Source organism: Flavobacterium notoginsengisoli (assembly GCF_042686225.1).
GTDB classification, from domain to species: Bacteria; Bacteroidota; Bacteroidia; order Flavobacteriales; family Flavobacteriaceae; genus Flavobacterium; species Flavobacterium notoginsengisoli.
Window position 1 is genome coordinate 288358 of record NZ_JBHUOT010000005.1, and the last position, 115343, is coordinate 403700.

The following is a 115343-nucleotide window of genomic DNA, read 5'->3' on the forward strand; positions in this document are numbered from 1 at the left end:
ATAATGTCTGCGTACACTTTTACAGATAATGGTTCTCCCGGAATCATAACACGATCTTGTCTCGCAGCTGGGAAGTACGGAATAAAAAGATCGATGATCTTAACGTCCATTCTGCGTAACGCATCAACTGTGATACACAATAAACCTAAATCGTTGAATGAATTCAATCGGTGTGTAATGGTTACTTTCTGATTAACATCAAAATCCGGATTGATTTTAATGTGCGGTTCTCCGCCAGAAAATGTAAAACTTTGAAATTTGATTTCTTCCTGATTTTGAATCGGAGCGAATTTTGGGTCGAGATTTAGTATCATAGTTTTTTTTAGTTTGCGTTAATTGTACGCAAATGTAGAATTAAATTTTGAATAAACAATTTATTTTGTGTAAAAATTACGCAAACTTTATTTCGAAGTGAAAGCCTTTTTCAATCAATTCAATGTATTTCAACTTATTAAACTTAAAAAGTTTTGCTGGACGACCTGTTTTAACGGGTGAAAATTTTTCAGTCTCCTCTAAAATTCCGTAACTGAGTATTTTTTTTCTGAAGTTTCTGCGGTCAATTTCTTTTTCTAAAATCGTACAATACAAGTTTTCTAAATCTGAAAACAAGAATTCTTCTGGTAATAAATCAAAACCAATTGGTTCATAAGTCAGTTTCGATTTCAATCTTTCAATTCCTTTTTGAAGTATTACATTATGATCAAATGCCAAAGTTGGAATTTCATCAATTTTAAACCACTGCACTCTTTCAGCATCTGTATCTGCTTTAATTTCCAAATTGGAAGCATCTACCAAAGCATAATAAGCAACAGAAATTACACGGTTTCTGGAATCCCTATATATATCATCGCCAAAAGTGTATAATTGTTCCATAAAAGTCAACTGTACATTGGTTTCTTCGTGCAGTTCCCGAATAACAGCATCGCTCAGAGATTCTGAGTTTTGAACTAAACCTCCCGGTAAAGCCCAATATTTTTCTGAAGTTCCAAATTGCTGTTCGATCAATAACGCATACAAATCATTGCTTTTGTACCCAAAAACAATGGCATCAACCGCAATTCTAATATTTTGCAAATTTTCCATAATCTAAAATCGTATCAAACAAATATAACGAATGAGAGTCAATTTTATAATCTAATGCAAAAGCATAAATTATAAAACTGACTCTCACTAAATATCTTTTTCTTTTTCGGTTATCTAATTTACTGTAACATTTTTCTTTGGGCTCACAGTACAACTGCCTCCGCCTTTTGAAAGTGTAACATCAGCCTTTACTTCAAATGTTCCAGCCGAACTGTAAGTATGAGATACAGCACCGGTAGTTCCGGTTACAGTTTGTGCAGGAGTTCCATCTCCAAAAGTCCATTTTACAGAAGTTACGGTATTACTGCCGCTGTATTGTATGGAGTAATTAATTATTTTCGAATTAGTTCCGTCTGCCGAATGTTTTAATTCGGTTAAAATAGAATCACCAAAACAATCTACAATTGCTGCATCATCACTCTTACTGCAAGAATTGATCATAAAAAACAACATGGTAAACATTAAAACTGTTACAATCTTTTTCATAATTGGAAATTTTAGTGGTTTGTATTCTCAAATTTATTCTTTTAAAAGATGCCGTCAAAAGAAAAAGAAAGAATTTTCAATCACCAAAAAAACATAATCAACTGATAAAGTGAACTATAAACGATTTCCAAAAAACAACTTCAGTTCTTTTTCAATGATATCAAAAAACGATTTTAAGTTGTTATTCTTCGGAGCCAATAAATACACGAATTCTTCTGGCACATGAAAACTGTTCCACAACAACTGTAGTTTATTCTTTTTAATAAATTCTCTCGCATTACAATTCCATGTAGCTGCAACTCCTTCATTTTTGCCTAAAAGACGAAGCATTTCTGATTCTGAAGGAATAATATAATTCGGAACCATCGAAGGTCTTTTTTTATTGAAGGCATGAAGCCAAAACACTTTTATATGCGGAATTCTCGCATCATGGCTGTACCATTTTTGTGCATTGAGCCACTGTTCGATTTCAGTAAAATTATCTGATTTTAATTTCTGGCGGAATTCAGTTATATCCAAAGAAGTCGGAGCAACTAATATCAATTTGATTTTTCCAACAACTTCGTAAGTCGTATCAAATGTGTCAAATCGTTTTGTGGTAATGGCGAAATCTAATTTTTTAGCATCAACTAATGCAAAGAGTTCATCGTTTTCTGCGAAAGTAAAATCGATTAAATCAAACTTTGAAATCAGGAGATTTCCAACGCATTCAAAAAGATGTTTCGAAATGCCGACAGATATTAAACGATTCGCATCTTCTGCTTTGGCTCTGAAACTAGTTTCGACACTTTCGAGACGATCAAGTGCATCTATAATCAAATTATTCAGTAACTTAGCGTATTCTGTTGGTTCAACGCCTTTTGATTTTCGGTTGAATAATTTATTACCAACATGCGCTTCTAACATAGAAATTTGCTGACTAACCGCAGGCTGACTCATAAACAACTCCTTGGCGGCAACTGAAAAATTCCCATTTTTATAAACCGCCTTAAATGTTCTGTACCATTCTAGATTTACCATGATATAATTTTATTTATAACAAACATAGTTTATTTTATTTTTACTGATATCACATAAGCCGTAAATTTGTTCAAAATTTAATCTTATGAAGAAAATAGCATTACTCGCAATAATTGCATTTACAGCTGTAAGCACCTCTGCTTTGGCTCAAAAATCAAATAAAAAAAGAATGAAAAAAGTATTATTTGTTGTAACCAGCAACGATAAGCTGGGCAATACAGGAGAAAAAACGGGATTCTGGTCTGAAGAATTTGCTGCTCCTTATTATGAATTATTAGATCAAGGTGTTGAAATTACAATTGCGTCTCCGCTTGGAGGACAACCGCCAATTGATCCAAAAAGTGCTGATCCTGCTTCGGCAACAGAAGACACCAAACGTTTTGACAATGATAAAGTTTTACAAGAGAAATTAAAAAACACTTTAAAGCTGTCAACGGTTAACCAAAAAGATTATGACGCTGTCTTTTATCCAGGAGGACACGGTCCGCTTTGGGATTTGGTGCAGGATCAAAACTCTATCGCTTTAATTGAATCTTTCTATACGCACAATAAACCAGTAGCTTTTGTTTGCCACGCTCCTGCTGTTTTGAAAAACGTAAAAGTAAAAGGCGAATATTTAGTAAAAGGTAAAAAAATAACCGGATTTACTAACGAAGAAGAAGAAGCGGTTGGTTTAACAAAAGTGGTTCCGTTTTTATTGGAAGATGCTTTAGCCTCAAACGGAGGTATTTTTTCTAAAGGCCCAAACTGGCAGCCTTATGCTGTAGAAGACGGACTTTTAATTACAGGTCAAAACCCAGCATCGTCTAAATTGGTAGCTGGAAAACTGTTAAAGAAATTGGATTAAAAGATGCTAAGATACAAAGTTGCTAAGATTCTAAGATTTTAGCAATTTGGCTTTTTATCAATAATTAAAAAACAAAATTAACCCGATGCTAAAAAACTTAGAACCTTAGAATCTTAGCATCTTAGAAACTCTAAAAAAATCATGCTCAACTTCGAATTATACAATCCGACAAACTTAGTTTTCGGGAAAGGACAAATTGAAAAACTTTCGACTTTAGTTCCAAAAAATGCTAAAATTCTTTTGGCTTATGGCGGTGGAAGTATTTTTAAAAACGGAATTTACGATCAGGTAATTGCCAACTTAAAAGGTTTTGAAATTGTAGAATTTGGCGGTATCGAGCCAAATCCAAGATTTGAAACTTTAATGAAAGCGGTTGATGTTATTAAAGCCGAAAAAATCGACTTCATCTTGGCTGTCGGTGGTGGATCTGTGATTGATGGTGTTAAATTTATTTCGGGTGCCGTGAATTTTGAAGGAAATCCGATTGATATTCTGCAAAAACGCATTTTGATTAAAGAAAATGCAATGCCATTTGGAACAGTTTTAACCCTTCCGGCAACGGGAAGCGAAATGAATTCAGGTTATGTGGTAACGATTGAAGCAACTCAGGAAAAATTATCTTCCGGTGGAAGCGCTTTGTTCCCACAATTCTCTATCTGTGATCCAACCGTAATTGCTTCTTTACCAAAAAGACAACTCGAAAATGGTGTTGTAGATGCTTATACACACGTGATGGAACAATATTTAACGTATCCAACCGATGCTTTTTTACAAGATAGAATTGCCGAAGGAATTCTACAGACTTTAATTGAAGTTGGTCCAGGTGTTGTTAAAAACCCAACCGATTATACTTTGGCTTCTAATTTTATGTGGAGCTGTACAATGGCTTTAAACGGATTAATCCAAAAAGGTGTTCCAAGTGATTGGGCAACGCACATGATTGGTCACGAATTAACAGCTTTATATGAAATTGATCATGCCAGAACCTTGGCGATTATTGGCCCGAGTTTGTATACTGTAATGTTCGAAACTAAAAAAGGAAAACTGGCGCAGTACGGAAGACGTATTTTCAACTTAACTGGTTCTGATGAAGAAGTAGCAAAAGAAGCGATCAACAAAACAGTGGAGTTTTTCCATACTATGGGAATGGACACCAAACTTTCTCAATATACAGAAGACTACAGCAAAACAGCCGATTTTATCGTAAATCGTTTCGACGAAAGAGGCTGGAAAGGTCTTGGCGAAAAGCAATTAGTAACTTTAGATAAAGTGAAATCTATTGTGGAACTTTCTTATTAGTCACAGTATTCAGTGACAGTTTACAGTTTTAACAATCACTGAAAACTGTGACTGCAACTGAAAACTATAAAAAAAGGCGTTCTAACTTGCTCAAGAACGCCTTTTTAAAATACTAAAACAAAACTAACTAACTCAAATCTTTTTAAATTCATTAAAATTCTAATTTATAAAGAGTTACAACGTAGCGTTAATTATTTTATTGTGTAAGGATAAAATATTTTTTATTTAAAATCTTCATTCATTTTCTGTTCCAATAGTTTAGTCAGATTTTCGATCTCTGTTTTAACATTTTTCAGCTCAACATTATCCTTTTCCATTAGTTTTTTTTCCTTGAAAAACAATTTCAAATCATAGGAATTATTAGTGTTTTTCAATATTAGAGTTCCTATTTCAGGCTTTTTAGCTTCATTAATTCTTAAACCGGCAATTAAACCGCCTTTTAGCTCATTTCCGAATAATAGTTCAACATCTTTCTCTGATGAGATTTTGTCGGCAATCAAATTGAAATTTTCTTCGATCGTTTTATTGTGATTTAAGTAAGAACTAAATACTGTACTGAAAATTTCAGCATCTCTTCTTTCTCCCTCAATCTCTTCTATCGTTTTAAATAATTTTGCTTCGATTTTGTCAGCGTTTTCGTAATACAAAACACTTCCTGTCTCTGATGGAATTTTTTCATCAACGTCTATAGAAGAACTAACAACAATTAATTTCACGCCAATACTAAACTTACCAATCGTTACATTATTTGCTTTTTCTAAAACAATTTTTGCTTTTACTTTATTGTTGAATTCTTCCATTTCGATAGCATTATTTTTTAACTCAAAATGATATCGGTTAAAATAATGCATGCCAAAAACATCAAAATCAAAACTCTGTAGAATGCCTTTTTTCCAATTTTTAGTAATAAACTGGCGATCTATCAAATATTCAGGACCATCAACTATTTTATCATCTTTATAGGTCGATTTTATATCATAATTTGGATATTCATATTTTTCGAGATTTTCTAAATAATTATTAGAATATTGATACATGATTATTCCATTCTTATAGTAATTAACATAATTAAAATCTCTAAAATCTGTAGCAAAATAACCGAAAAAAGGTTTGTCATTTTTATAAGTTCCAATATAAGAATCCTGTCTGTCTGAAGTAATCAAAAAAGATTTATTAACGATTTTGGTTCTTTTCCCATTTTCAAAATAGATGGTTTTCAGAACATTGTTTGGGTCTTTAGAATCGTATTCACTTCTATAATAAATCTCTTCTGTTACAGATCCTTTTCTATAGATTGTGCTTTTTTTAGATTCTTCTAAAGTTCCATCATAAGGCAAGTCGTTTTTATACTCCAGTTTTCCCGTCACTTCCCGATTGTCATAAAAAACAGTTTCTCCATTTTTAACATCGTTTAAAACAGTGTATGTTTTGATTGGATCATCGAGATAATAATTAAATATTTTCTGTACGCCATTTTTCTTGTAATCAGCAACGTTGATTAATTCGTTTTGTTCATTTTCATTTTTGATGACAAATGTTCCGTTAAATGGTTTTCCATCCTTGTAAATTCCTTTTGCAACAATAGTTCCGGACTCATCTTTCACAATGGCTTCACCTTCTTTTAAGCCTTTACTGTAGTTTTGATTGATGAATAAATCGCTTGCAAATCTTTCATCAAAATTACCTTCAAAAGGCTGTCCGTTTTTATAAATTCGTTTGGCTTTTATACTTCCGTCTGAGTTGTATTCTATTTGATCGCCTTGTGCTTCTCCTTGAGCATATTTGACAATTTTTAAAACTTTTCCGTTTGGAAAATATTGAATCTCTTCACCATTTTTCTGTCCATTCTTGTAACTCGTTTTGGATTTAAGAGCAACTGCAAATTTGTTTTGAAAGTAATAGTCGTACACAATTCCATTTGAAATTTCTCGTCCGTATTTTTCAAAATCATTTTCATTGATGGTCTGCAGCATTTTCCCAGATTTATCGTAGTTAATCTGTTTAAAAGGCTCTGTAGTACCACTTGCAATATCGTACCAGATTTCCTGAGCCAGCTGTTTTGAGTTGATCCAGAATATTTTCTTTTTTATGACTTCTCTCTTTTTCGCATTTCCGGTTTCATCCCGAATAATTACACCTTCGGTCATTCGAATCGGTTCTTCTTTTTGTGCTTCATTATCAGCTTTGTTCAATCGGTAATCTTCCCAATTTAAAACCTCTTCAAAATCGCCATTTTTGGGTTTTCCACCTTCGTATTTTCCTTTCATCAAAACCGTTCCATCTTCATGGTATATAATTGTTTCACCATCTTTTCTTCCATTTTTGTACTGAACAGTTTTAAACTTTTTTCCACTTGGATAATAATAAGTCAAATTAGAAACCGGAGAAAAATTATAAAATTGATAAAAAGAAGCATCAAAACCATCCAGATCAAACCAAACAACATCTCCAACATAATTATCTTCGTTATCCTGAAAAGCATATCCTTGAAACTGCGGTGTTTTATTGATGTAGAAATCTTCGACTAAAATCAAATTTCCTAATTTCTTGAAAGGTTGTATTCTATAAAAAGAGGCATTTTCTTTGGATGTGGCTTTCCAATTGGCATCGAAATAAAGTGTTTCCATATTTTGGGAGAAAGAAAATAATGTAGTGAAAACTAAAATAAGGGTCAAAAATTTATTTGTCATAATTGAACGAAATTTCTCTAATATACCATTTTTTACACAAATTTAGTTTTTAAAGCTGAAAAATATATTCTGAAATTCAGCTAGTTTTTATTTAAAGAAAACACAGCAAAAGGCCTTTATCAAATTTCTTAAATCAGATTTTGCTTTATTAGCACATTATTAAGTACTTTTGTTTCAAATTAATAAAATAATGAGCGAAAAGTTAAAATTTGCAGTAATTGGAGGAGGGAGCTGGGCAACGGCAATTGCAAAAATGTTATGCGTTAATCTTTCCGAAATTGCCTGGTACATGCGTAATGATTCTGCAATCGAGCATATTCAGAAATACAAACACAATCCGAATTATTTAAGTTCTGTTGAATTTGACACCAACAAACTCAAATTAACTAATAATATAAATGAAGCAATAGAATATGCAGATTATATCATTTTTGCTATTCCTTCTGCTTTCCTGGATGCCGAATTGAAAAACATGACGGTTTCTTTGGCTGATAAAATTATTTTCTCTGCCATTAAAGGAATTGTTCCGGAGACGAGTTTAATCGTTGGCGAACATTTCCATATTCAATACGATATTCCATACTACAATATTGGTGTAATTACAGGGCCTTGCCACGCAGAAGAAGTAGCATTAGAAAGACTTTCGTACTTAACAATTGCCTGTGGAGATCCTGATAAAGCAAAAACGGTTGCTAAATCACTTTCTGGAAACTACATTAAGGCTAAAATCTCTGATGATATTATTGGAACTGAATATGCCGCAATGTTGAAAAACATCTATTCAATCGCTGCCGGAATCGCTCACGGTTTAGGTTATGGTGATAACTTCCAGTCGGTTTTGATGAGTAATGCGATTCGCGAAATGAAAAAGTTCATTAGAAAAGTACATAAAATGAAACGTAACATTAATGATTCGGCTTATTTGGGCGATTTATTGGTAACAGGATATTCGGTTTTCTCAAGAAACAGAATGTTCGGAAATATGATTGGCAAAGGTTACACCGTAAAAAGCGCCATGATGGAAATGAGTATGGTTGCAGAAGGTTATTATGCTACAAAAAGTGCTTATAAACTAAATCAGGGTTACGGAGCTAAAACACCAATTATCGATGCGGTTTATGCGGTTTTATATGAAGGAAAAGATGCTAAATCTGTTTTTAGAAAATTAACTGAATCTTTGGATTAATTCTTTTTTAGAGGATAGAAAATAGAGCAAAGAAAATAGAATATAGAGAATAGAATATAGAGAATAGAAAAGAGCTGGAAGAATTAATCTTTCGGCTCTTTTTTTATTGTATAAATCTAAAAAAACTAGAACTAAGTTAAAAGAATCAGCCTTAATTAACAGGAAATAACTTGATTCAGAATACATCAAACCTACATCGTCTCTAAAAAATATTCGCATCTTATTCTTACAAAAAAATAAAAACACTAGCTAACTGTTTATCAGATACATAAATCTAGAATTTAAAAACTCATTATTTGCTATTTTCTCACAAATTGAGTGATGCACAATTTTACAATTCCCTTATTTTTCATTGCTTCACAAAGAAATATCGGTAGATTTGCATCATTATTTTTATTTGTTCTAATTAAGCATAGATGCGTTTCATTGCCATTCTTTTATTGTTCAGTCAAGTTATTTTTTCACAGAAGACAATTTCTGGTCAAGTTTTTTCCAAAGAAACTTCGACCGCTTTAGCAGGTGTGTTTGTTCGTGATACCAAAACCGAAAACTGGACGATTTCTGATAAAGATGGAAAATTCAGTATGATCATTCCTTACTTTCAGGATATTGAATTAAACTTCTCCATTCTTGGAAAAAAAGATATTAATCAGACTTTAAAAAACGGACAAAACTCAATTACAGTTTATTTAGAAGATAATACGCTTCATTTGAAAGAGGTAATGGTTACCGCCAATAAAGAACGTAAATACTCTGAATTGACTCTTGGAACAAATGCTATAAACAATGTTCAGGCTTTTACGCTTGATGATGTTTTAGAACAGCTTCCCGGACAAACCACTTCCTCTTTTAATCTGAATTCTTATAAAAATATTATTTTCAGGACAGCATCTAATGTAGGTTCTTTTAAAAGTAGTAAAGCTTTTGGAACTGCATTTATGATCAATGATATTCCGATTTCCAACAACGAAAACATGCAGGCTCTAAGTCCAAATACACCTTCTTTGGCGGGCAATGATTATGGCGTTAATACAACACCTTTCAATAATCCAAATGTTGGTGTTGATCTTAGAGAAATATCAACTAATAATATCGAAGAGATAAAAATCATTCAGGGAATTCCTTCTGCAAAATATGGAGATTTGACTTCTGGACTGGTTTTGATCACTACTAAAGTCGGAAATAGTCCTTACAGAGTTTCGGCTTCCCTTAGAGATGGTACAAGCGAATTGAACTTGACAAAAGGAATTCAATTAAACTCCAATAATTCTATGAATTTTGGAATTAACTTTCTGGATTCTAACTCCGATCCAAGAAATAATTTATTGAGTTATCAGCGTGTCAGCGGGAGTTTAGCATGGAAAACTACCGATAAACATTCTAAAGTAAAAAATACTGTAAACCTATCGATAAGATCAACTCTTGATGATGCCAAACGTGATCCTGACAAAATTGCGGCAGATATCATAAAAAATGAAAAACAAGGGTTTTCTATCTCTAATAATTTCATGTGGAAACCTTCTAATTTATGGTTAGATGGTATCAATGTAAACAGTGGTTTCTCTTATGACAGGCAGTTTTCTAGAAAAGAGAGATGGATAAACAGAGCTTTAACGGCTGCAACTGATTCTAAAGAAGAAGGTATTCATGATGCTTTTGTTCTTCCATCGCAATATACCAGTATCAGTACGGTTGAAGGTATTCCGATTTCAACTTTCGTAAATCTTGAAGCCACAAAAACGATTACCAATAAAGCCAACTGGATTCACAGCTTATCATTTGGGTTATCAGGAAGATCAAGTTCCAACAAAGGAGACGGAAGAAAAAGCAGCGCAATTGGCTTAATCAATTATTATGTCTTAGATGACGGAGGCGACACCAGACTAGGTTATAGAGATTATGATTTTAACAGAACCCGAACAGAAAACCAATTTTCTGCTTATCTGGAAGACAGAGTCTATAAAAAATTTGAAGAAGATAAAATCCTAAATATTGATTACGGTGTACGATATGAAAATCAGTCTGGAAATGTATCGTTACAGCCGCGTATTAATTCATCCTATTCTTTAAATAAAACTTTCAGAATTCGAGGCGGATTTGGATTATCATCCAAAGCGCCTTCGCTTAATCAATTGTACACTGGAGAGCGTTATATAGACCGTTTATTAGGCAACGGAATTTATGTAAATCCGGGAGTGTATCAAAAAGCGTGGATTTTGACTGTAGTAACTTCTGGAGACAATTTGAATTTAAAACCTTCGAAATCATACAAAACAGAAGGCGGATTAGATGTTAATCTTCCTTTTGCCAATATTAATTTAACGGGGTATTACAACAAACTTAAGAATGGTTTTACGGGACAGATGGTTCCTATCTCAAAAGAAATTCCAAAAGTAAATATAACGACAAACGGAACAGAAATGCCAACGTATGAAGTTGTGGGAACAGATAACCTGTATTATCTAACAAATAGCATTCAAAACAATGCAAATTCAGAAGATATCGGTATTGAAACCATGATCAATTTTCGAAAAATTAAGGCACTAAACCTTGATGTGAGCATGAATGCAGCTTATGTAAGATCTAAAGATTTAAGTGAATCGATTACCTATTATGCTTCCACTGATCTCTTATCGGCAGAAAGATATGGAGTCTATCCTTCGATGCCTATGACAAATGAGAATTTTACTGCAAGTTTTAACTTCAGTTATCATATTCCAAAAGCAGGTTTATTATTGTCATTAAGAAGCGAGCATATCATTTTACGTACTTCCTACCTTACTAACAGTAATTATCCAAATGGCTATTTAGATAATCAATTGGCCTATCATGAAATTCCAGAGGCAGATCGTACAAATTCGCAAAAATACGGGCATATTATCCGCGATACGCAAAATGACTCACAAAACAAGCTTGAAAACATGCTTCATAATTTTCATCTGCGTCTTTCCAAAGATTTTCTAAACGGATTTAGCGTTTCATTTTATTCGACCAATTTTTTAAATCTGAAGCCTTATTACGAGAAAAACGGCATTAAGAGTCCGTACGATTATTTCGCAAAATTCTCTTTTGGAACCCGACTTAATTATCAATTCTAAATATATATACCTATGAAAAAAACACTATCTATTTTTATAATACTTTTTGGGCTAATCATTCAGTCCTGCAGCAATGATGATAACGAAAACGAAGCATTAAAACCAGTTGATTTTAATGTTTCACTTAAATACGATGTCACTTTTAACAGTCAGGTTGTTAAGAAAGCCAGTGTTACAATTGTAAATACAGAAACTGCCAATAAATATACTGTAGAATCTGATGAAAGCGGTGTAGCAACATTCAAACAGATTTTACCGGGAACTTATACTATTACGGCAACCAAAGTGATTGCCGCAGCTGAATTCACAGAGACTTTTGGTTACACGCCAACAGAAGCTGAAATTAATTTTAATGGTGCCGAAAGCAGTGTTATTGTAAATGCAACAACACTTACAAGCAACATAGAAATGAAAACGTCTAAAGTAGGCAATTTTGTAATTAAGCAAATTTATTACGCTGGATCTGACACTAAAAAAGGAGCTATTTTTAGAGATCAATTTATCGAAATTTACAACAACTCTAATACCGTTCAGTATGCAGATGGTTTATACATGGCATTGCTGACTGGATCTACTTCAACTACCGTTTTGGCTTATTCTTTACCAAACGGACAGTTTGACTGGAGCAAATCAGAAGGAATGACTGGCGGCAGTACTGCAAATACCGATTACGTTTATGCACTAAACATTATTAAAATTCCTGGAAGCGGAACGCAATATCCAGTACAACCGGGAACAAGTATTGTAATTGCCCAAAATGGTATTAACCACAAAGCAAATTATGTAGACAACAAAGGTAAAACCGTTAGTATTCTAAGCCCTGAATTAACGGTTGATTTAAGTACAGCAGATTTCGAATCCTTCCTAGGAGATTATTCCGGTGATTTATACCAATATGATATTCAAAATGCAGCTGTTCCGGATGTAAACATTGCTTACTGGGGAAATAGTAACAATGACATGATATTAGACTCAAACGGAAGACATGCTTATGTTATTTTCAAAATGAAAGATGAAGAGTTTGCTGCATTGAAAAAATATAAAAACCCTAAAGGAGATGCCAACCTAGCGCTTCAAATTCCAGTTAGTGTTCTTATTGATGGTGTGGACACTACAAAAGATTTAGGTTCGAATTTAGTCCCTAAAAAACTGCCTTCTCAAATTGATGGAGGAAATACATACGTTCCTTCTGGAGCTTATTCTTCAAAATCGGTAATGAGAAAAACTAAAACTACAATTGCCGGCAGAATTGTGCTTCAGGACACAAACAACTCTACAAATGATTTCGTAGAAGTAACAGCAAATCCAAGAGGATTCAACTAAAATTTTCTTTAATGAAAATCAATAAAATTAAAATATATTACAATAAAAGTAATGCCTGGAAATCCTGGGCATTACTTCTTTTATTGTTTTCTTTCGTTTTTACAGTGAATGCACAAGACACTATAAAAGTGCAGAATCACATTATTGATAATCAGATCAAAAATCAAATTTTTAAATACCCAATTGCGTATACCAATCCCAATATTAAAGATTTTACATTTACCGAAGTTTCATATGAACATCAGCAAAATGAATTTGCAAGAAAACAGGTTGCAAACGAAATCAATACCTATCAGTTTTTAGCGCAGGGCTATTTTACAACTAAATCAAAATGGAAGTTGTTTGGCGATTTGGCAATCAAAAAAATACTGGAAAAAGATCTCGGCTGGGTTCTTACTGATGATCGTGCCGAAGGACAGGAAGTGATTAACCCCCATTATTTTTATGTTCCCAGAAAAGCCGATTGGGACAATCAGGTTTATGCTTTGAGCGGAGGTTTTTCTAAAGACATTACCAATCATTTATCTGTGGCTGTTAAAGCCAATTATGGTACCGAAAAATTTAGTAGAACTTTAGATGCAAGGTCACAAATCACAAACAGAAATTTGGGAGGAGAAATGCAAATTGGCTATCAAATCACAAAAAATCAAAAGGCTTTTATTTTAGGAAGCTATGCCGAAAATCAAAAAGATTTTACTTTTAAGTATAATAATTCGAATTTAAATCTTGAAGTATATCCAGAAACCTACCTACGTTTCAATGCAGGTTATGGTAGAATACTAAATTCTTTTAAATCTTCTGGATCTGGTTATTTATATCAGGATATTGTAGATAAAATTGGATTAGGGTATACTATTAAAGGCAAAAATTCCATTTTCACTGTCTTATATTATGCTCAGAATTCCAATAATGTTTTCTATACCAGTGATCTTGATTTAATCGTAAATGAAAGAATGAAAATCAAAACAAAAAGCAACCATGCAGAATTGTTTGCTTTTCATAAATGGAATAAAAAAGAAATCCAGTCTACTTTCGAATTCGATCAAAGCGATGCAAAAAATTTTGACAAACAAAGTAATGGTTACAACTATACCAATTCCTTGAGCAAAGTCAATTGGACAGCTTCATTGGCCCAGAAAACAGGTTCTAAAATTGATTATTTAGTGGGTTTAAATCTACTTTATCAACAAAACGAATACAATGATATTTTGGCCACAACTCATATCGAATTAAATTCATTAAATACTGGAATTTATACGAGTAAAGATTTTGCTTTCGCTAAAAGTAAATTGAATGCAACGGCAAGTTTCAATATGTATTTCCCGCTTCCATCGAAACTGGACTACTATGATACTTCGGGCGGTACTAATATTAGATTTTTTGACGAAGTGATTCTTTACGATTACGCTGTCAATACCACGAATTATTTTGCTCCGGAATTGCGTTTACAATACAGTTATCCCACAAAAAAGAACAAAACAGTGGTTTTCTTTACCAATCTAAAAGAGAAAATCGCACTTAAAAAACAAACTGATTATCCAGTCAGTATTAATACGAATACCACCTATTGGGTTCAAATGGGTGTACAATTAAATTATTAAAGAATGAAAACGAAATTAATTAGTATAGGAGCAATGATAGTTTCACTCATCATGCTTTCTTATGCTAAGATTGAACCAAACTTATCTATTGCCGAATTAAAAAGATTATACAGCAGCGGCGATTATCAAAAATGGCCAAAGCCTAAAGTAGACTCTATAGTTTACACTCAAGGTTTTGAAGATATCGGAATTTTAGGCAAACCAGAATTTCCTGAAAACAATCCTTATACCGAAGAAAAAGCAGAATTAGGCAAAGTACTCTTTTTTGATCCGAGATTATCCAAATCCGGACAGATTTCGTGTGCCAACTGCCACGATCCAGAACTGAACTGGGGCGATGCCAGAAAAGTATCCTACGGAGAAGACAGACAACAAGGAACAAGAAATGCACCAAGTTTAATGAATATTGCGTATTCTAAAGTTTTCTTTTGGGATGGAAGAGCCAAATCTCTGGAAGATCAAGCCAGTTTTCCAATACAAGATGCTAAAGAAATGAATTTTCATATCGATTTAGCCACAAAACGATTAAACAAAATAAAAGGTTATAAACCGTACTTAAAAAAAGCTTTCGGAAAAGAAAAACTGACTCAGGAAGAAATTTTAAAAGCCATTGCCACTTTCGAAAGAACTTTAATTAGTCCGAAAAGTAAATTTGATAGATTCATTGAAGGAGATTCTACTCAATTAACCAACAGACAAGTTCTAGGTTTGCATTTATTCCGAACGAAAGCAAGATGCATTAATTGTCATAATACAGCCAATTTCGCCGACAATAAATTTCATAATGTTGGTCTAACCTATTACGGCAGACAATACGAAGATTTAGGAAGATACAATGTAACAGGAAAAGCTGAAAATGTAGGCGAATTTAAAACGCAGTCTTTACGTGGAGCGGCTCAAAATGCACCGTACATGCACAACGGTTTATTTCCTAATTTAAGAGGTGTTTTAAATATTTACAACGCCGGAATGCCTCAGCCTAAACGAAAAGAAAATCAGCTAAATGATACTTTGTTTCCAACTACTTCTAAACTGATAAAAAAATTAGATTTAAGTCAGTCAGAACTGGTTGCTTTGGAGGATTTTATTATGAGTTTGTCAAGTACTGCTTACAGAATGAAACAGCCTGTTTTACCGCAGTAGTTTTTTTAAGAGAATAGAATAAAGAGTAAAGAAAATAGAGAATTGAGGATAGACAAAAAAAGAGAATCAAAAAGCAGTTTTTATAATACTTTCTTGATTCTCTTTTATTCTCAAAGCATAGCAATCTATTTTCTATACTCTATGTTCTATATTCTCTATTTCACCATCACCCCTTCAACAAACAAAATCGGCACTTCTTCCGTTTTATTTTCGTCAAGCGAATTGGCTTTGAAGATAAACTTCTTATCGTACAAAGTATTTCCGATGAAGAAAGTGACCATAAATTCGTTATTAAGTACTAAAAGACTCTTTTCTATCAACTCTATTTTCACAACAGAAACCGACGGAACCTCAACAAAAGCATGGCGCAGAATCGAAGTTTTTTTCATTTCGCCGTCAATAGTTCCAAATGCTTTTGAAACTACCATTACGCTGTCTAAGTTAAAATCGCTGTCGTTTACTAAATAAGCGTACCAAACTTTCTCCATAAAATCGTCGCTCCATTCCTGCACTGCGGCAAGAAATACGTTTTCGACTTCCGGAATTATTATATCTTTTTTCATTTTTATTAAAAGCTTTAAAACCTTTGTCAAAGCCTAAACTTCAACAAAGGTTCGTTGTTATGATTGCGATTAGAATTCAGAATTAATCTAAAATCTAAGATCAGAAATCTAAAATTAAATATTGGCTTTAAACTGCTCTAAGAAACGAACATCATTTTCGTAGAACATACGGATATCGCCAATTTGGTATAAAAGCATCGCAATACGCTCTACTCCCATTCCGAAAGCAAATCCGTTGTATTCGTCTGGATTAATATCACAGTTTTTCAAAACATTTGGATCCACCATTCCGCAACCTCCAATTTCCAACCAGCCTGTTCCTTTTGTGATACGGTAATCGGTTTCTGTTTTTAGTCCCCAGTATATATCAATTTCGGCACTTGGTTCTGTAAATGGGAAATAAGACGGACGAAGACGAATCTTAGATTTTCCGAACATTTCTTTTGTGAAATACAATAACGTCTGTTTCAAATCGGCGAAAGACACATCTTTGTCAATGTATAATCCTTCCACTTGATGGAAAATACAGTGCGAACGAGATGAAATCGCTTCGTTACGGAAAACACGTCCTGGAGAAATCGTACGAATTGGCGGTTTATGATTTTCCATATAACGCACCTGAACAGATGATGTATGGGTACGCAACAACACATCAGGATTGGTCTGAATAAAAAACGTATCCTGCATATCGCGCGCTGGATGATATTCCGGTAAATTCAATGCCGTAAAGTTATGCCAGTCGTCTTCGATTTCCGGCCCTTCAGAAACGTTGAATCCGATGTTGGCAAAAATATCTATAATTTGATTTTTTACGATAGAAATTGGATGACGAGAACCAATAATCACTGGTTCTGCAGCACGTGTTAAATCGCCAAAAATTCCTTTTGATTCTTCTTTGCTTTCAAGCTCTTCCTGAATCTGCTTTACTTTTTCTTCAGCAACAGCTTTTAAAGTATTGATTACTTGTCCAAAATCTTTTTTCTGGTCGTTTGGAATATTTTTAAACTCATTAAAAAGTTCTTTCAATAATCCTTTACTACCTAAATATTTAATACGGAATTGTTCTAAAGATTCTTTGTTTTTTTCATTAAAGGCCTTCGCTTCCTCTATATGTTGTTTTATCTTATCTATCATTTTCCTTCAATAATTGAAATACAAATTTAGTGTTTTTAGTTTAAAATGTGCGGTCACAGTTGCAGTTTTAAGAATTTTACAACTGGATTAAAAAAATCAGGAGAAATTTTTCAATTACTTTATCAGTTCTATTTTATTTTCAATTTCCTTGACTTTTTTCAGCCAGTAATCAATGCCTTCCTGATTTTTGACAATTTCTTTCTTATAATTAGAGGAAATCCGACCTAGTTCATACCAGTTTTTATTTAAATCCCGTTCTTGTTCTTGTTTATTTGTGGGTTCAATTCTAGTGCGCCAAAAATCCATGTTTTCAAGATATCTTTTTTTTATCTCTTCAAAATACTCCACTAGTTTTTCTGTTGAATTCGGAATATAGCCCGGCCCGCTGCAACCACAAGAATGAAATGTAATTCCAACAGAATATAAGCTTTTAAGATGTTCCCATTTCTTGATATCCTCTTTTTTTGGCGATTCAAAATCTAGTCCCATGTTGGCCATTAATTCTGCACATTCAGGACATTTAGCTTCAAAAATGGATTTTTCTCCCTTTTTAATATCCCCCATCAATCTTCTTTTAAATGTTTTTCGACAAGCAAAACAAGCATAATGCGGTTTATAGGAGATCATGGCGTATCTGCACATTTTTTAGTGGTCCGTTTTTTTAGTGGTCAGTGTTCAGGTATTTAGTGGTCAGCGGCTTACTTAGTTGCAGGTTACAGCACTGAACACTCAGCAACTGAATACTGAACACTAGAAAATCTAATCAATCAATTTTCTTTCTAAAAAGTAGCTCACGATTGCTTCCTTCATTAAAACAGATTGTTCACCCGCTTTTAAAGCAGGTAATTGTTCTTTTACTTTGTAATGTGGCCAGCCTTCGGCATCAAAAAAATCGAATTCATAAAATCCGTAAGGTTCCAGCAATCTGCAGATGGCAATATGCATTAGATTTAGCTTTTCATCTTTTTTAAATTCGCGGTGTACTTTTCCTAGTTCCTGAACTCCAATTAGGTAAATTATGGCATCCAAATCTAAATCTTCGCCTTGCGAAAACTGATTGGAAAGTATGTCAACGAGCTTTTCCCAGCGCTCTTTTAATTGTGTATCTCTGGACATTGTATGATTTTAGATTGTTGGTTTTAGATATAAGATTGCTTTAAAATTTACTTCTGAAGGGGGCAGAATAGCAATCTGACTCTAAATTTTGATTTGCAAAGATACAGAGTTCAAACTCAATGTACCTAAAAAAATTAAATACATAAACTTAAGTCTAAAATAAAACCTCTGAACGTTTGTCCCCCTGAACCTCTGAACCTGAAAAAAAACATATCTTTGCGCCTCATTAAACACAAAACCAATCATGAGTTTTTTTGATATTATTGTAGCCGCACTTTTAGGTTATAGTTTGTATAAAGGCATTAAAAATGGACTTTTTGTAGAAGTTGCTTCTTTTATTTCCTTGTTGTTAGGAATTTATCTTGCTATTAAATTTTCTTCTTTAATGACCGGAATGATTTCAAAGCATGTTTCATGGAATCCAACCAATATTCAGATTACGGCTTTTATCCTGACTTTTATTTTAGTGGTAATTGGCGTTTATTTCTTAGCCAAAATCTTAACCGGAATTGCAGATTTTGCTATGTTAGGCTGGATGAATAAACTCGGAGGCGGTTTTTTCAGGGTTTTAAAAACCATTTTGATCCTGAGTATTTTTATTGCTTTGTTTGAGAAAATTAATTTCAATAATACTTTTGCAAAAAAGGAAACGCTCGATAATTACATTTTTTATAATCCAGTAAAAAAAGTTGCTGGTTTTGTGTATCCGTCGATTGAAAAATGGTATGAGACTTTTAAAAAAGAGCATTCTGAAAAACAAGAAGAAGACAAAGAACAGACCGACAAATAATAGTTACATCGTCTAGAATTAAACCCGACAGGTTTTTGAAACCTGTCGGGTTTCGTTTAAAATAATATTTAGAAAACACCCGACTTTCAAATATTTACGAGAAATATTTTATCTTGCTCCGTATTTCCAACAACCGATTTTAACCAAAAATCTAAACCATGTTGTACTTAACGGGTATTATAATTACGTTTTTTCTGGTTGTGATTCTCGCCAGCAAAAAGAACAAAAGTGAAGCCGATAAAATTCTGGCGCTTTGGCTGTTTTTTACAGGTTTTCATTTGTTTTTATATTATCTGCATTATAAAAAAGACTTTACTTCGTTTCCATTTTTATTAGGTTTCGAACTTCCAATGCCTTTATTGCAAGGGCCATTTTTGTATTTGTACACTTCGGGTTTGACGAATCAAAATCAGCATAGGAAATACAATTGGCTTCACTTTTTGCCATTCGTAATTGCTGTTTTGGTTTTGATGCCTTTTTTTACCTTATCATTTCAGGAAAAATTAAAAGTTTTTGAGAATGACGGAAAAGGATATGAAAATCTTATTCTCATTCTGTACATCTCTATTTTACTTTCGGGAATTGTTTATGCTTTACTTTCTCTTCAAAAACTTTCCAAACACCGAAAAAACATATCAAATCAGTTTTCTTTTAATGAAAAAATTAATCTTCGATGGCTTCAATATTTAATTCTGGGATCCAGTATTATCTGGCTTGTTGTTATTTTTTATGAAGATGAATATATTTTTTCTGTTGTAGTTTTTTATCTAATGTTTATTGGCTATTTCGGAATCAAACAAGTTGGCATTTTTACCAATCAAACTATTACTGAAAATTTAATTTTAAATGTTTCTTCCAATGAAAATGTCGAAATCGAAAACACTTCAGAAAAAATCAAATATGAAAAATCCAGTTTAAGTTCAGAAGAACTTTTGTCCATTCATCAAAAATTGACTCAAATTATGGAGGCTGAAAAACTCTATAAAAATCCTGATTTAACTTTAACGGAATTGTCTCAAAAACTAAACGTTCACCCTAATATACTTTCGCAGGTTATCAATTCTGTCGAAGGCAAAAACTTTTATGATTACATCAATTTACAGCGCGTAGAGGAATTTAAAAAACGGATTCTTTTGCCCGAAAATCAAAAATTCACTTTGCTTTCTATTGCTTTTGAATGTGGTTTCAATTCGAAAACGGCTTTTAACCGAAACTTCAAAAAAGCAACTGGACTTTCTCCTTCTGAATATTTGAAGTGATTTTTTAAACACATAGAAACATAGTTATTCTGTGCGTTGAAAGGCATTCCATTTGTAATAAAAAACATAGCTATGTGTGAGAAACTAGTTTCTTTTAGTTTACTTTTTTACTCAAACAAAAAACTATGTTTCTATGTGTTTAAAATTTTAATCTCAAAGCATATAAAACTAGAACCACCTTACATGTTGGGGCGACCAGCATACTATTGGAACACATCTTTGCAGAAATTTTAATCAATTCTTGCAATGAAAACCAAAACACTTTACTCAGCCGTAATCGCTGTTTCCATTTTCTTCTTTATGGGATGCGAAAACGAAAATGACATTAACGAATCCGGATATTTAGTTCCGAAAACTGTTGATGAAGATCCCTCGATTCCATCCATTTTTGTAAACGGAACACAGTTACATTCCGAAACTTTTGGAAACCCGAACGATCCAATGTTGATCTTTTTACACGGAGGCCCAGGTTCTGATTATCGAAACGGATTAAACGTACAGCAATTAGCCAACGAAGGCTTTTATGTTATTTTTTACGATCAACGAGGTTCGGGATTATCCAAAAGACATGACAAAAAAAGTTATTCGATTCAATTAGTTTTGGATGATTTGACGGAAGTGATCAAATATTACAAAACTTCTCCCAATCAAAAAGTTTTTCTTTTTGGACATTCCTGGGGCGCGATGCTGGCGTCTGCTTATGTCAATAAATATCCAAATTCCATAAACGGAGTAATTCTCGCAGAACCTGGCGGACTGAACAAAAAACTCCTTGACGAATATGGCGAGATGAGCCGAAAAATCAACATCTTTTCTGAAGTAACAAGCAATCTTTTATACGTCGATCAGTTTATAACGGGAAAAGAAAATCAGCATGCGATTTTAGATTATAAATACGGAATTTCATCGAGTTTTACTTATGCGAAAGGAAATGATGAAGGCATTCCGGGACCTTCTCCGTTTTGGAGAATTGGCACAACTGTTTTGGAAAGTTTTATTGCTATTTCTGAAAATGAAGGATTCGATTTTACGACCAACTTAGATCAATATCAAACGAAAGTTTTGTTTTTATACGGCGAATTGAATAAATCATATGGACTGACTTTTGCTCGAAAAGAAGCGTCTTATTTTCCAGTTTCTGAAATTGCTGAAGTAAAAGGAACTGGCCACGAAATGATTTATTTCAAATGGGAAAACGTCGAGCCTTTGGTGTTGAATTATTTAAATAATCTAAAATAATTCGGCCATGAAAGCAATAATAGCACTAATCGTATTTCTCCTTTCGCTTCTTACTTCTCACATTTCACAGGCACAAACCATTAACTGGGAAAGTCTTCACGAAGATCAAAAACATATTTTAAACGTAAATGCCGGCTGGGATTATAGTTTTGTTTACGGATTGAGTTATGGTTATCATTTAAAAACCAAAATCCCAATTATTCTGGAAAGTTCCATTTCTTTTGCGTCAGGCGAAGTTATTTTTGATGATTTTAAAACCAAAATCGGTGGACAGCTAAATTTATATCAAATTGAAAATTTCCGTTTTAATGTTTCGTTTCACGGGATTTATAGGCGGTACGGAAATCCGCTAGTAACACTTCAAAATTTTGGTGCCGATGCTGGAATTGTTATTGGCCTTTATAAACCAAAATGGTTCATTGCCGGAGAATTTGGTTTTGATAAAGCAATCGTTACCCATTTTAAGCATTCTCATATTTACAAGGAAGTTTATCCAGATGTAAAAAACGGTTGGTACGAACCCGCAACAGGAGGAAATTTTAATTTCGGAATTCAAGGCGGTTATTCTTTTACTCGAAGCGATATTACGTTACGAGCAGGAAAAGTAATGAGCGAAGATTTTAAAAGTACACCGTTGATTCCGTTTTATGTACAATTAGGGTATAATTATAAATTGGATTGAACTTTTTAAACACATAGAAACATAGATTTTTCTGTTTCTATAAAAAAGGTAAAAGAAGAAGCTAGCTTCCACACATAGTCCCGATAGCTATCGGGATTAATTGATGCAAATGAAACGCCTTTCTGCACAAAGCCAAACTATGTTTCTATATGTTTAAAACTATTCCTAAAACAAATCCAATAGTTAGAGAGCCTCAGAGAGGCTAAATATTTATAGCAATCCAATTGCGCAAAGACAAGAGCTCCAGCGGAGCGACATATATAATTTTTCGCAATCAAATATGTCGCTCCGCTGGAGCTTTATATTGTAGATGTTCATTATTTGCTATAAATATTTTGCTTCTCCGAAGCTTCCCTAAAAACACCAAACCCGACAGGTTTTAAAAACCTGTCGGGTTTGTTATTCGTTTGTCAGGCTGAGCGAAGTCGAAGCCTTTTTAGTAATAAGCATTCAACTTCGCTCAGGATGACATTTGGTTTCAAAAGAATATTTAGAATTTCACTTCGAGCTTCTCTCCCTTTTTCAAAACAATCTCTTGTTTTTGATCGCCGAAAATCAAAGTTGTTTTCCCTCCGTTTTTAGAAGAAATAATTACATTTTCTGGTTTTTTATTGCTCCAAGTCATTTCAATTTCAAATCCACCTCTGGCGCAAATTCCCTTTACAGAACCTTCTGACCAAGCGTCTGGTAAAGCAGGTAATAATCTGATTTCGTTTTCGTCTGATTGTACTAACATTTCGGCAACGGCAGCTGCGCCTCCAAAATTACCATCAATTTGAAATGGCGGATGCGCGTCGAATAAATTCGGATAGGTTCCTCCTCCTCTTCTTGGTTTTTCTGTCTTCTTTCCGTCGGGATCTACGTAGCGAAGTAATTCTCGGAACATTTTATAAGCGCGATTTCCGTCCCAAAGTCTTGCCCAAAGATTGATTCTCCATCCTTTTGACCAGCCTGTGGTTTCATCGCCTTTTATTTCTAGTGTTTTCTTTGAAGCTTCTGCTAAATCAGGAGTTTTTAAAGGTGTAATATGATCGCCCGGGAAAAGTCCGAATAAATGTGATTGGTGTCGATGTTTGGGGTCATTGTCATCCCAATCAAAATACCATTCCTGAAGATTTCCTTTTTTTCCAATTTGGTAGGGATGTAAATTGGCTAAATCCGCTTCTAGTTTTTTTACAAAATCAGCATCAACATTTAAAATCTTAGCGGCTTTAATTGTTTTATCAAAACATTCCCGAATCATTGCCAAATCGGCTGTTCCTCCGTACATCGTTGCTCCTACAAAACCATCAGCTAATTTATATTGATTTTCAGGCGAAGTTGATGGAGCAGTAATTAAATTTCCATTTTTATCTTCTACCAGCCATCCCATACAAAATTCGGCTGCACCTTTCATTAACGGATAACCTTCATTTCTTAAATAATTTTGATCCTGAGTAAAAATATAATGCTCCCAAATATGCGTACTTAGCCACGCTCCCGCCATTGGCCAGCAAGCCCACATAGGATCTTCTTTTCCAAATTGTCCAACCGGATTGGTCATCGCCCAAATGTCTGAATTATGAGCTGCTGCCCAGCCTTTCTTTACTCCATAAAAAGTCTCAGCAGTAATCCTTCCGGTTTCGGAAAGATTGTTAATAAAACTTAAAAGTGGTAAATGCATTTCTGAAAGATTGGTGTTTTCTGCCAGCCAGTAATTTTCTTCCAGATTAATATTCATAGTATAATTACTGCTCCAGGGCGGATTCAAATACGGATTCCAAATTCCCTGTAAATTAGCTGGAACTCCTAAAGTTCTTGAAGCACTGATTAGCAAATAACGTCCATAATTAAAATAGAGGATTTCAAGATTTTTATCTTCTTTTCCATCAGCGTAACGCAATAAACGTTCATCAGTTGGCAAATCCAAAGCGGTCGTTTTCCCTAAATCTAAAGTAACGCGATTGTAGAATTTTTGATAATCTGTTATATGCTCGCTTTTTAATTTATCAAATGTTTTTTTGAACGCTGAATTCAATATCTTTTTGGCTATTGGTTCTGAAATTCCGTCAATTGATGGAGATTTATTAAATCCTGTAAAACTTGTTGCTACAGCAACATAAATTATCGCTTCTGTTGCATTTTTCACACCCAAAGTTGTATCTGTATTTACAATTGTTCCATCAGTATTTTTAATTTTTAACAAAGAAGTAAAACGCGTACCTTTTATTACTTTTTGCTCCTTTAAGGCTTCTTTCTTAATCTCGGCAAGCACCTTATCTTTATCTATATAATATGATGGAATATAGGCTTCAGTAACTTTAAAATATCCAGGATTTTCATGCATCGGAGCGTGTCCATTAAGAGCCAGACTATTTTTTTTTGCCTCAATATTTGACTCCAACAAACTACTGTATTGCACATCGAAATTTAAGCCCCCTTTTTTACTACTAGTCAATTTGATGATCATAATTTGATCTGATGCCGAAACAAAATATTCTCTGGTAAATTTTACACCATCCATTTCATAACTAACCTTTGAAGTTGCATTTGAAATATCTAATTCTCTATAGTAATTTGAAGCTTTTCCTATATGATCATTTTTTATTTCTAATGTCCCAAGTGGTGCATACGATTCTGAATTTTTACCCTGAATTTTTTTATTCAATTGTTCTGCCAATTTATAATCTTCTTTATTAAATGCATCACGAATAGCTGGAAGGTTTTGATACGCACTGTTATTCATATGGGGAAAAACAGGTTCACCGGACCAAAGTGTAATATCATTCAAATAAATTTTATCTGAATTTACTCCGCCAAAAACAGTTGCTCCCATTTTTCCGTTTCCTAAAACCAAGCTTTCTTCAAAGAATTCTGCGGGTTGTTTGTACCATAAAACATTTTTGGATTGCGCCGAAATGTTTGTATAGCAACATATGAGAAGTAAGAAGAGAAATGTTTTTTTTATCATACTGGGTTATCTTATCCTAACAGGTTTTCAAAACCTGCTAGGTATTTATTTTTTATCTAAACTAATAAAAAAATATAGTGATACCTAACAGGTTTTGAAAACCTGTTAGGATAACAACCTATAATCAATCAGATGTTCCTATGGAACATTATTACGGGACGTTTATTTTTTCATCAACGGATTTCATCCGTTGCTACCGATGAAATGTTCCTAGCGGAACATATATCGTTGCGAATTATTTAGCTATTTACTGAGGACTAATAACTACTTACTAACTTTATATTTTTCATTCGCTGTAATCATTTCCCAATTATCCGTTCTAAATGGCGATGCAGGAAATTTTTCTTTATTGAAAAGATTAATAGCTGTATCATCATCTGCCCAGCCGTAATGCACTGCTACGGGATTTTGAACTTTATCGCTTGAAACGATTATTTTGTTGTTTTTGAATATCGCTTTTGCGGCATGAAAAACTTTGTCTGCACCTGCGATTTCGAAACCTTTTAGTTCGTCATTGTTTGGCGTTGATAATCCGCTGCCGATATTGTCGAAAGTTAATGTAATTTGATTTCCTTTTATTTCCTGCGATTTATAAGTCGGTCCGCTGTGAACTTGTTTTTTGCCATAAAGATTGTTCATTGCGATCGCTGCCAAACGTAATCCGATGTCTTGTTTGTTGGTTGGATGAATGTCTTTTGCATTTCCGATATCGGTTGTAACGACCATTCCCGTATTTGGCAATTTTAATGTTTCAGACTGTGCTTCGCGAAGTTCTGCCCAACGGCTTCCTTTTTGGCTGTTTCCTCCCGTTTCATCAAAAGTGGACAATTGAACGAAGTAAAAAGGGAAATTTCCTTGTTTGAATTTTACTCTCCAATCGTTAATCATTAACGGAAATGATTTTTTATACTCTGCTGCTCTCCAAACATTCGCTTCTCCTTGATACCATAAAGCACCTTGAATAGCGTAAGGAACCAGCGGATTTACCATAGCATTGTACAATAATGAGGGATAACTGTTTGGAGAAACTTCGATTCTCACTTTTATAACGTTGAATTTCCAAAGTCCTTCTAACGGTAAATTTGAATCTTTAAAATCGATTTTTAGATCTTGCGGATCGCCGTAGATTCCGCCACCGCCACTGTAATCTGTAATTCTAACTGCAATTACGTTTGTTCCTTCTTTTAAGACATTTGCCGGAATTTTGTAAATTCTTTTGGCATCCCAAAGATTGTTTGTCCCAATTTGGATGCCATTTATATACGTTTGGTCTTCATCATCAACTTTTGCTAAATGTAAAACAGCTTCTTTTTTGGCTTGTTCTGCTGTTAAAACAATGGTTTTGCGCATCCAGACAATTCCGTCAATGTTTCCGATTTGTTGATTTTCCCAAAGTGATGGCACTTTTATTTCCGGCCAGTTTTTGTCTTGGAAATTTGGGTTTTTAAATTGCTCTTCGTTTTCCATCGAAACATCAAAACCCTGTACTTTTTTCAGATTGTCTAAAACCGATTTTTTATAGGTTTCAAAAATGGCATTGATATCTACGGTTGGAACATCGGCAATCATGGCTTTAAAATCGGGACTGTTTTCGAAAGCTTCACGGCTTGTCCAGGTTTCAACATTGGTTCCTCCCCAAGATGTATTGATAATTCCGATTGGGATTTTTAACTCTGAATATAATTTTCTAGCAAAATAATATCCGACTGCGGTAAAGTTGCTTACATTTTCTTTGTTCGCTTCTTCCCATTTTCCTTGTTTCAAATCGTCTTTTGGAGTGCCGCTTAAATCTTGAGCAACACCAAAATGACGAATCATAGGATAATCTGCACTATTAATTTCTTTTTCGGCATTCATGGTTTTAAAAACCTGAAATTCCATATTCGATTGTCCACTGCAAATCCACACTTCTCCAACCAAAACATTTTTGATCGTGATTTTATTTTTTCCGATAATGATCAATTCAAATGGTCCACCGGCTTTTTCAGCATTTAAATTTACCGTCCATTTTCCGTTTTTATCGGCTGTTGTTTTCTTGATTTGTTTGTTGAAATGAATTTCTACGCTTTCATTCGCATCAGCAAAACCCCAAATCGGAATTTGCTTGTCTCTTTGAAGCACCATTCCGTCAGAGAATATTAAAGGCATTCTAACATTAGCATTAGCTAAAACACTAATTAACAGAAAAATAAATAGTACACTCTTTTTCATTTTTTTAATTTAAAATATTTTAAAAGCACAAAAGTGATATAAGATTTTTTAAGCTCATTTGAATATCCAAAACTTATTTTACTTATATCACTTTTGCAATTTAAGGTGTTTTTTTACTTCAGTCCGTCTTGTAAAGCAGTTAAAGCTTGTGCATCGTACACCGTATTATTACTTCTATCAAATAAGGACATTGTATTCACTCCTAAATTTCCTGCATCCCAATAAAATGGAATTAATCCATTTGCTTTGGACTGTTTTACAACATATTTTAAGAAATAGGCTCTTGAATCTAAATGTAATTTCAAATTATCACCTTTCAGAGTAGTACGTTTTATTGCTCCAAATTCGCCTAATATTACAGGAATTCCTTTGTCTACAAATTGCGTTTTCATCGAAAGGAAAAATTTATCTAAGTCTGCCTCTTCTCCCCAAGTTGAGTTACGAGTAGGATCTGTTGTAGAATGATAATCTTTTCCCCAATAATAAAACATTTTACCCCAGTCTGCATCTTTGTCCATTAAAGCAAATTGATATGGTGTATAATAATGAACCTCTGCCATCATTCTGTTCGCCACTTTATCTGTTGGCAAAGTGGTCATTAACTTATTTGTTTTTTCGATATCTGTTGAAGGCCCTTGTACAATTAAATTACGGTAGGCATTTTTTCCACCTGTAGAACGAACTGCATCAATAAAAGTTTGATGATATGAAGTCAAAACAGCCATTTGTGCTGCATTTTCAACATTTGGTTCGTTCGCACTTGCAAAAAGAAGGTGTTCGTCAAAACCACGTAGTTCTGTTGCAATTTGTTCCCAAAATGCTTTTTGTTTCGCATTGTTAGCGTCTTTTTTAGCTTCTGTGACATTGTTTTCAAGCCAGCCGCTATCCCAATGGATGTTTACAATTACGTACATATCATTATCAACGCAATATTGTACTACTTCTTTTACTCGGCTTAACCAATCTGCTTTAATTTGTGCTTTTTCCGCATTAGCCAGATACTGGTTCCACGAACATGGAATTCTGATGGCATTAAAACCATTTGCTTTTACCAAATCAATCAACTGCTTTGTAACTTTTGGATTTCCCCATGCTGTTTCTCCACCAGTTGCTTCCAGCGTATTTCCAATGTTCCAGCCCAATTTCATTTTTGCCGCTAGTTGCACTGCTGTACTTCCCATTCCTGATGCATCTGCCGGAAGCGGATTTGTATTATAACTTGGATATGTACCGTCAGCTGCTCTACCTGCTGCCTGAGAAACTTTTATCTGCAATGAATTTGCCTCACCTGAACTCAAAGTTATAACGGCAGTTCTAGCACTGGAAGTTGTGTTTTGTAATGCTGTAATTTGAACAACTGTTGTTCCTGTTGTTCCTGCAGATTTACTGATCTTTAACCAGCTTGCTTCTGAATTTTGCAATAACCACGCTGTCGCTTCACTATTTATAGTAATGTCAGCATTACTTTCTGCGCTTTGAAAATCAATTTTATCGGTGTTTATTGTTAATCCTTTTACAGTTAAGTTTTGTGCTGTTTCTTTGTCAGAACTGCAGGCTAAAACTCCAAAAAATGCAAAACATAACAATGCACTTGCCAGGTAATCTTTTATTGTTTTTTTCATTTGGTTTGGTTTAAGTTAAGTTGTAAAATCAACGCCAACTTTTAAATGGGCTGACGTTGATTGATAGTTAGTTATTATAAAAAGAAAAACAGCTGGTTATTTTACTATTACCTGAATTTCTTTTTTAATATCTCTTGAAGAGGTTCCTAATTTGATGGTGTATTTTCCTGGCTCAACTGTCCATTTTTTTGATGCAACATCATAATAAGCCAATTCTTTTACCGGCACTTTGATGGTTACTTTTTCTGAACTGCCCGCTTTTACATCTGCTTTTTTGAATCCTTTTAATTCTTGTGCGGCACGAGTAATTTTAGAATCTGATTTTGAAGTGTATAATTGAACTACTTCTTTTCCGTCTACTTTTCCTGTATTTTTAACGTCAACCGTAACTTCGATCACATCGTTTTGAGCGTATGAATCTTTATTCGCTTTTGCATTATCAAGAGCGAAAGTCGTGTATGATAATCCGTAACCAAAAGGATATAATGGTGCAACATTTTTAGTATCAAACCAACGGTATCCAATCAAGATTCCTTCAGCATAATTTACCGCTTTGTCTCCAGGAAAACTGTTTGTGGCATGCGCAGGAGAATCTTTAAGTTGTTTAGGCATTGTCCAAGGTAATTTTCCTGACGGATTTACTTTTCCTAAAATCACATCAGCCAAAGCATTTCCGCCTTCAGAACCGTTGAACCAGCTCCAAACTAAAGCCGAAGATTTCTGACTTACTTCATTAATATCAAACGGAGCACCCGCACTCATTACGACAATAGTTTTAGGATTTACAGCTGTTACTTTTCTAATTAATTCTTCTTGTCCAAAAGGTAAATGTAAATCTCTACGGTCTGAAGCTTCTGTTTCATAATCACGGTTGGAACCCGCAAAAATGATGGCAACATCTGAGTTTTTAGCTGCATCAACTGCTTCCTGAACTTTTGCTGGATCTAATGCATCAATTGTAACTGGACCATTAGCTGTAATGTTTCCTAAGTTTCCTTTATTTTTCTCGTCGTAACGTTCTAAATATCCTTCCGCATAATTGATTTTAACTGAAGAAGGCAATCTGTTTTTAAGACCTTCTAAAGGCGTAACTTCTCTTTTTGTTTTTACTCCGGCACCAAATCCGCCCAAAGCGTTTTTCTTTGTTGCATTGTTTCCGATAACAGCTATAGATTTAACTCCGTTCAGCTTTAATGGCAATGCATTGTTTTCGTTTTTCAACAAAACAATTGCTTCAGCTGCAATTTTGTAGGCATCTTGGTAATGCGCTTCGGTTGCGATGCTTCCTTTTGCACGAGTTCCGCCTCCCATTGCCTTAACCTGAAACAATGTTCTTAAAATTCTTTTTACATGAAGATCAATTTCTTTCTCAGAAACTTCTCCAGATTTAACCGCTGCAATTAATTTATCGGCTAAGAAAAATTCATTGAAAGGTTTAGGTGTTCCCATTTCAATATCCAAACCATTTTTCAAAGATTTTGCTGTAGAATGCACCGCAGCCCAATCTGAAACTACGATTCCCTTGAATCCCCATTCGTCACGCAGGATTTTATTCAGCATATAATCGTTCTCACATAAATATTCGCCTCTAAATTTATTGTAAGCGCCCATAATACTGTATGCTTTTGCTTCTTTTACAGAAGCTTCAAAAGCTGGAAGATAAATTTCTCGAAGTGTACGCTCGTCAATTTGTACATCTACAAAATCACGATTCGTTTCCTGATTGTTTGCCGCATAATGTTTTACGCATGCCATTACGTCTTTTTCTTGTAAACCAACAATCAAAGGCACTGCGATTTTTTTGTTCAAAAACGGATCTTCAGACATGTATTCGTACGTTCTTCCTCCAAGCGGCGTTCTTACCATATTGATGGCTGGCGAAAGCAACATGTCTTTATCCCTTGCACGTAATTCTTCTCCTAAACTAGTTCCGAAAGTATGCGCCATTTCTGCATTCCAAGTTGCTGCCAAAGCGCCTCCTGCTGGATAGTACGTTGCAAAATCGTTTGTCCATCCTGCCGGAGCCCAATTGTCTCTTGAAATTTCTTCGCGAACTCCCAACGGACCATCAGCCATTTTTAGTTCTGGAATTCCTAAACGTTTTACGCCTGCATTGGCAAACATACTGTTCCCGTGAAGCATTCCGATTTTTTCTTCTAATGTCATCTGCGAAATCAGTTTGTCAATTTCAGCATCATGATCTGTGCCTATTTCTTTTCCTATGTATTCTTCGGTTTCAGCTGAATTTGAAGCTAATGTCTGGGCATCATTTTTACAAGAAGTAAACAATGCAAAAACTAGAGCTGCTGAAAGGAACATCATTTTGTTTTTCATAGATAGTTAGATGTTTTTTGATTTAAAGATTTTTGATTCCTCACAATTATCTTTAAATACAGTTAATACTATTTTTATGTTTGTGGTTTTCTCTCAACTATTGTTTAATTAAATTCAGCATGACAACATCATTTTCGTTGATTTTGAATTCTCTGCTGAAAGTCCCTTTTCCGTCAATTGTAATTTTTTCTGTCGAAATTGGCGCGCCGTTATTTTTCTCTTTTATTGAATTGACTTGTTCACGTGTTAACTGATTCGGCTTGTTCATCGCCAGATAATCCGCGTAAGCGTCATTCACTTTATAGCCCACTTTGTAAATTTCTAAAAGGTATTTTCCTTTTTGAATGCCATCAATTTCCACTTTCACTTTTCCTTTTTCTTTTGAAGGAAGGTCTTTTATATAATACGTTTGATTCAACTCTTTATCGCCAGGATGTGTATTGGTAAAATCCCATAACAAAACTTGCATATCGCCTTTTGCATTTTTGGAAGTCCAGGAAGCTTTATCCGAATTTTGAAGTTCTGTTTCTCCTAATTTATTCATTAAATAATAAGAGAAATAAGCCGGTTTTTTAATTCCCTGTGTATTCAATAATCCGAAACCGCCGTGAAATGGCGTAAATCTTGGTCCTGCTTCTTCAAAAATATCAGTAAAAACCCAATATGACATGGAATTTGCCGCATTGCCCACTTGTTTTATTTTTTGCAGAATATACGCTGCCGAATGATAACTGTCGTGAATTGGATCTGCTGGCGTGTACGATGTACTCCATTCTGTATAATGCAATTCTAAATTCGGTTTAGCTGATTCCGTAATCAATTTTCTGGAATGAATAATTTCTCCACTTACACTCCATTCGTCCTGATTCAAAATCGTTCCCGAAGTTCCGAATTCGTCCAGATAACCATGTTTTACTCCATAAGTATGAGTCGAAACAAAATCCATCGGAACATTATTCTTCGCGCAAAAATCAATAGATTCTGAAACCCAAGCTGAACCTGCCGTTGCTGGCCCGCCAACTTTATAAGCTGGATTTACTGCTTTTACACCGCGAGCTGCGTAATCGTATAATTTATAATATTCCTCTTGTGTACTGCTCCAAAAACCTGGGGATAAATTCGGTTCGTTCCAAACTTCAAAATACCAAGTTTTTACTTCTTCGTCTCCGTAACGTTCTTTAAAATGCGCAGTTAGATTTCTAATTAAATCTTCCCATTTTTTGTAATCTTTTGGAGGCGTTACGTTGCCTTTCCACCAGAAAATCGTTTCTTTTCCACTTGCTAAAGCATTTGGCATAAAACCTAATTCCACAAACGGTTTCATTTTCAGACTCACAATGTAATCAAATAAAACGTCCACATATTGGTAGTTGTATTCTGGATTTCCTTTTTCGTCTTCGCGATAAACGGCCATATCATCAGACAATAAACCATGAAAACGGATGTATTTAAAATCGCATTCTTTTTTTACCAATGCCAGTTGCTGCTGCCAATCTGCACGAAGACCTTCATTTGCTCTTCCGGCACCGATGCATTCTTTAAACATGGTGTTTAGTTTTCCTGCTTCTTTTTTGTAATCAACTTTTATGATTCGGTTTTCAGCAGTTTGTGCAATGATTTGGATTGAATGAATTAAAACTAGGAGTATAAAAATTCTTTTCATCTGAAAATGTGTTTTTGGTTATCCTAACAGGTTTACAAAAACTGTTAGGTATTTATTTTACCCAATCTAATAGTTTCATTATTGTGACTTGATATTTGATACCTAACAGGTTTTGAAAACCTGTTAGGATATTAAAACCAATAATTATATTTTTTTGAATCTCACTGCACCACCACCAGCACCGCCTAATTTCAATTGTAATTTATCAGATGATTTTACTGTTTTCTTCGAAATTGAAACTGCTTCCGGATTATGTGTTTGATCTGTTCCTTCGGCATCAACATAAATCTGTGCTTCGTAAGTCGCTTTTGGATCTAAGAATGATAATGAAACTTCTACATTTCTTGATTTTTCATTGGTCAAAGTTCCTAAATACCAATCTGCACTATTTCTGTCTTTTCTTACTGTTGTGATGTATTCGCCAATTTTTCCTTCTAAGATTTTAGTGTCTTCCCAATCTGTTGGAACGTCCTTTAAGAATTGTAATGCTGGTTTTCCTTCGTAGTTTTCTGGAAGATCTGCCAACATCTGGATTGGAGAATAAATCGTTACGTACAATGCCAATTGCTGTCCAACTGTTCCTTGAATTCTTTTTCCTGGGTAACCTTGTTTTACCTCAACATCAAAAATTCCAGGTGTAAAATCCATTGGTCCAGAAAGCAATCTTGTAAACGGAATAATACTTAAATGGTTTGGCGGATTTCCTTCGCTCCAAGCATTATATTCTTGTCCGCGCGCTGCTTCTCTTGAAACCATATTTGGAAAAGTTCTTCTTTCTCCTGTATCTTTAATTGATTCGTGGTATAAAACCGCTAAATCGTATTGTGCTGCTTTCTCTAAAATATATCTGAAATAATTTACTCCAAACTGACCGAAGTGCATTTGTTTCATATTCAATTTAGAACCTACGTGACCGATTTTTACGGTATGAATTCCTAGTTTTTTGTATAAAGCAAAACCTTCGTCAACTTCTTTTAAATAGTTAATTAAGTTCGAGCCTGTTTCGTGGTATCCGATTAATTCGATGTTCTTTTTCTTTCCGTATTCAACCACTTTTTCTAAGTCGAAATTGTCGGCACTTTTTGTGAAACTGAACATGTGCATGCGGTTTTCATACCAACCTGGCGTCCATCCTTTGTTCCATCCTTCGATCAATAAATGGTGGAAACCTTCTTTTGCTGTAAAATCGATATATTCTTCAGCGTGTTTCGTTGTTGCACCTTGTTTGTCACTTTCCCAGAAAGTATATTTTCCGATGTGCATTCCCCACCAAATTCCTAAATATTTGTATGGTTTGAAATAGCTGTTTGTATTTTTTAATTTGTTTGGTTCGTTTAAGTTTAAAACCAAATAAGAAGTAATCAATTCTCCCGGATTTTCTCCTATTTGAAGTGTTCTCCATGAAGAGGTAAAAGTATCTTTTACACGCACTTTTACTCCATCAGGCCATGGCACTAAATCCGATTTTAATTCTGTTCCCTTAGTATTTACCAAAGTCATACTTGCAAAATCGATCAGGTTTGCTTCGTGGAAACTTAACGCTAATCCGTTTTTGCTTTCAATTGTTAACGGAGTCAAAACGGTATCCAAAGTACTTACTGGTGCATCTTTGAAAAGATATTCGTCGCGGTTTTCTCTATTCGCCGGAATCCACCACGCTTTTCCGTCTTCTTTTAAGTTGAAAGTTGTTTTTTCATCCATGATGAAAATACTGTCTTTCACATTTTGTTTTGGATACACATATCTAAAAGCAATACCATCATCGAAAGCGCGAAACTGGATTTGTAATTTTCTTTTGTTTCCTGTTTTTTGCTGTAAATCAACTACCAATTGATTGTAGTGATTTCTAATATTTTTCTTTTCTCCCCAAACTTGTTCCCAAGTTTCATCAAACGTAGAAGTTTTTGCTCCTTTTATTTCAAAGTTTGTGCTTAAGTCTTCGTTTCCTTTCAATACAAATCCCATATCAGATGGAGAAATCACTTCGGTTTTTCCGTGAGAAACGGCATATTTTGGAGCATTTTTTACCAGCTCAAATTTGATTTTGTTTTTTCCGTTTGGCGATGCCAGTTCGTAAGCGTTCTTCGTTTTTTGACTGTAGCCTATTGCTATCGAAAACAATACGGCTGGGAGAATTAGATAGTTTTTCATGTTTTTTGGTATTATATTTTTTGCCTAAATGCTGGCTATATTTTTTAAACACATAGAATCATAGTTCATTGAAAACTGTAAAAAGGCGTTTCACTTGTTTAAATTCACATAGCTATGTGTGAGAAACTAGTTTCTTTCCATTTTCCTTTTATTCACAAACAAAAACCTATGTTTCTATGTGTTTAAATATTTTTTATTTTTTTGCCACGAATTGCACGAATTTCCACGAATTAAATTTGTGCTAATTCATGCAATTAGTGGCTAACTTTTTTTATTTAATCCACTCTGTTTTAAAAGTGGTTTTTCCATTTAATGGATTTGCTGCTACTTCAAAATTGTTTCCGCTTTTGTTCACTTTTATTTCTTGAACAGCATCACCTTCCGGTAAAAATACTTTGGCTGTTGCCGAAGTCGTTTTATCACTTGCATACACTTTTAATGTCAGTTTGCTCCAATCCATATCTTTTGTAGACTGCGCTAAACCAATGTGTGGAATTGCAGTTCCGTCTTTAACCAAAACGATAATTGGAATTTCACCTGCTTTGATTTTATGCCATCCTGCTTGGTATACTTTTTTAGTTTGGTAATCAATCCAAGTTCCTTCCGGAAGATAAACATCTCTTTCTTCAACCTCTTCAAAAAGCGGTGCAACCAACATACTTGAACCAAATAAATATTGATTATCAACTAACCAGGCTCCCGGATCGTTTGGATATTCTACAAAAAGCGCACGCATCATTGGTAAACCTTTTTGAGAACTTTCTTTTGCCTGAGCATAGATATATGGCATTAATTCGTAACGCATATTATCTGCTTTTCTAAATCCTTCTAAGAAATCTTTGCTGTACAACCAAGGTTCACGAGGTGGTTCTCCGTGGCTTCTTACGTGTGAAGTCAACATTCCGAATGGTGTCCATCTTCTATAAATATTTTCAGGAGATTTAGTTGCGAAGCCTCCAACGTCATGGCTCCAGAAACTGAATCCGCTAAGACCTAATGAAAGTCCACCGCGTAATTCTGCCGACATGGCTCCGTTTGTAGTTTCAGAATCTCCTCCCCAATGTAAAGGGTAACGCTGTGAACCTGCCCAAGTACTTCTTGCCCAGATTAAAGTGTATCCTTTTTCTTTTTGAGTAATTTCTGCAACTGCTTTATTGTATCTTAACGGATATAAATTGTGTTCGTAAAAACCAGTTCTTCCAGAATGGTAAATCCCGTCTGGCGGAGCAGCTTCTCCAAAATCTACTTTGAAAACAGCAACGCCTTCATCAAATAACTTTTTCAATTTTCCTTGGTACCAAGTGATTGTTTCCGGATTTGAAAAATCTAAAACAGCATCTTCGTACGGAAGATTTCCTTTTCTGTCTCTTACCGCTAAATTTTTGTCCATAATTTCAGGGAACAAGGTATTCTTTGGCGTAAAATAAGGCAACTGCCAAAGACAAACCTGGAAACCGTCTTTCTTTAAATCAGACATCATTTTTGTCGCATACGGGAAACGAGATTTTGCAAACTCGTAGTTGTTTCTCCAATCTACATCAAACCAGCCTGTGTCAAAGTGAATCACATCGGTTGGGATTTTGTATTTACGTAAATCTCTTGCTACATCACGTCCTTCTTTTTCAGAAAAATAGGTAATACGGCTCATCCAGAAACCGAAAGACCAAAGTGGTGGCATTGCCGCTTTTCCAGTCAGATTGGTATATTGATCTAAAATGTCTTTTGGTTCTCCGATGAAGAAAAACAAATCGGCTTCGTCATCGCCAATGTACATTTCATTTGCGCTTGAAAAATATTTTCCAAAGTCCACTGTAATTGGTGTGGAATGATGCATAAAAACACCGTAACCGCGACTGCTCATGTAAAACGGAATTGGTTTGTACATGGTTTCATTTTGGATTCCGTTAGCATCATCTGTCCATAAAACTACTTTTGAACCGCGTTTGTTGAATTGTGTAAATGATTCACCACAACCAAATATTTTTTCATCTGGTTCTAAGCTGAAAGCCGCTCCCATACTTCTTGAATAATCGCTGTTTCTGCGAACATAAGAAAAAGGAAGTGTAGGTGTATAAGTATTTTTAAAGTCAGTATCATGAAGTGTGCTTGTCAGCAGTTTTCCTTTTTCATCGTAAATTTTTACGTGCCAAGGTTTTGTCAAAATCTCCACTTTTCCGTGTTTGCTTGTATAACTATGACCGCCTTCTATTTTAGCATATTTCCATAATTCAGGATGATTTGGCGCAACGCCGTCAACCAACATCAAGGATTCTTTTTGCGGATGAAACTGCGGTCCAGAAGTCGTTTTAATACGAACCGTTCTATCTGAAACAAACTGAATTTCGAATGGCAAAACAGGAGATTCTGCATATTCTGTTGTTGGAAATTCGTTTGCTTTTTCAACATCTGGTTTCATCATCATGTTGTTGAAAGCCTGACGCGTTTTGTAATTGTATCGCAGATATTTGATGGTTCCTTTTCCTGTTGCAGGATCAAAAGAAGCCAATTCGTCTGCAAAATAAAAAGTGTTCAGATAGTTCTGAAAATCTTTGCTGATATCTATTGGTGCATTCAGTACGTCTGCATTTTGGATTTGAGCTGATGCTTTTGGCGTTAGAACAAACCCTAGCATAAATGCCGAAAACAATGCGGTTAGTTGTGAGTTTTTCATTGGTTAATAATCTAGATGTTAGTTTATCCTGACAGTCCGACGCGTCGAACTGTTAGGTATTTTATTTATATCTTAACAAAAATCTATTGACAAAAATCTATTGATACCTAACAGTCCGACGCGTCGGACTGTTAGGATAGCGTAACTTATTATTCTGTTGTTATTACAATTGTAGCTTGTTTTAAGCCATTCGCTTTAGCGGTCAATTCCAATCTACCTGATTTATCTCCAGATTGTACAATTACCAGGCATTTTCCAGCTAAAGCCGTATGCTTATTTCCTTTAAATGATTCGTGGCTAACTGGATCTCCGCTGCAAACACCTACAATTTTTCCGTTTCCTTTTAAAGAGAAATTAATTTCATTATTAGCATTTGGAGCTAAAGTTCCATTGGCATCTAAAATATCAACTGTAATAAATGACAAATCATTTTTATCAGCTTTGATGGTGCTTCTGTCGGCAGTCAATTTTAATTGCGAAGGATTTCCGGCTGTTTTAATTTCTTTTTCTAAAACCACTTTTCCGTCTTTACGAGAAATGGCTTTTAGAGTTCCAGCTTCAAAAGGAATTCTCCACATTACGTGTAAATCGTCTCCTTTTTTGCTTCTTTTTCCAACTGATTTTCCGTTTACGAAAAGTTCCACCTCATCGGCTTTATTGTAATAGGCCCAAACATCAACTGTTTGTCCGGCTTTCCAGTTCCAATGTGGAAAAATGTGAAGAACGGTTTTATCTGTCCATTCACTTTGGTACATATAATATACGTCTTTCGGGAAACCGGCTAAATCGACAATTCCGAAATACGAACTTACCGATGGCCATTCGTACGGCGTTGGTTCTCCGATATAATCGAAACCTGTCCAAACATACATTCCGGCTAAGAAATCATGTTTTTTAATGACTTTCCAGGTTGCTTCGTGCGTAGATCCCCAAGGCGTTTGTACCTGATCGTAAGCTGAAACCGTATTTCCAGGATTTCCTCCTTCAAATTTTTTATCCCAGCTCACCGGCCATTTTTTGATTGTATCTGAAACCGCATCATAATATCCTCTTGTTTGTAAACCTGAAGTCGTTTCGGTAGCGATAAAAGGTGTATTTGGGAAATTTTTCAAATGATGTTCGAATGTCTGATGTGCATAATTGTATCCTATTAAATCTAAAATACCAGATCCGGCAAGCGGATTAATCGATACATTTTTTTTCTCAAATTGTAAAGTCACCTCATCAATATTCATATTTACCGGCGGATTCATTCCTGCAGTAAGTGGTCGCGTTTTATCGTATTGACGTGTAATTGCAGCTAATTGTTTGGCGATTTCAATTCCGGTTTCATTCCATTGTTCCGGGATTTCGTTTCCGATACTCCACATAAAAATACTCGCATGATTTCGGTCGCGCAACAATTGATCAATTAAATCTTGTTTATGCCATTTGTCCCAATCATTTGCATAATCGTATTTGGTTTTGGTTTGTTTCCACATGTCGAAAGCTTCATCCATGACAATGAAACCCATTTTATCGCAAAGCTGTAAAAGTTCAGGAGCAGGCGGATTGTGTGACGTTCTGATTCCGTTTACGCCCATTTCTTTCAGAATTTCCAACTGGCGCTCGATGGCACGGGTATTAATCGCAGATCCCAACGGACCTAAATCATGGTGCATGCAAACTCCTTTTATCTTCACTTGTTTTCCATTCAGAATAAAACCTTTGTTTAAATCGAATTTAAAATCTCTGATTCCGAAAGTTGTTTTGTATTGATCTATTATTTTATCGTCAAGCGAAATTTCGGTAACTGCTGTATACAATTCCGGATTTTCATCTGACCATAAAACCGGATTTTCAACAATTGCCAATTGTTTGATGGTTTGATTGGCATTAGCATTTAATGTTATATTTTGAGTAACCGATGTTACTTTGGTGTCGTCTTTAAAAATAGTTGTTGTTACAGTTGCTTTTTTAGCCGCTTCATATTGATTTTTAATTGTAGTTTCAATATTTACTGAAGCATTTTCAGCTGTAACTTTTGGAGTTGTAATATACGTTCCCCATTGTGCTACATGAAGTTTATCTGTAGTTTCGATCCAGACATTTCTAAAAATTCCGGAACCAGAATACCAGCGTGAATTTGGTTGTTTTGAATTGTCAACCTTAACAATTATTTCGTTGTTTTTTTCTCCGTAATTTAAGTACGGCGACATGTCATATTGAAAACCAATATATCCGTTTGGGCGTTTTCCTAAATAATGTCCGTTTACCCAGACTTCACTGTTTCTATACACTCCGTCAAAAGTGATAGAAGTTATTTTTGTGCTGTCTTCTGCTGCTACTTTAAACGTTTTTTTGTACCAGCCTAAACCTCCGTTAAGAGATCCTCCACCATATCCGGCCGGACTCTTTTCATCAAATTTCCCTTCGATGCTCCAATCGTGTGGCACATCTAAAGTTCTCCATTTTGTTGAAGCTCCAATAGTGTCTTTATCGACAATGCTATCATTAAGATGGAAGTTCCAATCTGCATTAAAAGAAACTTTTCTGTTTACAAATACATCTTCTTTTTTACTGCAGGAATTGAATAGCATAATTCCAGCTATAACTGCCAATAAACGTATTCTTTTTATGTTTTTTCTAATAGACATAAGTACTTTTTACTTTTTGAAAATTGAAGATAGAAATAAAATATGATTTCAAATATTTCTACTTAGAATAATTTAAGTCTCAGTCTTAAAGCATATTATAAACATGTTTAAAACTGAGACTTCAAAACTAACTAACTTATGATTTAGGTACTAAATGATAAATCAAATAATCATTATCAGCTCTAATAGCAATAAAACATAAACTTGTATCAGTAAGTTCAACAATTTTTACATTGGTAAAACTAAATGACGGACTAAAATAACTTGCTTCATTTGGATGCAACATTTCTGTTCCTCCATTAAAAGAAATTCTATCATTTGTTTCTCCAGTTGTAAGACTAAAATTGAATGTTCCTACTTTGGTTGTTTTTTGTGTACTTCCTAAAGTTGGGTTGGTTTGTGTTACCGAAACATTGTAACCTCCATTAAGATCAAATCTAATTTCTCCCCAATCTTTATTTTCTAAACCTGCCCAAGAAATATCAGATAGATTTGGCCACCATCCCGGGCCGCTTACCGCTCTGTTTACATAACTTGGTGTATTTCCAATAAACTCTAAAGGTGCAGTCATATATAAAACCCAAGTTTTTCCTGCTAGTCCGTTAGTCAGTTTGTTCCATCTTGGATCGCTGAAAAAAGTATTATCATTCTGAGGAACATCTACTGTTACCGGTGCCGCTTCTACTGAACCTCCTCTAACAAATGCTGTGTAAAAAACAGTATACTTTCCTGCAAAAGGAAAAGTAATTTTGTCATCGCTTTTATTAGAATGTCCAAGTTCGTTTCCGTTTCCGTCAACATATCTCCAATATGGAATTACAGTTGGATCATCATTTTTTAAAATCACTTCATTCTTTTTTGCTGTATTTTGAGTTATAGAGAATTTAAGTGTTTCTGGTGTCTGAGTAACTGCTGGTAAACTCTCGCGATCTTCAACAGGCTCACAAGAGAATAAAAACGAACTGATTGTTACAGCCGCTAATACTATATATAATATACGTTTCATAATCAATTTGTTTAAAGTTAATTCCAACCTGGATTTTGTTGAATAGTACCATTTGAAAGTACTATCTGCGATTGTGGTAATGCAAACCAACCTAGAGTTTCTGGTCTAAAAGTCACATTAAATTGAGAATCTCCTGTATTGTTATCAATAGCCGATTTCATCACGCCCATTCCTTGTCTGATTAAGTCAAAATAACGTAATCCTTCTAAAGCTAATTCGAGACGACGCTCTTCCATAATCACCGCTTTTGTTACCGGAATTCTATGTGCCGTATTTTTGAAAGCACGATCACGAACCCGATCTAAATCTGTCTGTGCTAAACCTGCATTTCCGTCTAAATTTAATTCGGCAGCCATTAATAAAACATCTGCAAAACGAATAATAGCATAATCCTGATAGTTATCAATTTGGAAGTTTCCACCGTTTGCTTCAACAACTGCCGTTCCTGCCGCATTTGTAATTGGGCAGTATTTTTTCCAGGAATAACCAGTGTATTGACGCTGTTCTCTGGCTTGAGCATCAAAGTTTAGTCCTTCGCCAGCATAATTAATAAATGAAGCCGCTTTTCTACTATCCGCATTATCGTAAGCTGCAACCAATTTTGGGTTAACAGTTGCTCCTCCCCATCCTGTTGCATATCTTCCAATTGAACCTCCACGCGGTGCAATATTTACCTGAAAACGGTTTCCTTCGTGAAGATCCCAGTTTCCTTTTCCTGAGCCATTAAAACGAACTGCCCAAACCATTTCTGTATTATCTTCTCCAACAAAATTTTCGAAAGAAGCCGCTAACCAAAGATTAGCAAAATCAGGAACTAATCCGTGGCCGCTGTTGCTCACTACATCATTAATGTAAGTTGTTGCCTGCGCTTTTGTAATTACTCCGGCTAAATCCGGTTTGTTGTAAGCTCCTGTGTAAAACAAAAATGTTCTAGCCAAATACGCTTCTGCAGCCCATTTTGTAATTCTTCCGAAGTTGGCATTTCCTGCTTTTGAATAATTATCATTATTTAAGTTATCAGCAGCAAATTTTAAATCGTTTGCAATTAAAGCATAAGTAACTTCTGGTGCTTGTCTTGGTAATTCAAATTCGCTTGTAGTCACTGTATGATCTAAAGGAACAATATCTCCAAACATTTTTGCAGCCTGGAAATGAAAGTGTGCTCTTAAGAAACGTGCTTCTGCTTCGTAACGTGTTTTCAAAGCGGTATCAGCTCCCCAGTTTACTCTGCTTAAGTTTTCTAATAAAACGTTAGCTCTGTAAATTCCAAGATAAGAATTGGTCCATGTTGGCGCATTCATATCTTTATCTGTAGTGTATTGAAAGCGGTCCCATTGCAAATCTACTGTTGGATCGGCAATACCAAATCCACCAAAACAGTTATCAGATGCCTGCTCACTTACGATCAATTGTGTACCATAAGCTTCACGCTGTAATACGTCATAAACAGCAACCAAACCTTCAAAAGCATCAGATGGAGTTTTATAAAAATTCTCTGTTACTTTATCTGTATATGGTTCGTTTTCTAAAAAATCCTCCGAACAAGAACCTAAAACAAGTAAGCTTGAAAGGGCAAATAATTTTATATATGTTTTCATCGTTTTCAAAAATTAAAAGTTAACATTTAGACCCATCATGTAGGTTCTTGGCTGCGGATAATATCCAACATCAATTCCTTTTGCCCAAGACTGATTTACGTTTCCAAAACCAATTTCCGGATCCATTCCCTTATACTTTGTGAAAGTGTAAATGTTATTTCCGGCTACATACACTCTAAATTTCGAGAAGAACTTTAATCTGTCTGTTAACTTCGTTAAATCACATCCGATTGTAGCATTTTTAATTCTGAAGAAATCGGAATCCTGAATATACAAATCAGAAAATTTAGTGTAATTCCCGTTATCATCTGTCCCGTAAGTTACTCTAGGAACTGTGTTTGAAGTTCCTTCGCTTGTCCATCTGTTTAATATATCTGTAGTGTTATTGGTGTAAGCACGAGTATAGTCGTGAATTCCAAAAACGTTTTGCCCACCAGCAATACCGTACGTATTAATAGAAAAATCAAAAGCTTTGTATGATAATTCTAAATTAACACCATAAGTAATATCTGGATTTGGATCACCTACTTTTGTTTTATCGTTTGCATCGATTTTTCCATCTCCATTTAAATCCACAAAACGAACGTCTCCAGGCACTGCATTTGGCTGAACACCCGCTGCAACTTCAGCCGCATTTTGGAAAATTCCGTCTGTTTTTAGTCCGTAGAAATAACCCATTGGTTTTCCTACCTCAACACGGTTCATCTCATCTAAACCTTGGAACAAAATATTAGATTCTCCGTGAATGATTCCTTCATTGTTCGCAATTCTCAACACTTCATTTTGGTTGCGGGAAAGGTTTGCATTTACTGCAAAATTCCAATCGTTTCCAAAACGTGTACGGTAAGACAAACCAATTTCAAAACCTTTATTGCTTACATCACCACCATTAATATAAGGTGCAGTTGCTCCAGCATAAGTTGGGATAGAAGCTAATACCAACCAATCTTTAGTTTTCTTATCGTAATAATCAAAAGTTAAAGTAAAGTTGGTAAACAATGTCGCATCAAAACCTAAATCCAATTGCTCAGAAGTTTCCCATTTTAAGTTACGGTTTGCCAATTGGTCAGGACTTGAACCTACTAATAAAGTTTCGTCTCCTGTTCCAAAGTGATAGGTTTTATCTGTTGAATTTACAACAGACATATAAGCAAATCTTCTTGCAAATTGGTCATTACCATTTTGTCCCCAGCTTGCTCTTAACTTGAATGTGTTTAAAACTTTGTTTTCTTTGAAGAAAGCTTCTTTATCTAAATTCCAACCTGCAGAAAAAGATGGGAAAATAGCGTATTTATTGTCTGGACCAAATTCTGAAGATCCATCACGACGAACTGTCGCAGAGAATAAATATTTATTATCATAGTCGTACAATAAACGTCCGAAGTAAGATTGAATTGCATAATCTCTACGATTTCCTTTAACCACATTTGATGTTGGATCTTTTGCATTGTCTAAGTATGCATGTTCAAAATCGTCAAAAATTAAGTTTCTTCCTTGTCCTTCCATATAATCAGAAGTATTCTTTTTAGCAGAAGTACCAGCTAACACATCAAAATTATGAGACGCTAAATTGAATTTGTATTGAAGGGTATTCTCAAAAATCCATCCCATCGATTTTGTAGCGCTTTGTGTAACGCTTGAAACTGTATTATTATCGTTTGAAGAAAGAGAATAAACCGGTCTAAAAGCACGGTAGTTACTATCTGACATATCCACACCAAAACTAGTTCTGAAAGTCAGATCTTTAATAATTTTTAATTCGGCAAAAATATTCCCGACATAACGGTTTGTTTTTGTCTGGTTGAAGTTGTTATAGTATAAAGATCCAACCGGATTCGTTACATCATTTGAAATAATTGAACGGGCAAAATCTCCATTTTCGTCATAAGGCTGATCAATTGGAGCGGCATTCAGGAAACTTCTGATTGCGTTGCCATAAATACCATCATCTGCAACACCTTTAGATTTGATATTTGAAAATGTGAAATTTTCACCAATTTTCAAAAACCCTTTAATTACTTCTGAAGTTGAATTTACAGAAAAAGTGACACGATCGTATTGCGATTGATTAGTAGATCCACCAATCATACCATCTTGGCCGTAGTAAGATAAACCGGTTGCAATAGTCGATTTCTCATCACCGCCTGTAATCAAAAGAGAGTGGTTTTGCTTAATTGCACCTTCGTAGAACAAATCTTTCTGCCAGTCATTGTTAGGAAATCCAGCGATTTGAGCTTTTGTATATAACGGTGCATATCCAGAATTTACACGAGCTTCGTTAATGATAGTTGTATATTCTTGTGTATTCATCAAATCCAGTTTTTTAGCAATCTGCTGAAAACCTGTGTATGAACTGAAAGACACATTCATTTTACCGTCTTTTCCTTTTTTAGTGGTAACCAAGATAACCCCGTTTGCTGCTCTTGCTCCATAGATAGAAGCTGCAGAAGCGTCTTTCAAAACATCTATCCTTTCAATCACAGAAGGATCCAAATATCCAATTCCGTTATCCACCACAACACCATCCACAACATAAAGCGGATCACTGTTACCTGCCGTACCGGCACCACGAATATTTACCACCATATTCGCACCAGGCTGTCCGGAAGAAGACGTTACAGAAACCCCGGAAGCCTGACCTTGTAAAGCATTTACAACATCAAGACTCGCCACCTGCTGAATGTCTTTTCCTGATACCAAAGAAGTTGCAGCAGTATTTACTTTCTTCTTTTGAGTACCATAACCAATTACTACAATTTCTTTAAGTTCTGCAGTTTCGGGTTGCAAAACTGCGTTGACCACTTTTTGAGCGCCAACGGTAATATTCTGTGTTTTAAATCCCACGAAAGTGATCACTAAAACATCGCCTGTTTTGGCTTCCACTTTATATTTTCCATCAAAATCGGTAACAGTACTCGATTTTGTTCCCTGTACTTGTACAGTTGCTCCTGGAACTCCAAATCCGTCTTCGGCAGAAGTGATGGTTCCACTTACAGTTTTGGATTCTTGAGCAAATCCAAACTGCATCATAAATACGCTAAGCAGCACCGTCATAAAATACGACAGCTTTGTTGTTTTAATACAATTTTTGCTTTTCATAATAAGAATTGATTAAGTTTAAGTTATAGTTAGTAATTTCTACCTTAAGAGAAATCCGGAAAAGCTTCCCAAGCATTTCATATCAAAAACGAGGGCCTGAATCTCATTTCCAACATTTAATACTTGCAGATCATAAGCAGACATTTTTAATGAAAATCGATATAAAAAATCAATTTCTAAAAAAACATATGTGGTAAGTTTAAGTTAAGTTGTAGCTTTGCCTTTTTTACTTATGGTCAATTTGAATTTATCTTATGGTAAATTTGACTACAAGTGTAAAACAAATTTTCTATATTAACAAAATATTAGGGTTAATTTTTTTCAATTCTGAGAAATACTGTTTCATTTTTATCAATGCTGTAAAAAAGAAATTGAAATTGAAATAAAAAATATAGAAAAATCATTGTTTTATAAAATTGACAATCAGCTATTTAAGAATAAACAGTTTTGAAGCTGCTTTTTTGAGCTTTTTTAATTAACTGATTATCAATTTTTTGTTACGTTAAAAAAAATATAAAGCTTTGAAGAAGCCTAATAATCATTTTATTTATTTAATTTGTCAAAATTTATCTCGAATATGGTTGAAAATGTAGATGACAGAACTGCTCCAAAAAATGAACACAGCGCCATGAACGCGATCACAATTGACTGTGTTATTTTTGGTTTTGACAAAGGCAGTCTTGAGGTACTTTTGGTACAGCATGGAGAAGGTATCAGTAAAGGAAAATGGGGTCTGCCTGGAGGATGGATTTATAAAAAAGAAAGCACAGACAATGCCGCTCATCGTTTGTTAAATGAGTTGACTGGTCTTGACAATATCTATTTGGAACAACTGAAAGCATTTGGAGATCCTGATCGTTTTCCGTTGAGACGAGTTATTACAATTGGTTATTATGCCTTGGTAAAAAGAGAAGATTATAATATTAAAGCCGGTTTTACAGCTTCGGATGCCAAATGGTACAAAATAAATACTATTCCGGATTTGATCTATGATCACAATGAGATTTTAGATTACAGCTTAAAACATCTTCGAAGTAAAGTCCGTCAAACCCCAATCGGATTTAATCTGTTACCCGAAAAATTCACTTTATTACAATTAATGCAGTTGTACGAAGAAATTTTAGGAATCGAAATGGACAAACCTAACTTTAGACGAAAAATTCTTCATATGAAACTTTTAGTGGCTTTGGATGAAAAACAGCAGGACGTTTCGCATCGGGCGGCACAGTTGTATAAGTTTGATCCTGAAATCTATAAAAAATTAACTGAAAAAGGTTTTAATTTTGAATTCTGATTTTCATTACGTTATAAATCCTTTTTTACACTTCGAAACACAATACTAAATTGACAGAAATAATTACCAATAATCATAAACCAGCAGTTGACGGAATTACAATTGACTGTGTTTTCTTCGGATTTAACAAAGAGAGCCTTGAAGTGCTCTTAGTTCAGCATGCTGAAGGCGAAAGTAAAGGAAAATGGGGACTTTTGGGCGGTTGGCTTCAAATAGATGAAAGTGCAGATGATGCGGCACAGCGAATTTTACAGGAGCTTACCGGTCTTGAAAATATTTATTTGGAACAGTTAAAAGCCTTTACAAATCCGCAACGTGTTTTAGAAAGACGCGTTGTTACTATTGGTTATTACACTTTGGTCAATAGAGAAGATTATAATATTAAAGCCAGTTTAAAGGTTTTCGAAGCAAAATGGTTCAAAATAAACGAAATTCCGGATTTGATTTTTGACCATAATGAAATTCTGGATTTCAGTTTATTACAATTGCGTAACAGAGTTCGTCAGGCACCAATTGGATTCAATTTGCTTCCGGACAAATTCACTTTGTTGCAACTAATGCATTTGTATGAAGAGATTCTTGGAATTGAATTGGACAAATCAAATTTCAGACGAAAAATCCTCCACATGAAACTCCTTACAGCATTAGACGAAAAACAAAAAGATGTTTCGCACAGAGCCGCCAAACTTTATAAATTTGATGCCGAAATGTATAAGAAATTAACAGAAAAAGGATTCAATTTTGAATTTTAAACCTGTTTTTAATCCATTCCCGTCAACTATCGAAGAACAAGATTCCAGAATCCAAAACTTTGCGCTATCTTTGCGCCTTAATAACGTGCTTTACAGTAATTGTTTTGGCATATATTATTTCCAAAAAAATACTAAAATCGATTAGAGAACCGATATATTAAAATGAAGAAGATACGTAATTTTTGCATTATTGCACACATTGACCACGGTAAAAGTACATTAGCGGACAGATTACTAGCCGCAACACAAACCGTTACAGCTCGTGAAGAAAAAGCACAATTGCTTGACAACATGGACCTGGAGCGTGAGCGTGGAATTACCATTAAGAGTCATGCCATCCAGATGGAATACAAATACAAGGGCGAAGAATATATCTTAAACTTAATTGATACTCCCGGACACGTTGACTTTTCATACGAAGTTTCAAGATCTATCGCTGCCTGCGAAGGAGCTTTACTGATTGTTGATGCTGCACAAAGTATTCAGGCACAGACGATTTCAAACTTATATTTAGCGCTTGAAAACGATCTGGAAATTATTCCGGTTTTGAATAAAGTTGACTTACCAAGTGCTAATCCGGAGGAAGTTAGTGATGACATTATCGATTTATTAGGTTGTAAATTAGAAGATATTATCCATGCATCCGGAAAAACCGGTTTTGGTGTTGAGAACATTCTTGCTGCTATTATTGAAAAAATTCCTGCTCCTAAAGGAGATCCTGAAGAGCCTTTGCAAGCTTTGATTTTTGACTCGGTTTATAATCCATTCCGTGGAATCGAGGTAATCTTCAGAGTTGTAAATGGTGAAATCAAAAAAGGCCAGAAAATTAAATTCATGGCTACCGATAATGAATATTTTGCGGACGAAATTGGAACTTTAAAACTAAATCAGGTTCCTAAAAATGTAGTTTCTGCAGGAGATGTTGGCTATCTGATTTCCGGAATTAAAGAAGCACGCGAAGTGAAAGTAGGTGATACAATTACAGACGCAAAAGTACCAACAACGAATATGATTACTGGTTTTGAGGACGTAAAACCAATGGTATTTGCCGGAATTTATCCAGTTGACACTGAAGACTATGAAGATTTGCGTTCTTCAATGGAAAAATTACAGCTGAATGATGCTTCATTAGTGTTTACTCCTGAAAGTTCTGCAGCATTAGGATTTGGTTTCCGTTGCGGTTTCTTAGGAATGCTTCACATGGAAATTATCCAGGAACGTTTAGAACGTGAGTTTGACATGACTGTAATTACTACAGTTCCTAACGTTTCGTATTTGGCATACACTAAAAAAGAGCCAGAAAAGGCATTAATTGTAAATAATCCATCCGATTTACCGGAACCTTCAAAACTGGACAGAGTTGAAGAGCCTTTTATTAAAGCTACGATTATTACAAAAGCTGACTTCGTTGGAAACGTAATGAGTTTATGTATCGAGAAACGTGGTTTAATCACCAATCAAACTTATTTAACGACTGAAAGAGTTGAGTTGAATTTTGATATGCCTTTGGCGGAAATTGTATTCGATTTTTATGATCGTTTAAAAACAGTTTCTAAAGGTTATGCTTCTTTTGATTATTCTCCAATTGGAATGCGTACTTCTAAATTGGTTAAACTTGACGTTCTTTTAAATGCTCAAACAGTTGATGCTCTTTCTGCATTGATCCACGAAGACAACGCTTATAATATCGGTAAGAAAATGACTGAGAAATTACGTGAGTTAATTCCAAGACAGCAATTTGATATTCCGATTCAGGCTGCAATTGGAGCTAAAATTATCGCTCGTGAAACGATTAAAGCACTTCGTAAAGACGTTACCGCAAAATGTTACGGTGGAGATATTTCGCGTAAGCGTAAATTGCTGGAAAAACAGAAAAAAGGTAAAAAACGTATGCGTCAGGTAGGAAACGTTGAGATTCCGCAAGAGGCATTTATGGCGGTTTTAAAATTGAATGACTAGTTCTTTTTTTTAGATAAAAGAGTAAAGAACAAAGAATATAGACTAAACCCGATGACGAAAGTTGTTGGGTTTTTTGTTTATAGTCTAATCTCTGATCTTAAATTAAAACAAGTAAAAACCTGTTAATTTATACAAATATTAACTTAATAAATTGATTTTTAACGCGTTTGACTAAACTTAAAGCGATTTAAAACCATAAAAAGTATTTTTAATCTTACAAACAATTAAATTTTTAAGATTATGAAAATCAATTTATCAGTTATTTTAGCCCTTTTTACCTTTTGTTTTGCAAACGCTCAAGAAGACCAAGCTGAAGCTGAAATGAATTCCGCAAAAGGGGTGACTTTTCAACAAGGAGATATGTTTCTTGAAGGTTCTATTAAAATTAGTACTGGTGGTACAGCCGATTATTACGGATTTAGTCCAAAGTTTGGCTATTTACTAAACGATAAATTTGCTGTTGGAGCCAAATTAAATTATTCAAGCAACAAAGTAGAAGCGACTCAGGTAAAAACAAATGTATTTGGAGTTGGAGCTTTTGCACGTTACTATTTCTTAGAACTGGACAAAAAACGTTTTAAAACTTATGCTGAGCTTGGCTTAGGTTATGGAAGAAATAAAACTGAGACACCGCTCGTTGGTAGTGATACAGACAATAGTTTAACTGCTGATATTAATGTTGGATTAAACTACTTCGTTACCAAAAACATCGCAGTGACTTTTGTGTTGGCAAATGTTTTGGCTTACAATAGTGTTTCTCCGGAAAATGGTCCATCTTCAGATACTTTTCAATTAAACATCAATTTATTTGAAAATATCTTTGATCAGCCTCAATTTGGAGTTCTGTATAGATTTTAGTCTGTTTACAATATTGAGAAAACCCCAAATAAACAAATTATTTGGGGTTTTTATTAAGATAGGAGTGTTCCGCATATTCCTAAGCCAATAATCAAATATAATGCTCCAATAATAAAAAAAACTTTTGCTCCATTAGGATGGTTTTTCTTTACTGCAAAACCAATAATTGTCATTAAAATTGGCGGCCCCACCATAATTGCTATAAAAAATGCGACCAAACCATTTAAATTACCTACTTCCAGCGCTATCATATTCTTTATATTTTAGTTCTTAATTCTTCCAGTCTTTCAATTTTATCATCTCTGTAAAACAAATTCATTGTTTCAAAAGGGATTATTTTATTATCCTTGTTGACAATATGTACACATGATTTTTTTATTGCTCTCACGTCAAAATTATAGGCATCAATAAACTGCATGATAATAATTCGAAACAGATTGTCATAACCTAATTCAGGCGCATCAATATTGGGAAGGCAACATAATATTGATTTCAAATTTTCCTGCGCTACTTCTACAGAATTCCCTGTACTAAACAAGTCTATCATTTTGCCGCGAAGTACTTCATCCTGCTCATAAATAATTGTGTTTTTACTATTATCCAACAAATCATTTGGATTAATATATCGTGTCAACGGAAAAACCTCTTCTCCCAATTTTAATGCATAACCCATTACCAAAGCATCTGGATTACAAGGAACGGGAAGTAAATCATCTGAATTAAAAACGGTGGTCTGTTCCAGAATTTTTCTTCTTACTTCCGTTAATGTCATGCGATCCGTTTCTAAATTGAAATTCTCCAGTCGGCCTGCAATTTGAGTCGGCTGAAATGTAACTCCCCGAACACATTTTTGTTTTAGTGCAAATTCAACAATTTTACCTATTTCATGATCGTTTAATCCTTTTTGAAGTGTCACAACCAAAGTCGTGGACAAATTAACTTCATTTAGATTTTCTAAAGCTTGTTTTCGTATTTCACTTAAATCAGCTCCACGCAATTCCTGCAATACACTATCTTCAAAAGAATCAAACTGAAGGTAAATTTCAAAATCCGGAGCATAACTTTTAAGTCGCTGAACAAATTCTTTGTCTTTCGCAATTTTAATTCCATTTGTATTCACCATTAAGTGTTTTATTGGAATCGATTTTGCATAATCTAAAATTTCAAAAAACTCAGGATGTATAGTTGGTTCGCCACCACTAATCTGCACAACGTCCGGTTCTTTTTCATTTTTAACAACCGTATCAAGCATTACTTTAATTTCTTCAAGAGTCCTGTGTCTTCCATAATTGGGAGACGAACCTGCATAACAAGTCGGACAGGTCAGATTGCATCGATCAGTAACCTCAACAACTGTCAGACAGGAATGCTGTTCGTGATCCGGGCATAAACCACAGTCATACGGACAACCATAATGCGTTTTTGTATTAAAAGTGTACGGCATCTCAGATGGTTTATTGTAGTTTCGGATATTCTTGTAATACTGAATATCGTCGGCAATTAAAACCTTAGAATTTCCATGCTCCGGGCATCTTTTAAGCATGTAGACGTTCTCATCTTCAAAAACAATTTTGGCATCAATTCTCTTTAAGCATTCCGGACAAAGGCTTAAGGTAAAATCATAATAAGTATATTTTCTAACCGGCATTTTTTACAAATAAATTTAAAATTGTTTTGTTATAATAAAGCAGACATACTAAACATAAAATCTGAATCGAACTTATACCAAAAATCAGGAAATGATTTGGTTTCAAAAATTCTACAAAAAAGCGAAATGCAAAATAGGTAATCATAAAATACTGAAATAACAGTCCGCTTTTAAGATTTTTTGTTTTCAGTTTCTTTAGAACAAAAAACAAAATAATCAGAAAAATTAATTCGTATAAGGCAATTGGATGTCTTTTAATATTATCTCCAAGATTCATTCCCATAAAAAAAGTCGTTTTTTTTCCATACGTAAACTCATTCGTACCAGATAAAAAACAGCCAATTCTCCCAATAAAAATTCCCAGAATAATTGGGAAAGTAAATAAATCGCCTGATGATTCTTTTTCGCCAATAATCTTTTTAGCAATTTCAACACCTAATAGTCCGCCAAACAATCCTCCCATAATTGTTTTTGCATTGAAGAGTTCTAAAATTGATTTTATATCCGAATGAAAAACAGGATTTTCCAGAAAGCCCATAATTCTGGAACCGAGAAAAGCTCCAATTGCTGCTCCTAATACAATCGATAATCTATTGGCAGAAACGATAGTATCATTCGTTCTTTTTCGCAAAAAAACATAATATCTATATCCTAAAAAAAATGCCAGATATTCTAAGACTAAATGGATATTAATTTCATAACCAAAAATAACCGGCTCAAAAGGGAGCTTCATTTCTTTTAAAATTTAATACTACAATTCTGTAAAGATGCAAAAAAAATGTTTTGAAACTCAAGCTGATAAAATATTATAATTAAAAAAGTGTTTTAATTCTTTCGACTTATAAAGCAAAAGCTGTTTCAATTTGGAACAGTTTTTTTATTTATATAAAGATTAAACCTTTGTAACTTTGAACCTCTAAACCTTTGAACCCAGAAGAAAAATGCTCGACGAAACTCCTAAACGATTTGACCGGATTATTGCTATTCTGATTCAGTTACAATCCAAAAAGATTGTAAAAGCTCAGGAATTGGCCGATCGTTTTGATTGCAGTTTACGAACTATTTACAGAGATATTCGAACTCTAGAAGCTTCGGGAGTTCCTATTTATAGCGAAGCTGGCGTAGGTTACGCACTAATGGACGGTTATAGATTGCCTCCTGTTATGTTTACGCGCGAAGAAGTAAGCAGTTTTATTGCCGCCGAAAAACTGATGCAAAAATTTACCGATCCTTCGTTGGGAACTCATTATGCATCAGCTATGTACAAACTGAAAGCAGTTTTAAGAGGGAACGACAAAGATTATCTTTCTAACATCGAATCAAGAATTGTAATGCAGGATGCTGAACCGATGTTCAATGATAATTCACCAAACACTTTGGCTGTTCTTTTTGAAGGAATTGCAGAAAAAAAGCAGATTCTTTTGACCTATAAAACTTTTGAAAAAGACGAAACCACTCAACGTAATCTGGAGCCTGTAGGTGTTTTTCATGACAATAATAATTGGTATTTTCTTGGCTATTGCCATCTTCGAAAAGATTACCGTCAGTTTAGAACCGACAGAATTCAGGGCATAAAAAAAACAGATTTCGATTTTACTATTGAGCACGATGCCCTGGAAACTTATTTAACCAAAACAGAAACCTGTCCCACAACAAAAGTCCGTCTTTTAATTGACCGTAAAATAGCACGGTATTTGGCAACTGAGAGAAAATATCATGGTTTTATTTCGCAGAAAGAAATTGACGAAAAAATCGAAATGACCTTTATGTCCAGAGATATTACTAATGCTTTTCCGAGATGGTTTTTGATGTTTGGAGATTATGCTGAAATTCTGGAACCTGAAATCTTAAAAGCCAACGTTCTGAAATTGTTAGAAATCAACAAGCAAAGATTATTATAGAAAAAACTCCTGAGAGAAATTATCTTCAGGAGTTTTTTATTTATTGCTGTTTTACCACATTATAGAAATTGTAATCTGTATTGGACGCATCTGTAATTCCGATATTTCTTCCCATCGTTACAATCTGACCCCGGTGATAAGTTCCGTGATTGATAACCTGAAGCAGATAATCTGCAATTGGCAGTTCGCATTCAAACCACGGATTTGTTATTTTAATTTCTGTGCTTAAATCTTCTTCCGACAATGAGTTGATAAAGTGTTTCAATTTTGCAGACGAGTTAAGCAAACCGGCAAAAATCTCTTCTTTAGATAATTCATCTTCCGCTTTTTTCTGAGTAAGCGCCTTTTCAGAAATTACCGAAAACCAATACTCTTCTGTAGACCAGATATGATCCAGTGTTTTCATTATAGTTGAAAAACTCGAAGGCATTTCCGCATAAAGCAAATCATCTGACTTTGGCGAAAGCCAGTTTACAAATTGCTGATTTACCCATAAATTATAATCTGCATAATTGGACATTATCTTCTTTAAACTCATAGTCTTATTTTTAGATTTGTGATATTAAGTTAGTAAAAAATAATCAATTATCTTTCCCAGAAAAATGGTGGTTCGATATTTAAAGCTCTTAAATAAACATAAGCCTGTCCACGGTGATGTACTTCATTATCAATAAAGTACAAAATGTTTTGAATAATCGGAAACTCGTATTGTCCAAAAAGATTAAAATTTTCACTAAAATCTTCAATAGATAACTGCTCCCAGTATTTATTGATTTCTTCTGTAGCCAGATCCCATTTTTCAAGATACTGTGCTTTAAAAATCAATTTTTCTCCCGCTCCTTCGTTATAAGGCTCACTTGCTCTATTTACAATTCCTTTTAAACCCGGAACGGCAATAGCTAAAAGTTCGTCAACCAATTTTGCAAAAGGTCTCATTCCTCCTATTGAAAATTCAAAGAAATCTTTCTCTGGAAAAACTTCGATCAAACGACGTGTAAGAGCGCGATGCCCTTGCCAGTGTTTCAATAAATCTTCTTGTGTAATTACTTGTGCTTCTAATGTTTTCATGGTTTTAAAGTTTTAATATTTTTAATACTTCAAAAGTAAAATGGGCTGGTGACAACAGTTTGTCAGCAGGAAAAAATAATTTTAAAAAATCTTTTGTTTTTCCTTTTTAACCCTTTTAAAAACATCTTGCTTTTCTTTCCGGCTTCAACAATTCCGTTTCTCCAATAATCCTCAAATATTTAAAATTTAACAAATTTCAAATTGTTAACTGTTTTTATTCAAAACCTGTTAAAAAATCATAAAATACTGACAATCAAAAAATTAAACAGAAACAATTTCGTAACTTTAAATAACCCAACTAATAAAACATGAAATATGAGAGCTGCTCTACTTCTACTTTTATTATTTTATTCGGCCATATCTTCATCACAAGGAATCATAGTCGACACTACAACTTTGGGCATACCTGAACTGATACGGGCAGAATTGATGCAAAACGGTTGCTCAAACGAAAGCAATTTTAAGTTCTCATCACATCAGGGTATCGGTAAATTTACCAACACCAATCCAAACTTTCCCATTTCAAACGGAATCATTATACGTAACGGAATTGCTAAACACACAGAAGGCCCTTACACCGGTAGCAATGAAAGCAGCAAACTGAATAATGCTACCGATAATGATTTGCAGCTTATTAGCGACAGCAATGGTCAAGTTGTACCTGTTACAGATGTCAGTTTTCTTGAATTTGATTTTACGCCTTTATCAAGCAATTTCAGTTTTGATTTTCTTTTTGCTTCAAATGAATATGGTGAATTTCAGTGTGGCTTCAGCGATGTTTTTGCTTTTATCCTGACGGATTTAACAACGGGAATTTCTAAAAATCTTGCAATATTGCCAGGAACAACAACTCCTGTTTCAGTTAAAAACATTAGAGATCAACAATATAATTCATCCTGTTTATCTGCCAATGCCAATTTATTTGACCGATATAATGTTGCGAATCCATCTCAATCGGCTATTAATATGAGAGGTGAGACCAAAGTTTTAACAGCTTCCTCAACTATCGTTCCAAACCGAACTTATCGCATAAAACTCGCTATTGGCGATTATAATGACAGTAATTATGATTCGGCAGTTTTCATAAAAGGAGGCAGTTTTATGACTACTATGGATTTAGGTCCCGACAGAACCATTTGTCAAGGCGAAAAAATTACACTGAAATCGGATCTCGTCGGTAATTTCAGCTATGTATGGACACTAAACGGAGCAGTAATTCCAAATGAAACAAGCAATTCTTTGACAGTAGACAAAGCAGGAACTTATGGAGTTACAGCAACACTTTCCGGTTGTGTAGTAAAGGACGAAGTTGTAATTAGTGATTTGATTATTAAAACTCCCCAAAACTTAACTGCCTGTTATAACACAAATGGTATTTACACCTATGATTTGACTCAGAATAATTTAACTCAATTGGGAATTGATCCGGCTAAATACGCAATCTACTATTTTGATTCTCTGGCTTCTGCCAATGCAAATGGGCCGATGATTCCAGAAAATCAATTAAATTCTTATACAAGTTCCGGAAATCAAACTATATACATAAAAGTGGTACCTGCTTATGACAAAACCTTTTTCTGTGATAATTTAGTTCCGTTTAATTTATTAGTAACTAATCCAATTACTGTTGTAAAACCACCAGATTTAAATGTGTGTGATATTATTTCTAAAAATGTTTCTGTAGATTTAACAGTTCAGGAAACCATCATCTTAAATGGATTAAATCCTACCGAATACAAAATCAGATATTACAATAGCGAAACAGAGGCTAACAGTGCCAGAAACAATATTTCCGATCCAAAAGCATTCCTTACCTCTTCGTCGCAATCACCAAAAACGATCTGGGTACGTATTGAAAATGTCTCGAATTCCGTTTGTTATACAACAGTTAACTTCAATATCATCATTAATCCGCTCCCAATCGTAGATAAGATTTCAGATGTTATCGCCTGCAACAGTTATACTCTTCCTTCAATTACAAATGGCGAATACAACACCTCAACAAATGGAACGGGAACCAAACTAAATCCCGGAGATGTTATTACCACAAGCAGCACTATATATATCTACAAAGGGCCAACTACAAACAGTTGTACTAACGAAAGTAGTTTTAATATAACACTGATTTATGAAATTGGTTTCAAAAAAGAAGCCTGCGGACAATATATTGTTCCCAAGGTACCTGCGGGTGGTTTTTATACTCAGTCTGGCGGACAAGGAAATGTTATCCCGGAAGGAACAGTTTTTACAACAAGTCAGACTATTTATTATTATGCCGTGATTAACGGATCTGTCTGTCGTGACATTCCGGTACCTTTTACCGTTTATCCTTTGCCGGAAATAGATAAACCTCAAAATGTAGTGACTTGTGATTCGTATACATTACCGCCTTTGACAAATGGAAATTATTTTACATTATCAGGAGGTTTAGGCAAAGCGCTAAATGCGGGAGACAAAATAACTTCAAGTCAGACTATATTTGTTTATGCAAATGACGGAAGATGTACCAATGAACATTCTTTTAAAATTGATATTGTTAATTCTCCGATTTTTATTCCGATCTCGCGATGCGGAAGCTTTACTTTGCCTCCCGTCGCTATTGGTGGTTATTATGAAAGTCCTGGAGGTCAGGGCAAAAGTATTCCGGCTGGAACTGTTATTACCAACTCGCAAACTATATATTATTACGCTACAACTACAACATCCCCCAATTGCACCGAAAATCTTAAATACGTCATCACTATAAAACCATTGCCATTGGTAGATACTCCTGCCAACAGACTGGAATGTGCCCGTTATGTTTTACCGCCATTGGTAAATGGTAATTATTTTACCAAAACCAACGGCGGAGGAGCCCGACTAAAAGCAGGCGACATCATAACTTCAACACAAACCATTTATGTCTTTTCTGTTGGACCTGAATGTACAAACGAACATCGTTTTAGTGTCGAAATCAGACCGCTTCCGCCTGTTGATAGTTTTACAGATGTAGTAACCTGCAACGATTTTAAACTTCCAAAACTAAAAAATGGAAAATATTATACCGCAACAGGAGGTCCGCATGGTCTGGGAACACAGCTTGCAGAAGGAACAGCCATCAATACAACACAAACCATTTATATTTATAACGAATGGGCCAATTTTACTTCCTGCAGTAATGAAACCTTTTTTAAAGTCAATTACAACGGAATAGATGTGGGTAATTTTAATAACATAAATGTTTGTGACAGTTATACTTTACCTCCGTTAAAATTAGGTAATTATTATGCGCAACCAGGCGGGAAAGGTTCCATTATAGCAGTCGGAACCATATTAAAAACCTCGCAGACTATTTATGTTTATGCCGTTTCAGGTAATCGCCTCACCTGCGTCAGCGAAAAGAGTTTTACAGTTAGCATCTCTCAAACTCCTGTATTAACCAATACTCCTGATGTTGCAATTTGCGAAAGTTATACCTTACCTCCTTTAGCCATCGGAAATTATTACAGCGGTCCCAATGCCACCGGAACTCAATATACAGCAGGGCAAAAAATAAATGTCAGTCAAAAAATGTATATCTATGCGGCAGCGGCTAAAAATCCCAGTTGTTTTGCTCAGGATGATTTTGACATTACCATTTATCCTTTAAAAAATTTCTCTGTACAAAAAGGAATTATCTGTGTCGATTATCAAACTGGGACGTTAATAAATTCAGTAGTGTTAAGTTCAGAAATTAATTCAGCTGATTATACCGTTGAATGGTATTTAAATAGCACAAAAATGGGTACAGGACCAACTTATACCGCAACTCAGGAAGGAATCTACACTGTTGTACCTGTCAAAAATGTACCCGATGTTGGGAACGACTGCGGTTATAATCCAGCGACAGTAACTGTCGAAAAATCCAGTCCGGCTATTGCAACTGTGACTGTATCGGATGAATTTGAAGATAATATCGACATCATTGTAAATCTAATTAATGGTTTTGGAACTTATGAATACCAACTGGATGATGGCGATTTTCAAACCAGTACTATATTTCAGAACGTTGATTCAGGTGAACATGCTATTACGATAAGAGACATTAAAGCGAATTGTGACAATCTTATTCTATTTGCCAAAGTACTCAAATACCCTAAATTTTTTACTCCAAACAATGATGGTTACCATGACACCTGGAATATTCCGGATCTTGCCGATCAGCCTGATGCAGTCATTACTATCTTTGACCGTTATGGTAAATTTCTAAAAACGATCAAACCTTCCGGTGCAGGCTGGGATGGTAATTTTAATGGAGGTCCGCTTCCTTCTTCAGATTATTGGTTTCAGGTTACTTATACTAAAAATGGCGTGGTTCAGGAATTCAAAGCTCATTTTAGTATGAAGCGATAATAACTTGAGTGTACTAGAATCCTTCACGCGACCATAGGACCATTTTGTAAATGTGATACTATTTTTTCTATATTTGGAAGAAAGAAAAAGCTTTGGATTAATGACAACTTTATCTTTAAATCATAAAAATACCAGCTAGAATTCAAATTACAATTCCAAATAAAACAGATGACAAAAAACATTTCTTATGCTCTCTTAATGTGCCTTAATGCATTTATAACTACTGCTCAGATGAATGGTTTACATAACACATTAAAAGATCATAAATTGTATGGAAAAGTCAAAAGTGTCAGCACTCATTCAATCAATAACGATGAGAATCCAGAAGAATCAAACAAAACTCTTAAAGAGTATTTTGATGAGAAAGGAAGACTTACACAAGAAGATTCGTATCAAAATGGCAAACTAGGTACTTCTTCTAAATATTATTATGGCAGTAATGATTCAGTAGTAAAATTTCAACATTTTGACCATGAGAATCATAAAATTCGTGAAACTATATTTTCTTTTAATTCAAAAAACCTTAGAGAAAAAGAAATAAATTATAGCAATGACACAATCGAAGATCAATTTCAATACAAATACAATGAGAAAAACCAACAAATTGAAATTGCATTTATTATCTATAATAATACTTTAGGAAATAAAAGCACGAAAAGCTATAATAGCAAAGGCTTACTATACAAAAAAACTGACTTTGACAACAACAATGAAATTGTGGCAGAAAGTATCAATAAATACAATCTCAAGAATCAACTAATTGAAAATCGAACAGTAGATTTTAAGGAAATAGATACGAAAACGCTATATACCTATGATGCAATGGGAAATGAAAACTCTTCAGTTTCATTCAACAAGAATAAAGAAATGATTTATCGCTTAGATTTTATGTACGACAACCATCGAAATCTCATTAAATCATCTCAAAAAATGAACGTAGCCGGAAGGCTAATTGAGATAACCGAGAGTTTAGGATATACTTTGGACGATAAAAACAACTGGATAAAATCAATAAGAACTTCCAAAAATAAAAAAGGAATCCAAAAGCGTATTATAGAGTATTATTAGAAAACTTTTTTCTTTTTTAAAAATTTATGACTCTCCGCTCATAAAAAGCAACATACCAAACTAAATATCAGGCGCAATAAATACAATTCTTTAAATCAATTGGATTTGAAAAATATTTTTACAAAACAAACCACTTATCACAAAAATATTTTAAAAACTTTGGCCTTTTACGCAGCCTATATTTTAATTTCATTTCTATTTTTTTATGTCCTGCCTCATGGAATCTGCGCACCAGGTCCAAATACAATATTAATTTTGTTGGCACCTTTTATTATTGGAATTCTCACTATTACTAATTTGATAAAAACATTCTCAAATAGAGAACACTTAGGTTCGTTATTAATTCATTGTTCAGTCTTAATTATTTTACTCTTTTTCATATTATAGTCGAAGTTTCATAAAGTTCATTTGGAGTAAAATCAGGACAATCTCAATAAAAAAATCAAATCTTTCTGCTTCAAACTAATAATCGAACTCCGTTTATAGTTATTCAATCCTCAACTTTGTACCTTTGCAGCTTACAAACTTTGGAACTCAGAAAAAATGATAGAAGATAAAAATCCACAACGAACGAGCATAGCTCAATTGGGCGAATTCGGTTTAATTGACCATTTAACCAAAAACTTTGATGTTACACAAGAATCGACTTTAAAAAGCATAGGAGATGATGCAGCTGTTCTTGATTTTAAGGACAAAAAAGTAGTCGTTTCTACTGATTTATTGATAGAAGGAGTTCACTTTGATTTGGCTTATATGCCATTAAAACATTTAGGATACAAAGCTGTTGTAGTAAATGTTTCTGACATTTGTGCCATGAATGCTAAACCAACACAAATTACAGTTTCAATAGCGGTTTCAAACCGCTTTCCGCTTGAAGCATTGGAAGAGTTGTTTGCAGGAATCACACACGCGGCAAAAGAATATAAAGTAGATGTAATTGGCGGAGACACAACCTCCTCTCAAAAAGGCTTAATTATCAGTATAACTGCTATTGGTGAAGCTGATGAAAATGAACTAGTTTACAGAAACGGAGCTAAACAAACTGACTTATTAGTAGTAACCGGAGATATTGGCGCTGCCTATATGGGATTACAGGTTTTGGAACGTGAAAAACAGGTTTTTCAGGTTAATCCAAACAATCAGCCCGATTTGGATCCATATACTTATTTGGTCGAACGCCAATTAAAACCGGAGGCAAGAAAAGATGTTCGTACTTTACTTCATGCTTTAGACATTAAACCCACTGCAATGATTGATATTTCGGACGGATTATCTTCTGAAATTATTCATATCTGCAAGCAATCAAAAGTGGGTTGTAATTTATATGAAGACAAACTGCCTTTAGATCCGCAGTTTATTTCTACTTGCGAAGAATTTAATATCGACAGTACAACAGTTGCTATCAACGGTGGGGAAGATTACGAGCTTTTATTTACAATTGATATCAATGATTTTGACAAAATAAAAGGAAACCCGAATTTTTCTGTAATCGGACATATGGCAGAAGAAAATGAAGGAATTCATCTTGTAACACGTGCTAACACAAAAATTGCTTTAAAAGCACGTGGCTGGGACGCTCTTACTGAATAAATTTTAAAAATTCCAATAAAAAAATCCAAATTCCAATGCTTAATAATAACTATTGGAATTTGGATTTTTTTATTGGAATTTCATTTAAAAAAGCCCTTTGCTTTTTGCTTCTCTGACTAAATCATCATCAGAACTACTTTTTATTTTGAGTAATTCTTTCAGGTGTTTTTTTCTTTTTTCGATTGCATTTAAAGAGATTGGAATATTATGAAGCATCTCATTAACTGAGGAGCCTTTAGACAAATGAATTAATATTTGCTTATCATATTGATCTATTTCGATTGCATTGTGTGTAGTCTGATTCAGCATTTTTACTACAGACTGGCTGTAATATTTTTCGTTTTTCATCACATTATCAAAAGCCAAAAGCAATTCATCAAAAGTAAGGTCATTTTTTATGATCAATCCATTGGGTTGAATTGTTCTGATTATGGTTTTAATTTTCAGCAGTTCCGTATACATAGTCAAAAGAATAACCTTGCAGGAAGGCATTTTCTTTAACAGCAGCTTTGCTAAATCTTCTCCTGAAAAAATCTCCTTTTCCTCATAAGGTGGCATACTGATATCTAAAAAAGCAATATCAAATAGTGGTGTGTTCTCATTTTCTATTATATCATAACCTGATCTGCAATCGTGTGCCTGAGAAATAAAAAACTCATACTTCTTTGGATTATAACGAGTTATCGCGTTCTTATATCCTTCAATAATAAATGGATGATCATCTACTATTAAAATATTCTTTTTAACTAATTGCGGAACTGGAGCTGTTAAATCAAATGTCATTATTTTGCAGGTTATTATTTGGGTCTATAGGTATTTTTACAATAAGGATTGTTCCTTCTCCTTTGGCAGATTTTATAGTAACTGTACCCCTACATTCTGTTGCCCTGTACTCAATATTGTGCAGACCAATTCCGTTTTTGGTTTTATTGGTATTAAATCCTATTCCGTCATCTTCAATTGTTAAGACTAAATCATCGTTTTCAATCTTAAACTCTATTTTAATAATATCAGCCTTAGCATACTTATTACAATTTTGAAGTCCTTCCTGAATAATCCTATATAAATTGATTTTAACAATATTACTAATTAATTCCCATTTAACATCAGGATCAAAAGACGTAATCAATTTGGAACTATATGTATTTCTTTGATTTTCAAATAGTTTATTAAGAATAGCAACAAAATTATTAATTAATTCTGACTTTTCTCTATTTAAATCGTGAGAAATTTCACGTATATCCTGTTCAATATTTTTAAGCTCTGCTAAGTATTTTTTTCTTTTAGACGCTGCTTCAACTTCATCAACCTTGTCCAGACTGTCTAAACTGATCCGAATACCAAACATGCGTCCCAGAACTCCGTCATGTAATTCCTGTGCTACTTTTTTCTTTTCTTTAATTCGGGTCAGCTCAATTTCATTTTGTTGAGAAATCATTAAATTGTAAATATCCTCATTTGCAATCTGTTGTTGTTGTTTAAAAAGTAATTCACGGTTTTTTGCCTGTTGGGTTTTATAAACATAAAAAAATAATCCAAGCAATGTACAAATACTAAAAACATAAACCAAAGTCTTATTCTTTTCCTGAAGATTGAAATTCTGATCTTTTATTTCGTTGGTTTCATATTCGATTCGGGAGAATTTCTCGCCCATATTTCGTTCTGCTTTTAAAACTTTATCACTCAAACGGATGTATTCTTTTGAATAAATAGAGGCATTACGCGGATCTACAACTGCAATTTGTTTTAAAGCAATCAATGTATTATTTAGTTTTTCGAAAGATCTCGAAAGTAGAAGTGCTTCTTTAGAAATTTTAATAGCATTTACAGTATCTTTTTTGAATGCATAATATTCAGATAAATGAATTTGATTAGAAATCATTTCGGTTTTTAACCCCAAACTGTCTCTAATCTTCAAAGATCTGTAAAACTGCTCCGGAAGTCCGTCCATTCTATTAGACTTAAATTTTGCATAAGCCAAATTATCCAATAGCATAGCATATAATATTGTCTTTTCCTGAAATAGATTTTTTTCTTCTAACCCCTTTTCAAAATAGTAAACAGCTTGAGTATAGTTAAGCATAGACATATAAATAAAGCCTATATTATTTAGCGACGTTGCCCTTAACTGAAGATCTGATGGAATTGTATTGTCATTTAAAACGTCTAGTGCTTTATTCTGAAACTCCAAAGCCTTCTTGTACTCTTCTCTTTGGTTATACAAAATACCTAAAAGGTTGTAACAATCATAAAGCTGACTGTTTACATTTTTTTTCTGCTTTAATATTCCGAGAACTTTAAAAACCGAAATTTCACTCTCAAAATAATCTGACTCATTGTATTGTAAAGTTGCCTTGCTTAATAAAGTTTTAGCCAAATTACTTTCGTCATTAATCTGAACATAAATTTTTTGGGCTTTAAAATAATTTCTATAAGCACTATCAGAAATTGTTTGAGCGCTGTAGTAGTCCCCTAAATAGGTATATGCTTTAGCAATATTTGCCGAATCCCGAGCACTTATAGATCGGTCTAAGATTAATTCCGAAATCATTTGATATGACTTTAGATCATTCATATTATAATATCGATTCGCAATTTTAAATAAATTGACGAGGCTAAGAGAATCCTTTTTCTGATTTTGTACAATCAAAAATGCTTTCTGATTGTTTTTTTGTTTTAAATCATAGCTCAAATTAATATCATTGGCCAACGACAGATAAATAGAAAGACTATCTTCTGTAGAATTAACGCTCTGATCTAAATGTTTTTTTTTTGTACACCCAATAAAAAACACAAATAGAAGCAATACTATCTGACAATATTTTTTCAATAGAGGTTCTGAGTTTCACCAAAAATAGTAAAACTATGCATACAAAAAAAGGCTGTCAAAATTTTGACAGCCTAAAATATTTTTTTACAATTATTTCTAAAATTTAGTCTAACTTTTTGCTAGTTCCTAAAGATTGATTGATATCTGCGAAATTTGATTGATTGTTTTTTAATGACAAATTTTGTTCTACTATCGGATCTTGTTTTCTTCCACCACCAGCTGAACCACCTAACTTAGGATCGATAATATTCTCTGAAGTTGAAATTTTTATTTTCTTTGAAAAATCTGTAGGATTTGCAAAAGAAGTTGCTACCATTACTAAAGAAAATAATCCGATTGTCAAAGCTGTTTTTTTCATGACCTGAGGTTTTAAATGTTTGTTTACTTTTTTTGGAGAATGACTGCTGTTTGTTGCGAATCATGGTGTGAAACTAATACAGGGATCGAAAAAAATTTATACAAAAAATTGAGTTTATGGTAAATCATACCCAATTGATAGTCAATGGGTAGCAAATTCGTGTAAACGTCTGGTTTTTAGATTTCTAAGTAATTTCCTGCAGCAAAATCAGAAATTATAAGCTCTACATTTGCTTTGTAAGTTTTAGAAAATGGAATCTTTTTAGAAGAGTTTTTTATGTAACAGATTGAGTTTCCGCTATGAATTCTGGCAATATAGTTACGATTGATGACATAACTATTGTGAATACGGATAAAAGGATACGACAAAACGCTCTCAAAATGTTTTAACGTTTTAAATGCTGTAATCATTTCACCTGTATTCAAATAAATGTCGGTTGAATTATTATCGGCCTGAAAGTAACAAATATCGGCTGCGTTTAAATATCGATAATCTCCATACGATTTTATGCAGATTGTTAATGGTTTTTCGATATTTTGAGGAATCGTTACGTTGTTTACGTTATCTATAACAATTGAAGTTGGTTCTTCTTTTAATGGCGCTGTTTTTAACTCTAAATTTGCTTTTTTAAGCTTCAAAACTGTTTTTAGAAGATCAATATGTATAACAGGTTTTAAAAGATAATCAAAGACACCATATTGAATTGCATCAAAGGCTTTGTCTTTTTTACTTGTAGTAATAATAATTTTTGGAATTTCCTGAAAAAAACGGTGCAATTCACTGATAAAAGCCAGAGATAATTCACTTGCCTTATTTTTAGGATCAATTTCCAGAAAAACCAGGGCTGGTTTATGCTCCAAAACCAAATTTAAACCTTCTTGAAAATTTGATGCGGAAGCCGTAAAAGATAATTCTGAAAAACCTGTAGCGGTTGTTTTGGTCTTCAAAATACTTTCAGCATCATCATCAATAATAATATACGAATACTTTTTCAAATTTTGGTTTTGTTGCTTTTCTCACTTCACAATCACAATCAAAAAAACAATTTAATTTGATCCTTTGCGAAAAAATTTTGGTTTTGGCATTTTTCCGCATTTAAAATTACGGATTTTAACTTTTTAAGCATTTCATTGTTAACACATTACACCTAAATGTTGATACATAAAGATGAAATGCAAAAAACATCGATAAAATGCCTGTTTTTTAAAATCAAAAATCCCAAACTCCTTTACAGAATTTGGGATTTATAATATAGAATGTAAAGCTTACATTTTCATTAACCAGTTTTTCATCGAAACTTCATTTTCGATAATACCTCTTAATTCAGTAATTTTTACGCGATCTTGTTTCATAGTATCTCTATGACGAATCGTTACCGTTTCGTCTTCTAATGTCTGATGATCTACTGTAATACAGAAAGGTGTTCCCAGAGCATCCTGCCTTCTGTAACGACGTCCTACAGCATCTTTTTCATCATACGCCACATTGAAATCCCATTTCAGGTCTTCGATGATTTTTCTTGAAACTTCCGGTAAACCATCTTTTTTAACTAATGGTAAAACCGCAGCTTTAGTTGGAGCTAAAACAGCCGGTAACTGTAAAACTGTTCTTGTAGAACCGTCTTCTAATGTTTCTTCTTTTAATGAAGTTGCAAAAACAGCAAGGAACATACGATCTAAACCTACCGAAGTTTCTACTACATAAGGAACGTAGTTTTCATTTAATTCAGGATCAAAATATTGTAATTTTCTTCCGGAATATTCTTCGTGTGCTTTTAAATCGAAATCGGTACGAGAGTGAATTCCTTCCAATTCTTTAAATCCGAATGGGAAATTAAATTCAATGTCTGCCGCTGCATTTGCGTAATGCGCCAGTTTTTCGTGATCGTGGTAACGGTAATTTTCTTTACCTAAACCTAAAGATAAATGCCATTTTAAACGTGTTTCTTTCCAGTGTTCGTACCATTTCATTTCTTCTCCCGGACGAACAAAAAATTGCATTTCCATTTGTTCAAATTCACGCATACGGAAAATAAATTGTCTTGCAACAATTTCATTTCTGAAGGCTTTACCCGTTTGAGCAATTCCAAAAGGAACTTTCATACGACCTGATTTCTGAACATTCAAAAAGTTAACAAAAATACCCTGAGCTGTTTCCGGACGCAAGTATAAATCCATTGCATTTTCTGCAGAAGCTCCAAGTTTAGTTCCAAACATTAAGTTAAACTGCTTTACATCTGTCCAGTTTTTAGAGCCGGTTTCAGGGTCAGCAATTTCAAGTTCTTCGATTAAAGCTTTAACATCTTCTAAATCTCCGTTACCTAAAGAACGTCCTAAACGCTCTCTGATTTCTTTTTCTTTAGCTAAATATTCAATTACACGAGCATTTGTAGTTACAAACTCTTGTTCGTTAAATGCATCGCCAAAACGAGCTTTTGCTTTGTCAATTTCTTTTTGTGCTTTTTGGTGAATTTTTTCAGCATAGTCTTCAACCAAAACGTCAGCTCTGTATCTTTTTTTAGAATCTTTATTATCAATTAATGGGTCATTGAATGCATCAACGTGGCCTGAAGCTTTCCAAGTTGTTGGATGCATCAATATTGCAGCATCAAGGCCGACAATATTTTCATTCATCTGAACCATTGATTTCCACCAATATTCACGGATATTCTTTTTTAATTCGACACCGTTTTGTGCGTAATCATATACAGCACTTAAACCGTCGTAAACTTCGCTTGACGGAAAAATAAATCCGTACTCTTTTGCGTGCGAAACCACATTCTTAAATATATCTTCTTGTTTTGCCATAGTGATGCAAAAATATAAAAAGTACCTTTAAAAAAAAGAAAAATTATAAAGATTGAACCATTGATTTTGTTATTTTCGTAAATAAAATCTTTCTTTTCGTGATTAATTATCTAATAAATCTGTTTTTTCCGAAAGTCTGTAGTGGATGTCGGGTTCTTTTACTGCAAAATGAAACTGTTTTCTGCACTTCATGCCGACACGAAATGCCTCTGACTCAATATCATTTAGATCCAAAAAATGAAGCTGTAAAAAAGTTTTACGGTAAAGTTGAGATTCAATTTGCATCTGCTTTTTTATATTTCAATAAAAAAGGAATGGTTCAGGAACTTATTCACAACCTGAAATATAAAGGGCATCAGGAAATCGGAACTGTTTTAGGAAACTGGTATGCCGAAGATTTAAAAAAACTAAAGACAGAAACACCTTTTGAAATAGTGATTCCTGTTCCTTTACATCCAAAAAAATTTAGGGAACGCGGTTATAATCAGGTTAGCACTTTTGGAAAGGCTTTGTCCGAAGGTCTAAGAATTCCCTATAACGATTCTGTTTTATACAGAAAAAAATATTCTAAAACACAATCCAAAAAAAATCTTTTAGGACGATCTGAAAACATTGAAAATATTTTTGATGCAGTTTTGACAGAAGAAATTCAGAATAAACATTTTCTCATTGTTGACGATGTTCTTACAACCGGTGCAACACTCGAAGCCTGTTCCAGAGCACTGTTAAAAATTCCCGGAGCAAAAATTAGTATTATCTGTATCGCTATGGCACATTCATAACAATAAAACTTCAAGCTTTTAAATTCCTAATCCCAATAAAATGCTTAATTTGGAATTTAAAATATTAGGTTTTAACAAACTAGTTTACCAATATTTTCTTTATGACTCTTCTTTCCCCGTCAGTAACAGTAACCAGGTAAAGTCCAGACGGTACATTTGGCAATTGAATATCCTGAATAAAATATCCTGAACCCTGAAAAGTGTTGCTATAAACATATTTCCCTAAAATATCATGAACATAGACTTTTACTTCTTTTACAGAATCTCTGCTAAACTGAATTGTAAAATTTCCTTTGTTTGGATTTGGAAATAAAGTAAAATCAACATTTTCAAAATCAGAATTCCCAAGTGTATATGTCTTATTACAAATAGTAACCGAAGCCGAATTTATTGTTCCTAACGCTCCTGTAACGTTATCCCGAACTCCAAAAGTCCACGTTCCTTGTGCATTTTCGTTATTGAAAGCAGTTAAAGCACTTGCAGGAACAACAATCTGACTTGTTGTTGTACCACAGTTTAAACTTGTTCCACTGTCATCAAACTGAAGTGCTAATGTTGAATTTGTAGTTCCACAGCTTTTATTGAACAAAGTTACAACTGTTCCGCTTGGGCTTACAATCTGCATTTCCAAATCTGAAAATCTTGCATGTGTAACATTCACAGAAACATTTACATCTGAAACTGTTCCTGTAGAAGACGGAACATTAACCGTTTTATTGGTAAACGTTGAGCCGTTACCTGTCGAATAACCTCCCTCAAAATTATAAGTAGAACAAGTTGTTGCAATAGAATATCCAATTGCAAAAGGAGTACTGTTTACTGCATAATAAATATTATTTTCAGGCTCTATCAAAAGTCTGCAATTAGTAGATGCCTCAAGGTCTGACGGAGCTAAGATTGTTTCCGAACCGTCATTTGGAGTCCCCGAAGCCAAAGTAACCGGAAATGTTAATCCTCCATCCAAAGATAATTTGATATTCACATTAGATGACCCCTGAAGTGTGTTGGTGTTGTTTACCGCCCAGGTAATAGTTTGCGCCGATCCTTTTTCCCATGCTACATTTCCATTATTTTGTGAAGTTATAACAAAAGGTCCGGCAGCAGCATTAACGGTTACTACCATAGCATCTGTATTAGTCTGAGTTGTTCCGCTTGGTGCATTGTCTCTTCCTGTCAAAGTAAAATTCATAGTTTTGGCTATAGACGAAACCGATTCCCAGGTTGTAGTCAAAGCATTGTTCAAAACCGAACTCAAAGCCGGCATATAACGAACTGGTGAAGTTGTCGGTGGCAGCGATCTAAACATCGGACCATTTGGTTTGGTTGCATAGGCAATACTGTTTGCTCCCGAAGTAGTAATTGCATTATCATATTGCTCCCAGGTATAAGTTATACTATTCCCTTCAGGATCTGATCCTGTTCCTCTTAAAACAAATGGTGTACTAATAGGAATTGTATAATCAGCACCTGCATCTATTATTGGTGGATTGTTTGTTATTGGAGTAGAAACCGGACAGGTCTTTGTTGCTAAGTTATTCTGAATCTGATTAATACTTGCATATGAAAAATAATCATCGGAGTTATCCTGCACATCGTAATCTGTTACGCCGGCATATGCCATGATAGTCGAACCACTGCCTGGTTCGTAGCTTGTTCCTAATCCTTCAAGTACATACGAAAAAGTATGCGACCCTCCTAATTGATGTCCCATCTCATGAGCTACAAAGTCAATATCAAAAGTATCTCCCTGTGGTCTTCTATCTGCCGGTGAAGTAAATGCACTTCCTTTTCCATAAGGTTGTGAAGAAGTTGGATCTACACAGACACAGCCGATACAATGTGCATTACCACCGCCTCCAGAAGCACCAAACAAATGTCCAATGTCATAATTTGCATTTCCAATTACATTAGTTAAAGTAGTTTGAACTTCCTGTCCCCAGGTTCCTCCCTCTTTTGCTCCATCAGCAGCAATAGAATAAGGATCTGTAGAAGCATTGGTGTAAACAACCGCATCATTATTTGCAATTAAAACTACTCGTACAGAAAGATCTCTGTCAAAAATCCCATTCACTCTTGTCAATGTAGCATTCATTCCTGTTAATGCTCCTTCTTTTGTACCGCCAAAATAAGCAGCATATTCTCCTGTGCAGGATAAAGCTAAACGAAATGTTTTAAACTGTTTGGCACTGGAAGCCGTTTTGGCAGTAGCAGAAGATTTATTTTCAGAAATAGCATTGATTGTTTTGCATTCTAAACGCGATTTAGAAGCCGTATTGTCTGTCGATTTAAACAAAACATACTCTGCTTTATTATCCGGATTTTGTTCAATATATTCTGTTGGTTTATCCCCTCGAAAAACCATAGTTTGCATTCCCATTGGCGCAACACTAAAATGGATTTTAGCATTTTTATCATCAATTCCTCTTCCTTGGTAAGCTCTAATTTCAGGATATTTTGCCTGTAATTCCGGATCAAAATTGGAAGATTCCCAAACTGAAAAACGTTCTAATGTTCCATCAGTATTTGGAATCGTTATTTCTGTTTCAGCATTTGGCGCCAATTTACTTGTTGTTGAAGCCAGTTTGGCGCTAAGCAAATCTGCATTTAGTCTATAATACCGTTTTCCCGCATCGGAAACATTTGCTTTTTGCGAAAGCGACGAAGAAGAAGTTACTTTCTGCCACAAAACATCATTTTGAGCGCTTACTTGCAGGCAGCAGAAAATAAAAAATATATAAAGTAATTGTTTTTTCATACCTCTAAGTTATTACATCAAAATTACTTCAATTAATTTAGATTGTGCAATATATAAGACAATTAATGTAATTTGATCGACGAGTGGGCTTATTTTCACAAAAAGAAATTAGTTGTTGGCTAAAATTCAATTTTGCAGTATTAAATTTAAAACAGAATAGTATAAATTTGCAGCATCTTAAATAATTTGTTTTGAAGCTCTTTCATTCTATAAACGATTTTCAGTCAACCAAGAAAACAATCTTAACTCTTGGTACCTTTGACGGCGTACATATTGGTCACAAAAAAATTCTGGAAAGAATAACACAAAATACTGAAAACGGGAAATACGAAAGTCTGGTTCTTACCTTTTTCCCTCATCCAAGAATGGTTCTTCAGGAAAAATCAGAAATAAAACTGCTTAATACGATCACTGAAAAAACAGAACTTCTGGAAGCAACCGGAATACAAAATTTAATTGTTCATCCTTTTAACGAAAGTTTTTCAAGACTGACTGCTGAAGAATTTGTTCATACCATTTTAGTAGATAAGTTTCAAATCCATAAAATAATCATAGGGCATGATCATCGTTTTGGACGTAACCGAACTGCAAATATTGATGACTTAATTGCTTTTGGCGCAGCATACGGATTTGAAGTAGAGCAAATTTCTGCCGAAGAAATTCAGGATGTTTCAGTAAGTTCAACCAAAATCAGAAAAGCTTTAAACGAAGGCAATATGGCTTTGGCAAATGAATATTTAGGATACGATTATTTCCTTAACGGAACAGTTGTAAAAGGAAAACAACTGGGCCGAACAATTGGTTTCCCAACTGCAAACATTCATATTGAAGAAGATTATAAATTGATTCCAAAAATTGGTGTTTATGTGGTAAAAGCGGTTGTAAATAACGAAGTTGTTTATGGTATGATGAACATTGGTTTTAATCCAACTGTTAATGGAGAAAGACAGACAATCGAAGTTCATCTTTTTGATTTTGATAAAGATATTTATGATCAAAACATCAAAGTTTCATTGCTTCGTTATATTCGTGAAGAGCAAAAATTTGGTTCTGTTGATGCTTTGAAAGCACAGCTTAATCAAGATCAAAATGAAGCTTTGGCTTTTATAAATCTTCTTTAAAAATCGAAACCAATAGTTTTTACTATTTTTAAATCATCGTAGTTACTTTTTTTGTAAATTTGATAGAACACTGTTTTTCAAATATTTACTATTAACTTCTTTAAAAGTAACCACTATGAAACTACCTAAAGAAATTACCAACGGTTTTTTGATTTTTCTCGGAATAGGCATTTATTTTTTATTGATGAATGTTTTGGGTTTAGCAGATTTGTTTTACTTGAGAACACTTAATGTATTCTTTATATTTTACGGTGTTAACAGGACAATGCAGATGAACCTTCATGAGGGAGAAACTAATTTTGTATCAAATGCTGTTTCTGCAATGGCTACTTCAGTTGTTGGAGTGTCATTGAGCGTGTTTGGATTATTAGTCTATAGTTACGCTAGAGGCGGAGATGCTTATGTAAGGACTTTATCTGAAACATTTATGTTTGGCGGAAATCCATCTGTACCCACTTATTGCATTTGTTTATTATTTGAAGGAATTGCTTCCTCTGTAATTGTAACTTTAATGATGATGCTTTACTGGAACAATAAGTATGCGGCCGATTAATTAATCAGAATAAAAACAAATATTTGAACACTCAAAATCATAGAATTACTAAATTTTATGATTTTGAGTGTTTCTTTTTGGTACAGTCCAAAACATATAATTAAAAGAAACATTGAAGCTTCTTTCAAATCAAAAATTTAGTCAAAAGAGTTCATATTTCTCGATAAATATTTTTAAATTGCTTGTACCACAGAGATATAAGCAATTTTTTTTTATTAGAAAATGAAATTAAAACAAATAGAAAGGGTCAAAAAAATCTCTAAAGAAGATTTTATTTCCCAATATGTAAAAAAACAAATTCCCGTTGTTGTTGAAGAACTGACCGAAGACTGGCCAGCTTATCAAAAATGGAAATTATCCTATATTAATACTATTGCAGGCGACATTACAGTTCCTTTATACGATGATCGTCCTGTAAATCACGAAGAGGGATTTAATCAGGCTCATTTAAAAATGAAAATGAGTGATTATATCCATCTTTTAGAATCAAAACCTACCAATTACCGCATTTTTCTTTATAATTTAATGAAAGATGTTCCAACCCTGAAAAATGATTTTTTATGGCCCGACATTGGCTTGAAATTGGTCAAACAACTGCCAATGTTATTTTTTGGAGGAGAAAATGCAAGAGTATTTATGCATTACGATATCGATTACTCTAATATTCTGCATTTTCATTTTCATGGGGAAAAACAGTGTATGATTTTTGCTCCCGATCAATCCAAATATATGTATAAAGTCCCTCACGCCTTAATTTCAAGGGAAGACATTGATTTTGACAATCCTGATTACGAAAAATTTCCTGCCCTGAAAAATGCGGAAGGCTTTATAACCAATCTCAAACACGGCGAAATGCTTTATATGCCCGAAGGATATTGGCATTATATGAAATATTTATCTCCGGGATTTTCGATGAGTCTTCGTGCTTTTCCAAAGAACATTGTTAATTTATCCAAAGCTGCATACAATGTTTTTATCATGCGTCATTTTGATATTATGATGCGAAAAATAAAAGGCCAGAAATGGATTGATTATAAGAATGAAAAAGCGATCACAAATACACATGAAAAGCTAAGACATACAGCATAATTATAAAAAAGCGGTTGAGTTTTATTTTCAACCGCTTTTTTATTAGTTATAGATTATTTTCTTTGTCACCGTTTGGCCATTATCTAATTTTATTTTGACCAATAAAACTTGTGGTCCGGACCTTAAATTTGTAATAAGCCATTCTTTGCTGTCAATTGCTTTTTTATTGTATAACATCTTACCTCCGGAATCGTAAACTGAGACTTCTTCCAGATTTTCATTATCTGAAAAAGATTGTAGTTTAATGTTTTTATCTTTTACCGAAACAAAAATACTTCCTTCAGAATTAGTAAACTCTTCATTTCCTAAAGTATCATTAGGATCTGTGTAGCGCAACACAAAACGTTTTTGAAAAACTCCTATAGCTGTTGTAAAAGTATAACCTCCCGTGGTAAGATTATGTATTTTATTTGTCACATTATCCTTCAAATAAATAACCTGATTAGTTAAATCTCCATCTGCATGATCTATAGCTATGGTAAACTCACCTTGCAAAGCTGACCTATATCCTAACTGGATTGTATCAGATACCGTAAAAGGAAGTGCTCTTCCCTGAATTACAAGTTTTTTTCCTTCATTTACACTATAGAAATCAATAAACGGATGTCCATCGAGGCTCACTCCATCAAAATTGTTATCCCAGGAATTTGTAGCTCCGGTTGCATACCCAATCAAAAGTTGTTTGAATGCGCCTTGTGTGTTTGACATATTTAACCAAACCCGGTGTCTTTCAATAGCAGTCAAATTACCCGATTTATAAAACTGACTATTTTCTCCCGCTACACGCATTGAATTTGTAAAAATAGATTTTTGACTTGCTCGTGATTTAACCAAAAATCCCTGACCTGCTGCAATATATCCTTTTGGTACACTTTGATTACCCGGATTTGGAGCAGAATCTCCTACCATGCTTCCAATAACAACACTACCTGATAAATTATAAATTGCATAATCGTCATTACTATAGTACAAGTAATGTTCTCCCGGAACACTTTGCTGTGGTAACGTGTTATGTGTCCAGATGTATATTGTTCCGTAAATATTTGCCTGGTTATCATAAATAAATTGATCTGCGTAAATGGCTGAAGGATAAGGATTCCCCAAAAGATTGTATTTTTCTGCAACAGCCTCCGGTCCAAAAAAGTTTCCGTTATTAGGAACGCCAATAAACTGAGCATTATAAATCTGAGGCATAGTTGTGCTATAAGGCTGTGGTGCCCTCACACTATAACCTCTTCCCGGTTCCATTTCTTCCACACCTCTAAAGATGGTTACCCATTGTGCAACAGGATCAAACTTATAGAATTTATCGTATAATGTAGCTGGAGTTAAATCATACAAAGTAAATGCAGGAACTCTTTTAACCGGAGTTGACCAATGTGTAAGATCAAAACGTCTCATTGGTTGTGTATTTCTCTTATAAATAATATTTCCAACATTAACAGCGTTTGACACCTGAACCAAACTTGAATTATTTTCGAACATAAAAATACCATTACCTAATACTTTAACTTCATTTGTAACAGTAATCGTATTTGTTCCTTCAACTATCAAAGAACCTTCATTCTCTATAGTTAATCTATTGGCAAAAAAACTTCCGTTTGTGCCTGAAATAATCGGGTTAATGGTTACGTCTGGAATATCAACACAATCAGAAGCGAGCGGAACACCTGTTGGAGTCCAATTTGCAGGATTTCCCCAGTTGGCATCATCACTTCCATTCCATGTTTTAGTAGAAAATGTATTTATTGTAATTGGTGTTGCTAAAGATTCGCAGCCTGATACTGTATTTCTCACTTTTACATTATAAACTCCAGGAGCAATACCAGTGAATACTCCTGTAGTATTTGTAAAATCAATTCCGTCTATAGTATAAGAATACCCTGCTCCTGCAGCTGGAGAAGTAATGGTTATACTTCCTGAATTATCCTGACAGCTAGGCTGTTGTGTCACTGTAACAGTCGGCGTAGGAGATACTTCGTTTACAATTAAAGAAACGGCTTGATTTACAGGACATCCGTTTGCAGTCGAAATTGTCATTACACCATTATAAGTTCCGGCTGGCGTATTAGCAGGAACACTCACATTTATAATAGTTCCTGATCCCGAGCTAAAAGGAAACGGTGTTGCTGCCTGATCTGTCAATGCAATCCAGTCTATTGCATAATTAACCGGTGATCCTGTTGTGGAATTATAATTTAAGGTCGTTGACTGAGCAGAAGCACTTTGACAAACTGCACTAAACACCCCTGTTGTTGCAATTGTTGGATTAGCATTAACTGTTAATGAAACGGAATGAGTTGCAAAGCAATTAGCTGATGTAAAAATTGTCATTAGTCCTGTATAAGTTCCAGCGGTCGTATTTGCCGGAACAGTAATATTGTTAACACTCCCGGATCCGGAACTAAAAGTAAAAGCTGTCGCACCCTGATCTGCTAATACGTCCCAATCAATTGAATAACTTAATGGTGATCCTGTTGTAGCAGAATATGCCAGAGAAGTAGTCTGTACAAAAGTACTCTCACAAACTGCCACTACTGTTCCCGCAGTTGTAATAGTTGGATTTGAATTAATTGTTAGCGATACATTTTGAGTTGCTGAACAACCATTTGCCGTTAAAATTGTCATCACGCCGTTGTAAGTTCCTGCTGAAGCATTGGCTGGAACAGCAATATTATTTATACTACCTGTTCCGGCTGCAAAAGCAAAAGTAGTTGTTCCCTGACTAGCTAGTCCTGTCCATGCAATTGAATAACTTATTGGTGAATTAGTTGTAGCGGTATATGCTAAAGAAGTAGTTTGCGCCGAAGCATTCTGACAAACAGATGTTATTGTTCCTGAAGTTGCTATGGTTGGACGAGAATTTATGATTAATGACACATTTTGAATTGCGGCACAACCATTTGCATTCAAAATTGTCATTATTCCGTTGTAAGTTCCTGCTGAAGCATTGGCTGGAACAGCAATATTATTTATACTACCTGTTCCGGCTGCAAAAGCAAAAGTAGTTGTTACCTGATTAGCTAGCCCTGTCCATGCAATTGAATAACTTATTGGTGAATTAGTTGTAGCGCTATACCCTAAAGAAGTCGTTTGAGCTGAAGCATTCTGACAGACAGGCGTTATTGTTCCTGAGGTTGCAATAGTCGGATTTGAATTAATTGTTAGCGATACATTTTGAGTTGCTGAGCAACCATTTGCATTCATAATCGTCATTACTCCGTTGTAAGTTCCTGCTGAAGCATTGGCTGGAACAATAATATTATTAATGGTTCCCGTTCCGGCTGTAAAAGCAAAATTGGTCGATACCTGATTAGCTAGTCCTGTCCATGCAATTGAATAACTTATTGGTGAATTAGTTGTAGCTGTATATGCTAAAGAAGTAGTTTGCACTGAAGCACTCTGACAGACAGGGGTTATTGTTCCTGATGTTGCAATAGTCGGATTTGAATTAATTGTTAGCGATACATTTTGAGCTGCTGAACAACCATTTGCCGTTAAAATTGTCATTACTCCGTTGTAAGTCCCTACTGCCGTATTAGCAGGAACAATAATATTATTAATGGTTCCCGTTCCGGCTGTAAAAGCAAAATTGGTCGATACCTGACTAGCTAGTCCTGTCCATGCAATTGAATAACTTATTGGTGAATTAGTTGTAGCGGTATACCCTAGAGAAGTCGTTTGAGCTGAAGCACTCTGACAGACAGGCGTTATTGTTCCTGAGGTTGCAATAGTCGGATTTGAATTAATTGTTAGCGATACATTTTGAGTTGCTGAGCAACCATTTGCCGTTAAAATTGTCATTACTCCGTTATAAGTTCCTGCTGAAGCATTAGCTGGAACAATAATATTATTAATGGTTCCCGTTCCGGCTGTAAAAGCAAAATTGGTCGATACCTGATTAGCTAGTCCTGTCCATGCAATTGAATAACTTATTGGTGAATTAGTTGTAGCGGTATACCCTAAAGAAGTAGTTTGAGCTGAAGCACTCTGACAGACAGGGGTTATTGTACCTGAAGTTGCTATAGTCGGATTTGAATTAATTGTTAGCGATACATTTTGAGTTGCTGAACAACCATTTGCCGTTAAAATTGTCATCACGCCGTTGTAAGTCCCTACTGCCGTATTAGCAGGAACAATAATATTATTAATGGTTCCCGTTCCGGCTGTAAAAGCAAAATTGGTCGATACCTGACTAGCTAGTCCTGTCCATGCAATTGAATAACTTATTGGTGAATTAGTTGTAGCGGTATACCCTAAAGAAGTCGTTTGAGCCGAAACACTATGACAGACAGGCGTTATTGTTCCTGAGGTTGCTATAGTTGGACGAGGATTTATGGTTAATGACACATTTTGAGTTGCTGAACAACCATTTGCATTCAAAATTGTCATTACTCCGTTATAAGTTCCTGCTGAAGCATTGGCTGGAACAGTAATATTATTTATACTACCTGTTCCGGCTGCAAAAGCAAAAGTAGTTGTTCCCTGACTAGCTAGCCCTGTCCACGCAATAGAATAACTTATTGGTGAATTAGTTGTAGCTGTATATGCTAAAGAAGTAGTTTGCACTGAAGCACTCTGACAGACAGGGGTTATTGTTCCTGATGTTGCAATAGTCGGATTTGAATTAATTGTTAGCGATACATTTTGAGCTGCTGAACAACCATTTGCCGTTAAAATTGTCATTACTCCGTTGTAAGTCCCTACTGCCGTATTAGCAGGAACAATAATATTATTAATGGTTCCCGTTCCGGCTGTAAAAGCAAAATTGGTCGATACCTGACTAGCTAGTCCTGTCCATGCAATTGAATAACTTATTGGTGAATTAGTTGTAGCGGTATACCCTAAAGAAGTCGTTTGAGCTGAAGCACTCTGACAGACAGGCGTTATTGTTCCTGAGGTTGCTATAGTTGGACGAGGATTTATGGTTAATGACACATTTTGAGTTGCTGAACAACCATTTGCATTCAAAATTGTCATTACTCCGTTGTAAGTTCCTGCTGAAGCATTGGCTGGAACAGCAATATTATTTATGCTACCTGTTCCGGCTGTAAAAGCAAAAGTAGTTGTTCCCTGACTAGTTAGTCCTGTCCATGCAATAGAATAACTTATTGGCGTATTAGTTGTAGCAGTATAAGCTAGAGAAGTCGTCTGAGCCAAAGTACTCTGACAAACCGCCGCCACAGTTCCTGAAGTTCCAATGGTCGGATTTGGATTGATAACAACATTAAAATTATAGCCCGAAGAGACACAACCAGCAGCATTAATTACATTCAAAGTTCCTGTATAAGTCCCTGGTAGTGTATTTGCAGGAATAGCAATATTAATCGGACTGGCAGGTAAAGCTGCATTAGTAACAGGTAAAAAATTGTTTGATGGAGATGCATTCCATGTAATACTATATAAAGTTGGTGAATTTGTTGTAGCATTATAATTCAATGCAGTACTTTGTATACTTGTACTGGCACATTTAGCCGCAATTGAACCTAATGTAATAGTAGGAGTTGTACCAACAACTATTGGGATTTGATTGTTTCCATTAAGTGTAGAAGAACAATCTTGTGAAGCTAAAGAAACAACAGTAATAGTGCTGTTACCCGGAGTATTAAGTCCCATTGCTGTAAACTCTCCTGTTCCAGCATTGTTAACTGTCATAGTTGTTGTTTGATTATTTTGTACAGGGATACTTGTACTGTATGTCACTGTATAAGTACCTTTCGGCAAGCTACCTGTTAACTTTACTAACGAAGTTGTTCCATTAGGAATGCAGACATTTGCAGCTGAAATTCCTGTAAGACTATAGGTTTTACAAGTATAGGTAAGTATCATATGTCCTCTTGCCCCATCTCCTCCATTTTGTACACCAGCTGCACTTATAGCTCCCCCACCTCCGCCTCCATAATTATTTCCTGGATTCCCCGGTGCAGTTCCTAAAACTGCAGCACTTCTTGAAAGACCTCCAGTTCCACCTAATCCTACACCTGGATTTCCAGCTGTACCACCAGCCCCAGATGTAAGAAGTAAACCAGCTACACTAATTGCACCGTTACCACCGTTTTGACCAGCTAATGCTGCCTGACCACCTACTACTGCTGTAGTACCCGCTTGTCCACCACCTAGTCCACCACTCGGATTAGCACCATCCGCAATATAAGCATTACCACCAAGCCCACCAGTTGCATAGAAACTAGAGTTAAATCCTGTTATATAAGATGGATTACCAGCAGCACCATTGCCACCTCCGCCAGCAGTTAGTCCTCCAACATTGACCTGCAAAGTTTGTGGGGTCGAAGTAGTAATCGTTGCTTTTGCATAAGCTCCGCCGCCGCCGCCGCCGCCGCTTCTTCCAACTAAAAATCCAGTTGAAGCTGCTCCACCTGCTCCACCTGCTCCCCATCCTTCTACTATAACCTCATCTATTCCCGCTGGGAGAATTAATGCCCCATTTGCAGGAAATGGATGGACACGGGTTTGTGCTTGTAAAGCATCACAAAAAACAAGTAAAATTAAAAAGTATCTTAATTGGTAAAAGGAAGCAAAGTTTGATTGCCTTTTGATATTAACTTGAAGTTTGGTAAAACAAAAGCAATTCAATGTAGTAAGTAAATCTTTTTTCATCTTGTGGCATTTTAGTAATTGAAAAAATAAATTCAAACTCAAACAAGATTAATCGCAAAATGTAGCATACTTGGAAACTTAGCGGGGATCTAAATCTAAAAAGTTACTCATTTTTACAATCAACTGAAGGCAAATAAAAAAACACTCTTAAAGTTGTTTTTGGACAGATAAAAATAGAATCAAACAAGGCTTGTAAAAGATCATTTAATCGAGATTTATTGCATTTAGTCGATTAAATATTATAACAAGGTACGATTTTATTTACATTGAAATTCATAATGTAGTATTAAACATATAATTTTAACAGTTAAAACTAGTAAAATACAAAAAATAAGAAAAAACTGTTAATTATTAAAAACAGAAACAATAAACAATTAAATATCAACACATTAAATAACAAAAAAGCCTTTCACAACTTTGTAAAAGGCTTTCATAAAATTTAAAATTTAATCCGCTAAAAAATCAGTTTCTTTGAAATAGAGTTACTATTCTCAAAAAACACTTTGACGACTAAAACCTGGTGAGAAGAAATTAAATTCTGAATATCAATTTTGTCTGTTTCAATCTTGTCTCTTTTGTACAATTGCTTTCCGGAAACATCATAAATTTCCACTTTTCTAATATTTTCATTTAGGCATTTAATAGTAATTATTTGATTTTTGACCGATATAAATGTATCATCCAATTCTTTAGCCTCTTTTGAAATTCCCAGATTAGTATTAGTATAAGTTATAGAAAAACGATTATTAAAAATTCCTGAGTCCGAATCAAACTGATAAGGGAGTTCACTGAGATTGTGCACCTTATTTAGAGCCTTATCAATTAAAAAGATAGTAACTTTATCAAAAAAACTGTCCTGATGATCAATCTCTAAATAAAAAGTCCCTTTTGTATATGCTTTGTATCCCAAAACAATTACATCACTTTCAATTAAAGGTTTTGCTCTTCCCTGAATGGTTAATTTTTTATTTTCTGTAATACTATAAAAATCTAACCCCTGATCTGAGCTTAAAAATTCTGCATCATAATTTAGATCAATATAATTTGTAGCTTCATCTGCATAACCAAGCAAGATCTGTCTAAATCCATTATGATTATCAGCAAGATTTAACCAAAAACGATATTTATCTTCCTGTTCCTGACTTAGAACTTTTAAATTCTTAGCTGGTTTAAAAAAAGTACTGTTATTTCCTGAAACTCGCATACTGTTGTTAAATTCAAGAGTTCCAACTACATTACTTACCACAAAAAAGCCTTGTCCTGAAGCTATATTACCATCCGGAGCTTCATTGCTTACACCGGAATTTAAAGAAGGTCTTGTCCCGATTCCTCCCAAAAGATTGTAAGCTGCAAAACCATCATTAGAATATTCATAATTTGACGGAGGCTGATTATGGGTCCAGAAGTAAATTGCTCCTTTTGTTTTACCCAAATTCTGTTTCAAAAAAGCATCTGCACTTATAGCAGAAGGATATGGGTTTCCAACTAAATAATAACGATTTGCCGTTTCAAAATCAAGTTCTACTTTACCATTATTTGGAATCCCTTTAAAGGTTCCTTCAAATATAACCCGTTCTTTAAGCGAATAATTTTGAGGTGCTCTAATATTGTAACCTTGTCCCGGTACCATTATCATTGTTCCTCTGTAATTAATTGTCCACCCCTTAAGAGGATCATACCAGGTATATTTATCGTAAAGAGTTTCCGGTGAAAGATCAAATAACTTCTGACCATTTACAGGCGAAGACCAATATGTTAGATCATATCGCATTACAGGTGTTGTCTTTCTTTTTAAATGAATAATTCCTGTATTAACCATGTCATCATCTGTTTGATACAAGCTGGCAGAGTTCTCTAAAACCAAAGTTCCCAGACCTGTATAGGCAAACTCTATTTCTAATGTATTTTTCTCTGGTATTACAACTATTTTGCCCTGATCAATATTACAACCGCAAATATTTGTTGTGGTTAAATTTGAATAATCTTCCTTGAAATAAACATCTTTTCCTACTGACGGGAAGCCGTTTGACCAGGAAATTCCATTCCAGATTGTAGTATTTACACAAAGCTTCAAACGGGCAATTCTATGTTTTGAAACACCTGAGACAGAATTAAAGTTCCCTCCAATTAACAATCTGTAATCTTCTGTAAAATTCATTGCGAAAAGTGTATTATTTAAATTCGCCGAAAAAGAATTATCATAACCTCCTGAAGGCATTAATCGGATAAGTCTTGAAGATGCCACATTTTTATAGGTTCCTGAAAAAGCGCCTCCCAATAGTATTCTTCCATCGGGTTGTAGTAAAATACTACGAACGTCTCCTTTGCTAAAACCTGTGCCTGACTCAAAAGTTGGATCTAGACTTCCATCGTTATTTAATCTCAGTATTCTCTTTTGTGAAATTCCGTTAAAAGTTAAAAAAGAGCCTCCAACAAGTATTTTTTGATCGGACTGAACTGCAATAGCAAAAACATATTTGTCAAAACCTTGTTGTACATTAAAACCTGTATCTATACTTCCATCAGAATTTAGACGCAGCAAACCGGCAAAAGACAAACCATTAAAGGTTTTAAAATGACCTCCAACCAGAATCTTCCCATTCGGTTGCAGTACTACAGTATCAACAATTCCATCAGCACCTGAACCAATATTAAAACTTGGGTCTTTTGATCCGTCCGGAAGCAATCTGATAATCCTGCCTGCATTTAAAGCTGAACCATTGTATTTTGTAAAATTGCCTGCGACTACTATTTTTTGATCATTCTGAATCGCTAATGAATAAACCTGTCCATTACATCCATCCCCAATATTAAAAGAATAATCGATTTCTCCGGAGGGAGTTATTCTAACAATTCTGTTACTTGTGACATCATTATATTTTGTAAAATTCCCTCCCGTAATGATTTTTCCATCAGCTTGTAATACTGTCGTTTTTACTACGTTGTTAGCACCTGATTTTTCAGGGTTAAAAGAAAAATCAATAGATCCGTTCTCTAAAAGACAGGTAATTCTGGAGGCTGATTCCCCGTTGAACTTTTTAAAATTACCTCCAATAATTATTCTTTTATCCGGCAGAGGTAAAATACTAAAAACAGAATTGTCAAATCCAATTCCCGAAGAAAGGTAAGCAATATCATGTTCTCCTTCGCTACTAATTTTAGCCAATCTTCCTTGATTAAGTCCATCGAAAACAGAAAAAGAACCACCCACGAACCAGGATCCTTCATCATCAGTTTCTAAACACAAAACTGAAGCTGATGCCGGTCCTGTACCAATATCAAAATCCGATTTCAATATTCCATTGGCACTTAAAAAGACAAGTCTGTTGACTTCATTGCCGTTATAAAGTCCAGTAAAAGATCCTCCTGCCATAATATCTCCATTTGCATTAATTTTTAATACCTGAACACCTTCCTTACTAAAACCTGTACCCGTTTGAAAACTATCATCTCTCGATCCGTCTTCATTTAAACAAATTATTCTGTTGGCTGTGACATCATCATACATAGTGAAATTACCTCCCAAAACAATCTTTCCATCCGGACGCAAAGCAATCGCATTTATATCATCATTAAATCCGGTTCCGCAATTAAAATCCGAATCAAAACTTCCATCATCTTTTAAGCGAATTATTCTATTAGCGGAAGTATTATTGAATGTTGTAAAATTTCCTGTAAGAATCACTTTTTGACCTGAAATAACACGAACATGCGTAATATTTAAAGCCGAACCCGAACCGGTCAAAAAGGAAGAATCGAGTGCACCATTCGGCAATAAACGCGCTACCCGATTAACTGTAGCATTAGTGTATTTTGTAAAACTCCCTACAATAATTATTTTACCATCTGATTGTAAGTCAATATCATAAATAATTCCTGTTGTTGCTCCAATAGTTGTATTAAAGCTTTCGTCATAAGAGCCATCAGGATTTAAACGAATAAGTCTTCCTGCACTAACTCCATTGTAACTTGTAAAACTTCCTCCCAGAATAATTTTACCATCTTCTTGTAAATACGATGCATAAACTTTTCCGTTAAAACCAGTTCCTGTATTGAAGCTGTCATCAATTGATCCATCAGGATTCAGACGGGTTATATAGGAAACAGGAAATCCATTTAAACTTAAATAATCTCCACCCACAATCAAACTGCCATCTTTTTGTAAAAGAAGTGTTCTGACTGCAGCGTTAAAACCGTCTCCGTTTTGTCCGTCATCTTTTGTGTTAAAGGTAATATCTACTTTACCCTGCTGTGCAAAAAGGCTTTCATTGGGAGCAAACACAAAAATAAAAATTAGTAAATGAAGTATTTTTTTTATCAAAACAATATAATTAGAGTTACAATTTGTAAGAATTAAACTAAAATTATAAAGTATTATAAAAAACTACAATACCAAGATTTAGGGATATTTCACAAAAAAGTCCATTCCTTTTAGGGAATGGACTTTAAAATTTATTGAATTTCTTATTTTACAAATTACTGTAGATAATTTTTCTTGTAAAAGTATGTCCGTTTTCTAAACTAATTTTCACCAATAATGCCTGATCACTGCATTGTAGATTAGAAATCTGTAATTCTGATGAATTTACATTATTTTTATTATACAATAATTGTGCACCAATGTTAAAAATGTTTACGTCTTTTATTGTTTCTTTTGATGATGTAATTCTGACTACTTTATCTTTCACTGAGATTAAGACACTATTTTCTAAACTCTCAAAATCATCAGTTCCTAAAGTACTATTTGTATAACGAAGTACAAGGCGACTATTGAATGTTCCTTTTTCCGATGTAAACTTATAATCAGCAAGGCGCAGGTTGGTTATTTTTCCTGTTGTTTTATCTTCTAAATAAACCTCCTGATTCTCATTAAACATACCATCTGCATGATCGATTGAAACAGTATAATCTCCTTTAGCCGTTACGGTATATCCAAAAGGCACAAGATCGCTTTTGCTAAATGGCATTGCACGGCCCTGAATCATTAACTTTTTAGAATTGTTGATGCTGTAAAAATCAATCACTCCGCTGGAAGCCATCGACAGACCGTCATATTTAGCATCAGTGGTATTGGTTGCTCCCTGAATATAGCCTACCAGAATTTGTTTGATAGCGCCGGTTGCATTGGTCATATTTAACCAGATACGATGTCTGTCTGTTTCTGATGCAGCTGTTTTGAAAAACTGTTTATTGTTGCCCAGTCTACGCTGATTATTATTAAATTTTACAGTTGTAGTTGCTGCAGGTGCTTTTATCAGGAAGCCCTGAGCTGCTGCAATATAACCATTAAAACCAATGCCTCCAAGACCATTATAGGCAACAAAATCATCTGTATAATAGATATATTGATCTGTAGTTGACTTAACCGGAAGATTGGTATGCGCCCAGAAATATAATGTACCCAGATCTTCATTGTCATCTAAAAGCTGTTTTGCAGATATGGCGGAAGGATAAGGGTTTCCTATCAGGTTCCATTTTCCTTCTACAACATCAGCCGGAATATCACCATTATTTGGAATACCTGTAAAATTCGCTGTAAAATCAGCCTTGTCGGTAATACTAAAGTTCTGAGGAGCTCTAATACTATATCCCTGACCTGTTTTCATTTTCATAGTTCCTTTTCCATTGATTGCCCAGTCTCCTTTAACCGGATCAAAATAGAAATATTTATCTACTAAAGTAGCCGGCGATAAATTGTACATTGTAAAGCCTTCTTTGGTTACAGGCATAGACCAGTAAGTCAAATCATAACGACGTACAGAAGTTGTTCTCTGATAAACAATCTCTCCGGAATTCTGAATATCTGTTTTTTGTATCAAACTGGCACCACTTTCAAAAAGTAGTTTACCATTAGAAGTTACTGCATTGGTAATGGTTAGAGTTACTCCTTCTGGAACTGTAACAAAAGGATCTGAATCATCATTCGGAACACTAATTATAAGTGAGCAAGCCTCAATATCTGCCGCTAAAGGATCACCGGCAGCAGAAGTAATAATAACACTTTTAGTTTCATTCGGAAGACCATTTGACCAGCCCGAACCGTTCCATGTTGTAGACGATTCATCTTTAATTTCTACTTCTGCAGATAATCCTGATGCGCAAGTCGTTGTTGTTTGGACTGTAAAATAATATTTCCCAGCCGCCAAACCTGTTACTTCATAAGTTCCTGTAGATCCTGTAACATAAATAGGTCTTGATGCATCACCTGTCTGGTTAATCTGAAAAGAACCTGATGGTAGATTTCCTAAAATTACTTTTCCTTGCCCCAGACATGTTACATGAGTTATGGTTCCTATGGATGGGGTGTTTTCTATTGGGTTTACGGTTATTGTCCAGCTTCCATTTGATATCGTAGCTGTATTACAAGTTCCGTCATTTGCAAACCTTGTATAAGTAGTTGTTGTGGTCAATCCTACTGGAGGCGTATAGGTTGCATTATTTGTACTTGTTATATTGACTCCATTTGCTTGCCACTGATAGGTAATATTTCCGTCTCCTCCACTGGCTGCTGTTGTACTGCCGATTGCAGCAGGTGTTCCCCCATAACAAATCGTCTCTCCTGTGGAACTGATTGCACCAGCTGTAAATTGAGCACGAACCGTTACAGCCCATACATTTGTTGAACTTGTAAATCCACTGCAAGCTCCATCTTTCGCCTGACGTCGGTACCACATATTTGCAGTCAATCCTGCCGGTGGTGTATACCCAACCGTATTATTTGAAATTGTTGTTGGTGAAGTAAACGATGCATCTGTACTGCTTTGCCACTGATAGGTAATATTTCCGTCTCCTCCACTGGCTACTGTAGTACTGCCGATTGCAGCAGGTGTTCCCCCATAACAAATCGTCTCTCCTGTGGAACTGATTGCACCGGCTGTAAATTGAGCACGAACCGTTACAGCCCATACATTTGCTGAACTTGTAAATCCACTGCAAGCTCCATCTTTCGCCTGACGTCGGTACCACATATTTACAGTCAATCCCGCTGGTGGTGTATAGCTAATATTATTAGTTGAAATTGTTGTTGGTGAAGTAAATGCTGCATCTGTGCTGCTCTGCCACTGATAGATAATGTTTCCGTCTCCTCCACTGGCTGTTGTAGTACTACCAATTGCAGCAGGTGTTCCTCCATAACAAATCGTCTCTCCTGTGGAACTGATTGCACCAGCTGTAAATTGAGCACGAACCGTTACAGCCCATACATTTGTTGAACTTGTAAATCCACTGCAAGTTCCATCTTTTGCCTGACGTCGGTACCACATATTTGCAGTCAATCCTGCCGGTGGTGTATACCCAACCGTATTATTTGAAATTATTGTTGGTGAAGTAAACGCTGCATCTGTACTGCTTTGCCACTGATAGGTAATATTTCCGTCTCCTCCACTGGCTGCTGTTGTACTGCCGATTGCAGCAGGTGTTCCTCCATAACAAATCGTCTCTCCTGCGGAACTGATTGCACCGGCTGTAAATTGAGCACGAACCGTTACAGCCCATACATTTGTTGAACTTGTAAATCCACTGCAAGCCCCATCTTTTGCCTGACGTCGGTACCACATATTTGCAGTCAATCCCGCTGGTGGTGTATAGCTAATATTATTAGTTGAAATTGTTGTTGGTGAAGTAAATGCTGCATCTGTGCTGCTCTGCCACTGATAGGTAATATTTCCGTCTCCTCCACTGGCTGCTGTTGTACTGCCGATTGCAGCAGGTGTTCCCCCATAACAAATCGTCTCTCCTGTGGAACTGATTGCACCAGCTGTAAATTGAGCACGAACCGTTACAGCCCATACATTTGTTGAACTTGTAAATCCACTGCAAGCCCCATCTTTTGCCTGACGTCGGTACCACATATTTGCAGTCAATCCTGCCGGTGGTGTATACCCAACCGTATTATTTGAAATTGTTGTTGGTGAAGTAAACGCTGCATCTGTACTGCTTTGCCACTGATAGGTAATATTTCCGTCTCCTCCACTGGCTGCTGTTGTACTGCCGATTGCAGCAGGTGTTCCTCCATAACAAATCGTCTCTCCTGCGGAACTGATTGCACCGGCTGTAAATTGAGCACGAACCGTTACAGCCCATACATTTGTTGAACTTGTAAATCCACTGCAAGCTCCATCTTTTGCCTGACGTCGGTACCACATATTTGCAGTCAATCCTGCCGGTGGTGTATACCCAACCGTATTATTTGAAATTGTTGTTGGTGAAATAAACGCTGCATCTGTACTGCTTTGCCACTGATAGGTAATATTTCCGTCTCCTCCACTGGCTGCTGTTGTACTGCCGATTGCAGCAGGTGTTCCCCCATAACAAATCGTCTCTCCTGTGGAACTGATTGCACCGGCATTAAAAATAGGCCTAATAGTCAAATCATTTACATATTCACTACCAGTTATAACCGGATTTGAACTTACAATCCTCATTTTATATCCAGTCCCTGCTGCTGTTCCATTAGGAATTGTCACAGAAATAGATCCTGGCGTACTCGATGTTACTGAACCAATTGTTGTTGGAGACGAAAAACTTCCAGTTGCATCAGATAGCTGAGCTGTAAAAATATTTCCTGAAGCGTAGGGAGGTAATGGTCCCCTAAGACTATAAGATATTGGAAAAGTAGTTCCTGCACAAAATGGAGAAGTAATAGATGTAATAACTATATCACGTATTCTTGCTAATACAAAAAATCTATTATTTCCTATAGCCGATGAGTTTGTTACACCATTAACACCAACGGTTCCTGCCAAAGAAGTATATGTTCCAGATAATGTTGTACTGCCTCCAACAGCATCTAATGGGCTAATTGTTGTAGGTCGAGATAAAGACACCCTTGTATTTGTAAAATTCCCACTAGTGACCAATGACCAATATTCTGTTTTGCTTAAACTAGCTAATACAGTATTATCAGCAGTTCCTCCACAATCTCCTAAGAAGGCTTCGGCCTGTGCTGTTGGAGATGAGGTTGGTGCAGTATTATTTATTAATGTAAACGGTAAATATAACGTTCCTTTTCCTGTTGGAAAAAGATATGTGCTAGCAGTAGATGAAGACCATCTAATGGGGCCTTTTACAAATGAATTTGAAGACCCTCCACTAATTGCACTTGTAGAAGAATTTGTCACATTAACAAAACTAGTAGTCGTGGTTGATAAAAACCCATTTGTCATTGTCAATGCGTTTGATACCTCTATCGTGGCGTTATTTGTCCAATTTCCATTTATACCATTAAAAACTAAATTATAAAATTTACCAGAATTACCGGATAAAATTCCGTTAATAGTTTGTGTACCAGTCCCTGTAAAATTAACAGTACTACTTCCCGCCGTAAAAACCTTATTATTTGTCCAGTTTTCACTAATATTAATTGTTGGCGTACCTGATGGACATGCATAAGAATTTGTACCAGTAGCGTTTATAGTAAGATTTTTTATATTTGCTGTTCCTCCTGTATGCGTAATCGTACCAACAGTTGCTATAGTACCTGCTCCAACATAAACATCATCAGCATCTAATGTACCTGAACTTATTTCAAGCACACCTGCAGTTGTAACAGCTCCAACATTCAATCCTCCTTTAACTGTTAAAGTTCCCCCATTCACCCTTACTCTTCCCCCTGCAACAAATAGAGTAGAATTAGCAATTACTGTATTTCCATTAGTTTCAAATACACCTGCACCTCCAATAACATTCCATGGTGCCCAAAAATTAGCATTAACGGTCACTAATCCACTTGCCCTTATTATTCCACTTGAATGAGCCAAAGTTAAAAAACTAAATGCTGATGGTGCAGGTCCGCTTCTAACAGTTTCACCTGCAGTATACATGTTTACTAATGGGGTATACGAACCATAATCATACAAACCATCTATAGCAATACTACCCCATACATTCATTCTTTTATTTGTACCCCAACCAACATAGTGACTTAAAATACCATTAACAGAAACAATTAAATCATTTGATAAATCATAATCTGAATCAGACGCTGTTAAAACCAAATTACCTTGTGTAACAGTTAAATTACCAAGAACCCTAAACGCTGTATTATTATTTGTAACTTTGGTAGTCTTAGCATTTTTATTGATTACTAAATTATTAAATGAAGTTGTAGAACTTCCTTGTATTATAGCATCATTCGCTCCATCAAAAGTTACTGTGGATGATCCTGCTGTGAACGCCCCATTATTTGTAAAATCACCTCCAAGATTAATCGCATAATTACTTGTAGAAGTACTAAATGTCACTCCATTCAAAATATTCAAATTACCATTTATAGTAGTAGCTCCAGACAATGTTTTTGTCCCACTCCCTGAAAGAGTAAGGTTAGCGTAATTTAAATTCCGAACAGTCTGACCTGCAGCATCATACTCAACTGTGAATCCTATTGGAAATGAAGTTGGTACAAAGGAATAATTTCCTCCCCATGTTGTTGCACCAACTCTTAGTGTTCCTGCAACTAAATTATATGATGAGGTTGTTAGAAGATAAGTTGCAGCATCAAATATACCAGTTGTATTAGTAAATGTTCCTATACTAAGCGTATTTCCAAGAATTAAAGATCCACCAGTTTTATTAACCACCAATTCTCCACCACTTGTTGTTATCCTACCTGTTAAACTCTGAGTATTTGTACCCGTAAAAACAGCAGTTGCTCCACTACCGGTTGAAGTTCCATTAAAACTCCAATTTCCCGTAAGAGAGATAGTTCTTATTCCTCCACCTGTTGTCCAATTCCCTCCACCACTAACATTTCCGTTAACAGTAAGAGTCTCACCATCCATCATTGTAAGTCTTCCTGTAATAGTTATACCTGCACAAGTTTGATTTCCGTTTGTCAAAACATTCGCTAAATTAGCAATAACTACAATATCTGTTGGCAATGGAACAATTCCTCCTGACCAAGTTGAAGGTACGTTCCAATTTCCTCCAGTTGCTGTACTTGTAATTGTTGCAGCATTAGCATAAGAAACTACAAAAAACATCCCAACACAAAGCAATCCAAGACTAGGTTTAAATGTTTTTTTTGAAGAATTTGAAATAAAAAATAAAAACGAGTAAAGTAGTTTTCTCATCATATTCAGTAGGTATTTGTTTAAATTTGTTTTTGGGCTGTTAAAAAGCCAAAACGCCTATATTTCTTACATACGAAGAATGTTGACATTTGGTTTTTAACTAGAACTTAAATGTTAAAATTCTGATTTTGAGCAGAATCCTAAAAATGTTAAAATCTCGTACAAAAATATTTAAATTAGCCTAATACGCAAGGTTATAATTTATTTCTTTTTAACAAATGTTAACAAATTTTAGAAATAATTTATAACTATTTGTCCAATATTACATTTAAACGTTAAAAAGCATGAAAAACCCGACGAACTACACTTTTACCATCAAAGAAGCTTTACAAAAATTAGAACATTTTTGTGCGTATCAGGAACGTTGTCATGACGAAGTGGTGCAAAAATTACATAGTCTAAAAATGACTACTGATGAAATTGATACTATTGTCGTTCAGCTTATTGAGGGAAATTTTTTAAACGAAACACGTTTTGCCTGCAGCTTCGCAAGAGGAAAACACCGCATTAAAAATTGGGGCAAGATTAGAATTACAAACGAGCTAAAAGCAAGACATATTTCGTCAACTAATATTTCTTTGGCTTTAAAAGAAATTTCTACAGAAGAATATTTTGAAACTTTTGAAAATCTGGCCGAAAAATGCTGGAGCAATTTGACAGAAACCAATCTTTTAAAAAAACGCAAGAAATTTTGTGATTATATGCTTCGAAGAGGCTATGAAAGCAATCTGGTTTACGAAAAAGTTCAGGAACTGGAACAAAAATAAACTGTCGTTTTCAATTCTAAAAAAATAATTTATAAGTATTTTAAAATCATTTTCGCTACTTAAAAAAGCATAAATTACCTACAAAACACCAAATAACTTTTGGTTATATATTATTCTTTTTTTGAGAGATTTATATCAAACTCGACGTTTTTTAGTCTAAAGCCTCAAAAAATCAGCTTCAAAAACACTGTATTTTACGAATATTCTTATATTTTATTTTTAACTTTTATAAGAATATTTATCGAACATTAAAATTTTTAATGCAGTTCGTCGAGTATTTTAACGACTCATCGAAAAACTCCCCATTCTAAAAACCCAGCGTATTTTCAGCTCGTAGATGTATCTATATTTGCGCGTGCATTAATTATTATGCCAGCATAACAAACTGATAGAAAAAGATCTAGTATGAAAAAAACTCTACTTTTAATTTTATTTTTATTGCCTTTTTTGGGATTTTCCCAAATTGTTGATTTGGTTAAATGGGATAGCTCTAGCAACTTTAATGCTAATATTTTAGTTCCAACGTCTCAAGTATCTGCGCCAGCAATTACAGGAAGCAATCTTATAAACTCAAATTATGCGGGATACGCTAGCTCTCAATGGCCTGGGGGAAACTCAATAAATCCAGCTAAATATATCCAAATAGGAATTAAAGCACAACCAGGATACAAAATTGATTTATCAGCATTAAAATATGCTTATATACCATCGAATGGTTCAGATTCACCCAGAAAATATCAGGTTAGATATTCTAGAAGTTCCTCTTTTCCAGCAAACGGTACATTGCTTTTAGATACTAAGGATGTACTATCTGGCAGAAATAACGAACAAATCTATTTTGATACAGGTTTCACTTTGCTGCCCGAAGAAGAGATATACTTTCGTTTTTATGGATTTGCTATGGAAAATGCCTATTATGACGGCGGTTTGTGGGGATTAGTAAATTCACTTATAAGTGAAAGCGGAAGATATTATGTTCCCACAATAACAGGAACCGTATCTCCTTACATTCCGACTTTAACAGCTAATAATGACACCGCTACCACTATTCAAAATAACTTTACTGTAATCAATGTTTTAAACAATGATTTAGCAGGAACTAATCCAATATCATCTGTAGACATCCAATCTCCACCAGCGAATGGAACTGTAGTTGTAAATCCCGATAATAAAATAAAATTTACTCCTGCTACTGATTTCGTAGGACTCACATCTTTTACCTACAGGATTGGAGATGGAACAAATACGTCTACAGCTACCGTAAACGTAACCGTTAACGCACCTACTACTTCTTCGCTTGTTGAATGGAATGGTCCAGACGACACCATACCTAACATTATTGCTCCTACTAATGCAGTAGCTGCAGATCCTTTCACAGTTGGACCTGGAACAACTTTGCAACTACAACCAAAAGGCGACGGTTATAATGGATATGGATGGCCAACACAATTTACTATTGACGAATCTAAATATTTTGAATTCACTACTTCAGCTAAAACAGGCTACAAGCTTAAATTAAATAAATTCAACTTCACTTATACTCCAGACGCAAATCATTTTATAGCAAGATATCAGGTAAGATACTCAAAGGATGATTTTGCTACAAGCTTCATATTAGAAGACGAAGCAACAAATACAGGTAAAACCAATAAATCTTTAGATCTATCAAATGTAACATTATATCCTGATGAGAAAATAACAATTCGTATTTACGGTTATAAGTTAAAATCTAGAGAATACCCTGATTCTCCTATATTTCTAGCTAATACTGTTAGCAAGGGGCCTGGAGGAACTGTTCCTACAATTACCGGAACCGTTTTAAACTATGATACAACAGATTTAAATGCCAATGATGATCTGGTTTCTACACAGGAAAAAAGAGCAATTTCTTTTAATCCTTTAACAAATGATATAAATACAAGTGGTGCTACAATAACTTTTAGTCAACCACCAACAACATCAGGGACTGTTTCTGCAAACGGTAATGTTTTCATATTCACTCCCAATGACAATTTCAAAGGCATTACTTCATTTACTTACACACTTACAAAGGGGACACAGACTTCTACTGCAACTGTAGTTGTTTATGTTAATGAACTTACACCTAGATTAATTATTTGGAATGGTGCAGTTCAAACTACAAAAGCTGTAGTTACAGATCCTAATGTAATAGGAAACGACTTAACAGTAGGAGGAAATGGAGTCGGTTTACGTCTAGATCTAAATGAATTTTATATGACAGGTTTACAAAATGGTGGATCAACTGCTGAAAATTTAAGCCGATATATGCAAGTAAGCGTAACACCTAAGCAAAAATATAACCTGACATTAACGCAATTTAAATTTATATACAATTCTCCCTCTGGAGATCAGGGAGCATCGATGTTTCAGGTGCGTTATTCAAAAGATCCAAATTTTGCAGACAATGGCACCGTCTTATTAGGTCCGACAGCAGCAGTAAAGGGAACAGATAGAGAAGTTACCATAAATTTCCCAAGTGGTACAAGAGTTTTGAGCAATACAAACGAAACTTTCTATATTAGAATTTATCCTTATGCCGTTTTAAGTCAATCTAATGGCTATTTTATAATAAAAAATAGCGACGGTGGAGATATTGGTCCAACAATTACCGGAGTTGTAGAACCATCAAATTTAATTACTGCAGTTGCTGATGTTGCAACAGTTAGCTCTACTGACGCAACTCCAATTCCAATCCTTGCAAATGACGAGAACTACACACCATTAGTTTCTATATCAACAACACAGCCGACTGTAGGAGGAACTGTTCAGGTAAATGGCACAACGAATGTCATATTTACACCTACACCAGGTTTTACAGGAACATCTACTTTTGATTATACTATTTACAATGGATTGAATTATTCGACTGCAACTGTAACCCTTAATGTTTCTTGTCAGGCACCTGGAAATCAAACAGCTTTTGGAGATAATGAATGGATTGGATATGTGTACAAATTAGCGAACACAGCTCCTATGCCACCAAATACCTCTTATCCTGCTTTGCCAAGTAGCACTATTGCAACTTACATTGGAAGGGTAACAGAAAATAAAACGTTTGACAGAGATATGGATGCTGGTCCTGTTAGCGGACTTACCACAGAAATTCCTTGTGAAGCAGCTCCTACCGATCGTTTCCTTGTACGTTATAAAATGCATGTTGACATTACTGAAGCTGGCTTATACCATTTTGACCTTGGAAGTGACGACGGAGTAGCATTATACATAAACGAAGTAGAAGTTCTAAGAGAATGGTATGCCCGTGGATATGTAACAAATTCTTTTACAAGAAATCTTGATGTTGGTTCTTACGATTTTGTGCTTGAATATTATGAAGATGGTGGTTTAGCGAGAAATTCATTCTTCTTTGGTCTGCCAAAAGGAGATCCATCTGAGTTTGGAGATAAAGTATGGAATGTTTATGGTTATGAAAATGGTGATCTTTCACTAAACAATGTAAAATACGCAGGATATTATGTAGACCCAAATCCAAGCCCGGATTCAAGAATTTTCTGGCCGGTGGACAAATCTCCTTCTGCAGCTGCAATCTGGCAAGGTGTTAGAATACCTGACAACAATTTTACAACGGTTTACAAACGTAAAGGTTTTGAATGTGGACGCTATGAGTTACAAAATGTTACTCATGATGACGCCATCGAAATTTATATTGATGGTACTCCTATATATTCAGACGCAGCTTGGAACCCAAATTATTACGTAATTAATAGTGGAACTCTTTATGCTTTAAACAGCAACTCAAGAGTAGAAATTCGCGTTAGAGAAGATGCAGGTGATGCTAATCTTGCTATTAATTTTGTAAAAGTTGACGTAGAACATAATGGAGGTCCAATAGGTACACTTCAAAGCGGAAGTAGCCTGGTTATAAAAGGCAATACAAGACTAGCTTCAGATCTTACTGTTTGCTCTTGTACTGTTGATCCGACTTATACTTTAACAGTACCAGAAGGTGTAACGCTAACGGTAGATGAAAATATTACCGTAAAAGCAGGTGGAAAATTATTAGTAGAAAGTGGCGGATCCTTACTACAAACTTCAACAAGCAAAACAATGTTTACCGGAGATGAAGATTCTTTTGAGATTCAGAGAACAACTTCTGTACGTCGTTATGATTTGACTTACTGGTCTATGCCTGTAACCAAAGAAGGCTTTACAATGTACAATTTATCGCCGGCTACTTTAGTAGATAAATATTTCTATTTTGATCCGGTTAAAGGAGACTGGGCAGTCAATGGAAAAGGAACTATGAAAATGAAAACAGGTCAGGGATATAGTATTAGAGCTCCTCAGAACTTTAGTATTACCGACAAGGCTGATTTTACAGCTCATTTTACAGGTATTCCGAATAATGGTGATATTCCGGCTGATGTTGTAGAAGGAAAATGGAACCTGATAGGAAACCCTTATCCTTCTGCCATATCTGCAAAACAGCTTTTAGACGACAATGAAGATCTTGGTACATTATATTTCTGGGCGCATACCAATCTTCCGGTTAAGTCAACTACAGATCAATATATCTATTATACAGATGATTTTGTTGCTTATAATGGTCTGGGAGGCATTGGCTTTAATGGTTATATTGCAGCAGCTCAGGGCTTCCTGATAAAAGCACCTGCAGCAACTACAACTGTAAAATTTAATAATAATCAGCGTAGACTGGGCAACAATAAACAGTTTTTCAAAACAGCTGAATCAGAAACAGACAGACATCGTATTTGGTTAAATATGACCAATGCAACCGGCGCTATCAAACAAATTCTGGTAGGCTATATTCAGGGAGCAACCAATACCACTGATGCTAAATATGACGGTCTGTCGATGGCTTCCAGCGGAGTGATTGATTTTTACAGCATCAACAATTCTAAAAAGTTAATGATTCAGGGCCGTGCAATGCCATTTAGTAAAAGCGATCTTGTGCCTTTTGGATATACCGTAACGGCTAAAGGAGATTATACTGTTTCAATCGATCATGCAGATGGTATATTTAATGAGAATCAGGAGGTTTATTTAGAAGATAAAACAACAGGAAAAATAACCAACCTGCGCCTTGCTGATTATAAATTTACATCGGAAAAAGGAACATTCAATAGTCGCCTTGTACTTCGTTATACAAATAGTACTTTAGGAACGGATGATTTTGAAAATGCTACAGACGGGGTATTTGTATCGGTTAAAAACAAAGTTATCAGCATCTCTTCTTCAAATGAATCAATTAATGAAGTAAGTGTTTACAACTTATTAGGTCAGGAAGTTTTCAACAAAAAGAAAATCAATAGTAATGATCTTGAAATTTCAAATTTACAAACCGGAAATCAGGTTCTATTAGTAAAAACAGCTCTTGAAAACGGATCTGTATCAACTAAAAAAATAATAATGAATTAATCCTTATTTCAATTCATTTACAAAAATAAAAACCCATCAGTTATGATGGGTTTTCTATTTTATTCTTCTTTTAATTCGTCTATTACTTTTTTAATTTCTTTTGCAAATTTACCGTAAAAATGATGCACCCACCACTCCAGAGAGAGCCCCATAAAAAGGACAACAAAAACGACTATTAAAAAGAACATAATTAACTCACTGTTAGAAAATTCCAAATCGGAGAATCCGTGAACTTTAGAAAATTGGTAATAAAAAAGTCCCAGTAAGTACAAAACTAAAAATGGAGTTAATGCAAACCCAAATGTTTTGTACAATTCCATATTTAGTCGAATATCAAAATAAGTTTCGTACAGACTGTCTTTTGTTTTTAAAGCTATCTTACTCAATCTTTTATAAAAAAAGTAAAACCTTGCCAAATAGTAAACACAAACGGCTACAAAAAGACTGTAAAGCAAATAATATAAAAAAGTAGCTTGTGAAGAAAAGCTCAATATTAAAGGCGCGAATCCAACAAAAACAATTGAAACTACCTGATATACAAATTCTTTCTTTAAGTTTTTTCTAATTTTATCTAATGGCGTATTTGCAGACCGAATCTTTTCCAAATTAGTTGGCAGTACAACATTTTCAGATTTTTCGTTATTCCATGCATTTTGTATATCGTTAAAATCCATATCCTTGATTTTTAATTATTTCTTTTAATTTTTCTTTGACCCTGTTCAGTTTTACTCTGGCATTTCCCTCAGAAATCCCCAGATTTTCCCCTGTCTCTTTATGTGAAAAACCTTCCAACTGATAAAATATTATAGCCTTATCAATCTTTTCCAGTTTCTGTACCGCTTTATAAAAATGATCGAGCTGACTTTCTTTTATATGCGAATCACTTTCCTCTTCTTTAATATTCTCCGAAGCAATTTCGTATTTATCAACTTTCCTTTTTTCTTTCTTTAAAAAAACAATCGCTGTATTTACCGCCACTCTGTACATCCAGGTCGAAAATTGACTTTCGTTTCGAAAAGACTCATATGATTTCCAAAGCTGACAGACAATTTCCTGAAACAAATCCTCCTGATCATCAGAATTATCCATATACATTTTGGAAACTTTATACAAAATCCCTTTATGGCATTCTATCCGATTCAAAAACTCTTTTTCTTTCTCTTTCAAAACAGATTTAGTTCATTACAGGTTTTACAGTATATCCTTCTTTTCTCAATAAATTAATAACTCCATACTCTCCTCCCAAATGTCCTGCTCCAACAGCAAAGAAAATACTGTTTTGTTTCATTAGTTCCGGCATAGCTTTGACCCAGTTTAAGTTTCTGTTATCAAGAATTTGTTTTTTGGTTTTCTCACTAGTAAATTTTAAATCGGTTGATAATGCATACATCGCATTAATATTTTCCGTTTTATAATCTGCAACCAACTCGTCAGTTTCTTCAGTAGTTGATTCTTCCAAAAGTTTTAAAATTTCATCATTTGAATACGCATTCTCAAGAATTTCAAATTGCGTTTTAACGGTTTCAAGTCCCGAAATCGAAATATTCTTTTCTTTTGCCAGTCCGGAAAATTCCATTTCATAAAATTTCAAATCCGTACAACCAAAACTTTTCATAGAAATCAAACTCAAAACCGTCAAAAGACTAAAATTATCTATTTGTTGTACACTCATTCCTGTACTTTTTTTCAAAATTGAATCTAATTTGACTAATTGTTGCGGACTTAGTTTTTTACTAAGTGGTTCTTTTCCCATTGCCAATTGTTGCATCTGACTCATCTCAGCAGGATCGGTAAAATTGATTTCCAGAAATAATCTATCTGAATTATGAAACGCTTTTTTCGCTTTTTCAGACAAAAAGTAATCATTAGAACAAATCATATGGATAGTTCCATATAAATAAGATGGCTTTTTAAGTCCCTTCCCTGAAACTTCCCAAAGAAGTGAATTTTCCAATTTTGGAGGTTGTGACTGTACCGAAATAGTAAAAGTCGAAAAGAAAAGAAATATTAGGATGTTTTTAAATATAGTTTTCATAATGATTATTTTGATTACTAAACGTAAGTAAACAAATAATCAAAACGTTACAAAAAATCGTAAAATTATTTTTTAACCAGTCAGCCGGACAACGACTTAGTAAAACAGGAAATCTAGAAAAAGTTTCAATATGGAACTAATTTCCTCTTCGGTATTATAACTATGAATACACAATCGTAGTCGTTCCTGACCTTCGGGAACCACTGGCCAAATAATGGATTGTACATCAAAACCTTTATCCTGAAGTTCTTCTGTCAATTGTTTTATATTTTCACCACCAGGCACAATTGCAGAATGAATCGCCGATTTACTGTGAACAAACATCGGTTTTAAACCTAACAAATTTTTCTGCTGATTAAAAAACACAATATTCTGACGAAGTTTATCAATAGCTTCATTTTCTATTTTCAATTGCTGATAAGCTGTCAAAATTGTAGCAACAGAATGCGGAGACAAAGCTGTGTTTTGTATTAGATTTTCTGAAAAATTGACTAGATATTCCTTTAGTTCAGCTGAACCTAAAATTACTGAACCATAACATCCAAGACCTTTTCCAAAACTTATAATTCGGGCAAAAACACTATTGTGTAATTTTAGATATTGAATCAGTCCCTCACCTTTTTCACCAAAAACACCCAACGCACAAGATTCGTCTACAATCAAATAACAATTGTGTTTTTCTGAAAGCAGAATTAATTCTTCCAGATTTGGAGTATCACCATCTAAAGAAAAAACACTTTCTGTAACAATATAAATGTTTGCATTGGGAAATCTAAGAATAAATTGCTCTAAATCTTCAGTATCATTATGAACAAATTTGAATGATTTCGCTTTTGCTATTTCAATTCCGTCTTTAATAATGGCATGACATAATTCATCATACAAAACAACATCATTGTCCTGCGTTAGCGCTTCAAAAAAACCAACACTGGCATCGTAATCTGAATTTACAATTAAAGCTGCTTCTACCTCATGAAAATCAGCTATAAAGTTCTCTGCAATTTGATAAAGAGAATGGTTACCAGAAATCAATCTCGAACCCGTTGCTCCATTCTGAAAAATTTCATTTTCTACCAGATAAGCATGAACATGCTTGAAAATAATTTCAGATTTCGAAAAACCAATATAATCATCAGAAGCAAAATCAACCGGATTATTAAAAACCGGGAGTTTTTGAAAAGAATTACTTTGTTTGTAATTCTCCAGTTTCTGACTTAGATTTTCAGGTAGTTTCATAAAGTAAAATTAAGAAATTGAAGTGACAACAAAACAAACAGCAGATCGAATCGATCTGCTGTTTTAAATTTAGTATTTACAGTTCACTAATAAAAGGCGATTGTTTGCTGTATTTAGATTCTATCATTTCTTTGATTATAAATTTTGAAATGTCTAAAGCAGAAATTTTATCTCCTAAACAATCTTCCAGATTTACCGTTATTTCAGAACTTTTATCAGTAAACTCAATAAAAGGTACCCGAACTTGTGTCCAATTTACATTGCTTGTTTCTAAAAGTCTATATGCTTTTTGACGATCTTCCTGAATTTGCGGAAAATTACCCTTCATCCAGTTTGTTGCCATAATCGTTTTTGGGCTTTTCTGATCAAATGGCGTATCAATATTAAGTCCGGCCAGCAAAACATAACGGTCGATTTCGTATTCACTCATCACTCTCAAAACATATTCCGTTACCTGACTTGCAACCAAAGGCTCATCTTTCCTTTGACCAATAGTGCTTAAAACTACCTGACAATCTTTGAGTAACTCTTTTATTGATTCAAGATCCAGAGCATCACCAGAAATAATTTCAATAGCAGGATTTGAGATGTTGAATTTTTCGGGATTTCTAAGTAGAAGCTTTAAATTAAACCCTTCTTTTAACAACTGGTTTACAAGGTAATTTCCAGTTCTTCCGCCGCCGCCAAGAACAGCAATTTTTGATCTATTTTTCATAAGTATTCTTCATAAAATTTGACATAAATAAGTCTCACTTTATCAACCAATAAAGCGGAACAAACAAAAGCTTACTGAGCTTTTATCATTGTATCAATATTTTATAAAGAGATTTTAATACTTCAAAAGTAAAAAAATAAAAAAAGCCAGACAATTACTGTCCGGCTTTTTGTTTATTCTAAAATTGTAGTTAGTCAACTAATACAATTATTTTATTGTTTTTCATCTCGATAGTTCCTGACTTAATCTCTAAAGTATAAGTTTGGTCATTTACTTTCGTGAATTGATCCGCTGCTTCCTTAGAAAAACTGAAGCTTGGAGCTGCAATTTTAATTGTTCCTTTTTCTAAAATAGAAACAATCGGCGCGTGATGATTCAAAATCTGAAAGCTTCCATCAACTCCCGGTAAAGTAACTGAAGTTACTTCTCCTGAAAATAATTTAGCTTCGGGTGATACTATTTCTAAAATCATATTTTTTTTAGTTAATAGTTGATGGTTGATGGTTGATGGTTGTTTCTAACAACTGACAACTAACAACTAACAACCAATATTATTATGCTTCAGCTAACATTTTTTCTCCAGCTTCGATTGCATCCTGAATAGAACCTTTCAAGTTGAAAGCTGCTTCTGGAAGGTGATCTAACTCACCGTCGATAATCATGTTGAAACCTTTGATAGTATCTTTAATATCAACTAATACACCTGGAATACCTGTAAATTGCTCCGCAACGTGGAATGGCTGAGACAAGAAACGTTGTACACGACGTGCTCTTGATACAGAAAGTTTATCTTCTTCAGATAACTCTTCCATACCTAAGATCGCGATGATATCTTGTAATTGTTTGTATTTTTGAAGAATTTCTTTTACTCTTTGTGCACAGTTGTAGTGCTCATCTCCTAAGATATGTGGAGTCAAAATTCTTGAAGTAGAATCTAACGGGTCAACCGCAGGATAGATACCTAACTCAGCAATTTTACGAGACAATACAGTTGTTGCATCTAAGTGCGCGAAAGTTGTAGCCGGTGCCGGGTCAGTTAAGTCATCCGCAGGAACGTAAACCGCTTGTACAGATGTAATAGATCCTTTGTTTGTAGATGTAATACGTTCTTGCATTGCACCCATCTCAGTTGCCAATGTTGGTTGGTAACCTACCGCAGATGGCATACGTCCTAAAAGTGCTGATACTTCAGAACCTGCTTGTGTAAAACGGAAGATATTATCAACGAAGAATAATACATCTTTTCCTTGGTCAGATCCAGCTCCATCACGGAAATACTCAGCGATAGATAATCCTGAAAGTGCCACACGTGCACGAGCTCCAGGTGGCTCATTCATTTGTCCGAAAACGAAAGTAGCTTTAGACTCTCTCATTCCTGGCATATCTACTTTAGACAAATCCCATCCTCCATTTTCCATAGAGTGCATGAAATCATCACCGTATTTAATAATTCCTGACTCTAACATCTCACGAAGCAAGTCATTTCCTTCACGTGTTCTTTCACCTACTCCAGCGAATACTGAAAGTCCACCGTGACCTTTTGCAATATTGTTGATCAACTCCTGAATCAATACTGTTTTACCAACACCAGCACCACCAAACAATCCAATTTTACCTCCTTTTGCGTAAGGCTCGATCAAATCGATTACTTTGATACCTGTGAATAAAACTTCAGATGAAGTTGATAAATCTTCAAATTTTGGAGCTTGTCTGTGAATTGGCAGACCGTTCTCTCCAGTTTTAGGCAAATCACCTAAACCATCAATGGCATCTCCAACAACATTAAATAAACGTCCATATACGTCTGGACCGATTGGCATTTGGATTGGATTTCCAGTTCCAACTACTTCATATCCTCTGCTTAAACCATCTGTTGAATCCATAGAAATGGTACGAACAGTGTTTTCACCAATATGAGATTGTACTTCTAGAACTAAGATAGTTCCATCTTTTTTAGTGACTTCTAGTGAATCATAAATTTTTGGAAGTTCAACATCTTTACCGTTGAAAACTACGTCTACTACTGGTCCAATGATTTGAGCAACTTTTCCTATTACTTTTGACATTACTTATGTATTTATTAAATAGCTATTTAGGTTTATCGAAAATACCTCTTTTTTCAGAGCGCAAAGATAATTTTTTAAAATATAAAATCAATTTTTTTTTCATAAAAAATACTACGATTTTGTTTGATTCATAAAACTGCCCCGTAAAATAACAAAAATGGCATTTTTTTAATAAAAGAAAAAAAACCGCTTCATCTTAAAAATGAGCGGCTTTTTGAAGTAAAACTGTCTTGATTATAATTTTGCAGGAAATAAAACCTGATAATTACCAATATCTACACCTTTTAAGTTTGAACCATATTTAGCATTAATAGCCTGAATGAATTTATTAGCAATAAAAGCATATCCTCTTGGAGAAGGATGAACTCCGTCTAAAGAAAACATCCCTCCGGTTACAAATGTTGCTTTCAATGTAAAATTATTCATTGTAATTCCGTTTGTTTTATTCAGATCATCCATAATGGTCTTGGCATCAACAATTGCCAATCCGTTAGCTTCAGCTGCAGCATTAATCACTGCATTGTAAGCGTTTGTTGCCACTTCAATTTCCGCTACCTCAGAAGGCAGCAAAACATATCTGTCCGGCAAAGGAAAAGTAACACCCAATTGTGACAATGATGGCGAAGGAGAAGCTATTCCGTCAGCAGCCACAGTTGGCGCTTTTCCAATTCTGGAAGAGGCACCTAAAACAATCAGATCAGTAGATTTTGCCTGCCTTGCTCTTCCAAAAATCTGCCCCATCACTGTTGCAGTAGTAGCATCTAATCCACCTCCCATCAAAACAGCTTTTAAATTTGCCGAAAGATCCGGTAAAGTCTCATCTACAATTAACAAAGGATTATTTCCTGTCGCAGATAAAAGATTTATTCTATCTCCTTGTCCTAAAAAAGCCAGAGCATTATGCAAAGGACCATACAGCTGTGCATTTAAAGTACTAACTAAACTAACCCCACCTGCACTTAAATTAGCCTGAGTAAGTTGATTATAAGCAATTACATGAAAATGAGGAAGAGTTGTAATATTTGGAAGATTAGCAATAACACCTTTTCTTCCACCAGCAACCAACTGAGCAACCAAACCTTTGTAAGCTGCCTCAAAAGTTGCAGGTGGCGTCAATGGATTCACGGTTGGATCTCCACCAGCAGTTGCATATCCTAATTCATCATTACCCCCTATCCATAAGGAGAAGAAAGTAGGATTCTGACTTAAAGCATCTGCCAAAACTGTTGTTGTGGCACTGGATGAAAAACGAGCAAAATAAGGATTTGCTGTCCCCATTGCAACACCGGCAGCATTACCATAACCAGGCGCTAACAAATGAAAACTTTTTGCACCAGGAACTCCTAAGTTATTAAAAGCCCCTGATAAATGCGCCGTTACTTCTGTTGTAGGCGTTCCTTCAACTGGAATCGGAGTGCTATTGAAATACAAACGTGATCCAGCAATAACATTACCTCCTAATAACAATCCACCTATATTATCATTTGCAAAAGGAGTTTTAAATTCTCCTCCTCCAACTAATGCAAATTGTTGAGCCAAAATATTCGGATAAGCGCCTTCTTGCCCTTTAATAAACAAAGCATTATCACTAAAACCTGCCGCAAAAGAATCCCCTAACGCAACATATTTAGAAAAATCTGCACTTCCCGCTGTCAAAGGCTTACCATCAGACGACTCCACAGGAGCAGTCACATCATCGTCACTATTACAAGCCATAAAGGTTAACGAAACCAATACGAGCCATTTGAAATTTTTTATCATAATTTATATATTTTTATAATTATCAGTTTCCAGATTACTCCAAAAACATTAATAATGAATTTTACTTAGAGTTTAAATAATCAATTATGGATTAATAGTCCAGGAAGCAAAATACTGCTGTCCGATCAATCCTGCTCCAATAACCTGATAGTATTCTTTTCCGCCAATATTAGCCGCTCCTAATTTCACAACTGATTTTAATTTTGGAATTCCGTAATTTATCTGAGCATCAATTACTGTAGCCGATTTAATGATACCATCAGCAAATCCTGCCTGCCATAAATACTCACTATTCCATCTTCCGCTAACACTGAAACCGAAATTTTTAAACAGCTTATCGTTTCCAATTGACATTTTAACCCTGTGTTTAGGAGTATTGAATCCAGGCTCAAAACTTGGGTCTTTTTCCTGATCAAAATCAAACTGAGCATAATTATAGTTAACCCCTAATTCAAAATCAGCAATTACTTTTCTTGAAAGCCCTACTCCAAATCCTAAGGAACGAATTTCAACATCTGAGTTGGTATACAACTGATAGACTCTATATTCTCCATTTTGAATAGCACGTATAGATTGTGCTCCCTGATCTGTAACAGGAGTATTAGGCATCGGCAAACTTGGATTATCCTGAGCCGTTCCGTAATAAGGAGAAATCACATTCAAAGTACCAATAAAATTATTATAGATATTATAATACCCATTAAGATCTATTGACATCCCTTCAAAAACAGAACGATATCCTAATTCAAAAGCTTTTACCTCTTCAGGTTTTACATAATTTGCTCTTGATTTTTTCAACAATGCAGCAGCTGCAGTTGGATTACTTCCCGCCATTGCAGAAAAAGCATTTACAGAACTTGCTATATAAGAATTTCCATATGCATCAAGCCCCGTCATATCTTTAGTAGCTTTTCCGCTGTAAGCCTGACCTTCTGCACTTAAGTTAAATGTCTCACTAAATCTTGTTAAGTTATCAGGAGCAGATCCTATTAACACGGCACTTCCAATGTTAAATCCAATATATTGATCCTGAGTCGAAGGGTTTCTGAAACCAGTTTGAAAAGACCCTCTGAAATTATGATTCCTTTTTTCTCCTCCTGAATACACTAAAGATAAACGAGGGGAATAATTTCCGTCAAAGTTTTTAGACTTGTCATATCGAAGAGAACCTGTAAATTTCAATCTGTCATCCAGAAATTTTTTCATCAATTGCGCATAAGCACCATATTCATTATAATTGATTGGACCGTTTGCGTCTGTATAAATTCTACCATGAGAATTCAGCTCATATGCTCTAAATGAACCTCCAAGCTGAATTTCTGCAAATTTTATTAAATCCTTGAAATTATAGTTAGCATCGGAATGATAAATTTTAGAATTATCAACCAACTTAGAACCAGAAAGAACATCTGCTTCATTTATAACCTGATTAAAAGCATTTTTAAATTCCGTAGTACCTGGTAGAAAACGGCCTGTATCTGCTGTGGCTCTACCAGCCGCATGTGCCTGTTGCGGAGTCATTCCTGCTAAAGTTCCCTGAATATAAGCCCCTGCATACTGACCAAACCAGGTATTATCATCTTTCCATTTTCTGTTAACATTAATACCAGTAAAAATCATATCATAAGAATGCCCTCCATCTTCTGAAGTCGTATACCCTCTTAAGAAAAAATTCTTCCCTTTGAACTCTAATTTATGTTGCTGCATAAAAAAATCATTCAGATAATACCTATTAGCTCCTTGGTAAACAGCATTCCCCGTACCGAATTTACTTTGCCAGATAATCTCCAATCTCTCATCACCAAAAGGTCTTCCATGAAGCGAGAAATCAATTTTCTTATTAGCCGCTTTGTTATCTGTTAAATCAATTTCATTATAACCAGTTCTACTAACGGTAGTGTTTGGCAAAAGGTTAGATGCCCCTGCAGGAATCAAGCCCATAGATTCTAATTTTAAACCTACTCCTTTGATATTTGTTGAAGCCTCATCTCCATAAACATTAATACCATCATAGCCCGGATCTGTCCTGTCAATACCCGCTCTGGTTTTGTCATTATAATTTGTAGCATACCAATCTGTCGCCTCCATGTAAGTAAAATTAGCTTTCGCAGCAAAGTACTTATTAAAAGCATGGGCAAATCGAATACCAAAATCGTAATATCCATTAGTTCCGGCAGCTTCCTGTGAAGTCACACCATATTTAAAATAAGTAGAAACACCCTGATTGGTAAACGGACTTTTACTTGTCATAAACAAAATACCATTAAATGCATTTGCTCCATATAATGCAGAAGAAGCACCCGGAAGAAGCTCCACACTCTGAACATCAATTTCAGAAACACCAATCATATTTCCTAATACAAAGTTTAAAAGCGGAGATGAATTATCCATACCATCAACCAACTGCATAAAACGGGTATTAGCAACAGTAGCAAATCCTCTTGTATTGATTGACTTAAAAGACATACTACTAGTGTTCATCTGAACCTCTTTCATATTCTCCAAACCATCATAAAAAGAAGGAGAAGCCGTTCTTTTTATCTCCTGAATCCCCATTCTTTCAATAGTCACAGGAGATTCCAAAACCCTCTCCGGAGTTCTGGATGCAGAAACTACAATTTCGTCCAGTTTAGTCTCTTCATCTTTTAAAATTACATTCACTTTTTGATTTGCAGCAGTAACATTAATCGTTTTTGATTCAAATCCTACTGCAGAAACCTTTATTGAAAAAGGTAATTTAGCATTAGTAGTCAATTTGAATGATCCATCGAAATCAGTAGAAGCACCACTATTTTCTCCGACAACAACAACATTAGCACCAGGAATAGATTGTTTGTTACCATCTGTAACCGAACCTGTTATCGTATTCTGCGCAAAAGACATTCCGCTGAACAACAACATAATTAGCAAGTAGACTCTCATTTGGGTTAGTTTTTTCGTTAGTATATATAGCCAAAATAAGCAAATATTTTAATATACATAAAAAAACGTTAAATAAAATAAATATTTACCACCATTTTTTACAATATTTTAACTATTTGGTAATTCAATTTATTAAAATAAAAACAAAGAAATACAAAAGAAAAACCAATATACTATGCATACATATAAATTTTAATCAAAAAACTGAAAAATTCATAAAAATACATTTGTTGAAAAAAACATTTGACAATAAAAAAAAGCGAGACCTAAATCTCGCTTTTTTAACATATTTATTTAAAATAAAACCTATTCCACTGTAACTGATTTTGCCAAATTTCGAGGCTGATCCACATTACATCCTCTCATAACTGCAATGTAGTAAGAAAGTAATTGCAATGGAATTGTCGTAACCAATGGAGACAACGCATCTGAAGTTTCCGGAATTTCGATTACATAATCTGCCAATTCGCGAACCTGAATATCGCCTTTGGTAACCACAGCGATAATTTTACCGCTTCTGGATTTAATTTCCTGAATATTACTTACAATTTTATCGTAATGTCCTTGCTTAGGAGCAATAACAATAACCGGCATAAATTCGTCAATTAAAGCAATTGGACCGTGCTTCATTTCAGCAGCCGGATAACCTTCTGCATGGATATATGAAATTTCTTTTAGCTTTAAAGCACCCTCTAAAGCAACCGGAAAATTATACCCTCTACCCAAATAAAGACAATTTGGCGAATCTTTAAAAGCTGCAGCAATTTCTTTTGCCTTATCATTAGTTTCTAATGCCTCAGCCACTTTCTCAGGGATAATTTCTAATTCCTGAAGATAAGTATGAAAATCTGTATTAGACAATGTTCCTTTAGCTTTTCCTAATCGCAAAGCAATCATTGTTAAAACTGTAATCTGAGTCGTGAATGCTTTTGTAGAAGCAACCCCAATTTCCGGCCCCGCATGCGTATAAGCACCTGCATGGCTTTCTCTTGAAATAGAAGAACCTACTACGTTACAAACACCAAATACAAATGCTCCGTTTTCTTTTGCCAACTTGATAGCAGCCATTGTATCTGCAGTCTCACCAGACTGAGAAATAGCAATAACTACATCATCTTTATTGATAATTGGATTTCTGTATCTAAACTCAGAAGCATATTCTACTTCAACCGGAATACGTGTAAACTCTTCAAAAATATATTCTGCTACTAAACCTGCATGCCATGAAGTTCCGCAAGCCACGATTAGAATACGTTTTGCGTTTAAGAATTTCTCCAGGTTATCTTCAACACCTGCCATCTGAACAATTCCTTCGTTGGCATGAAGTCTTCCTCTGTAAGTATCTTTAATTACGCTTGGCTGCTCGTAGATCTCTTTCAACATAAAGTGATCATACCCCCCTTTTTCAATCTGCTCCAAATTCATTTGAAGTTCCTGAATATAAGGATCTACTAAAGAGTCATCTTTAATTTTTCTGATTTTAATTGGCTTATGAAGTCTGATATTAGCCATTTCTCCATCTTCCAAATACACTGCATTTGAAGTATATTCAATAAATGGTGAGGCATCAGAAGCAATAAAATACTCCCCTTCTCCAACTCCAATCGCCAGCGGGCTTCCTAATCTTGCTGCAACAATTTCGTTTGGATTTTTTTTATCAAAAACAGCAATTGCATAAGCTCCAACTACCTGGTTTAATGCAATTTGCACTGCTTTACCTAATTTAATATTTTCTTTCTTCTGAACTTCTTCTATTAAATTAACTAAAACTTCTGTATCTGTATCTGATTTAAAAGTATAACCTCTTTTAATCAACTCCTCTTTTAAAGGAGCATAATTCTCAATAATTCCGTTATGGATAATTACAAGATCACCAGAGTTTGAAAGGTGAGGATGCGAATTCACATCGTTCGGCACACCATGTGTTGCCCAGCGGGTATGTCCAATTCCAATATTTCCGTTTGCAGTAAAGCCTTCTTTTGCTTTGGCTTCAAGGTCAGAAACCTTACCTTTTGTTTTACAAAGTTTTATGCCCGACTCCTCGTCATACAGCATAACACCGGCACTATCATAACCTCTGTACTCAAGTCGCTTTAATCCCTTGATTACAATAGGATATGCGTCTCTATGACCGATATATCCAACAATTCCACACATATAATATTTATTAATTTGGTTTCGTGTAGTACACCTCAAGTTTCAGTCTTTTATCACCTGCAGAAGTTTTTCCGCCATATAAGACTGTCCCAAGAGGACTCATTACCGATGTTCTCGGTGCTTGTGATATAATTGTATTTTTTTCTTTTAATGCATTTGAGTTAATCACACCGCCGCTTAAAGCTACAACCAATCCTAAATCTACATTTTTAGCCGTCGAATCTTTTATAAGATTACGAATATGACTTGTAATTCTTATTTTAAAATACTTTCCTTTTTTAGAATCAACGGTAATTAAACCACCTCCATACGCTGCGGTATCATCTGAAGAATAATCTAGTAAAACAGTATTATTAGTTAAATCATATAAATAAACTCTCTTTGGTTCTTTTGTCGTTCCCATTTTATCAGTATCAACATAAAAAACAAGATTTGCCTCGTTCACTTTCCAGTTCGTTTTTCTAATGGTTTCTAACTGTGAAGCAAAATCATTAAGACGAATGACCGCTAAAGACCCCTGCCCACCTTTTAAATAAAGTCTTTCGTCGCCTTCATTTTCACTTCCATTTTTAATCACATTTTCATAATCAGGATTTCTAACATCCTGAAGAAAACTAGCTGTACTTGCAACGCCACTAGGGACACCGCTTTTCAAACCTACAATAATCTGTTTGTCTTCTGTTGCATCACCATCCGTTGTAGAGGCAGTTTTAGCTTTGTATTTAATGGTGATTTTTCCTCCCGAAAAATTAATTAAAGCCATGTTGCTCGGAGAACTTCCTGATTTTTCAACCATAAAATACAACCCTCTGAAATAGTCCTGAAAAACATCTTCACTTGAAAGTTTTGAAACAGAAGCATTCAATATTTTATCCTGAAAAAATTGCTTATTAAGATTCAAAACCATCTGAGGAGCTGTTCTCGTAATTGTTTCTTTATTATCAGCATCGACAGTTTTAGTCACAATTTCTTTAGAATCAAAAAAGAATTGATCATCTTTAAAACTTTGATCTGTTTCAGACACTTTTTCATCATTTAAGCGATTTCCTAATTTGTTATTAAAAAAATCAGTATTTTGATCGGTGTAATAAAACTGAGGTAATTGAGTACCGCCACTAAAATAGCTGTTTCTCATTTGATAACCGGAAGCATAAACACTCAATTTTAACTTATAGTTACTTCCCTGACCTCCATAAATTGAATCCAGTTCATATGTACTATCTCCTTTATCATCTGTTACTTTATTTTTAACAAAATATGGAATCGTGAGCTGCACACTTTCAATTACCGGAGATTCTCCAATTGTAGGAGCATAAGATTCAAGTCCTACCTGTGTTACAAAGTTAGCTGTTGTAGTACCAAACAACGGATTATCAAAAATTCCCAAAGCATTTACAGCCATATTATTAGACTGAATTGGGGTAACTTCCTGATTAAAGGCTAAAACATTATACTCTTCCAGTTCAAGCCCAAAATGATCATCTCCAACTAAACCATCACCAATTGCATTAAAATCTTTGTCGCAAGAATATAAAAAAACAACAATTAAAGCTAAAAGAATTTTCTTAATAAAAGAAGTATTATACATGTTTTATAATAAAGTTAAAATTTAAAGTCCAAATGTTCTGTAGAAATTTGTATATGCGTCAGCAAATGCATCTTTCGTGGCGAAAGGTAAAAAAGGTTTTCCTGAAGATTCTATAAATTTTGTTAAACTTGGAGAAACATTTTCTGATGCTATGATTACTCCATCAGAATGCAAGATACTGGCCTTTAAAACATTCTCGTAATTTGGCACTTCTAAATCTGATACAGCCTCATGAGGAACACCGTCAAATTTAACTTTATTTATCATCTCCAAATCTAAATTTTCATCAAAAGACTGTCCATAGACAGAGGTAATGATTTTAGTTTCAGAAAATAATGCTTCGTGTTTGTAATAATGCTTCATATAAATTGGAAGCATCGCTGCCAACCAACCATGAACGTGAATGATATCCGGAACCCAGTTCAGTTTTTTAACGGTTTCCACAACACCTTTTGCAAAAAAGATGGCTCTTTCGTCATTATCAGGATATAAAGCCCCTTCTTCATCTGCGAAAGTTGCTTTACGTTTAAAATATTCATCATTATCTATAAAGTACACCTGAATTCTCTCTTTCGGAATTGATGCTACCTTAATAATTAACGGCATATCTAAATCATTCACTACCAAATTCATCCCTGAAAGTCTGATCACTTCGTGTAATTGATGTCTTCTTTCGTTGATATTTCCGTATCTTGGCATGAAAATTCTTATCTGACCTCCCTGATCATTAATCATTTTCGGAACGTCATAAGACATTAAAGAAACCTCATTTTCAGCCAAATAAGGCACGACTTCAGATGATACATATAATATCCTCTTATCTTTCATAATAGTATTTTACTTAATTTTGGTAATAAAAACGTCGCAAAATTACAAAAATTTATGCAGTTTATAACTAATATATTATGTTTGCATAAAATTTTAATAATACCTCAATGCACATTTTCTACAGTAAAGCAGCTTTGATAGCCTATATTAAAACTATCAAAACCGCAAATTCAACTATTGGATTTGTACCAACAATGGGCGCTTTACACCAAGGACATTTGGCTTTAATGCAGCGTTCACTTAAAGAAAACGACGATACCGTTGTAAGCATTTTTGTCAATCCAACACAGTTCAACAACCCTGATGATTTAGCAAAATATCCGAGAACCTTAGAAGAAGATATTAAGAAAATGCGTACATTAAATGAAAAAATCATTTTATACGCTCCTTCGGTTGAAGATATTTATGAAGGAAATACCGTTTCCCAGACTTTTGATTTCGACGGATTAGAAAATCAAATGGAAGGAAAATTCAGACCGGGACATTTTAACGGAGTCGGAACAATCGTAAAAAGGCTTTTTGAAATTGTAACGCCAACAAATGCTTATTTTGGAGAAAAAGATTTTCAGCAACTCCAGATTGTTAAAAAAATGGTCGAAAAAGCAGCATTACCTGTAAATGTTATCGGTTGTCCTATATTTAGAGAAGAAAACCAACTTGCTATGAGTTCGCGCAATGAACGTTTAACTTCACAAGAACGCAAAGAGGCTTCTATTATCTACAAAACTTTAACCGAGGCAAAAGAGATTTTTCAAAACCACAATCCACAGGAAACATTGGAATTTGTAGAAAATTCTTTCAAAGACAACGAAACATTCGACCTTGAATATTTCGTTATTGCTGACGAATCAACACTTTT

Annotated in this window: 72 protein-coding genes (2 of these 72 only partly in view); 26 read left to right on the forward strand and 46 right to left on the reverse strand. The window is 34.8% G+C overall.

Features of this window, described 5'->3' with window-relative positions; translation table 11 throughout:
• The 4 genes from prs to ACFS3A_RS13750 form a co-directional block, all read right to left on the reverse strand.
• Positions 1–314, reverse strand: the start of a protein-coding gene (gene prs, locus ACFS3A_RS13735) for a ribose-phosphate diphosphokinase (RefSeq protein WP_379683883.1). It extends 514 nt beyond the left edge of the window; the window shows 314 of its 828 coding nt (coding positions 1–314); its start codon is at positions 312–314; its stop codon lies off the left edge, out of view.
• Positions 315–390: 76 nt separating this feature from the next.
• Positions 391–1083: an NUDIX hydrolase gene (locus tag ACFS3A_RS13740; RefSeq protein WP_379826161.1), complete on the reverse strand. Its 693-nt coding sequence runs from the start codon at positions 1081–1083 to the stop codon at positions 391–393.
• A gap of 114 nt (positions 1084–1197) precedes the next feature.
• Positions 1198–1569 carry a PKD domain-containing protein gene (locus tag ACFS3A_RS13745; protein WP_379826163.1) on the reverse strand — a complete coding sequence of 124 codons (372 nt, stop codon included), beginning with the start codon at positions 1567–1569 and terminating at the stop codon, positions 1198–1200.
• A gap of 114 nt (positions 1570–1683) precedes the next feature.
• On the reverse strand, positions 1684–2589 hold the full coding sequence (locus ACFS3A_RS13750) for a LysR family transcriptional regulator (RefSeq protein WP_179004130.1): 906 nt from the start codon (positions 2587–2589) through the stop codon (positions 1684–1686).
• A gap of 85 nt (positions 2590–2674) precedes the next feature.
• Here ACFS3A_RS13750 and ACFS3A_RS13755 point away from each other — a divergent pair, with 85 nt between their 5' ends.
• Positions 2675–3436, forward strand: a complete 762-nt coding sequence (locus ACFS3A_RS13755) for a type 1 glutamine amidotransferase domain-containing protein (protein WP_379826164.1) — start codon at positions 2675–2677, stop codon at positions 3434–3436.
• A 141-nt stretch (positions 3437–3577) separates the two neighbouring features.
• Entirely contained in the window at positions 3578–4735 is a 1158-nt protein-coding gene (locus ACFS3A_RS13760) for an iron-containing alcohol dehydrogenase (RefSeq protein ID WP_379826166.1), read from the forward strand.
• A gap of 221 nt (positions 4736–4956) precedes the next feature.
• On the opposite strand, the gene ACFS3A_RS13765 is transcribed toward ACFS3A_RS13760, so the two are convergent.
• On the reverse strand, positions 4957–7362 hold the full coding sequence (locus ACFS3A_RS13765) for a toxin-antitoxin system YwqK family antitoxin (protein WP_379826168.1): 2406 nt from the start codon (positions 7360–7362) through the stop codon (positions 4957–4959).
• 253 nt (positions 7363–7615) lie between these two features.
• Between ACFS3A_RS13765 and ACFS3A_RS13770 the strand changes: the two genes are divergently transcribed.
• From ACFS3A_RS13770 to ACFS3A_RS13790, 5 genes are all read left to right on the forward strand, one after another.
• The gene (locus ACFS3A_RS13770; protein ID WP_179004124.1) at positions 7616–8611 is read left to right on the forward strand and encodes an NAD(P)H-dependent glycerol-3-phosphate dehydrogenase; all 996 of its coding nucleotides are present in this window, start codon (positions 7616–7618) and stop codon (positions 8609–8611) included.
• A 416-nt stretch (positions 8612–9027) separates the two neighbouring features.
• On the forward strand, positions 9028–11709 hold the full coding sequence (locus ACFS3A_RS13775) for a TonB-dependent receptor (protein WP_379826170.1): 2682 nt from the start codon (positions 9028–9030) through the stop codon (positions 11707–11709).
• Positions 11710–11721: 12 nt separating this feature from the next.
• Positions 11722–13032 carry a DUF4876 domain-containing protein gene (locus tag ACFS3A_RS13780; RefSeq protein ID WP_379826172.1) on the forward strand — a complete coding sequence of 437 codons (1311 nt, stop codon included), beginning with the start codon at positions 11722–11724 and terminating at the stop codon, positions 13030–13032.
• Positions 13033–13043: 11 nt separating this feature from the next.
• Positions 13044–14633, forward strand: coding sequence for a DUF6850 family outer membrane beta-barrel protein (locus tag ACFS3A_RS13785; RefSeq protein WP_379826174.1), 1590 nt, complete (start codon positions 13044–13046; stop codon positions 14631–14633).
• A 3-nt stretch (positions 14634–14636) separates the two neighbouring features.
• Complete coding sequence (locus ACFS3A_RS13790) at positions 14637–15776, forward strand: cytochrome-c peroxidase (protein WP_379826176.1); 1140 nt, start codon at positions 14637–14639, stop codon at positions 15774–15776.
• Positions 15777–15931: 155 nt separating this feature from the next.
• Here ACFS3A_RS13790 and ACFS3A_RS13795 read toward each other — a convergent pair whose 3' ends face one another.
• From ACFS3A_RS13795 to ACFS3A_RS13810, 4 genes are all read right to left on the reverse strand, one after another.
• Positions 15932–16339 carry a hypothetical protein gene (locus ACFS3A_RS13795; RefSeq protein ID WP_135222239.1) on the reverse strand — a complete coding sequence of 136 codons (408 nt, stop codon included), beginning with the start codon at positions 16337–16339 and terminating at the stop codon, positions 15932–15934.
• Positions 16340–16453: 114 nt separating this feature from the next.
• Positions 16454–17473 (reverse strand): phenylalanine--tRNA ligase subunit alpha, encoded by a 1020-nt coding sequence (gene pheS, locus ACFS3A_RS13800; protein WP_109190968.1) that lies wholly within the window; start codon positions 17471–17473, stop codon positions 16454–16456.
• 114 nt (positions 17474–17587) lie between these two features.
• Positions 17588–18037 (reverse strand): hypothetical protein, encoded by a 450-nt coding sequence (locus tag ACFS3A_RS13805; RefSeq protein ID WP_379826179.1) that lies wholly within the window; start codon positions 18035–18037, stop codon positions 17588–17590.
• Between the two features lie 195 nt (positions 18038–18232).
• Entirely contained in the window at positions 18233–18589 is a 357-nt protein-coding gene (locus ACFS3A_RS13810) for a hypothetical protein (protein ID WP_379826181.1), read from the reverse strand.
• A gap of 244 nt (positions 18590–18833) precedes the next feature.
• Between ACFS3A_RS13810 and ACFS3A_RS13815 the strand changes: the two genes are divergently transcribed.
• The 4 genes from ACFS3A_RS13815 (at position 18834) to ACFS3A_RS13830 (ending at position 22559) form a co-directional block, all read left to right on the forward strand.
• On the forward strand, positions 18834–19379 hold the full coding sequence (locus ACFS3A_RS13815) for a CvpA family protein (protein WP_379826183.1): 546 nt from the start codon (positions 18834–18836) through the stop codon (positions 19377–19379).
• A 158-nt stretch (positions 19380–19537) separates the two neighbouring features.
• A complete protein-coding gene (locus ACFS3A_RS13820) occupies positions 19538–20638 on the forward strand; it encodes a helix-turn-helix domain-containing protein (protein ID WP_379826184.1) in 1101 nt (366 codons plus the stop codon).
• A gap of 246 nt (positions 20639–20884) precedes the next feature.
• Complete coding sequence (locus ACFS3A_RS13825; protein WP_379826185.1) at positions 20885–21877, forward strand: alpha/beta hydrolase; 993 nt, start codon at positions 20885–20887, stop codon at positions 21875–21877.
• 7 nt (positions 21878–21884) lie between these two features.
• On the forward strand, positions 21885–22559 hold the full coding sequence (locus ACFS3A_RS13830; RefSeq protein WP_379826186.1) for a hypothetical protein: 675 nt from the start codon (positions 21885–21887) through the stop codon (positions 22557–22559).
• A 490-nt stretch (positions 22560–23049) separates the two neighbouring features.
• Here the strand turns inward: ACFS3A_RS13830 and ACFS3A_RS13835 are convergent, their stop codons facing one another.
• The 11 genes from ACFS3A_RS13835 to ACFS3A_RS13885 all read right to left on the reverse strand — a co-directional run bounded on the left by ACFS3A_RS13835 (position 23050) and on the right by ACFS3A_RS13885 (position 46500).
• Positions 23050–25509 (reverse strand): glycoside hydrolase family 95 protein, encoded by a 2460-nt coding sequence (locus ACFS3A_RS13835; RefSeq protein ID WP_379826187.1) that lies wholly within the window; start codon positions 25507–25509, stop codon positions 23050–23052.
• 264 nt (positions 25510–25773) lie between these two features.
• Entirely contained in the window at positions 25774–27720 is a 1947-nt protein-coding gene (locus tag ACFS3A_RS13840; RefSeq protein ID WP_379826188.1) for a sialate O-acetylesterase, read from the reverse strand.
• A 113-nt stretch (positions 27721–27833) separates the two neighbouring features.
• A complete protein-coding gene (locus ACFS3A_RS13845; protein ID WP_379826189.1) occupies positions 27834–29342 on the reverse strand; it encodes a cellulase family glycosylhydrolase in 1509 nt (502 codons plus the stop codon).
• A gap of 96 nt (positions 29343–29438) precedes the next feature.
• Complete coding sequence (locus ACFS3A_RS13850; RefSeq protein ID WP_379826190.1) at positions 29439–31676, reverse strand: glycoside hydrolase family 3 C-terminal domain-containing protein; 2238 nt, start codon at positions 31674–31676, stop codon at positions 29439–29441.
• A 97-nt stretch (positions 31677–31773) separates the two neighbouring features.
• Positions 31774–33339 carry a GH39 family glycosyl hydrolase gene (locus ACFS3A_RS13855; RefSeq protein WP_379826191.1) on the reverse strand — a complete coding sequence of 522 codons (1566 nt, stop codon included), beginning with the start codon at positions 33337–33339 and terminating at the stop codon, positions 31774–31776.
• Between the two features lie 144 nt (positions 33340–33483).
• Complete coding sequence (locus tag ACFS3A_RS13860; protein WP_379826192.1) at positions 33484–35490, reverse strand: glycoside hydrolase family 97 protein; 2007 nt, start codon at positions 35488–35490, stop codon at positions 33484–33486.
• A gap of 271 nt (positions 35491–35761) precedes the next feature.
• Complete coding sequence (locus ACFS3A_RS13865; RefSeq protein WP_379826193.1) at positions 35762–38161, reverse strand: glycoside hydrolase family 31 protein; 2400 nt, start codon at positions 38159–38161, stop codon at positions 35762–35764.
• Between the two features lie 149 nt (positions 38162–38310).
• Positions 38311–40797 (reverse strand): glycoside hydrolase family 2 TIM barrel-domain containing protein, encoded by a 2487-nt coding sequence (locus ACFS3A_RS13870; RefSeq protein WP_379826194.1) that lies wholly within the window; start codon positions 40795–40797, stop codon positions 38311–38313.
• 136 nt (positions 40798–40933) lie between these two features.
• Complete coding sequence (locus ACFS3A_RS13875; protein WP_379826195.1) at positions 40934–41803, reverse strand: hypothetical protein; 870 nt, start codon at positions 41801–41803, stop codon at positions 40934–40936.
• A gap of 17 nt (positions 41804–41820) precedes the next feature.
• The gene (locus ACFS3A_RS13880; protein WP_379826196.1) at positions 41821–43401 is read right to left on the reverse strand and encodes a RagB/SusD family nutrient uptake outer membrane protein; all 1581 of its coding nucleotides are present in this window, start codon (positions 43399–43401) and stop codon (positions 41821–41823) included.
• Positions 43402–43413: 12 nt separating this feature from the next.
• Entirely contained in the window at positions 43414–46500 is a 3087-nt protein-coding gene (locus tag ACFS3A_RS13885) for a SusC/RagA family TonB-linked outer membrane protein (RefSeq protein WP_379826197.1), read from the reverse strand.
• A 577-nt stretch (positions 46501–47077) separates the two neighbouring features.
• On the opposite strand from ACFS3A_RS13885, the gene ACFS3A_RS13890 reads away from it, so the two are divergent.
• The 4 genes from ACFS3A_RS13890 to ACFS3A_RS13905 all read left to right on the forward strand — a co-directional run bounded on the left by ACFS3A_RS13890 (position 47078) and on the right by ACFS3A_RS13905 (position 51363).
• Positions 47078–47794 carry an NUDIX hydrolase gene (locus tag ACFS3A_RS13890; protein ID WP_379826198.1) on the forward strand — a complete coding sequence of 239 codons (717 nt, stop codon included), beginning with the start codon at positions 47078–47080 and terminating at the stop codon, positions 47792–47794.
• Positions 47795–47844: 50 nt separating this feature from the next.
• Positions 47845–48546, forward strand: coding sequence for an NUDIX hydrolase (locus tag ACFS3A_RS13895; RefSeq protein ID WP_379826199.1), 702 nt, complete (start codon positions 47845–47847; stop codon positions 48544–48546).
• 162 nt (positions 48547–48708) lie between these two features.
• A complete protein-coding gene (gene lepA / locus ACFS3A_RS13900) occupies positions 48709–50505 on the forward strand; it encodes a translation elongation factor 4 (RefSeq protein ID WP_379826200.1) in 1797 nt (598 codons plus the stop codon).
• 240 nt (positions 50506–50745) lie between these two features.
• A complete protein-coding gene (locus ACFS3A_RS13905) occupies positions 50746–51363 on the forward strand; it encodes an outer membrane beta-barrel protein (RefSeq protein WP_379826201.1) in 618 nt (205 codons plus the stop codon).
• A 53-nt stretch (positions 51364–51416) separates the two neighbouring features.
• On the opposite strand, the gene ACFS3A_RS13910 is transcribed toward ACFS3A_RS13905, so the two are convergent.
• Genes ACFS3A_RS13910 through ACFS3A_RS13920 form a run of 3 tightly spaced genes read right to left on the reverse strand, consistent with a single transcriptional unit; the run spans position 51417 to position 53744 of the window.
• Positions 51417–51614, reverse strand: coding sequence for a hypothetical protein (locus tag ACFS3A_RS13910; RefSeq protein ID WP_379826202.1), 198 nt, complete (start codon positions 51612–51614; stop codon positions 51417–51419).
• A 5-nt stretch (positions 51615–51619) separates the two neighbouring features.
• A complete protein-coding gene (locus ACFS3A_RS13915) occupies positions 51620–53011 on the reverse strand; it encodes a radical SAM protein (protein ID WP_379826203.1) in 1392 nt (463 codons plus the stop codon).
• Complete coding sequence (locus ACFS3A_RS13920) at positions 53001–53744, reverse strand: prolipoprotein diacylglyceryl transferase (RefSeq protein WP_379826204.1); 744 nt, start codon at positions 53742–53744, stop codon at positions 53001–53003. Before ACFS3A_RS13920 ends, ACFS3A_RS13915 begins: the two co-directional genes overlap by 11 nt.
• A gap of 208 nt (positions 53745–53952) precedes the next feature.
• Here ACFS3A_RS13920 and ACFS3A_RS13925 point away from each other — a divergent pair, with 208 nt between their 5' ends.
• Positions 53953–54912: a helix-turn-helix transcriptional regulator gene (locus ACFS3A_RS13925; protein WP_379826205.1), complete on the forward strand. Its 960-nt coding sequence runs from the start codon at positions 53953–53955 to the stop codon at positions 54910–54912.
• A gap of 40 nt (positions 54913–54952) precedes the next feature.
• Here the strand turns inward: ACFS3A_RS13925 and ACFS3A_RS13930 are convergent, their stop codons facing one another.
• Positions 54953–55450, reverse strand: coding sequence for a DinB family protein (locus tag ACFS3A_RS13930; protein ID WP_379826206.1), 498 nt, complete (start codon positions 55448–55450; stop codon positions 54953–54955).
• 47 nt (positions 55451–55497) lie between these two features.
• Positions 55498–55980 carry a DinB family protein gene (locus ACFS3A_RS13935; protein ID WP_379826207.1) on the reverse strand — a complete coding sequence of 161 codons (483 nt, stop codon included), beginning with the start codon at positions 55978–55980 and terminating at the stop codon, positions 55498–55500.
• Between the two features lie 315 nt (positions 55981–56295).
• On the opposite strand from ACFS3A_RS13935, the gene ACFS3A_RS13940 reads away from it, so the two are divergent.
• The 3 genes from ACFS3A_RS13940 (at position 56296) to thiL (ending at position 63009) form a co-directional block, all read left to right on the forward strand.
• A complete protein-coding gene (locus tag ACFS3A_RS13940) occupies positions 56296–60351 on the forward strand; it encodes a T9SS type B sorting domain-containing protein (protein ID WP_379826208.1) in 4056 nt (1351 codons plus the stop codon).
• A 168-nt stretch (positions 60352–60519) separates the two neighbouring features.
• Positions 60520–61419 carry a hypothetical protein gene (locus tag ACFS3A_RS13945; protein WP_379826209.1) on the forward strand — a complete coding sequence of 300 codons (900 nt, stop codon included), beginning with the start codon at positions 60520–60522 and terminating at the stop codon, positions 61417–61419.
• 543 nt (positions 61420–61962) lie between these two features.
• The gene (gene thiL, locus ACFS3A_RS13950) at positions 61963–63009 is read left to right on the forward strand and encodes a thiamine-phosphate kinase (protein WP_379826210.1); all 1047 of its coding nucleotides are present in this window, start codon (positions 61963–61965) and stop codon (positions 63007–63009) included.
• 84 nt (positions 63010–63093) lie between these two features.
• Here the strand turns inward: thiL and ACFS3A_RS13955 are convergent, their stop codons facing one another.
• The 5 genes from ACFS3A_RS13955 to ACFS3A_RS13975 all read right to left on the reverse strand — a co-directional run bounded on the left by ACFS3A_RS13955 (position 63094) and on the right by ACFS3A_RS13975 (position 69004).
• Positions 63094–63792 (reverse strand): response regulator, encoded by a 699-nt coding sequence (locus tag ACFS3A_RS13955; protein WP_379826211.1) that lies wholly within the window; start codon positions 63790–63792, stop codon positions 63094–63096.
• A complete protein-coding gene (locus ACFS3A_RS13960) occupies positions 63782–65560 on the reverse strand; it encodes a tetratricopeptide repeat-containing sensor histidine kinase (protein ID WP_379826212.1) in 1779 nt (592 codons plus the stop codon). Before ACFS3A_RS13960 ends, ACFS3A_RS13955 begins: the two co-directional genes overlap by 11 nt.
• Positions 65561–65942: 382 nt before the next feature.
• Positions 65943–66197: a hypothetical protein gene (locus ACFS3A_RS13965; RefSeq protein WP_379826213.1), complete on the reverse strand. Its 255-nt coding sequence runs from the start codon at positions 66195–66197 to the stop codon at positions 65943–65945.
• A gap of 176 nt (positions 66198–66373) precedes the next feature.
• Positions 66374–67192 carry a LytR/AlgR family response regulator transcription factor gene (locus tag ACFS3A_RS13970; RefSeq protein ID WP_379826214.1) on the reverse strand — a complete coding sequence of 273 codons (819 nt, stop codon included), beginning with the start codon at positions 67190–67192 and terminating at the stop codon, positions 66374–66376.
• A 270-nt stretch (positions 67193–67462) separates the two neighbouring features.
• Positions 67463–69004 (reverse strand): glycine--tRNA ligase, encoded by a 1542-nt coding sequence (locus tag ACFS3A_RS13975; RefSeq protein ID WP_379826215.1) that lies wholly within the window; start codon positions 69002–69004, stop codon positions 67463–67465.
• 98 nt (positions 69005–69102) lie between these two features.
• Here ACFS3A_RS13975 and ACFS3A_RS13980 point away from each other — a divergent pair, with 98 nt between their 5' ends.
• The gene (locus ACFS3A_RS13980; protein WP_379826216.1) at positions 69103–69786 is read left to right on the forward strand and encodes a ComF family protein; all 684 of its coding nucleotides are present in this window, start codon (positions 69103–69105) and stop codon (positions 69784–69786) included.
• 79 nt (positions 69787–69865) lie between these two features.
• Here the strand turns inward: ACFS3A_RS13980 and ACFS3A_RS13985 are convergent, their stop codons facing one another.
• Complete coding sequence (locus ACFS3A_RS13985) at positions 69866–72541, reverse strand: zinc-dependent metalloprotease (protein ID WP_379826217.1); 2676 nt, start codon at positions 72539–72541, stop codon at positions 69866–69868.
• Positions 72542–72732: 191 nt separating this feature from the next.
• Between ACFS3A_RS13985 and ACFS3A_RS13990 the strand changes: the two genes are divergently transcribed.
• The 3 genes from ACFS3A_RS13990 to ACFS3A_RS14000 all read left to right on the forward strand — a co-directional run bounded on the left by ACFS3A_RS13990 (position 72733) and on the right by ACFS3A_RS14000 (position 75304).
• Positions 72733–73662, forward strand: coding sequence for a bifunctional riboflavin kinase/FAD synthetase (locus tag ACFS3A_RS13990; protein WP_379826218.1), 930 nt, complete (start codon positions 72733–72735; stop codon positions 73660–73662).
• 115 nt (positions 73663–73777) lie between these two features.
• Positions 73778–74215, forward strand: coding sequence for a hypothetical protein (locus ACFS3A_RS13995; RefSeq protein WP_109190997.1), 438 nt, complete (start codon positions 73778–73780; stop codon positions 74213–74215).
• 222 nt (positions 74216–74437) lie between these two features.
• Complete coding sequence (locus tag ACFS3A_RS14000; protein WP_379826219.1) at positions 74438–75304, forward strand: cupin-like domain-containing protein; 867 nt, start codon at positions 74438–74440, stop codon at positions 75302–75304.
• 42 nt (positions 75305–75346) lie between these two features.
• Here the strand turns inward: ACFS3A_RS14000 and ACFS3A_RS14005 are convergent, their stop codons facing one another.
• The 3 genes from ACFS3A_RS14005 to ACFS3A_RS14015 all read right to left on the reverse strand — a co-directional run bounded on the left by ACFS3A_RS14005 (position 75347) and on the right by ACFS3A_RS14015 (position 92994).
• Positions 75347–81922, reverse strand: a complete 6576-nt coding sequence (locus tag ACFS3A_RS14005; RefSeq protein ID WP_379826220.1) for a T9SS sorting signal type C domain-containing protein — start codon at positions 81920–81922, stop codon at positions 75347–75349.
• Positions 81923–82376: 454 nt separating this feature from the next.
• Positions 82377–86204, reverse strand: a complete 3828-nt coding sequence (locus ACFS3A_RS14010; RefSeq protein WP_379826221.1) for a T9SS sorting signal type C domain-containing protein — start codon at positions 86202–86204, stop codon at positions 82377–82379.
• 187 nt (positions 86205–86391) lie between these two features.
• On the reverse strand, positions 86392–92994 hold the full coding sequence (locus tag ACFS3A_RS14015; RefSeq protein ID WP_379826222.1) for a T9SS sorting signal type C domain-containing protein: 6603 nt from the start codon (positions 92992–92994) through the stop codon (positions 86392–86394).
• 281 nt (positions 92995–93275) lie between these two features.
• Between ACFS3A_RS14015 and ACFS3A_RS14020 the strand changes: the two genes are divergently transcribed.
• Both ACFS3A_RS14020 and ACFS3A_RS14025 read left to right on the forward strand, forming a co-directional pair.
• The gene (locus ACFS3A_RS14020) at positions 93276–93758 is read left to right on the forward strand and encodes a regulatory protein RecX (RefSeq protein WP_379826223.1); all 483 of its coding nucleotides are present in this window, start codon (positions 93276–93278) and stop codon (positions 93756–93758) included.
• 405 nt (positions 93759–94163) lie between these two features.
• A complete protein-coding gene (locus ACFS3A_RS14025; RefSeq protein ID WP_379826224.1) occupies positions 94164–99176 on the forward strand; it encodes an Ig-like domain-containing protein in 5013 nt (1670 codons plus the stop codon).
• A gap of 59 nt (positions 99177–99235) precedes the next feature.
• Here the strand turns inward: ACFS3A_RS14025 and ACFS3A_RS14030 are convergent, their stop codons facing one another.
• From ACFS3A_RS14030 to ACFS3A_RS14085, 12 genes are all read right to left on the reverse strand, one after another.
• On the reverse strand, positions 99236–99850 hold the full coding sequence (locus tag ACFS3A_RS14030; protein WP_379826225.1) for a hypothetical protein: 615 nt from the start codon (positions 99848–99850) through the stop codon (positions 99236–99238).
• Positions 99840–100271, reverse strand: coding sequence for an RNA polymerase sigma factor (locus ACFS3A_RS14035; protein ID WP_379826226.1), 432 nt, complete (start codon positions 100269–100271; stop codon positions 99840–99842). Before ACFS3A_RS14035 ends, ACFS3A_RS14030 begins: the two co-directional genes overlap by 11 nt.
• Before the next feature lie 79 nt (positions 100272–100350).
• The gene (locus ACFS3A_RS14040) at positions 100351–101211 is read right to left on the reverse strand and encodes a TraB/GumN family protein (protein WP_379826227.1); all 861 of its coding nucleotides are present in this window, start codon (positions 101209–101211) and stop codon (positions 100351–100353) included.
• Positions 101212–101307: 96 nt separating this feature from the next.
• Positions 101308–102447 (reverse strand): aminotransferase class I/II-fold pyridoxal phosphate-dependent enzyme, encoded by a 1140-nt coding sequence (locus ACFS3A_RS14045; protein WP_379826228.1) that lies wholly within the window; start codon positions 102445–102447, stop codon positions 101308–101310.
• Positions 102448–102523: 76 nt separating this feature from the next.
• Positions 102524–103162 (reverse strand): NAD(P)-dependent oxidoreductase, encoded by a 639-nt coding sequence (locus tag ACFS3A_RS14050; protein WP_379826229.1) that lies wholly within the window; start codon positions 103160–103162, stop codon positions 102524–102526.
• Positions 103163–103352: 190 nt separating this feature from the next.
• The gene (locus tag ACFS3A_RS14055; RefSeq protein WP_109191010.1) at positions 103353–103634 is read right to left on the reverse strand and encodes a FoF1 ATP synthase subunit delta/epsilon; all 282 of its coding nucleotides are present in this window, start codon (positions 103632–103634) and stop codon (positions 103353–103355) included.
• Positions 103635–103716: 82 nt separating this feature from the next.
• The gene (gene atpD / locus ACFS3A_RS14060) at positions 103717–105228 is read right to left on the reverse strand and encodes a F0F1 ATP synthase subunit beta (RefSeq protein WP_109191011.1); all 1512 of its coding nucleotides are present in this window, start codon (positions 105226–105228) and stop codon (positions 103717–103719) included.
• 234 nt (positions 105229–105462) lie between these two features.
• Positions 105463–106989, reverse strand: a complete 1527-nt coding sequence (locus ACFS3A_RS14065; protein WP_379826230.1) for an SGNH/GDSL hydrolase family protein — start codon at positions 106987–106989, stop codon at positions 105463–105465.
• Positions 106990–107073: 84 nt separating this feature from the next.
• Positions 107074–109911 carry a TonB-dependent receptor domain-containing protein gene (locus tag ACFS3A_RS14070; protein WP_379826231.1) on the reverse strand — a complete coding sequence of 946 codons (2838 nt, stop codon included), beginning with the start codon at positions 109909–109911 and terminating at the stop codon, positions 107074–107076.
• Positions 109912–110217: 306 nt separating this feature from the next.
• A complete protein-coding gene (glmS, locus tag ACFS3A_RS14075; RefSeq protein ID WP_379826232.1) occupies positions 110218–112068 on the reverse strand; it encodes a glutamine--fructose-6-phosphate transaminase (isomerizing) in 1851 nt (616 codons plus the stop codon).
• Between the two features lie 10 nt (positions 112069–112078).
• Positions 112079–113656, reverse strand: coding sequence for a DUF4270 domain-containing protein (locus ACFS3A_RS14080; protein ID WP_379826233.1), 1578 nt, complete (start codon positions 113654–113656; stop codon positions 112079–112081).
• Positions 113657–113677: 21 nt separating this feature from the next.
• Complete coding sequence (locus ACFS3A_RS14085; RefSeq protein ID WP_144216777.1) at positions 113678–114484, reverse strand: glycogen/starch synthase; 807 nt, start codon at positions 114482–114484, stop codon at positions 113678–113680.
• A 107-nt stretch (positions 114485–114591) separates the two neighbouring features.
• On the opposite strand from ACFS3A_RS14085, the gene panC reads away from it, so the two are divergent.
• Positions 114592–115343, forward strand: partial view of a pantoate--beta-alanine ligase gene (gene panC, locus ACFS3A_RS14090; RefSeq protein WP_379826234.1) — the 5' portion only. The gene runs 97 nt beyond the window's last position; 752 of the gene's 849 nt are visible here — the first part of the coding sequence; the start codon lies at positions 114592–114594; the stop codon falls past the right edge of the window.

Bases quoted from the DNA above. Each gene is read 5' to 3' on its own strand.
- ACFS3A_RS13740 (WP_379826161.1), bottom strand. From the start codon at position 1,083: ATGGAAAATTTGCAAAATATTAGAATTGCGGTTGATGCCATTGTTTTT.
- ACFS3A_RS13745 (WP_379826163.1), bottom strand. From the start codon at position 1,569: ATGAAAAAGATTGTAACAGTTTTAATGTTTACCATGTTGTTTTTTATG.
- ACFS3A_RS13750 (WP_179004130.1), bottom strand. From the start codon at position 2,589: ATGGTAAATCTAGAATGGTACAGAACATTTAAGGCGGTTTATAAAAAT.
- ACFS3A_RS13755 (WP_379826164.1), top strand. From the start codon at position 2,675: ATGAAGAAAATAGCATTACTCGCAATAATTGCATTTACAGCTGTAAGC.
- ACFS3A_RS13760 (WP_379826166.1), top strand. From the start codon at position 3,578: ATGCTCAACTTCGAATTATACAATCCGACAAACTTAGTTTTCGGGAAA.
- ACFS3A_RS13765 (WP_379826168.1), bottom strand. From the start codon at position 7,362: ATGGAAACACTTTATTTCGATGCCAATTGGAAAGCCACATCCAAAGAA.
- ACFS3A_RS13770 (WP_179004124.1), top strand. From the start codon at position 7,616: ATGAGCGAAAAGTTAAAATTTGCAGTAATTGGAGGAGGGAGCTGGGCA.
- ACFS3A_RS13775 (WP_379826170.1), top strand. From the start codon at position 9,028: ATGCGTTTCATTGCCATTCTTTTATTGTTCAGTCAAGTTATTTTTTCA.
- ACFS3A_RS13780 (WP_379826172.1), top strand. From the start codon at position 11,722: ATGAAAAAAACACTATCTATTTTTATAATACTTTTTGGGCTAATCATT.
- ACFS3A_RS13785 (WP_379826174.1), top strand. From the start codon at position 13,044: ATGAAAATCAATAAAATTAAAATATATTACAATAAAAGTAATGCCTGG.
- ACFS3A_RS13790 (WP_379826176.1), top strand. From the start codon at position 14,637: ATGAAAACGAAATTAATTAGTATAGGAGCAATGATAGTTTCACTCATC.
- ACFS3A_RS13795 (WP_135222239.1), bottom strand. From the start codon at position 16,339: ATGAAAAAAGATATAATAATTCCGGAAGTCGAAAACGTATTTCTTGCC.
- pheS (WP_109190968.1), bottom strand. From the start codon at position 17,473: ATGATAGATAAGATAAAACAACATATAGAGGAAGCGAAGGCCTTTAAT.
- ACFS3A_RS13805 (WP_379826179.1), bottom strand. From the start codon at position 18,037: ATGGGGGATATTAAAAAGGGAGAAAAATCCATTTTTGAAGCTAAATGT.
- ACFS3A_RS13810 (WP_379826181.1), bottom strand. From the start codon at position 18,589: ATGTCCAGAGATACACAATTAAAAGAGCGCTGGGAAAAGCTCGTTGAC.
- ACFS3A_RS13815 (WP_379826183.1), top strand. From the start codon at position 18,834: ATGAGTTTTTTTGATATTATTGTAGCCGCACTTTTAGGTTATAGTTTG.
- ACFS3A_RS13820 (WP_379826184.1), top strand. From the start codon at position 19,538: ATGTTGTACTTAACGGGTATTATAATTACGTTTTTTCTGGTTGTGATT.
- ACFS3A_RS13825 (WP_379826185.1), top strand. From the start codon at position 20,885: ATGAAAACCAAAACACTTTACTCAGCCGTAATCGCTGTTTCCATTTTC.
- ACFS3A_RS13830 (WP_379826186.1), top strand. From the start codon at position 21,885: ATGAAAGCAATAATAGCACTAATCGTATTTCTCCTTTCGCTTCTTACT.
- ACFS3A_RS13835 (WP_379826187.1), bottom strand. From the start codon at position 25,509: ATGATAAAAAAAACATTTCTCTTCTTACTTCTCATATGTTGCTATACA.
- ACFS3A_RS13840 (WP_379826188.1), bottom strand. From the start codon at position 27,720: ATGAAAAAGAGTGTACTATTTATTTTTCTGTTAATTAGTGTTTTAGCT.
- ACFS3A_RS13845 (WP_379826189.1), bottom strand. From the start codon at position 29,342: ATGAAAAAAACAATAAAAGATTACCTGGCAAGTGCATTGTTATGTTTT.
- ACFS3A_RS13850 (WP_379826190.1), bottom strand. From the start codon at position 31,676: ATGAAAAACAAAATGATGTTCCTTTCAGCAGCTCTAGTTTTTGCATTG.
- ACFS3A_RS13855 (WP_379826191.1), bottom strand. From the start codon at position 33,339: ATGAAAAGAATTTTTATACTCCTAGTTTTAATTCATTCAATCCAAATC.
- ACFS3A_RS13860 (WP_379826192.1), bottom strand. From the start codon at position 35,490: ATGAAAAACTATCTAATTCTCCCAGCCGTATTGTTTTCGATAGCAATA.
- ACFS3A_RS13865 (WP_379826193.1), bottom strand. From the start codon at position 38,161: ATGAAAAACTCACAACTAACCGCATTGTTTTCGGCATTTATGCTAGGG.
- ACFS3A_RS13870 (WP_379826194.1), bottom strand. From the start codon at position 40,797: ATGTCTATTAGAAAAAACATAAAAAGAATACGTTTATTGGCAGTTATA.
- ACFS3A_RS13875 (WP_379826195.1), bottom strand. From the start codon at position 41,803: ATGAAACGTATATTATATATAGTATTAGCGGCTGTAACAATCAGTTCG.
- ACFS3A_RS13880 (WP_379826196.1), bottom strand. From the start codon at position 43,401: ATGAAAACATATATAAAATTATTTGCCCTTTCAAGCTTACTTGTTTTA.
- ACFS3A_RS13885 (WP_379826197.1), bottom strand. From the start codon at position 46,500: ATGAAAAGCAAAAATTGTATTAAAACAACAAAGCTGTCGTATTTTATG.
- ACFS3A_RS13890 (WP_379826198.1), top strand. From the start codon at position 47,078: ATGGTTGAAAATGTAGATGACAGAACTGCTCCAAAAAATGAACACAGC.
- lepA (WP_379826200.1), top strand. From the start codon at position 48,709: ATGAAGAAGATACGTAATTTTTGCATTATTGCACACATTGACCACGGT.
- ACFS3A_RS13905 (WP_379826201.1), top strand. From the start codon at position 50,746: ATGAAAATCAATTTATCAGTTATTTTAGCCCTTTTTACCTTTTGTTTT.
- ACFS3A_RS13910 (WP_379826202.1), bottom strand. From the start codon at position 51,614: ATGATAGCGCTGGAAGTAGGTAATTTAAATGGTTTGGTCGCATTTTTT.
- ACFS3A_RS13915 (WP_379826203.1), bottom strand. From the start codon at position 53,011: ATGCCGGTTAGAAAATATACTTATTATGATTTTACCTTAAGCCTTTGT.
- ACFS3A_RS13920 (WP_379826204.1), bottom strand. From the start codon at position 53,744: ATGAAGCTCCCTTTTGAGCCGGTTATTTTTGGTTATGAAATTAATATC.
- ACFS3A_RS13925 (WP_379826205.1), top strand. From the start codon at position 53,953: ATGCTCGACGAAACTCCTAAACGATTTGACCGGATTATTGCTATTCTG.
- ACFS3A_RS13930 (WP_379826206.1), bottom strand. From the start codon at position 55,450: ATGAGTTTAAAGAAGATAATGTCCAATTATGCAGATTATAATTTATGG.
- ACFS3A_RS13935 (WP_379826207.1), bottom strand. From the start codon at position 55,980: ATGAAAACATTAGAAGCACAAGTAATTACACAAGAAGATTTATTGAAA.
- ACFS3A_RS13940 (WP_379826208.1), top strand. From the start codon at position 56,296: ATGAGAGCTGCTCTACTTCTACTTTTATTATTTTATTCGGCCATATCT.
- ACFS3A_RS13945 (WP_379826209.1), top strand. From the start codon at position 60,520: ATGACAAAAAACATTTCTTATGCTCTCTTAATGTGCCTTAATGCATTT.
- thiL (WP_379826210.1), top strand. From the start codon at position 61,963: ATGATAGAAGATAAAAATCCACAACGAACGAGCATAGCTCAATTGGGC.
- ACFS3A_RS13955 (WP_379826211.1), bottom strand. From the start codon at position 63,792: ATGACATTTGATTTAACAGCTCCAGTTCCGCAATTAGTTAAAAAGAAT.
- ACFS3A_RS13960 (WP_379826212.1), bottom strand. From the start codon at position 65,560: ATGATTTCGGAATTAATCTTAGACCGATCTATAAGTGCTCGGGATTCG.
- ACFS3A_RS13965 (WP_379826213.1), bottom strand. From the start codon at position 66,197: ATGAAAAAAACAGCTTTGACAATCGGATTATTTTCTTTAGTAATGGTA.
- ACFS3A_RS13975 (WP_379826215.1), bottom strand. From the start codon at position 69,004: ATGGCAAAACAAGAAGATATATTTAAGAATGTGGTTTCGCACGCAAAA.
- ACFS3A_RS13985 (WP_379826217.1), bottom strand. From the start codon at position 72,541: ATGAAAAAACAATTACTTTATATATTTTTTATTTTCTGCTGCCTGCAA.
- ACFS3A_RS13995 (WP_109190997.1), top strand. From the start codon at position 73,778: ATGAAACTACCTAAAGAAATTACCAACGGTTTTTTGATTTTTCTCGGA.
- ACFS3A_RS14000 (WP_379826219.1), top strand. From the start codon at position 74,438: ATGAAATTAAAACAAATAGAAAGGGTCAAAAAAATCTCTAAAGAAGAT.
- ACFS3A_RS14005 (WP_379826220.1), bottom strand. From the start codon at position 81,922: ATGAAAAAAGATTTACTTACTACATTGAATTGCTTTTGTTTTACCAAA.
- ACFS3A_RS14015 (WP_379826222.1), bottom strand. From the start codon at position 92,994: ATGATGAGAAAACTACTTTACTCGTTTTTATTTTTTATTTCAAATTCT.
- ACFS3A_RS14020 (WP_379826223.1), top strand. From the start codon at position 93,276: ATGAAAAACCCGACGAACTACACTTTTACCATCAAAGAAGCTTTACAA.
- ACFS3A_RS14025 (WP_379826224.1), top strand. From the start codon at position 94,164: ATGAAAAAAACTCTACTTTTAATTTTATTTTTATTGCCTTTTTTGGGA.
- ACFS3A_RS14030 (WP_379826225.1), bottom strand. From the start codon at position 99,850: ATGGATTTTAACGATATACAAAATGCATGGAATAACGAAAAATCTGAA.
- ACFS3A_RS14035 (WP_379826226.1), bottom strand. From the start codon at position 100,271: ATGTATATGGATAATTCTGATGATCAGGAGGATTTGTTTCAGGAAATT.
- ACFS3A_RS14040 (WP_379826227.1), bottom strand. From the start codon at position 101,211: ATGAAAACTATATTTAAAAACATCCTAATATTTCTTTTCTTTTCGACT.
- ACFS3A_RS14045 (WP_379826228.1), bottom strand. From the start codon at position 102,447: ATGAAACTACCTGAAAATCTAAGTCAGAAACTGGAGAATTACAAACAA.
- ACFS3A_RS14050 (WP_379826229.1), bottom strand. From the start codon at position 103,162: ATGAAAAATAGATCAAAAATTGCTGTTCTTGGCGGCGGCGGAAGAACT.
- ACFS3A_RS14055 (WP_109191010.1), bottom strand. From the start codon at position 103,634: ATGATTTTAGAAATAGTATCACCCGAAGCTAAATTATTTTCAGGAGAA.
- atpD (WP_109191011.1), bottom strand. From the start codon at position 105,228: ATGTCAAAAGTAATAGGAAAAGTTGCTCAAATCATTGGACCAGTAGTA.
- ACFS3A_RS14065 (WP_379826230.1), bottom strand. From the start codon at position 106,989: ATGATAAAAAATTTCAAATGGCTCGTATTGGTTTCGTTAACCTTTATG.
- ACFS3A_RS14070 (WP_379826231.1), bottom strand. From the start codon at position 109,911: ATGAGAGTCTACTTGCTAATTATGTTGTTGTTCAGCGGAATGTCTTTT.
- glmS (WP_379826232.1), bottom strand. From the start codon at position 112,068: ATGTGTGGAATTGTTGGATATATCGGTCATAGAGACGCATATCCTATT.
- ACFS3A_RS14080 (WP_379826233.1), bottom strand. From the start codon at position 113,656: ATGTATAATACTTCTTTTATTAAGAAAATTCTTTTAGCTTTAATTGTT.
- ACFS3A_RS14085 (WP_144216777.1), bottom strand. From the start codon at position 114,484: ATGAAAGATAAGAGGATATTATATGTATCATCTGAAGTCGTGCCTTAT.